103 protein-coding genes, 4 tRNA genes and 6 pseudogenes (1 of these 113 running past the window's edge) are annotated in these 114,509 nt (G+C 59.4%); 65 read left to right on the plus strand and 48 right to left on the minus strand.

Annotated elements, in window-relative coordinates; translation table 11 throughout:
• Positions 1-311 precede the first annotated feature (311 nt).
• The 3 genes from BSG20_RS14640 to BSG20_RS14650 all read right to left on the minus strand — a co-directional run bounded on the left by BSG20_RS14640 (position 312) and on the right by BSG20_RS14650 (position 2,104).
• Positions 312-527, minus strand: coding sequence for a hypothetical protein (locus tag BSG20_RS14640; RefSeq protein ID WP_072376678.1), 216 nt, complete (start codon positions 525-527; stop codon positions 312-314).
• A 214-nt stretch (positions 528-741) separates the two neighbouring features.
• Positions 742-1,566 carry a glycosyltransferase family A protein gene (locus BSG20_RS14645; RefSeq protein ID WP_244541340.1) on the minus strand — a complete coding sequence of 275 codons (825 nt, stop codon included), beginning with the start codon at positions 1,564-1,566 and terminating at the stop codon, positions 742-744.
• 169 nt (positions 1,567-1,735) lie between these two features.
• On the minus strand, positions 1,736-2,104 hold the full coding sequence (locus BSG20_RS14650; protein ID WP_072376674.1) for a VanZ family protein: 369 nt from the start codon (positions 2,102-2,104) through the stop codon (positions 1,736-1,738).
• Between the two features lie 142 nt (positions 2,105-2,246).
• Between BSG20_RS14650 and ilvA the strand changes: the two genes are divergently transcribed.
• The 3 genes from ilvA to BSG20_RS14665 all read left to right on the plus strand — a co-directional run bounded on the left by ilvA (position 2,247) and on the right by BSG20_RS14665 (position 5,343).
• A complete protein-coding gene (gene ilvA / locus BSG20_RS14655) occupies positions 2,247-3,497 on the plus strand; it encodes a threonine ammonia-lyase (RefSeq protein ID WP_072376672.1) in 1,251 nt (416 codons plus the stop codon).
• Between the two features lie 36 nt (positions 3,498-3,533).
• Positions 3,534-3,860, plus strand: a complete 327-nt coding sequence (locus BSG20_RS14660; RefSeq protein ID WP_024318097.1) for an HlyU family transcriptional regulator — start codon at positions 3,534-3,536, stop codon at positions 3,858-3,860.
• A gap of 211 nt (positions 3,861-4,071) precedes the next feature.
• Positions 4,072-5,343 carry a GGDEF domain-containing protein gene (locus BSG20_RS14665; RefSeq protein ID WP_177309847.1) on the plus strand — a complete coding sequence of 424 codons (1,272 nt, stop codon included), beginning with the start codon at positions 4,072-4,074 and terminating at the stop codon, positions 5,341-5,343.
• 3 nt (positions 5,344-5,346) lie between these two features.
• On the opposite strand, the pseudogene BSG20_RS14670 reads toward BSG20_RS14665, so the two are convergent.
• A pseudogene (locus BSG20_RS14670) lies at positions 5,347-6,122 on the minus strand (SDR family NAD(P)-dependent oxidoreductase).
• A 101-nt stretch (positions 6,123-6,223) separates the two neighbouring features.
• On the opposite strand from BSG20_RS14670, the gene BSG20_RS14675 reads away from it, so the two are divergent.
• Complete coding sequence (locus BSG20_RS14675) at positions 6,224-6,802, plus strand: TetR/AcrR family transcriptional regulator (RefSeq protein WP_072376668.1); 579 nt, start codon at positions 6,224-6,226, stop codon at positions 6,800-6,802.
• A gap of 47 nt (positions 6,803-6,849) precedes the next feature.
• On the opposite strand, the gene BSG20_RS14680 is transcribed toward BSG20_RS14675, so the two are convergent.
• The gene (locus BSG20_RS14680) at positions 6,850-7,464 is read right to left on the minus strand and encodes an FMN-dependent NADH-azoreductase (RefSeq protein ID WP_024318093.1); all 615 of its coding nucleotides are present in this window, start codon (positions 7,462-7,464) and stop codon (positions 6,850-6,852) included.
• A gap of 140 nt (positions 7,465-7,604) precedes the next feature.
• Here BSG20_RS14680 and BSG20_RS14685 point away from each other — a divergent pair, with 140 nt between their 5' ends.
• On the plus strand, positions 7,605-8,573 hold the full coding sequence (locus BSG20_RS14685; RefSeq protein WP_072376666.1) for a LysR family transcriptional regulator: 969 nt from the start codon (positions 7,605-7,607) through the stop codon (positions 8,571-8,573).
• A gap of 65 nt (positions 8,574-8,638) precedes the next feature.
• Here the strand turns inward: BSG20_RS14685 and BSG20_RS14690 are convergent, their stop codons facing one another.
• The 4 genes from BSG20_RS14690 to BSG20_RS14705 all read right to left on the minus strand — a co-directional run bounded on the left by BSG20_RS14690 (position 8,639) and on the right by BSG20_RS14705 (position 12,568).
• Entirely contained in the window at positions 8,639-10,627 is a 1,989-nt protein-coding gene (locus BSG20_RS14690) for a bifunctional 2',3'-cyclic-nucleotide 2'-phosphodiesterase/3'-nucleotidase (RefSeq protein WP_072376717.1), read from the minus strand.
• 90 nt (positions 10,628-10,717) lie between these two features.
• Complete coding sequence (locus BSG20_RS14695; RefSeq protein WP_072376664.1) at positions 10,718-11,053, minus strand: PilZ domain-containing protein; 336 nt, start codon at positions 11,051-11,053, stop codon at positions 10,718-10,720.
• Between the two features lie 76 nt (positions 11,054-11,129).
• The gene (locus tag BSG20_RS14700) at positions 11,130-12,020 is read right to left on the minus strand and encodes a DMT family transporter (RefSeq protein WP_072376662.1); all 891 of its coding nucleotides are present in this window, start codon (positions 12,018-12,020) and stop codon (positions 11,130-11,132) included.
• Between the two features lie 86 nt (positions 12,021-12,106).
• Positions 12,107-12,568 carry an Lrp/AsnC family transcriptional regulator gene (locus tag BSG20_RS14705; protein WP_024318088.1) on the minus strand — a complete coding sequence of 154 codons (462 nt, stop codon included), beginning with the start codon at positions 12,566-12,568 and terminating at the stop codon, positions 12,107-12,109.
• Positions 12,569-12,722: 154 nt separating this feature from the next.
• Here BSG20_RS14705 and ald point away from each other — a divergent pair, with 154 nt between their 5' ends.
• Positions 12,723-13,841 carry an alanine dehydrogenase gene (ald, locus tag BSG20_RS14710; RefSeq protein ID WP_072376660.1) on the plus strand — a complete coding sequence of 373 codons (1,119 nt, stop codon included), beginning with the start codon at positions 12,723-12,725 and terminating at the stop codon, positions 13,839-13,841.
• Positions 13,842-13,887: 46 nt separating this feature from the next.
• Here ald and BSG20_RS14715 read toward each other — a convergent pair whose 3' ends face one another.
• From BSG20_RS14715 to BSG20_RS14735, 5 genes are all read right to left on the minus strand, one after another.
• Positions 13,888-14,355: a DUF1203 domain-containing protein gene (locus BSG20_RS14715; RefSeq protein WP_072376658.1), complete on the minus strand. Its 468-nt coding sequence runs from the start codon at positions 14,353-14,355 to the stop codon at positions 13,888-13,890.
• Positions 14,356-14,454: 99 nt separating this feature from the next.
• On the minus strand, positions 14,455-15,018 hold the full coding sequence (locus BSG20_RS14720; protein ID WP_072376656.1) for a GNAT family N-acetyltransferase: 564 nt from the start codon (positions 15,016-15,018) through the stop codon (positions 14,455-14,457).
• Between the two features lie 4 nt (positions 15,019-15,022).
• Complete coding sequence (gene sseA / locus BSG20_RS14725; RefSeq protein ID WP_072376654.1) at positions 15,023-15,892, minus strand: 3-mercaptopyruvate sulfurtransferase; 870 nt, start codon at positions 15,890-15,892, stop codon at positions 15,023-15,025.
• A gap of 18 nt (positions 15,893-15,910) precedes the next feature.
• Positions 15,911-16,648 carry an alanyl-tRNA editing protein gene (locus BSG20_RS14730; RefSeq protein ID WP_072376652.1) on the minus strand — a complete coding sequence of 246 codons (738 nt, stop codon included), beginning with the start codon at positions 16,646-16,648 and terminating at the stop codon, positions 15,911-15,913.
• Positions 16,649-16,654: 6 nt separating this feature from the next.
• Positions 16,655-17,695, minus strand: coding sequence for a cysteine synthase A (locus BSG20_RS14735; protein WP_072376650.1), 1,041 nt, complete (start codon positions 17,693-17,695; stop codon positions 16,655-16,657).
• A gap of 229 nt (positions 17,696-17,924) precedes the next feature.
• On the opposite strand from BSG20_RS14735, the gene BSG20_RS14740 reads away from it, so the two are divergent.
• Both BSG20_RS14740 and BSG20_RS14745 read left to right on the plus strand, forming a co-directional pair.
• Entirely contained in the window at positions 17,925-18,572 is a 648-nt protein-coding gene (locus BSG20_RS14740) for a ChrR family anti-sigma-E factor (protein WP_072376715.1), read from the plus strand.
• 101 nt (positions 18,573-18,673) lie between these two features.
• Positions 18,674-19,507 carry an SDR family NAD(P)-dependent oxidoreductase gene (locus tag BSG20_RS14745; RefSeq protein ID WP_072376648.1) on the plus strand — a complete coding sequence of 278 codons (834 nt, stop codon included), beginning with the start codon at positions 18,674-18,676 and terminating at the stop codon, positions 19,505-19,507.
• Between the two features lie 81 nt (positions 19,508-19,588).
• Here BSG20_RS14745 and BSG20_RS14750 read toward each other — a convergent pair.
• The 3 genes and pseudogenes from BSG20_RS14750 to BSG20_RS35605 all read right to left on the minus strand — a co-directional run bounded on the left by BSG20_RS14750 (position 19,589) and on the right by BSG20_RS35605 (position 22,130).
• A pseudogene (locus BSG20_RS14750) lies at positions 19,589-20,763 on the minus strand (class I SAM-dependent methyltransferase).
• A gap of 264 nt (positions 20,764-21,027) precedes the next feature.
• Complete coding sequence (locus BSG20_RS14755; RefSeq protein WP_072376646.1) at positions 21,028-21,354, minus strand: hypothetical protein; 327 nt, start codon at positions 21,352-21,354, stop codon at positions 21,028-21,030.
• Positions 21,355-21,701: 347 nt separating this feature from the next.
• Positions 21,702-22,130 (minus strand): hypothetical protein, encoded by a 429-nt coding sequence (locus BSG20_RS35605; RefSeq protein WP_143147485.1) that lies wholly within the window; start codon positions 22,128-22,130, stop codon positions 21,702-21,704.
• 1,676 nt (positions 22,131-23,806) lie between these two features.
• Between BSG20_RS35605 and BSG20_RS14765 the strand changes: the two genes are divergently transcribed.
• Positions 23,807-24,121 (plus strand): hypothetical protein, encoded by a 315-nt coding sequence (locus BSG20_RS14765; protein WP_072376713.1) that lies wholly within the window; start codon positions 23,807-23,809, stop codon positions 24,119-24,121.
• A 437-nt stretch (positions 24,122-24,558) separates the two neighbouring features.
• Here BSG20_RS14765 and BSG20_RS14770 read toward each other — a convergent pair.
• Positions 24,559-24,633: transfer RNA gene (locus BSG20_RS14770), tRNA-Asn, on the minus strand.
• 117 nt (positions 24,634-24,750) lie between these two features.
• Here BSG20_RS14770 and BSG20_RS14775 point away from each other — a divergent pair.
• The 9 genes from BSG20_RS14775 (at position 24,751) to exoR (ending at position 35,371) form a co-directional block, all read left to right on the plus strand.
• The gene (locus tag BSG20_RS14775; RefSeq protein ID WP_072376643.1) at positions 24,751-25,047 is read left to right on the plus strand and encodes a hypothetical protein; all 297 of its coding nucleotides are present in this window, start codon (positions 24,751-24,753) and stop codon (positions 25,045-25,047) included.
• 128 nt (positions 25,048-25,175) lie between these two features.
• Complete coding sequence (locus BSG20_RS14780; protein WP_072376641.1) at positions 25,176-25,637, plus strand: BA14K family protein; 462 nt, start codon at positions 25,176-25,178, stop codon at positions 25,635-25,637.
• A 123-nt stretch (positions 25,638-25,760) separates the two neighbouring features.
• Positions 25,761-25,834, plus strand: a tRNA-Cys gene (locus BSG20_RS14785).
• A 612-nt stretch (positions 25,835-26,446) separates the two neighbouring features.
• The gene (locus BSG20_RS14790; RefSeq protein ID WP_024317454.1) at positions 26,447-26,629 is read left to right on the plus strand and encodes a hypothetical protein; all 183 of its coding nucleotides are present in this window, start codon (positions 26,447-26,449) and stop codon (positions 26,627-26,629) included.
• Between the two features lie 841 nt (positions 26,630-27,470).
• Positions 27,471-28,133, plus strand: coding sequence for a protein-L-isoaspartate O-methyltransferase family protein (locus BSG20_RS14795; RefSeq protein ID WP_072376639.1), 663 nt, complete (start codon positions 27,471-27,473; stop codon positions 28,131-28,133).
• Positions 28,134-28,355: 222 nt separating this feature from the next.
• Positions 28,356-29,246: a PopZ family protein gene (locus BSG20_RS14800; RefSeq protein ID WP_072376637.1), complete on the plus strand. Its 891-nt coding sequence runs from the start codon at positions 28,356-28,358 to the stop codon at positions 29,244-29,246.
• Positions 29,247-29,364: 118 nt separating this feature from the next.
• Complete coding sequence (locus tag BSG20_RS14805) at positions 29,365-32,208, plus strand: valine--tRNA ligase (RefSeq protein ID WP_072376635.1); 2,844 nt, start codon at positions 29,365-29,367, stop codon at positions 32,206-32,208.
• 403 nt (positions 32,209-32,611) lie between these two features.
• Entirely contained in the window at positions 32,612-33,871 is a 1,260-nt protein-coding gene (locus BSG20_RS14810; RefSeq protein ID WP_072376634.1) for an OmpP1/FadL family transporter, read from the plus strand.
• Positions 33,872-34,567: 696 nt separating this feature from the next.
• On the plus strand, positions 34,568-35,371 hold the full coding sequence (exoR, locus tag BSG20_RS14820) for an exopolysaccharide production regulator ExoR (RefSeq protein WP_024317448.1): 804 nt from the start codon (positions 34,568-34,570) through the stop codon (positions 35,369-35,371).
• 58 nt (positions 35,372-35,429) lie between these two features.
• On the opposite strand, the gene xth is transcribed toward exoR, so the two are convergent.
• Both xth and erpA read right to left on the minus strand, forming a co-directional pair.
• Positions 35,430-36,227 (minus strand): exodeoxyribonuclease III, encoded by a 798-nt coding sequence (xth, locus tag BSG20_RS14825; protein WP_072376633.1) that lies wholly within the window; start codon positions 36,225-36,227, stop codon positions 35,430-35,432.
• Positions 36,228-36,345: 118 nt separating this feature from the next.
• A complete protein-coding gene (gene erpA / locus BSG20_RS14830) occupies positions 36,346-36,678 on the minus strand; it encodes an iron-sulfur cluster insertion protein ErpA (RefSeq protein ID WP_024317446.1) in 333 nt (110 codons plus the stop codon).
• A gap of 213 nt (positions 36,679-36,891) precedes the next feature.
• On the opposite strand from erpA, the gene BSG20_RS14835 reads away from it, so the two are divergent.
• The 13 genes from BSG20_RS14835 (at position 36,892) to BSG20_RS14895 (ending at position 52,151) form a co-directional block, all read left to right on the plus strand.
• The gene (locus BSG20_RS14835; protein WP_024317445.1) at positions 36,892-38,109 is read left to right on the plus strand and encodes a deoxyguanosinetriphosphate triphosphohydrolase; all 1,218 of its coding nucleotides are present in this window, start codon (positions 36,892-36,894) and stop codon (positions 38,107-38,109) included.
• A 65-nt stretch (positions 38,110-38,174) separates the two neighbouring features.
• Positions 38,175-39,932, plus strand: coding sequence for an arginine--tRNA ligase (gene argS, locus BSG20_RS14840; RefSeq protein ID WP_072376632.1), 1,758 nt, complete (start codon positions 38,175-38,177; stop codon positions 39,930-39,932).
• 59 nt (positions 39,933-39,991) lie between these two features.
• The gene (locus tag BSG20_RS14845; protein WP_072376631.1) at positions 39,992-43,006 is read left to right on the plus strand and encodes an SPOR domain-containing protein; all 3,015 of its coding nucleotides are present in this window, start codon (positions 39,992-39,994) and stop codon (positions 43,004-43,006) included.
• A gap of 109 nt (positions 43,007-43,115) precedes the next feature.
• Positions 43,116-44,129, plus strand: coding sequence for a beta-N-acetylhexosaminidase (gene nagZ, locus BSG20_RS14850; RefSeq protein WP_072376711.1), 1,014 nt, complete (start codon positions 43,116-43,118; stop codon positions 44,127-44,129).
• Positions 44,130-44,150: 21 nt separating this feature from the next.
• Positions 44,151-45,008, plus strand: coding sequence for a segregation and condensation protein A (locus tag BSG20_RS14855; protein ID WP_072376630.1), 858 nt, complete (start codon positions 44,151-44,153; stop codon positions 45,006-45,008).
• Positions 45,009-45,040: 32 nt separating this feature from the next.
• Positions 45,041-45,721 (plus strand): SMC-Scp complex subunit ScpB, encoded by a 681-nt coding sequence (scpB, locus tag BSG20_RS14860; RefSeq protein WP_072376709.1) that lies wholly within the window; start codon positions 45,041-45,043, stop codon positions 45,719-45,721.
• 185 nt (positions 45,722-45,906) lie between these two features.
• Entirely contained in the window at positions 45,907-46,107 is a 201-nt protein-coding gene (locus BSG20_RS14865; protein WP_037117690.1) for a twin-arginine translocase TatA/TatE family subunit, read from the plus strand.
• Positions 46,108-46,156: 49 nt separating this feature from the next.
• A complete protein-coding gene (gene tatB / locus BSG20_RS14870; RefSeq protein WP_072376629.1) occupies positions 46,157-46,822 on the plus strand; it encodes a Sec-independent protein translocase protein TatB in 666 nt (221 codons plus the stop codon).
• A complete protein-coding gene (tatC, locus tag BSG20_RS14875) occupies positions 46,819-47,646 on the plus strand; it encodes a twin-arginine translocase subunit TatC (protein WP_024317437.1) in 828 nt (275 codons plus the stop codon). The genes tatB and tatC overlap by 4 nt, the downstream gene beginning before the upstream one ends.
• A gap of 92 nt (positions 47,647-47,738) precedes the next feature.
• Entirely contained in the window at positions 47,739-49,022 is a 1,284-nt protein-coding gene (serS, locus tag BSG20_RS14880) for a serine--tRNA ligase (RefSeq protein WP_072376627.1), read from the plus strand.
• Between the two features lie 4 nt (positions 49,023-49,026).
• The gene (surE, locus tag BSG20_RS14885; RefSeq protein WP_072376625.1) at positions 49,027-49,794 is read left to right on the plus strand and encodes a 5'/3'-nucleotidase SurE; all 768 of its coding nucleotides are present in this window, start codon (positions 49,027-49,029) and stop codon (positions 49,792-49,794) included.
• Between the two features lie 6 nt (positions 49,795-49,800).
• Complete coding sequence (locus BSG20_RS14890) at positions 49,801-50,454, plus strand: protein-L-isoaspartate(D-aspartate) O-methyltransferase (protein ID WP_072376623.1); 654 nt, start codon at positions 49,801-49,803, stop codon at positions 50,452-50,454.
• A 137-nt stretch (positions 50,455-50,591) separates the two neighbouring features.
• Positions 50,592-52,151, plus strand: coding sequence for a peptidoglycan DD-metalloendopeptidase family protein (locus BSG20_RS14895; RefSeq protein ID WP_072376621.1), 1,560 nt, complete (start codon positions 50,592-50,594; stop codon positions 52,149-52,151).
• 49 nt (positions 52,152-52,200) lie between these two features.
• On the opposite strand, the gene BSG20_RS14900 is transcribed toward BSG20_RS14895, so the two are convergent.
• On the minus strand, positions 52,201-53,076 hold the full coding sequence (locus BSG20_RS14900; RefSeq protein WP_072376619.1) for an ATP-binding protein: 876 nt from the start codon (positions 53,074-53,076) through the stop codon (positions 52,201-52,203).
• A gap of 209 nt (positions 53,077-53,285) precedes the next feature.
• Between BSG20_RS14900 and yajC the strand changes: the two genes are divergently transcribed.
• From yajC to BSG20_RS37410, 8 genes and pseudogenes are all read left to right on the plus strand, one after another.
• Positions 53,286-53,633 carry a preprotein translocase subunit YajC gene (gene yajC, locus BSG20_RS14905; RefSeq protein WP_024317431.1) on the plus strand — a complete coding sequence of 116 codons (348 nt, stop codon included), beginning with the start codon at positions 53,286-53,288 and terminating at the stop codon, positions 53,631-53,633.
• 56 nt (positions 53,634-53,689) lie between these two features.
• The gene (gene secDF / locus BSG20_RS14910; RefSeq protein WP_072376617.1) at positions 53,690-56,251 is read left to right on the plus strand and encodes a protein translocase subunit SecDF; all 2,562 of its coding nucleotides are present in this window, start codon (positions 53,690-53,692) and stop codon (positions 56,249-56,251) included.
• 4 nt (positions 56,252-56,255) lie between these two features.
• Positions 56,256-56,642, plus strand: coding sequence for an Mth938-like domain-containing protein (locus tag BSG20_RS14915; protein WP_072376615.1), 387 nt, complete (start codon positions 56,256-56,258; stop codon positions 56,640-56,642).
• A gap of 2 nt (positions 56,643-56,644) precedes the next feature.
• Positions 56,645-57,496 (plus strand): phytoene/squalene synthase family protein, encoded by an 852-nt coding sequence (locus BSG20_RS14920; RefSeq protein WP_072376613.1) that lies wholly within the window; start codon positions 56,645-56,647, stop codon positions 57,494-57,496.
• 68 nt (positions 57,497-57,564) lie between these two features.
• A pseudogene (locus BSG20_RS14925) lies at positions 57,565-58,033 on the plus strand (hypothetical protein).
• 195 nt (positions 58,034-58,228) lie between these two features.
• The gene (locus BSG20_RS14930; RefSeq protein ID WP_082321189.1) at positions 58,229-58,888 is read left to right on the plus strand and encodes a peroxiredoxin; all 660 of its coding nucleotides are present in this window, start codon (positions 58,229-58,231) and stop codon (positions 58,886-58,888) included.
• A gap of 36 nt (positions 58,889-58,924) precedes the next feature.
• On the plus strand, positions 58,925-59,962 hold the full coding sequence (locus BSG20_RS14935; protein ID WP_072376608.1) for an MBL fold metallo-hydrolase: 1,038 nt from the start codon (positions 58,925-58,927) through the stop codon (positions 59,960-59,962).
• A gap of 126 nt (positions 59,963-60,088) precedes the next feature.
• Positions 60,089-60,256, plus strand: a pseudogene (locus BSG20_RS37410) (GDCCVxC domain-containing (seleno)protein); the annotation flags it as partial.
• Here the strand turns inward: BSG20_RS37410 and BSG20_RS14945 are convergent.
• The 4 genes and pseudogenes from BSG20_RS14945 to BSG20_RS14960 all read right to left on the minus strand — a co-directional run bounded on the left by BSG20_RS14945 (position 60,192) and on the right by BSG20_RS14960 (position 65,139).
• Positions 60,192-60,785 (minus strand): class I SAM-dependent methyltransferase, encoded by a 594-nt coding sequence (locus tag BSG20_RS14945; protein ID WP_072376706.1) that lies wholly within the window; start codon positions 60,783-60,785, stop codon positions 60,192-60,194. The pseudogene BSG20_RS37410 and the gene BSG20_RS14945 sit on opposite strands and share 65 nt — an antisense overlap.
• 108 nt (positions 60,786-60,893) lie before the next feature.
• Entirely contained in the window at positions 60,894-62,327 is a 1,434-nt protein-coding gene (gene trmFO / locus BSG20_RS14950; protein WP_072376606.1) for a methylenetetrahydrofolate--tRNA-(uracil(54)-C(5))-methyltransferase (FADH(2)-oxidizing) TrmFO, read from the minus strand.
• A gap of 77 nt (positions 62,328-62,404) precedes the next feature.
• Positions 62,405-64,473 (minus strand): annotated as a pseudogene (locus BSG20_RS14955) (2Fe-2S iron-sulfur cluster-binding protein).
• A gap of 48 nt (positions 64,474-64,521) precedes the next feature.
• On the minus strand, positions 64,522-65,139 hold the full coding sequence (locus BSG20_RS14960; protein WP_072376604.1) for a glutathione S-transferase family protein: 618 nt from the start codon (positions 65,137-65,139) through the stop codon (positions 64,522-64,524).
• 111 nt (positions 65,140-65,250) lie between these two features.
• Here BSG20_RS14960 and BSG20_RS14965 point away from each other — a divergent pair, with 111 nt between their 5' ends.
• The gene (locus BSG20_RS14965; protein ID WP_072376602.1) at positions 65,251-66,138 is read left to right on the plus strand and encodes a LysR family transcriptional regulator; all 888 of its coding nucleotides are present in this window, start codon (positions 65,251-65,253) and stop codon (positions 66,136-66,138) included.
• A gap of 44 nt (positions 66,139-66,182) precedes the next feature.
• Here the strand turns inward: BSG20_RS14965 and BSG20_RS14970 are convergent, their stop codons facing one another.
• The 3 genes from BSG20_RS14970 to BSG20_RS14980 all read right to left on the minus strand — a co-directional run bounded on the left by BSG20_RS14970 (position 66,183) and on the right by BSG20_RS14980 (position 67,239).
• Entirely contained in the window at positions 66,183-66,386 is a 204-nt protein-coding gene (locus tag BSG20_RS14970) for a hypothetical protein (protein ID WP_024319258.1), read from the minus strand.
• Between the two features lie 265 nt (positions 66,387-66,651).
• Positions 66,652-66,795, minus strand: a complete 144-nt coding sequence (locus BSG20_RS14975) for a DUF1127 domain-containing protein (RefSeq protein ID WP_065814346.1) — start codon at positions 66,793-66,795, stop codon at positions 66,652-66,654.
• Between the two features lie 297 nt (positions 66,796-67,092).
• Complete coding sequence (locus BSG20_RS14980; protein WP_003558908.1) at positions 67,093-67,239, minus strand: DUF1127 domain-containing protein; 147 nt, start codon at positions 67,237-67,239, stop codon at positions 67,093-67,095.
• A gap of 831 nt (positions 67,240-68,070) precedes the next feature.
• On the opposite strand from BSG20_RS14980, the gene BSG20_RS14990 reads away from it, so the two are divergent.
• The 5 genes from BSG20_RS14990 to BSG20_RS15010 all read left to right on the plus strand — a co-directional run bounded on the left by BSG20_RS14990 (position 68,071) and on the right by BSG20_RS15010 (position 72,318).
• Complete coding sequence (locus BSG20_RS14990) at positions 68,071-69,174, plus strand: DUF2157 domain-containing protein (protein WP_072376598.1); 1,104 nt, start codon at positions 68,071-68,073, stop codon at positions 69,172-69,174.
• Between the two features lie 11 nt (positions 69,175-69,185).
• Positions 69,186-69,758, plus strand: coding sequence for a GDYXXLXY domain-containing protein (locus tag BSG20_RS14995; RefSeq protein ID WP_072376596.1), 573 nt, complete (start codon positions 69,186-69,188; stop codon positions 69,756-69,758).
• Between the two features lie 154 nt (positions 69,759-69,912).
• Positions 69,913-69,997, plus strand: a tRNA-Leu gene (locus BSG20_RS15000).
• 188 nt (positions 69,998-70,185) lie between these two features.
• On the plus strand, positions 70,186-71,667 hold the full coding sequence (gene tig, locus BSG20_RS15005; RefSeq protein ID WP_072376594.1) for a trigger factor: 1,482 nt from the start codon (positions 70,186-70,188) through the stop codon (positions 71,665-71,667).
• A gap of 228 nt (positions 71,668-71,895) precedes the next feature.
• A complete protein-coding gene (locus tag BSG20_RS15010; protein ID WP_072376592.1) occupies positions 71,896-72,318 on the plus strand; it encodes a nuclear transport factor 2 family protein in 423 nt (140 codons plus the stop codon).
• Between the two features lie 54 nt (positions 72,319-72,372).
• On the opposite strand, the gene BSG20_RS15015 is transcribed toward BSG20_RS15010, so the two are convergent.
• The 6 genes and pseudogenes from BSG20_RS15015 to BSG20_RS15040 form a co-directional block, all read right to left on the minus strand.
• The gene (locus tag BSG20_RS15015) at positions 72,373-74,154 is read right to left on the minus strand and encodes a B12-binding domain-containing radical SAM protein (protein WP_072376590.1); all 1,782 of its coding nucleotides are present in this window, start codon (positions 74,152-74,154) and stop codon (positions 72,373-72,375) included.
• Positions 74,155-74,344: 190 nt separating this feature from the next.
• Entirely contained in the window at positions 74,345-75,751 is a 1,407-nt protein-coding gene (sthA, locus tag BSG20_RS15020; RefSeq protein WP_024313983.1) for a Si-specific NAD(P)(+) transhydrogenase, read from the minus strand.
• Positions 75,752-75,853: 102 nt separating this feature from the next.
• On the minus strand, positions 75,854-76,471 hold the full coding sequence (locus tag BSG20_RS15025; RefSeq protein ID WP_083539927.1) for a dual specificity protein phosphatase family protein: 618 nt from the start codon (positions 76,469-76,471) through the stop codon (positions 75,854-75,856).
• A gap of 48 nt (positions 76,472-76,519) precedes the next feature.
• Positions 76,520-77,090 (minus strand): annotated as a pseudogene (locus tag BSG20_RS15030) (JAB domain-containing protein); the annotation flags it as partial.
• 86 nt (positions 77,091-77,176) lie between these two features.
• A complete protein-coding gene (gene map / locus BSG20_RS15035) occupies positions 77,177-78,013 on the minus strand; it encodes a type I methionyl aminopeptidase (RefSeq protein WP_072376588.1) in 837 nt (278 codons plus the stop codon).
• 578 nt (positions 78,014-78,591) lie between these two features.
• Entirely contained in the window at positions 78,592-79,923 is a 1,332-nt protein-coding gene (locus BSG20_RS15040; protein WP_072376586.1) for a DUF2778 domain-containing protein, read from the minus strand.
• Between the two features lie 316 nt (positions 79,924-80,239).
• Between BSG20_RS15040 and BSG20_RS15045 the strand changes: the two genes are divergently transcribed.
• A complete protein-coding gene (locus BSG20_RS15045; protein WP_072376584.1) occupies positions 80,240-81,262 on the plus strand; it encodes a methyltransferase in 1,023 nt (340 codons plus the stop codon).
• Positions 81,263-81,287: 25 nt separating this feature from the next.
• Here BSG20_RS15045 and phaC read toward each other — a convergent pair whose 3' ends face one another.
• Complete coding sequence (gene phaC, locus BSG20_RS15050) at positions 81,288-83,126, minus strand: class I poly(R)-hydroxyalkanoic acid synthase (protein WP_072376582.1); 1,839 nt, start codon at positions 83,124-83,126, stop codon at positions 81,288-81,290.
• Positions 83,127-83,280: 154 nt separating this feature from the next.
• On the opposite strand from phaC, the gene BSG20_RS15055 reads away from it, so the two are divergent.
• The 4 genes from BSG20_RS15055 to recJ all read left to right on the plus strand — a co-directional run bounded on the left by BSG20_RS15055 (position 83,281) and on the right by recJ (position 88,513).
• Positions 83,281-83,697 carry a gas vesicle protein GvpG gene (locus tag BSG20_RS15055; RefSeq protein ID WP_072376580.1) on the plus strand — a complete coding sequence of 139 codons (417 nt, stop codon included), beginning with the start codon at positions 83,281-83,283 and terminating at the stop codon, positions 83,695-83,697.
• Between the two features lie 224 nt (positions 83,698-83,921).
• Positions 83,922-85,139: an LL-diaminopimelate aminotransferase gene (locus BSG20_RS15060; protein ID WP_024314005.1), complete on the plus strand. Its 1,218-nt coding sequence runs from the start codon at positions 83,922-83,924 to the stop codon at positions 85,137-85,139.
• 65 nt (positions 85,140-85,204) lie between these two features.
• Positions 85,205-86,527: a homoserine dehydrogenase gene (locus tag BSG20_RS15065; RefSeq protein WP_072376702.1), complete on the plus strand. Its 1,323-nt coding sequence runs from the start codon at positions 85,205-85,207 to the stop codon at positions 86,525-86,527.
• Positions 86,528-86,710: 183 nt separating this feature from the next.
• Positions 86,711-88,513 (plus strand): single-stranded-DNA-specific exonuclease RecJ, encoded by a 1,803-nt coding sequence (recJ, locus tag BSG20_RS15070; protein WP_072376578.1) that lies wholly within the window; start codon positions 86,711-86,713, stop codon positions 88,511-88,513.
• A gap of 87 nt (positions 88,514-88,600) precedes the next feature.
• On the opposite strand, the gene BSG20_RS15075 is transcribed toward recJ, so the two are convergent.
• The 3 genes from BSG20_RS15075 to BSG20_RS15085 form a co-directional block, all read right to left on the minus strand.
• The gene (locus BSG20_RS15075; RefSeq protein WP_072376576.1) at positions 88,601-89,845 is read right to left on the minus strand and encodes a glycosyltransferase family 2 protein; all 1,245 of its coding nucleotides are present in this window, start codon (positions 89,843-89,845) and stop codon (positions 88,601-88,603) included.
• 427 nt (positions 89,846-90,272) lie between these two features.
• Positions 90,273-90,347, minus strand: a tRNA-Glu gene (locus BSG20_RS15080).
• 240 nt (positions 90,348-90,587) lie between these two features.
• Positions 90,588-91,649, minus strand: a complete 1,062-nt coding sequence (locus BSG20_RS15085) for a class I SAM-dependent methyltransferase (protein ID WP_072376566.1) — start codon at positions 91,647-91,649, stop codon at positions 90,588-90,590.
• A gap of 227 nt (positions 91,650-91,876) precedes the next feature.
• On the opposite strand from BSG20_RS15085, the gene BSG20_RS15090 reads away from it, so the two are divergent.
• A complete protein-coding gene (locus BSG20_RS15090) occupies positions 91,877-92,311 on the plus strand; it encodes a hypothetical protein (RefSeq protein WP_037117765.1) in 435 nt (144 codons plus the stop codon).
• Positions 92,312-92,465: 154 nt separating this feature from the next.
• Here the strand turns inward: BSG20_RS15090 and BSG20_RS15095 are convergent, their stop codons facing one another.
• The 4 genes from BSG20_RS15095 to BSG20_RS15110 form a co-directional block, all read right to left on the minus strand.
• A complete protein-coding gene (locus tag BSG20_RS15095; RefSeq protein ID WP_007790325.1) occupies positions 92,466-93,239 on the minus strand; it encodes an amino acid ABC transporter ATP-binding protein in 774 nt (257 codons plus the stop codon).
• Positions 93,240-93,259: 20 nt separating this feature from the next.
• A complete protein-coding gene (locus BSG20_RS15100) occupies positions 93,260-94,414 on the minus strand; it encodes an amino acid ABC transporter permease (protein ID WP_072376564.1) in 1,155 nt (384 codons plus the stop codon).
• A 1-nt stretch (position 94,415) separates the two neighbouring features.
• Positions 94,416-95,618, minus strand: coding sequence for an amino acid ABC transporter permease (locus BSG20_RS15105; RefSeq protein WP_072376562.1), 1,203 nt, complete (start codon positions 95,616-95,618; stop codon positions 94,416-94,418).
• Between the two features lie 91 nt (positions 95,619-95,709).
• Complete coding sequence (locus BSG20_RS15110; protein ID WP_072376560.1) at positions 95,710-96,735, minus strand: amino acid ABC transporter substrate-binding protein; 1,026 nt, start codon at positions 96,733-96,735, stop codon at positions 95,710-95,712.
• Between the two features lie 367 nt (positions 96,736-97,102).
• On the opposite strand from BSG20_RS15110, the gene BSG20_RS15115 reads away from it, so the two are divergent.
• Positions 97,103-98,293, plus strand: coding sequence for a cystathionine beta-lyase (locus BSG20_RS15115; RefSeq protein WP_072376700.1), 1,191 nt, complete (start codon positions 97,103-97,105; stop codon positions 98,291-98,293).
• Here BSG20_RS15115 and BSG20_RS15120 read toward each other — a convergent pair whose 3' ends face one another.
• Complete coding sequence (locus BSG20_RS15120) at positions 98,294-99,445, minus strand: FAD-dependent monooxygenase (protein ID WP_072376558.1); 1,152 nt, start codon at positions 99,443-99,445, stop codon at positions 98,294-98,296.
• 24 nt (positions 99,446-99,469) lie between these two features.
• A complete protein-coding gene (locus BSG20_RS15125; protein ID WP_007790335.1) occupies positions 99,470-99,715 on the minus strand; it encodes a zinc-finger domain-containing protein in 246 nt (81 codons plus the stop codon).
• Positions 99,716-99,870: 155 nt separating this feature from the next.
• Between BSG20_RS15125 and BSG20_RS15130 the strand changes: the two genes are divergently transcribed.
• From BSG20_RS15130 to BSG20_RS15165, 8 genes are all read left to right on the plus strand, one after another.
• Positions 99,871-100,656, plus strand: a complete 786-nt coding sequence (locus tag BSG20_RS15130; protein WP_072376556.1) for an alpha/beta fold hydrolase — start codon at positions 99,871-99,873, stop codon at positions 100,654-100,656.
• Positions 100,657-100,773: 117 nt separating this feature from the next.
• Positions 100,774-101,607 carry a serine O-acetyltransferase gene (gene cysE, locus BSG20_RS15135; RefSeq protein WP_037069840.1) on the plus strand — a complete coding sequence of 278 codons (834 nt, stop codon included), beginning with the start codon at positions 100,774-100,776 and terminating at the stop codon, positions 101,605-101,607.
• Between the two features lie 124 nt (positions 101,608-101,731).
• The gene (locus BSG20_RS15140) at positions 101,732-101,935 is read left to right on the plus strand and encodes a DUF3126 family protein (RefSeq protein WP_007532353.1); all 204 of its coding nucleotides are present in this window, start codon (positions 101,732-101,734) and stop codon (positions 101,933-101,935) included.
• 256 nt (positions 101,936-102,191) lie between these two features.
• Positions 102,192-102,614: a DUF3597 domain-containing protein gene (locus tag BSG20_RS15145; RefSeq protein WP_072376554.1), complete on the plus strand. Its 423-nt coding sequence runs from the start codon at positions 102,192-102,194 to the stop codon at positions 102,612-102,614.
• Between the two features lie 233 nt (positions 102,615-102,847).
• Positions 102,848-103,219 carry a phasin family protein gene (locus BSG20_RS15150; RefSeq protein WP_072376698.1) on the plus strand — a complete coding sequence of 124 codons (372 nt, stop codon included), beginning with the start codon at positions 102,848-102,850 and terminating at the stop codon, positions 103,217-103,219.
• 260 nt (positions 103,220-103,479) lie between these two features.
• The gene (gene clpS, locus BSG20_RS15155; RefSeq protein ID WP_007790346.1) at positions 103,480-103,833 is read left to right on the plus strand and encodes an ATP-dependent Clp protease adapter ClpS; all 354 of its coding nucleotides are present in this window, start codon (positions 103,480-103,482) and stop codon (positions 103,831-103,833) included.
• A gap of 10 nt (positions 103,834-103,843) precedes the next feature.
• Positions 103,844-106,345 carry an ATP-dependent Clp protease ATP-binding subunit ClpA gene (clpA, locus tag BSG20_RS15160; protein WP_072376552.1) on the plus strand — a complete coding sequence of 834 codons (2,502 nt, stop codon included), beginning with the start codon at positions 103,844-103,846 and terminating at the stop codon, positions 106,343-106,345.
• 113 nt (positions 106,346-106,458) lie between these two features.
• Positions 106,459-107,400: a phosphatase PAP2 family protein gene (locus BSG20_RS15165; protein WP_072376550.1), complete on the plus strand. Its 942-nt coding sequence runs from the start codon at positions 106,459-106,461 to the stop codon at positions 107,398-107,400.
• Here BSG20_RS15165 and BSG20_RS15170 read toward each other — a convergent pair whose 3' ends face one another.
• The 4 genes from BSG20_RS15170 to BSG20_RS15185 form a co-directional block, all read right to left on the minus strand.
• On the minus strand, positions 107,401-107,826 hold the full coding sequence (locus BSG20_RS15170; protein ID WP_072376548.1) for an HIT family protein: 426 nt from the start codon (positions 107,824-107,826) through the stop codon (positions 107,401-107,403).
• Positions 107,827-107,879: 53 nt separating this feature from the next.
• Positions 107,880-109,070, minus strand: a complete 1,191-nt coding sequence (locus BSG20_RS15175; protein WP_072376545.1) for a GNAT family N-acetyltransferase — start codon at positions 109,068-109,070, stop codon at positions 107,880-107,882.
• A gap of 78 nt (positions 109,071-109,148) precedes the next feature.
• Positions 109,149-109,868, minus strand: coding sequence for a glycerophosphodiester phosphodiesterase (locus BSG20_RS15180; RefSeq protein ID WP_072376543.1), 720 nt, complete (start codon positions 109,866-109,868; stop codon positions 109,149-109,151).
• A complete protein-coding gene (locus BSG20_RS15185) occupies positions 109,868-110,335 on the minus strand; it encodes a RidA family protein (protein ID WP_072376541.1) in 468 nt (155 codons plus the stop codon). The genes BSG20_RS15180 and BSG20_RS15185 overlap by 1 nt, the downstream gene beginning before the upstream one ends.
• Positions 110,336-110,472: 137 nt before the next feature.
• Here BSG20_RS15185 and BSG20_RS15190 point away from each other — a divergent pair, with 137 nt between their 5' ends.
• The 5 genes from BSG20_RS15190 to pyrH all read left to right on the plus strand — a co-directional run.
• Positions 110,473-111,309, plus strand: a complete 837-nt coding sequence (locus BSG20_RS15190; protein WP_072376539.1) for a cell envelope integrity EipB family protein — start codon at positions 110,473-110,475, stop codon at positions 111,307-111,309.
• Positions 111,310-111,429: 120 nt separating this feature from the next.
• The gene (locus tag BSG20_RS15195) at positions 111,430-112,140 is read left to right on the plus strand and encodes a pentapeptide repeat-containing protein (protein WP_177309848.1); all 711 of its coding nucleotides are present in this window, start codon (positions 111,430-111,432) and stop codon (positions 112,138-112,140) included.
• Positions 112,141-112,373: 233 nt separating this feature from the next.
• The gene (gene rpsB / locus BSG20_RS15200; RefSeq protein WP_024316949.1) at positions 112,374-113,138 is read left to right on the plus strand and encodes a 30S ribosomal protein S2; all 765 of its coding nucleotides are present in this window, start codon (positions 112,374-112,376) and stop codon (positions 113,136-113,138) included.
• Between the two features lie 243 nt (positions 113,139-113,381).
• Entirely contained in the window at positions 113,382-114,308 is a 927-nt protein-coding gene (gene tsf, locus BSG20_RS15205) for a translation elongation factor Ts (RefSeq protein ID WP_037117788.1), read from the plus strand.
• 93 nt (positions 114,309-114,401) lie between these two features.
• Positions 114,402-114,509: the beginning of a UMP kinase gene (gene pyrH, locus BSG20_RS15210; RefSeq protein WP_072376537.1), read on the plus strand. The gene runs 615 nt beyond the window's last position; the window shows 108 of its 723 coding nt (coding positions 1-108); the start codon lies at positions 114,402-114,404; its stop codon lies off the right edge, out of view.

The raw sequence follows: 114,509 nt of genomic DNA on the forward strand, positions 1-114,509 counted from the left end.
AAACTGCATCGTCGATTTTGTCCTCATCGATCTCCATGAACCGACATTACCACGCGCGAAAATCAAAATCCCGCGGCCTTGCTCGGATGGATACGACCTATCGCCGGTTAGACCAAAAGACACTGATTGAGAGGGACATGAATGCGTCCTTACCACGACCGGAGAGGTCCACGTACATGGCCGTGCCTTCGTAGTCGAGGAAGTCTTGTCGTGGAATATCGGGCGATGCCAGCGGTCACGGCAAGGCCAACCAGCTGCAGCTTCTCGATGACCTGATCGGGACCGGAGCCCCAGACGATTTCACGAGGAGCCTACTTCGGGTTCCGGCCCATGATGATCAGATCGCTGAGCTTGAGCGGGAACTTGTCTTTGTCCGACAGGCTGGTGTCCAGCTTGAACTGGAGCGAGAAGCGATCGATCGGATCAACCTTGAGCCGCGAAGCGATCTTGTCATGGATTGCTTCATGGCTGGCCTTCGCCCACAGGCGGATGGTCTTGAGGACGTCCCAGTCGTTCTCCGCAAGCAAGGTCCCTTAGTCCATCCAAGCGTTGTGCATGGGGATGTTGCGGTAGCAGCATACGCGACCGGCAGGCCATGCAGGGTGCAGCCTTCCCGTATCAGACCTTCAAGCTTGAGTTTGGTCAGGTAATCGTTTCGCCAGATGAGGACCGGGCACGTCTGTCCCCGCGTAACTGCAAATGTCTGTTAAATTGCTCTGTCGATTACCAATTATGGGCAGTTTACCGCCATATATTGAAATGTTGCTGCATGTACTCGATGCACCGGCGATTGGCCTCAGCACGGTTCGCACCCTCGATGGTGGCGAGGTATAGTGAGGCGACATCGTGTGCAGCGGTCGTCCGTGGTTCTTCCAGCCCGGCAGGAAGCCAGATCGGGATCCCTTTCAGCGCGAGCATGCCGGACAACCAAACATCGTCGACTGCCCATATGACATCAGGAATGTCGTATGCGATATCATCGAAAAACTCGGGACGCACGACGGCACCACCGAGCCCCTGAAGTACGTCCACATAACCGCCTTCCGCAACCAAGCTTGGCATTGGCTTCGGTCGGTCCAAACGCAACACTATGGAAGCGAACTTATGTCGTAGTCGGCGGACGCGGAGCGAAAGATCTATTTTCCGCCTGCGCATTGCTTTCGGCACAAAGGCGGAAGGTCTCGCAATATCGGTTGGCACGTCCTTGCCGATCAAGGCTACGCACTCCGCCGGTCGCTCATCCTGTGCCGCGAACAGCTGAGCGGCCCAATTAGGCGAGAACACCTTGTCGTCGTCACAAAATAGGATCTGCGCTTTTTTCCCACGCAGATCGCGCGCAGCAAACAGCACCTTAGACGCAGGCCCCATGTCTTCTTCGGGCCGAACTATCGTGATCCCGGTGGGTACAGACGGAAGAGACCCGTCGTAGTCGGGAAATCGTCGATATCGTTTGGGAACGTAGAGCCGGATTTCATCCACTGCACCGTTCTGCTTTATGAGGCTGTTAAGCGTCGGTGCAAGCTTGGCGAAACGTGGAGGGATCGTGGAGAGCGAGATGATGCGCAATGTCGTGGGCTCGGCGGAACTATAGCATTGACGGGAGGTTGTGCGGCACTGTGCCATTCCAAGTTGAGTTAAGTCAACCAAGACCGAACCAATGAGCGTGAATGGGCGGCAGGCATGCAGCCCACTCCATCTACGACTGCGGCCATTCAGTCAAGAGCAGGCGGCTGTGTCACATCTGCGAGATGCTCGCTGCAGATTTTGCGAACCGGACTTTATTCAGCATGCAGCCCACCAAAACTCCCACGGATGCACCAAGGATTTTGACAAGCGCGTCGTGCAGGCGCGCGTGGCGCGTCGGGGACAAATATTGCAGGTACTCAATTGCCAATGCGCCGAGGAACAAGAGAATGGCGACCGCGAGCCAATGCCGTGGATAGGCGACCGCGAACATGAAGCCGACCAACGAATAGGCCAGCGCGCGGTCGAGATTAACCGAGGTCACGGTATGCGGCCGTAGCCCGATCGGCGACAGCGTGGCGAAAATAATGGCCGCGAGAAGTAGCCAGGCACCCGGCCTTACAAATTTACTTGAGATCATCGGGGCGATGTAGCTCCATCGCGAGCGAATTGATAGCGCACAATTGCGTTATCACACCAGCTTTGGAAGCTGGCGGATATGGGCTTTCTCGCTCCGCGCAGTTGTGCGATAGCGGAGGTGAAACAGGAATGGACGAACGACCGTGACCAGACAGGATGTCGAGAGCGCCGAGGCGGCCATGCGCAGCCTTTTTCCAGCAACGCCACTGCAGTTGAACGAGCACCTGTCGGCGCGTTATGGCGCCGACATCTGGCTGAAGCGCGAAGATCTTTCGCCCGTGCGCTCCTATAAGATTCGCGGCGCTTTCAATTTCTTCCGCAAGGCGATCGCCGAGGGTGCCGGCGGCAAGACCTTCGTCTGTGCCTCGGCCGGCAATCATGCCCAGGGTTTTGCCTTTGTCTGCCGCTATTTCGGTGTGCCGGGTGTTGTCTTCATGCCGGTGACGACGCCGCAGCAGAAGATCGACAAGACCCGCATTTTTGGTGCGGAGTTCATCACCATCAAGCTGACGGGCGACTTCTTCGATCAATGTTACCAGGCCGCGCGCGATTACGTCGAGGCGATCGACGGTGTGATGGTGCCGCCTTTCGACCATGCGGATATCATCGAAGGCCAGGCGACGGTTGCTGCCGAAATCCTGCAGCAGCTGCCCGAGGGAACGGTACCTGATATGGTCGTCATGCCGGTGGGAGGCGGCGGCCTCGCGGCTGGCATCACCGGCTATCTCGATGGCGTTGTGCCGACGTCCGGGTTCATCTTCACGGAGCCGGCCGGAGCGCCGAGCCTGAAGCGAAGCATCGAGGCAGGGCGCCTGGTGACGCTCACCAAGGTTGACAATTTCGTCGACGGCGCGGCCGTGGCGAGGATCGGGGAGCTGAACTTCGCCGCCTTGGAAACATTCCCGACCGAGCAGGTCATGCTGATGCCGGAAAACGCGATTTGCGTGACCATCGGCGAGATGCTGAACGTTGAGGGGGTCGTTCTTGAGCCGGCAGGGGCGTTGTCGCTGACCGCGATCGCCGCGATGGATGCGGAAGTGCTGAGAGGAAAGACTGTCATAGCAGTCGTTTCTGGAGGCAATTTCGATTTCGAACGCCTTCCAGACGTCAAGGAGCGCGCCATGCGCTATGCCGGCTTGAAGAAGTACTTCATCCTGCGGATGCCGCAGCGACCGGGCGCTTTGCGTGACTTTCTGAACCTGCTTGGCCCGGACGACGATATCGCCCGTTTCGAGTATCTGAAGAAGACGGCTCGCAATTTCGGCTCGGTGCTGATCGGCATCGAATCCAAGGCACCTGAAAATTTCGCGCAACTCGTCGCGAACTTCGAGAATGCTGCCATCGGCTTCGAGGACATTACCGAAAACGAGATCCTCGCAAACCTCATCATTTAACTTTTCCGGCACGAGCTGCCATGATAAAGGCGGAGTATGGCTTCGATCTTCTCCAGCATTTTTTCAATGTTTTCAGGCGTCGGCAAATCTGCTGACGCTCCGGCAGGCGTCTCTTCCGAGCCCCAGCTCTACGGCGACTGCACAATCTACGCCGAGCCACAGAAGGAAGGTGGCCAATATCGTCTCGCCGGCCGCATCGAGAAGACTGTTGATGGCGAAGTCCTCGTACGCAACTTCATCCGCGCCGATATGTTCGGGTCTTCCGATGATGCGATTGAGTGCACGGTACGCAAGGCGCAGCAGATTATCGATCAGAACGGTCCGTCACTGTTCAGCGATGGCGCAAGAGTTCGTCAGGTCTGATCCGCTTCCGACGCGGTTTTTCAGCATCTGGCGAGGCAACGTTTCTGCTCACGCAATCTTAAAGGATTGCGAAGAACCTTGGTGTGCGAAGTCTTACAGAACAGCCACGTGCACGACGCCACACAAAAACCGACCGTCATGTTCACCGCCGTTGGTTGTTGGCGTGGACGCAGCGCTCTGGTGTTGACGCGCTGGCTGATGACAGGGGCGCCTGATGCAAGCCATTAACCTGCTGCTCTTTGCCATTGAGGCGGTTGGCTATTTCACCCTCATGGTGGCGCTGTTGCATTTCCGCCAGCGCCTCGGTTTGGGCGTGTTTCTCACCGCCCTCGGCGTAATGCATTTCATGGAAACCTATCTGGCGGCAGTCTTCTACGTCGCGCTGCCATTCGGCGTTGCATCGCCCGGCTCGTCGGTGTTTTTCGCCGGCAAGCTGATAATGATTCTCATGCTGTACCTGCAAGAGGATGCCGCCACGGTTCGTCAACCGATCTACGGCCTCTTTCTCGGCAACATTCTGACGGTCGGCATAGCGTGGCTACTTCAGTTGCATACGCCAATCGATCTCCCGCGTGGGGACGGCGCGAACTTCGATTTCCTTAAGGAAATGGGCTGGCTGATGGTGTGGGGCACAACGCTTTTGTATCTCGATTCCATCGGCATTATCCTGTTGTACGAGCGTCTCGGCCATTATCTGAAACGCAGGATCATCTTGCGCTTCATGATCTGCGGCTTCGTCCTCCTAACCTTCGATCAGATTGGGTTCTTCGGTGCCTTGCACTACTTCCTCGAGATTCCCGCCTCCGCCTTCTGGGACGGGTGGAGGGCAAAGATGTTTGCCGTCTGCGTCTATACGGCGCTCTTTGCAGTCTATGAGATTTGGATACGCCGCGACGGCGGTCCCGTGAGCGTGCGGCCGATCAGCGATGTCTTCAGTGATCTGACCTTTCGGGAGCGCTACAACGATCTGCTGAACCGTACCGGCAGGGACGTTCTGACCGGCGTTTACGACCGCACCCGGATGGAGATGGACGCGCCGGTCATGGTCCGTGAGGCGCTGCAGCAAGGGCAGTTCGCCACTGTGATTATCCTGGATGCGGACCATTTCAAGGTCGTCAACGACCGCTTCGGACATCTGCAGGGGGATGAGGTGTTGAAGGCGATCGCGCTTCGCCTAGGCACCATTCTGCGATCGGCCGATCGTGTTTTCCGCTTCGGCGGCGAAGAATTTGTCGCGGTCTGCCCGGCAACCGACCATGCTGAGGGAATGCGTCTTGCCGAACGCTTGCGCTGGACGATCGCAAGCAGCGTCAAGACGCCGGACGGAAAGCCGGTTACCGTCAGCATTGGCGTGGCGACAGCCGATACCGACGGGGTGAGCTTCACAACCGTCCTTTCGGCTGCCGATGAGAGGCTCTATCAGGCAAAGAAAGGCGGCCGCAACTGCGTCGTTGGCAAGCCTGGGCTTGTGAAGACTGGCTAGCGGTTAACCGGCGCGGAATATCTTGGCGCCGGAGGGCGCGCTTGTCGCGCCGCCGTCGACCACGATCTCGATCCCTGTGACGTTAGCCGAATCGCTTGAGGCGAAATAGAGCGCAGCCTTGGCAATTTCCTCCGCTTCGCTCATTCGTCCGAGCGGACTCATTCCGCCCAGCCGGGCTTCGAGCGCGGACATTGCATCGGCGGTGGACGCCATCGGTTGCCAGATTGGTGTTTTGGTGCCGCCGGGTGTGACCTGATTGACGCGGATGCCGCGCGGCGCAAGCTCGGACGCCATATTTCGGGTCATGGCGCGTACAGCACCCTTCGTGGCGGCATAGGCCGACCAGCCAGGCGCACCAAGCACGGAATGCACGGATCCGTTGAGGATGACAGCGCCGCCATCGTTGAGATGCGGCAGTGCCGACTGGACCGTGAAGAACACGGCGGTGAGGTTCGTGCTGATGATGGCGTTAAATTGCTCCAGCGACGTCCCTCCAAGTGGGGTAGCACCGCCAATGCCGGCATTGGCGAAGAGCACGTCAAATTTACCGAACTTGGCAGCTGCTTCTGCGAATGCCCGTTCCGTGGCCGCTACATCAGTGACGTCGAGCTTCAGCGTGAGCACGTTGCTACCGAGAGCTTTTTCGGCGGCCGCAAGGGTCTCGGGGTTCCGACCAGTAATGATCACCTTGGCCCCTTCATCGAGGAAGATCTTGGCGGTCGCAAGACCGATGCCGCTGTTTCCGCCCGTGATAGGGCGACCTTGTTCTGCAGACGCATTGCATGACTCCTCTTGGAAATTTGATCTGGATTACGATCGACATCCATAAGGATTATGAGTATAATCTTGATAAGTCAACCGATCCCCGGAGAGAATTTTCATGGGCCACTCACAGCAGGATAAGCGCAAGACGCACGAGAGGATCGTCGAAATCGCGTCGAAGCGTTTACGCGAGAAGGGGTTGGAAGGCGTAGGCGTCGCGGATCTGATGAAGGAGGCGGGGCTGACGGTCGGCGGCTTCTACAAGCATTTTGCCTCGCGTGACGAACTGGTGGTCGAGGCGATGCAAGCAGCTTTTGGCGCCTGGGCCGCGAAGGTACGGTCGGAAGGGCGCGCTCCGGAGGATATTCCGCTGCAGGAATATGCGGCGACCTACCTGAGCGGGGAACACCGGGACGATCCCGCTGGCGGATGCCCGTTCGCAGCCCTCACGGCTGATATAGCGCGCGCCGGCGAGAGGTGCCGGTCGCTCGCGACCGATCAGATGAAGATGAACTTACATACCATGCAGGCGCGCATGAACACGACCGATGAAACACAGGCGCGCCGCAAGGCGATAATCACGTCCTGTCTCATGACCGGCGCACTTGGTCTCGCACGGATCGCGAAGGATGAGGACCTCGCCAGCGAGATACTCGATACCGTGAAGGCTTTCGTGAACGAGGTCGGCACAAAATGAAAACGGCCGGTGAGAACCGGCCGTTTCAACATCGGTCTGAACACTGATTAGGCGGCGAGGGCGATTTCTTCGGCGCGAGCCTTGGCAGCGCCAATCGCCTTCTCGGCAGCTTCTGGGCCAAAGGCGAGGCCTTCGACGTAGATCGTTTCGATGTCGGTGATGCCGAGGAAGCCGAGGACCGACTTCAGATACGGAACGGCATGGTTCATGCCGGCTGCCGGGCCCTGCGAGTATACGCCGCCGGAGGCGAGAACGACGTAGACCTTCTTGCCGGTGGCAAGGCCGACCGGGCCGCTTTCGGTATACTTGAAGGTGAGGCCGGCGCGGGCGACGTTGTCGATCCAGGTCTTCAGCGACGAATAGATGTTGAAGTTGATGAGACCGGTGCCGATGACGATCGTATCGGCGGCAAGCAGTTCAGCGGCGAGCTCGTCGGACGTCTTCACAGCCGCGGCTTCGTCAGCGGTGCGGGCATCAGCTGGCTTGCGGATCGCGGCGGTGAAGAGATCGTCGATGTGCGGAAGCGGGTTGGCCGATAGGTCGCGGCGAACGACAACGCTGCCCGGCTGCTGAGTCTTGATCTTTTCAACGAGGTCAGCTGCGATCGTGGTGGAAAGCGAGTCTACGCGCGGGCTGGAAGTCAGAAGCAGGATGGATGACATGATTGAATTTCCTCTCGAATTGGGTTCCGCGGCTCGTCTTGGAAGCCTCGAGCCGCTGTTTCGAGAGGAAAATAGGACTGGCCGACTATCGAAAAAACTGTGATAATGTCGATCAAAATCATCGATAGATTGGATGGCAAATGCTTCCGAACCCGACATTGGACCAGCTGCAAGTATTTCTCACAGTTGCGGAGACGGGCAGCTTTTCGGCAGCTTCGCGCGCGCTCAACCGCGCTCAGTCGGTCATCAGCTACACGATCGCCAACCTCGAGGCTCAACTTGAAGTGCCGCTCTTCGAGCGCTCCGGCGCGAGGCAACCGAAGCTGACAGAGGCGGGTAAGGCGCTTCTTGAGGATGCGCGGCGGCTTGTCTCCGATCTCGAGGTGATGCGCGCCCGCGTAAAGGGGCTGAAGGAAGGACTGGAGGCCGAGGTCTCCGCGGCGATCAGCGTCATGGTGCCGTCGCATGCGGTCGTCGACGTGCTACGCGGGTTCCGTGACAAATTCCCGTCCGTGGCGCTCAGTTTGACCGTGGGTGAACTCGGTGTGGTGATGGATCTCGTTTTGAGCGGCAAGGCAACGATAGGCATCGGCGGCGCTCTGCTGAAGCAACACGATGCGCTTGTTGCAGAACAAATCGGACACTCCTTCATGATGCCCGTTGCCGCGCATGATCATCCGCTGGCGAAGATCGGCAGACCGCTGACCATGGCGGATGTCCGTGAGGAGACGCAGTTGGTGGTGACGGACGCGTCGGGTTTGACAAAAGGCCGGGATTTCAATGTGCTTTCCTACAAGACATGGCGGGTCAGCGACATTGCGACGAAACACTCCCTCATTCGCGGTGGGCTTGGTTGGGGCGGCTTGCCCGCCTCGCTTATTCGCAACGATCTGAGAAGCGGCGCTTTGGTCCATCTCGACTTGCCGCCTTTCGAGCAGGGAGAATATCCGATCTACGCCATGAGACGGATCGCCAGCCCGCCTGGTCCGGCGGCAAGCTGGATGATCGATGCGTTTCGGGTGAGGCTCGAGCAATGCCCTAGGCACGCCGATTTTACGGCTCAACTGGCCGAGCTGTCGCCGCCCGATTTGCCGATTGCCGCCGAGTAAGAGGACGCGGGTACCTCGCGCCCTCCCATTCCGCTCTGAGTGGCCAACCTTCTGAAAGCTCACATCTAGAGTATCAACCTGAACTTCGCGAAGCCTTCGGCGCCGTCGCCTGCTTCCTCGATCTTGACGCTTTTCACGTCAGCCAGGAACTGCTTTGCCTTCGGGCCGCTCTGGAAGACTGCCGTTGTTCCCGAGAGTGGCTTGAAGGTCCAGTTGCCGTCGGCCGACGGATTGATCGTGCCCTCTTCGTGGACGAAGCGGACGATGACGTCGCGGTTCGTGTCCGGCGCCTGGAAGATGACCTTGTCGGCGGCAATTTCCGGAAACTTTCCACCGCCGCCGGCGCGGTAATTGTTGGTGACGACCACGAATTTCTGCTTGAGGTCAATAGGTTTGCCATCAAACTGCAGGTTCTGAATGCGGTTTGCGTCGGCATTGATCAGTTTGCCGTCATCATCGAACCTGCGCGGCTGCGACAGGTCGATCTGGTAGGTCACGCCGTCGATCACATCGAAGTTATAGGATGGGAACGCGTTGTTCAGCAGGTCTGCATCCTTCGATCCGGGTTTGACCTCATTGAACATCGCCGCTGACATCTCCAGCCAGTTTTTCACCTGCTCGCCGCTGATGGCGACCGCCTGAACCGTGTTGGGGTACAGGTAGAGGTCTGCCACGTTCTTGATCGCGATGTCGCCGGCGGGCACATCCGTATAGTAGTCGGCGCCGCCGCGTCCCCCCGCCTTGAAGGGTGCGGCTGCCGAAAGCACCGGCAGGTCCTTGTACTCGGTGTCTGCCAGCATTTGCTTGATATACCAGGTCTGGGCCTGGCTGACGATCTGAACGGACGGGTCGTCGGCAACCAGCGCGAAATAGGAGTATAGCGGCGCCGAGGTCTTGCCGACGGGGGTACGCACATAAGCGAGCGTCGCCTCGTGCTCGGCCTTCGCAGCCTCAATGACGTCCTTCTTATCGGCCACATCGGCGATGATCTTCTTTTTGTCATCGCGGTGGTAGATCGGCCGCGCTTCCGATGTGAAGTCGACTATCTGCCAGCCTTTGCCGTCCTTTTCCAGCAGGAGATCAATTAGGCCGAGATGCGAGCCCCAGAAGCCGGCCATCACCGCGGGTTTGCCGTGCAACGTACCTTTCGCTGGATCGGCATTCTGAATGCCGTCCCAAGTCTTCGGACCGGGAAAGACGAGGTGCTGATGCCCGGTGAAGATCGCGTCAATCCCATCGACCGCAGCAAGATGCAGGGATGCATTCTCCATCTTCTCGGATGGGGCCGCACCGTCGATGCCGGAGTGCGAGAGCGCGATGACGATATCCGCGCCTTCCTGCTTCATGACCGGCACCCAGGCTTTGGCAGCTTCAACGATGTCGCGCGTCTGCGCCTTGCCTTCGAGGTTCTTGATGTCCCACAGCATGATCTGCGGCGGTACAAAGCCGATAAAGCCGATCTTGACGGGGCTCTCGTTGCCGGCGCCGGCCTTGATGACCTTCTCGACGATGACGTACGGCTTGAAGAACAGCTCGTCCTTTGTCGGGTCGGACGCAAGTTGCCCCTTCGTCAGGTTGGCGCAGACGAATGGGAAGTTTGCTCCGCTCAGCACCTTGAACATGAAGTCGAGACCGTAGTTGAATTCATGGTTGCCGAGTGTGCCGACGGTGTACCCCAGCGTGTTCATTGCCTTGATGACAGGATGCACATCGCCGTCCTTCATGCCGAGCTGATAGGCCATGTAGTCACCCATGGGATTGCCCTGCAAGACGTCGCCGTTATCGATCAGCAGAGAATTAGCAGCTTCCGCCCGGATGTTGTCGATGATCGTCGCGGTGCGCGCCAGGCCCATCGTGTCGTTCGGTTTGTCGGCATAGTAGTCGTAGGGGAAGACGTTGACGTGAATATCCGTCGTTTCCATCAGGCGCAGATGAGCCTGATTGGCGCCCGCGCGCGCACTAAAGGGATGAAGCAGGACGAGTGCAGATGTCGCAGCAATGCCGCCAAGCAACGAGCGGCGGGTCATTGGCGGCAAATCGAGAATGGAAGACATGAAAACTCCTTCGAAAATCACGCGTCGCCCGGCCCGCAGGCGAGACTAGGATGATTTGCGAAGGAGTAAACCCTGAAAATGACAGGGCAATTATCGCGTCAGGACCGGCTTCACTTCCTTGTGGAAGAACCGGAAATAGGACGACACCTGCGCGCGGGCATTGGAGTTCGGATCGAACTGAATTCCAAGGCGGCCATTGTGGGTCCAGCGGATGATGCCGTGAAGGGTGCCGAGATCATCGGCAAGGATCTGCACACGGCTGCCAGATGCCGCATGAATCGGCGCCCGGATTTCGACGGCCATGCCGGTAACCGACATGTCAAGGATGCGCGCATCCACTTCCTTGGTGAGATAGCGGACCTTACCGAATATGCGGCAATGTTTGCGCTCGGCCTTGCGAGTTATGATATTCAGATTGTTCTGCATGTTACGCTCCACCAGAAACATGTGGATGAAATCTACTGGGTGAACATTGAGAATGCTTTAATAGCTCGATCTAAAATTACGGAGACGTTGGTCTTGGATGGGATCTGCGTGCAACGACGTGTTCCCGCCACATGGTGAAAATTCCTGCCGCAACGACAATAACAGAGCCGATGATCATACTGAGGCTCAGCCTCTCGTTGTAGATCACGACGCCAATAATCGATGCATAGACAAGCTGCAGATAAGTCAGCGGCTGCACGGCGGCGGCATCCAGCATGTCGTACGCACGGATGAGAAAATAATGGCTCGATATGCTGGTCATGCAGACAAGCGCCATCCATCCCCAATCCCACCCCGACATCCATGTCCAATAGAAGGGGCCGATCAGCGTCATGCCGATGCCGCCGACGACGCCCGTGTAGAAAAAACTCGTCATGGCCGAGTCGTCCCGGCTGACAAGCCGCGTCGCGATGACATAGAAGGCAAACAGGAAGCACGAGAAGACAGCAAGCAGCAGCTTGAAGTCGAAGAATCTGCCTTCCGGCTTCAGAATCAGCAAGACCCCGACCAGACCCGCGGCGATCGCTGTCCAGCGACGCCAGCCGACCCGTTCGCCAAGGATAGGCATTGAAAGCAGCGCAATGACTATCGGTGTTGCCGAGAAAATCGCTTGCGAGTGGGCAAGACCGATCAAGGCAAAGCAGTTGATGACGACAACCACCTGCGCGGCCAGCAAAAGGCCTCTGATCACCTGCAGGAACGGCCTCTTTGTCCTGGCCGTCTGTTTCAGGCCACCCCTCATCTTGCAGGCCAGCGCAACGGTGAAGGCGGCAAACGCCCAGTAGCGGATCATGGTGACGAAGACGGGCGGGTAGGCGGATGCCAGATGCTTCGAGATGCCGTCCTGTAGCGAAAAGATGGTGATCGCCAACAGGACGAAAACATAGCCTTGGGTCTTGGATTTCATGCGTGTGTCTTACAGCGGGGGATCAGGCAGAGGATGGCGAAGCCGCGGCTCCGCGCCGGGGACTGTCTGCCGGTTTTGGGGTTCTGTCAAAGCCCGACGTTTGGCCTATCGATGACTTCTCGGAGCGCAAAGCTGGAATTGATCTTCACGACGTGCGGAAGCGCCGAGAGCCAGTCGCGATGGATGCGCTCGTAGTCCTCCAGGTCACGGGCGGCGACACGAAGAATGTAGTCGTATTCGCCGGACATCAGATAGCAGACGAGGACGTTCGGACAGCGCTTAACGGCAGCCTCGAATTCGGAGAGCGTCTTCGCAAACTGGCCCGACAGAGAAATGTGCACCACCGCGATCATCCTGTAGTCGAGTGCCTTATGCGAGACGTGGGCGTGATAGCCGCTGATGACGCCGCTCTTCTCCAATATGTCGAGCCGCCGCGAACAGGCCGATGCCGACAATCCGACCTTGGCGGCAAGATCGGCATTGGTGATGCGGGCATTGGACTGAAGCGTCTTCAGAATCGCAAGATCGATGGCGTCGAGTTCGGACATTCGAAGAACTTTCGATTATTTGCTCGAATTCGCAATGATCTTCGAAAAACAGTGTCAGAGCAAACCTTCTTTGCAAGGACATTTCGCGGCTGTGGTGGTTGGATTTCCCCGTCAAAGACACTCCGCCAAGCGGACATAAAAGAGAGGAACGCCTATGCGTGTCGGTTGCCCGAAGGAAATCAAGAATCATGAATATCGCGTCGGCCTGACACCTGCGTCCGTTCGTGAGTACGTTGCCCATGGCCATGAGGTCTGGGTCGAAACCAAGGCAGGCGCCGGCATTGGCGCCGATGATGCCGCCTATGTGGCCGCTGGCGCAAAGATTGCCGCCTCGGCCAAGGAGATCTTCGAGAAGTGCGACATGATCGTAAAGGTCAAAGAGCCGCAGCCCTCCGAGTGGGCGCAGCTTCGCGATGGCCAGATTCTCTATACCTATCTTCACCTTGCGCCCGATCCGGAACAGACCAAGGGCCTGCTTGCCTCCGGCGTCACCGCTGTTGCCTATGAGACTGTGACGGATGATCGCGGCGGCCTGCCGCTCCTTGCTCCGATGTCCGAGGTCGCCGGACGTCTGTCGATCCAGGCGGGGGCGACCGCATTGCAGAAGGCCAATGGCGGTCTTGGCATCTTGCTCGGAGGCGTGCCTGGCGTGCTGCCGGCCAAGGTCACGGTGATCGGCGGCGGTGTGGTCGGCTTGCACGCGGCCAGGATGGCGGCAGGCCTCGGTGCCGACGTCAGCATCCTCGACAAGTCTCTGCCGCGCCTGCGCCAGCTCGATGATATCTTCGGCGGTCGTGTCCATACGCGCTATTCCAGCATTCAGGCCTTGGAAGATGAGGTATTCTCGGCCGACCTCGTCATCGGCGCTGTGCTCATTCCGGGTGCTGCCGCACCGAAGCTTGTCACCCGTGAAATGCTGTCGGGCATGAAGCGAGGCTCTGTCATCGTCGACGTCGCCATCGACCAAGGTGGCTGCTTTGAGACGTCGCATGCAACGACGCATTCCGAGCCGACCTACGTTGTCGATGACGTGGTGCATTATTGCGTTGCCAACATGCCCGGCGCTGTGCCGGTCACTTCGGCGCATGCCCTGAACAATGCGACGCTCGTCTATGGCCTGGCGCTTGCAGACCGCGGACTGCGCGCGATCGCGGAAGATCGCCACCTAAGGAACGGTCTCAACATCCATAAGGGCCGCGTCACCAACAAGCCCGTGGCCGAAGCGCTGGGCTATGAATCCTACGCTCCGGAAAGCGTACTGAACGTAGCGTAACTTGCTTCAGGCCGGCCGCAGTCTCCCGGCGACCGGCTTTTTCATATCATCTGTCGATACGGCACTGATAGCAATTGTTGCGCGCCGAGCGCACATGCACGTAGGCAATCTCCGGCCGCTCGAGGAGTTCGGCGGCATAGGAGCGGATATGGGGCGTCGGCGTCACCGCGCCGGTGCCGTAGACGATGCGGTTTTCGGCATTGTAGCCGCGCACGATGAAATCCGGGCTGGTCAGGACCGGCGGTAGGACGTCTTCGGCGGCATAGCGCTCGCAGCGTTCCTTGTGGAGGAAGATAGGTCCGGTTTCGGCATAGGGCTGAAGCTCGGGAAACGGCCGATAGGCGAAGACCAGCAGTTCCTCGCCCGCATCGATATTCTTCAGGCAATGGCGGCAGGGATGGCCTGGTCCGTCAGAGACCATCGGCTCGGGCAAGAAACCGTAGGCATCTGTACCGCCGTTCCAGAGATTTTCGGCGTCGGCAGTGGGCATGGCGGAAAAGCGGATGTCGGTCATGGCAGATCTCCTAGCTGATGGCCATGAGATGCGCCTTTGCCGGCACATATACCACCCGATTCCTGCAGGTGCTCTTCGGACTGGTTTCCCTCTGCCGGCTCACCAGTCCCTTTTACTCAACTCCAGAAGTTCCTTGTCGCTGAGAGGCCGGACGATGCCCGAGCCGGTGGAGACCGGGGAAAAGCCGAACATCTGGTAGAGCTGCAAGGCGCGCGGGTGATCGAGGTTGTTGGTCGTCGTCGTCACCCGCTTCGGATTGAGCGTCCAGATTGCATAGAGCGCCTGCAGCAGGAACCACTTTCCGATCCCCAGACCAAGCGCATGCTCGAACAGTCCGAAGTGGCAGAGTTCGATCGTGTCCTCATCCTCGATGAAATACTCATAAAAACCGGCGGGTGCGCCGTTCACGTAGAGCACGCTGATATTGTTGCGCTTGTCGTGCAGCGCCCTGGCCAGATCCTCGTCAACCATTCTCAAACGGTCCACCCACTGCCATCTGGCCCCGACTTGGCGGTAGAGATAGCGGTAGAACGGCAACGGAATGTCGGGTGCCCGCATGATCGCCGTCTGGATGTTGATCGGCACCGGCAGGCTTGCCTTCGGCGGTGCCGTCATTTCCAGGCGCGTAATATGGGCTTTCATGGACGAGGGGGCCTTCACCATCGTGTCAGGCTTTGACCGGTTCTGGCGGGCCAGTGACGACGGGCGTGTCGTCCCGGCCACCCCATTCGCTCCAGGAGCCGTCGTAGAGCTTGTTGTCGGTATGGCCGAGCGATTCGAGCGCCAGCGTGATGATCGCAGCTGTGATGCCGGAGCCGCAGGATGTCACCACGGGCTTCGACAGGTCTATGCCCGCGTCCTCGATCGTCTGCTGGAGTTCCGGCAGCGACTTGAAGCGGCCCTGGTTGGCGAAGACGCCCGATGGCAGGTTTCGCGCGCCGGGCATGTGACCGGATCGCATACCAGCGCGCGGCTCGGGCTCGAGCGCTGCAAATCGGCCGGCGCTTCGCGCATCGGCTATCTGCAGGGCGCCGCTCGCAACGATGTCCCGCATTGTGTCGAGATTGACGACCCGCGAGGCGTCATAGGTCGGCCTAAAGACCTTGGGCTCATAATACGGCACGGTTGTCTCTAGCGGGCGGCCCTCGGATTTCCATCCGTCCAGGCCGCCGTCGAGCACGTACACATTCCGCGCGCCCATCATGCGAAACAGCCACCAAACACGCGGAGAGGCGAACATCCCGATGCCGTCATAGACGACGATGCGGTCCTTTTCCTCGATACCGAGCTTGCCGACCTCTATTGCGAAAAGGTCTGGCGAAGGAATGGTGTGCGGCAGCGCCACGGAGTGATCGGCGATCTTGTCCTGATCGAAACGGATCGCGCCGGGGATATGGCCGGCGGCGTATTCCGCGTCAGCATCACGTTTCTGCGCCGGCAGATAGAAGGACGCATCCAGAAGCCGCAAATCCGGCTTGCCGAGTTCCGCCTGCAGCCAATCGGCCGAAACGACGAAACGGCTCTTCTTTTCGCTCATTTTGCTCTCCCTAGACCGTCAAGCTTCGTCGCCGGGAGCGCCGAAGCGAATTCGGAAGCGCCGATTTTCTTTGCCCTTCTTCTCGATCTTGGCAATGTGAATTTGGCCGACTTCCTGAGTTTCGGACACATGTGTGCCGCCGCAAGGCTGGCTGTCAATCGCAGAGTTTTCGCCGATACAGACAAGGCTGACCCGGCCCAGGCCGATGGGCGGGCGAACATTCTTGGATTTGACGATGCCGGGATTGGCCGCAAGTTCCTCGTCAGTAATCCACTGCAGGTAAACCGGATAGTTCTGCCGCACCAGCTCCATGAGTTTTTCGGTCACGTCGTCCTTGTCGATCGTATCGCTCATGTCGAAGTCAACACGGCTCTCGTCTTCGCCGACGGCGGCACCGGTGATCGGATAGGAGCAGACGACGGAAAGCAGATGGCAGGCTGTGTGCATTCGCATCAGCTTGTAGCGACGCGGCCAGTCGACATGCAGCACCAGCTTTTCGCCAACCGCTGGCTTGGCTTCGCCTTCGAGGGGGACATGCACGACGATGTCCTTTGTCGCTCCATGTCTCGTCTGCCCAAGCGCGATCTTGCTGCCGTCCGTGCGCTCGAGAAAGCCGGTATCGCCCGGCTGGCCTCCCGATGTCGCATAAAAGCAGGTCTGGTCCAGCTCAATGCCCCCGTCATCGTGAACGGCGGTCACCACCGCCTCGCATGTCGAAAGATAGAAATCGTCACGATAGAGGGCATTGACGGGCATGGGGTCTCACGCTGCTGGTTCGTATGGGATCTGTATGTTTTGCGTCTTGGTGAGCCATGCGGGAACTGGAAGGCCCTTCGACGTCAGGAAGTCCGAATTGAAGAGCTTTGACTGGTAGCGGTTGCCGTAGTCGGCAAGGATCGTCACGACTGTATGGCCGGGACCGAGCTCCCTGGCAAGGCGCACCGCGCCGGCGATGTTGATCGCCGTCGATCCACCCAGGCACAGGCCTTCATGCTCGACGAGATCGAAAACGTAGGGCAGGGCGTCCGCATCCGAAATGTTGTAGGCGAAATCGGGCGTGAAACCGTCCAGGTTTGCCGTGATCCGACCCTGACCGATTCCTTCGGTGATCGAGGAGCCAGCGGATTTAAGTTCGCCGTTCTTGTAGAATTCGTAGAGCGCGGCTCCGTCGGGATCGGCAAGGCCGATCTTGATGTCCTTGCTGAAGGCCTTGAGGCCGGCTGCGACACCCGCAAGCGTCCCCCCCGAGCCAACAGAGCAGATAAAGCCGTCCACTTTGCCGTTCGTATCGTTCCAGATTTCGCGGGCTGTCGTTTCAATGTGGGCCTGCCGGTTGGCGACGTTGTCGAACTGGTTTGCCCAGATCGCGCCGTTCGGGTCCGTCTTCGCCAGCTGTTCGGCAAGCCTTCCGGACACCTTCACATAGTTGTTCGGATTCTTGTAGGGAACGGCGGGCACCTCAACGAGTTCTGCGCCGAGCAACCTCAGTGCGTCCTTCTTTTCCTCGCTCTGAGTCTCCGGGATGACGATGACGGTTCGGTAGCCAAGCGCCTTCGCAACGACAGTCAAGCCGATGCCGGTATTGCCGGCCGTCCCCTCGACGATAACGCCGCCCGGCCTCAGCAGGCCCTTCTTCTCTGCATCGCGAATGATGTAGAGCGCAGCGCGATCCTTGACCGACTGGCCGGGATTGAGGAATTCCGCTTTGCCAAGAATCGTGCAGCCGGTCGCTTCCGACGCGCCCTTGAGCTTGATCAGGGGGGTGTTGCCGATTGCCTCTAGAACGGAAGGATAGACGGTCATGGACTCTGCCTCATTTGAACGCTTAGTTTAGGAACGGTCTTTTCCCTTCACAAGGCTAGGTTGGCAAGAAATGCTATTCCATCCCTTTGAGCGCAACGATAAAATTAGACTTCGCCGCGTCCAGGGTGGTCGAGACTGAGCTTTCGCCGCCGCTGTGATCCGGAGATTGACTTTCAACGTACGGATGACGACAAAGCAATCTCTAAAAGCGGAAACGACCGAAACCGTCATGATTCACGATCACATCGACACGGTCGATGCACTGATGGCGCATTACGTCGCCGGATCCCTTCCAGAGCCGGCGCGCGTGCTGGTGGAATCGCATCTTGAAATGAAGCCGGATCATCGCTTGCTGGTGAGCGATCTCGAATCCCTGGCTGGCGAGGCTCTCGAGCAGATACCGGAGGCTGCGATCGGCGATCGCATGGCGCAGCTCGCTGCCGTCTTCGGCTCCGCGCCGCCGGCCGAAGATCGCGCGCCAGCCGATCTGAAGGCACACAGGGGCTTCTTTCCGAGAGCGATACGCAATCTGGTCGGCTATGATGTGGATACAGTGCCTTGGAAGACGAAGCTTCCAGGTTTCAAGGAATACTCCGCCGACATCGATGGCTGTGAAGTCAGCCTGATGTGGATCAAGGCCGGCCGTGCGCTGCCCGCGCACACCCATAAAGGAATGGAACTGACCTTGATCCTCGACGGCGCGTTCAACGATGCTCGCGGTCGTTTCGGACCCGGCGATATCTCGGTAGCAGATGAGAGCGTTGACCACCGGCCGATCGCCGAAAAGGACCGTCCCTGCATTGCGTTTTCGGTTCTCGATGCGCCGGTCAAGCTGACTGGATCTTTCCGTCAGCTCATAGGTGACCTGATCGGCTGAAAGCAGCCACAATGGTATGATACAGGCCTAAATCCGGGAGATGGCGAGGAACTCCCGGACCTTTTTTGGCGTTCAGAAAAGCGGCCCGGAGGAGATGTACCATGCAAGATTTCGTTGCTCGTCCCGAACATGGAATAGCCTGGATTTCCGGCGCGAGTTCCGGAATTGGGCGAGCGCTGGCACTCAAACTCGCGGGAGATGGATACAAGGTCGCCGTCACCGCCCGCGACCATGAGAAGCTCGCCGAATTGCAGGCCGAGGCCTCCGACCTGTCCGGCAGTATTATCGTGCTCGACGGCGATGTTACGAACGCCGAAGACATGGAGCACGTGCTTGCTTCAATCGAATATGAACATGGTGCGCTCGCACTGGCGATCTTCAACGCCGGTGTCTATCTGCCCGTCCACGCGGAGGAGTTGAAGCTTGCTGATTTCGAGCAGAGTTTCGCGGTCAATCTGCAGGGTGTTGTAAATTGCCTGGTCCCGGCCGTACGGCACATGAAGGCGAAGGGGCACGGACAAATCGCCATCGTTTCGTCCGTTTCAGGCTATGGCGGCCTGCCGACCAGTGCGGCCTACGGCGCCACAAAAGCCGCCTTGATCAACATGGCGGAGAGTCTGAAATTCGATCTAGACAAGATGGGCATCCGCATTCAGCTCATCAATCCGGGCTTCGTCGATATTCCTGCAACGAAGAGGAACGAATTCCCCATGCCTTCTCTTGTCTCGGTCGAGGAGGCAGCCGAGCAGATTTCGGCGGGCCTCAAGTCTCGGAGTTTCGAGATTATCTTCCCGAAGCGTTTCACCTACATGATGAAGCTCGTCAATCTCCTGCCTTATAGTCTCTATTTCTGGTTGGTGAATCGCTCGACGGGCTGGCGGGAGCGGCCGCTTGAAAAGCATGCACGACCGGGTATGGCGCATCCTGCAGAGTAGTGTTCGGCGTCCAAGGCATTGACGAGGCGGATGGCGGCCAGACAGGAGGTCATCTGCCGGATTGGCCGCCATCCGCTCTCGTCAATTCCGCGCAAAGACGACCTGGCGGACGTCTATGTTTCTAGCGCGGAAGCCTGCTTCGCAATAAAATAAATAGAATTCCCAGAGCCGCTTGAAGCGCTCGTCAAAGCCCAATGGGCCAACAAGCTCCCATACCGACCAAAAACGCTCGCGCCATTCGGCAAGTGTACGGGCGTAGTCTAACCCGAAACCAAAGTCCCTGACCAGTGACAAATTCACCTTGCGGCCAAGTTCGGCCAGGTGGTCGCGTGTCGGCAACATGCCGCCGGGGAAGACGTAGCGCTGGATGAAATCGGGGTTCGTCCGATATTGGGCGATAGCCTCGGGGCGAATGGTGATGATCTGAAGGCCGGCTTTGCCGCCCGGCTTCAGGCATTGGCGTGGCTTGGAGAAATAGGCTGGCCAGTACTGTTCACCGACCGCCTCGAACATCTCGATCGAGACGATGCTGTCATAAACGCCGGCCTCGTCGCGATAGTCCTGGAAGCGAAACTCGACCTTGTCGCGAAGGCCGGCCCTGCGGATGCGATCCTCGGCAAAGGCAAGCTGCTCGCGGCTGATCGTCAGGCCGGTCACCCGGCAGTTCAGTTCGCTGGCGGCAAATTCTGCGAAACCGCCCCATCCGCAGCCGATCTCCAGCACATGGTCATTGGGGTTGATGCCGGTTGCTTCGGCCAGCGCGCGGTATTTCGCTCATTGGGCCGATTGCAGGTCGCGGGCGCCGGTTGAGTAGAGCGCCGACGAATAGGTCATCGTCGGGTCGAGCCATTGCCCGTAGAAGTCGTTGCCGAGATCGTAATGCGCGGAGATGTTTCGCTTTGAACCTGTCTTGGTGTTGGCGTGCATCCAGTGACGCACACGCTCCACGACCCGCATGATGCCGCTGGTGCCGCGCGCATATTTGCTGGTTGCCTCGCCATTGATCAGAAAAAGCTCGAGGAATAACGCAATATCAGGGCTTTCCCAGTCGCCGTCCATGTAGCTTTCCGCAACGCCGATCGTGCCGCTCGTCAGGGCTCGATTGGTAAGGTTCCAGTTGTGGAGGCGGATGGCAGCGTCCGGCCCGCCGTCGCTGCCCCTCGCAGGGGCAGCCCTTCGGACGCTCTGGCAACGTTCTCGGACGACAGCAGTGTCGCGTTCTGCGCAAAAGAAGACCAATCCCGGGAATCCGTCATAGCTTTCTCCTCCAGCGATTTTGTTGCCGGTTCAGGACGAGGAATGCGTTGAAACATTCCGCCCCCGACGGTTGGCTCCCACCGCCCTTGATGCTGCCTGCTGTAGGTTCGGTGACGAGTTGCAGGGCAAATGTCCTACCCATATTCTTACAGACGACCTTGGCGGGCCTCAGCCCTGCATGTCGAGGCGCTTTACCGATGGCAGCACCGCCCGGGCATGAGAAGAAAATAGAGCCGCTGCAGTTAGAATTGCGGATGCATGCATTACTGCTCCCTCTCTTCGGTCGCAGATGCAGTTTCACAAATTTTTAGCAGCTTGTTGATTTCGTCGCATAAAACCACGAACGCAGCGGCGACGAGCTCGTTGGGCGTGTCGTCCATCTCGGCAATCAGTGTCTCCACCTCGCTCAGTGTCCGTGATGTCATAGGCGTATCTGCTCCACTTTCATCAAGTGTCAGTCGCAACTCGCGGATGCTGGCAATGCCGCGAGCGACTAGCTCCTTTCGTTCGTTGGGAGTCAGCACGTGGATTTGGTTTACTGCCCGAACGAGCTCGGAGACGAAATCCGATGTTGTCGAGATGCTTGACATGCCTCAGTGCCCGAACGGTAGCGGTTTCAATTTTAACCAAAATATCAACACTGTCGTTGTTCGGGGAGCTAACCTTTCGGTTGACAGGTGCATTTTCATAACCTTTGCGGGTACAATAAGCTGCAAGCACAACGCGAGCTCTGGACAAAGCGGACCAGCTTCGTGCGCGAGAGAGGGGACGCGCCAACGCAACCTCGAGTCTTCATCCCAAACGTCGTCGTCCTCCGCATCGTAGTCGCAAGCGTCCGGTTCGTCGAGTTCGTCGTCGACGTTCCCAAGCTGCTGTCATGCGCACGAATGTGTAGGGTCCTTGGCCTCTTTCGCTCTATAAGACCCTCCACATCGGACTACGAGAAAGCCAGACGCGTTCGCTCTGTGCCTTTGCCTATTTGAACAAATGCAAGCTCGCCGTACGCGACTAACTGTTGAGTAGTTGACGGAGATGCATTCAGCGCCGACGCGACTTCCATAAGCGCCAACAACCGCGGCACTGGGAAAGCTTCCATTCTGGCCAAGAACGCTAGTTGCACGTCCTCGCGCTGCGCTGAACGGGCGTCGGCGACGGCTGGTTTGAAGATCGGATTCATCCATTTCCCACCAAAGACTTCAGAGACATTGCCGCCGGCACGAATGCCGAAAGCATTTCGATGTCTCCTCCGGTATGGTGGTGTCCGCTGTCCTTGGACGGCGAATTGCAGCTTGGTGGGCCGCGATGAAAAAGCTAGGCGAGCCGGATGAGGGCGGTCAAGGAGCTGAATAATATCAAGGGCGGTCACGTGATCTCGTGACAGCGGCGTGACGTCAATCTGCCACCCGACCCCATTCTTAAGTTAATGGCAGTCGCGCCCGGTCGCAGGGTCTACCTGATCTTGTCGCAAAGGGCAAAGGCGTCATTCGTCGACTTCCATGAAACCAGAGCAATCGTCATTTCCCGTCAGCGAAGTGCAATGAGTAGAGGAATCTACGGAATATACCTCCCTCGCGATCACGAACGGAGGCGATGCGCTCGAACACTCATTAGCCACGCGGAGCCACGCAGTGAAGATCAAGCAGGCAGGACTTCGCGCAACGCTCAGGCGCAAGCAGGGAAGCCTCTGCTGCTGCTGCGGGGGGTGCATGGTCCTGACGCTCCTACCAGCAGGATGCCGCCTAGCGCGGAAACGCTCGAGCATCTTGATCGGCGATCGGATGGCGGCAGCAACAGACGGTCACACCTGGCGCTGGCGTGTCTCGACTGCAACTCCAGCCGAGGTTCCATGGACTGGCTGATCTACAAGACGAGCGGTGAGCTCTTCGACAGAATCATGAACAAGTTTTAGACGCGACACTTGCGCGCCGGTCCGCCTCCCTGGCGTGGCCTTTTGTATATACCAATGGCCGGCGCGGTCACTACCGGCGCCTCCACCGGCAGCGCGCCGACCGGTCTACCCCAATAGAATCAGTTGCCTCCGCCCGTTTTCTCATCTCTATTAGGTTGACCTAATGGAGGATTCGCGCATGGAGAGACTGCCGCCAGTTCGATCCGACGAAGTCAGCGCCTACGACAACTACGCTCGCCGCTTGATAGCCCATATGCGCGAGAGTCGCCGTCTGCTGGACTCGTTCACGCTACGGGATGATGGAGCTGGATCTGGGTCTGACGGAAAAATCGGCGGGAAGCATTAAGCACTCAAAATGGAGACCCGGCGCTGGGAGCTTCCGGGCCTTCTTGTGCTGGCGCCTTGAGGGACTGCGAGGGCCAGCGCGCGCAACGACCTGTCAGAGCGATTGCGTTGATAAAACCCACAAACCCGCGAATGGTTCCGCTGCGCACTGCTAACGCCCACCAGAAAGCGAAAGCCGACAGGCTAGGGGGCGGCGTGGGCACTCGCGGCTAGGACATGCTGCGGCAACATGCCGAAAAGGTTTGCCGGTTCGGTTTACGCGATCTACCCCTCCCATGAGGCGCATACAATCTCTGCGCTCCACACTCCGCGCAATCCTCAACGACAATGCCCGTTACCTTTGTTCCAGCGTCAGGGCGAGGTTATCCCAGATTCAAAATGCCCCGCCCTAGTGTAGCTGAGGCAGGCCAGCGGCTCGTGGTCGATTTCAACAGTGGGGAGGGAAAGTGGGGAAGAAAACGCCTGCTTCCGGAATATTCAACAAAAGCAGCCGCCTACTTTCAAAACTGGCTCCCCGGGTCGGATTTAAGTGCTTGTTATAGATGTATTTTATTGACACCAGCTGGTGCGCCGCTCCTAATTTCCCTATATTTCGTTGGCATCGTCTATTGCGGGCACCGATAGCGCACCGTCCATTCGCACTCACCTATGGCCGGCGCGGTCACCACCTGCGCCTACACAAGCAGCGCGCCCGCAGGTGTCTTTTTGGGAAGTCCGCAGAGCGCAGCCGTTCATCGGAGGTTAATGCTTATTAACCCAGGCTCGCAGCCTGAAAGGATGCGCCGATGATGAAGAAGATTTTCCCCGCACTCGCAGCCGTAGTCTTGGCTACGTCTTTCGCCCTGCCGCTAAACGCCACGCCGATCGTCGTGCCGAACGCAGTGCATATGCACACCGCCGACGTCGAGCAGGTCAAACACCGCGGCCGTGGTAATGGGTATGCGAATGGCCACTGGAAGAACCGGCGGTACGCTTACCGCGACTGCCGGTATTACGGCTCGTGCTACCGTCCTCGGTACTACGGCTATCCCCGATATTATGGCTATCGCGACTATTACCCCTACCATCGTAGGTCAGGTGTGAGCCTGTATTTTAATTTTTAGTCGTGCCACGGAGCCAACCGTGGCGACCCACGAGGAGACTGCAGCCGTCGGCGCGAATGCCGGCGGGTTTTCTTGGTGGCACACGCGAAAGACCGCCTCAACATGACCAGTTGAGACGGTCAATGCGGATGCAAAATCCGCCGCCCCAGTGGGTTGACGCAGAAGCACCGAGGCGCAGTTGCCGCCTCATCGTTTGGGTTGGGGTGAGATGAGGCAATGAGAACCTATCCAACAGACGGCACTTGCGAAATTATACATAGGTTGCCGGAAGCTTATGCGCAGGTATACGGCATCAAGGGCGAATCCCGTACAGCATGACCGTCTGCCGTCGGCGCCAACCTGCAAGCCTGGCAAAACATAGATTAGGAAACAAATTAGGAGCCGGTTCAATCAAGAACCGACTCCTAAAACAAATTCAGCTACTTAGCTGAGAAAACTGGCTCCCCGGGCCGGATTCGAACCGGCGACCTGTCGATTAACAGTCGAATGCTCTACCGCTGAGCTACCAGGGATCACCGCTCGCCGCGGTGTGAGTGGCCTAATACAAACGCTTGCACGATTTGCCAAGCGGTTTTTTCAAAAAAATGACATCCGCTTGTATTCGACCTGCATAACCCCATTTCCTGTGGATGACTGAAGCACATGATACCACTGGAAAATCAAGCGCCAAGCGATTTGGCATCGACCACACCACGGGCCATCTCATTCTGGGTTCCGTAAGCATCCCGCTCCCGCGGTCGCGCTTTGCCCGGCTGACAATCGGCGTGCTGCTGATCTTCGGCGGCGTTTTGGGTTTTCTGCCGGTTCTCGGCTTCTGGATGCTTCCGCTGGGGTTCATCCTGTTGTCGCACGATTTGCATCTCGTCCGTCGGATGCGGCGGCGATTCTCCGTCTGGTGGGTGAAGAGGCGTAAATCCAACCCTTGAATCTGTGGTCATCCGGCAGCTCAAGCGAAATGCCGAACGGTGCGCGGGCCGGAACCTCGGACCTAGCTAAGCGTTAATGAGATATGCGCGGACGTGTACAAGCATGCAGGAAATAAGAAGGTGCTGGAATGAAGAAACTTGCGGTATTGGTATTGGCAATCGCCACAAGCCTAGCCGGCGTCGGTCCGTCTTTTGCCGAAAATTCAGGCGATGAGCATTCGGTTCAGAGCCGCGGTGGGTTCGGAGATTCCGGTGTGAGAAATAGTCGCGGCTTCGACCGCTGCAGTATCTACCGTTGCGGCGGCTACCGCCATGGCCGTTACGGAGATCGTTATTACGGAAATCATTACGGGAATCGCTATTATCGCGACGGCTACTACCGCCGCCATAACAGCGATGCTGGTGCGCTGCTCGGCGGTCTTGCAGCCGGCGCAATCATCGGCGGCCTCATTGCTTCGCAGCCGGTGGCTCGACCGGTAGGCAATTCGCACGTCGATTGGTGTTACAGCCGCTACCGGTCGTATCGGGCGTATGACAACACCTATCAGCCGTATTACGGTCCGCGGCGGCAGTGCTACTCTCCCTACTAATGGTTGACCACAGAAACGGTGGGATGACGACCTGAAATCCCATCGGTTTTTCAACAACCCCCTTGCACTCGATTTCTATTCATTCTAAATGCCCGCCAACGCTTCGGTCATGAAGCGTCGTGAGGCCTCGTGGCGGAGTGGTGACGCAGAGGACTGCAAATCCTTGTACCCCGGTTCAATTCCGGGCGAGGCCTCCAAATCTTTCTATATACCGACAAGTTATTGATTTTGTGACCGCGTTTCTCCGGGCGGTGGCTGAAGGTGGCCTGTTCCGCCATGCCTATCCGGCCGTGGTGTACTGCTCCGTTTTCGGGCCGTCGCCGCATCTGCCGTCAGAGCTTCTTGCTGCTTCTATCTGCGAAATTTCCAGCGTGACCTCGCCAACCAGCCTACTCCAATCGGATTAGGACCTAGGTCCGTCTAGGCCGGCCCTGATCTCAGCGCTATTGTTTCTCTCGCTGGTCTGCCGAGGACAGTTGGGCTTTGAAGGTCGGACCCACTCCTGATTTAGCGCTTGCCGCCCACGGCAGACAGGGCGGGGGTATGTTTTCAGTCCCGACAATGCTGGAGGGGGCCGGCCCAAGTGGCTGGTCCTCTCCCGGCTTCTGCTATCACCATCCCGACTTGGCTTCCGGTATGGGACAGGACGTGTGTCACCAAAGTCACCTTGCCGTGGCATTTGCTCCATCAACATAATGAGAATCCATACGGCGCTAGCGTTGATGCATGCATTTTCATAGCCAAATCGTCGATTGTCGAATTTTCGATAGGTCGCTAAGTTTCAGTTCCAGTTCTTAGGAGCGCCTCCGATGCCGGCGACCCAAATGCCGCAACTGATCTTTGCCTTGAGCGTGGCGCGGGAAATGGCGGAGCGCGAGCTACACGCGGACATGCTTGTCATCCTGATCGATGAGGCTTTGAAAGAGGCGAAAGAAGAAGCGCTGCGCCACGGCATTCTGGTCGACATAGAAGAAGAAACGGAGCTGCAATAGCCCTCGGCGGCATGCGGCAAACCGAATGGCCCCGGCCGCGGCTGTTTCAGGCCCCGGCCGGGTCGTCGACCTAGGAGGGGCTGGGGAGGCTCCGAAATCGACGCCGACAGCCTACAGATCTCGTCCGACAGTCGGAATTGGTGCTTAGAGGTATGTTTCGTCGTTTGTTCTTGCCTAAAAAGAACCTCGCGGCGAATGTCGACCCGTCGCCCCCACCAAAAAGCTAGGACCCGCGAAGCTTGGGACTTGCAGTCGCCACAAGCAAGACAGGCCCTATAATTCAATCGCCTGCTCGCGGAGTCGTTCGTCGCAGTTCGGCGTTCAGTTGATCCGCTGCAGTGACGGCATTGGTGACACGCCGGTTGTCGCGACATTCGGGGCGCCGACGCTCACAAAGGGAATGAGGAGTATGATGGCCAGCAGCGCGCAGATGAAAAAGCTGCCCAGCACGATTGGTTTGATTGCCATTTCCCGTCCGTCGAACCCCAAGGAAACGACACTATCCGGCGAAAAACTGACAATGACCTGAAGGCAGGCAGTCAGCTCGTTTCACGATCGAAAAGCCCGCAGCAGAAGATGCCAACCAGCGTAGCGATGATGAAGAAGTCGAACAACGAGAGATATTCGATGATGTTCGGCATGGCCTACTCCTCCTCAATTCCTCCGGTTGCAGTAATATCACAGCACGCTCGTTTGTTCCATGAAGGATTGCGGTGGGGCCGCTTCGGCAGCGTTGGCACCCCGAATTCTTGCCGCAGCCATTCGTGAAGCCTTGAAAGGCCAGTGTGCTAAGATTAAGAGACGTGCAGACAAAGCCGCTTCTACCGGGCGAGAGGACACAATGAATTTCGAATCAGCACGCGCAAACATGGTCGACAACCAGATTCGTACGACGGACGTCACCTCGCATTCCGTGCTGACGGCCTTCCTCACCGTGCCGCGCGAGGACTTCGTTCCTGAGAAGGCGAAGCCGCTTGCCTATATCGATCGTGACGTCGAAATCTGCCCGGCAGCTTCCGGCAAGCCGGCGCGCTATCTGATGCAGCCGTCGCCGCTTGCAAAGCTGCTTCAGCTTGCGGCGGTCACGAAGGATGACATCGTGCTGGAGATCGGCGCTGGCAGTGGCTACGTATCGGCTCTTTTTTCGCAGCTTGCTGGAACAGTGATCGCCGTCGAAGAGGATGAAACGCTCGCAGCGGAAGCCAAAACCAACCTTGCCGGCTACACGAACGTGTCGGTCGTCACGGGAACGCTCAATGCAGGCAACCCGGCCGGTGCTCCTTATGATCTGATTTTCATCAGCGGCTCGATCGAGGAAGTTCCTGCGGCCATGCTCGCACAGCTTCGTGACGGTGCCCGTTTGGTCACGGTACAGGGTTATGGCGGCTCCGCACGCGCGAAGGTCTTTGTGAGCGAGCGCGGCACGGTTTCCGAAAACGTCTACTTTAACGCCTCCGTTAAGCCGCTTCCGGGCTTCACCAAGGCGCGCGAATTCGTCTTCTGATCCTTAGCGTTCGGTCAGTCATTTTCAGCGGGCGCCCATGGCGCCCGTCTTTCTTTCTCGTCATCGAATGGTCACGCCGCGAAAGGACGGCAGAAAGCTGTGCACTCCAGCATTCATTTGATTCCCGATGATTTTTTTCAGTCATCGGCTATCCTAAGCTACGGGTGATTCGGATGCCCATTCCACGCAATCCGGTCGTTTTTCGGAATAACGGGGATAGATATGGCTCAGCCAAGCGTAGCGCGTGAACCGTCCATGGAAGAGATTCTGGCGTCGATCCGCCAGATCATCGAGAGCAATGACCCGGGTGCGGGCAGGGCGCTCTCCGCGTCGCTGCCAGCGGTTTATGGCGCCGATGAGGACGATCGTGATTCGGACATCCATTTGACGGTGGACGAGGCCTACGCTGGCGTGGAATTCCCCGAGACCGTCGCCCAGTTCGATCCGCGTTTTGTCGCTGCCAACTCGGCAGGCTCGGCTCCTCTGCCGGAGGCGCCGCCGCGTGCGATGTCTCTCGCTGATGTCGCCGCGCGCGTCCGTGCGGCGTCGGAGCGGAACGCCGCGCAGTTGCAGCGTGAAGTGACGCCGGCATTTCGGCAGCCGGAAGCAAGTGGCACGGAACTGGGGACCGACGCGCCGGAAGCTGTTGGCGAGGCGTCGGCTGCTGCGCCGATGACTTCGCGATCTGCGGACGCCCCTATGGCTCCCATTTCAGCTCCTGCGCCGAAAATCGTCGCCGTGCGCCCGCCCGTGGAAGTACCGTTCGAAATGCCTCAGGTCGTTGCCATCGAGCCACGACCGGCTGTTGCTGAGGCGGCTGAGGTATCCGTTCCCGCTATCTCCGCACCGATGGCGGAGGAGATGCTGCCAAGCCGCATTGAGGATGAGCAGCAGCCAGTATTGCTCTCACACGATGCGGGCCTTCAGGTCGCCCGGTCCTTCGAGGAACTCGCTGCCGCCATCGATGGCGCCGAGCGTCGCTCTCTCGATGAGATCGCGGAAGACATGCTGCGCCCGATGCTGCGCGAATGGCTTGATGACAATCTGCCGACCCTGGTCGAGCGCCTCGTGCGTGAAGAGATCGAACGAGTGGCGCGCGGCCCGCGCCGCTGATCGGAAACGCCTTTCCTCAAAAAGCCGCTCCGGTTTCCGGGGCGGCTTTTTTATTGACTTGCCTGAAGCCATCCTATTTACAACCCGCATCTAAGAACCTCCAGATTTTGGTCCCCAAATGCTCGACAAGACTTACGATTCCGCTGCCGTTGAACCGAAAATCGCTGCAAAATGGGATGAGGCAGACGCCTTCCGCGCGGGCGCCAATGCCAAGCCGGGCGCCGAAACCTTTACCATCGTCATTCCGCCGCCGAACGTAACCGGCTCGCTGCATATGGGGCACGCCCTGAACAACACGCTGCAGGATGTCATGGTCCGCTTCGAGCGCATGCGTGGCAAGGATGTGCTCTGGCAGCCCGGCATGGACCATGCCGGCATCGCCACCCAGATGGTTGTCGAGCGCAAGCTGATGGAACAGCAGCTACCGGGTCGCCGCGACATGGGGCGCGAAGCCTTCATCGAGAAGGTCTGGGAATGGAAGGCGGAATCGGGCGGCCTCATATTCAACCAGTTGAAGCGCCTTGGTGCCTCCTGCGACTGGTCGCGCGAGCGCTTTACGATGGACGACGGGCTTTCCGCTGCCGTTCTTGAAGTCTTTGTAACCCTTTACAAGGAAGGGCTAATCTATCGCGACAAGCGCCTCGTCAACTGGGATCCGAAGCTTCTGACGGCGATCTCCGACATCGAGGTCGAGCAGCACGAGGTCAATGGAAACCTCTGGTATTTCCGCTATCCGCTAGAACCCGGCGTGGCTTATCAGCATCCCGTTGCCTTTGACGAAGGCGGCAAGCCGACGGAATGGGAAACCCGCGACTACATCGTTGTCGCCACCACTCGCCCGGAGACGATGCTCGGTGACACCGGCGTTGCCGTCAATCCGAAGGATGAGCGCTACAAGCCGCTGGTCGGCAAGCATGTGATCCTTCCGATCGTCGGCCGCCGTATTCCGATCGTCACTGACGACTATCCGGATCCGACGGCCGGCACCGGGGCGGTCAAGATGACGCCGGCGCATGACTTCAACGACTTCGACGTTGGCAAGCGCACCGGATTGCGCGTCGTCAACGTACTCACGGCCGATGCGCGGATCACGATTAAGGACAACGAGGATTTCCTGGAAGGCGTTCCTGATGCGGCAGCGCTGCATGGCGCCTGGGACGAACTCGAAGGCAAGGATCGTTTCGAGGCCCGCAAGATCATCGTCCGCATCTTTGAAGAGGGTGGCCTGCTCGACAAGGTCGAACCACACAAGCACATGGTTCCGCATGGCGACCGTGGCGGTGTTCCGATCGAGCCGCGCCTGACGGAGCAATGGTACGTCGACGCCAAGACGCTCGCAGCGCCGGCGATCGCGTCGGTTCGCGAAGGCCGCACCAAGCTCGTTCCGCGCAGCTGGGACAAGACCTATTACGAGTGGATGGAAAACATCCAGCCCTGGTGCGTCTCGCGCCAGCTCTGGTGGGGCCATCAGATTCCGGCCTGGTACGGTCCGGATGGTCAGGTCTTCGTCGAAAAGACGGAAGAGGAAGCCCTGCAGGCGGCGATCCAGCACTATCTCTCCCACGAAGGCCCGATGAAGGCCTATGTCGAAGACCTGCTTGAGAACTTCAAGCCAGGCGAAATCCTGACGCGTGACGAGGATGTTCTCGACACCTGGTTCTCGTCTGCGCTCTGGCCGTTCTCGACGCTCGGTTGGCCCGACAAGACGCCGGAACTGGAACGCTACTACCCGACCAACGTTCTTGTCACCGGCTTCGACATCATCTTCTTCTGGGTCGCCCGCATGATGATGATGGGTCTGCACTTCATGGAGGATGACGACGGCGTTCCGGTCGAGCCGTTCCACACGGTCTATGTTCACGCGCTGGTTCGCGACAAGAATGGCCAGAAGATGTCGAAGTCCAAGGGCAACGTCATCGATCCCTTGGAACTGATCGACGAGTACGGCGCCGACGCACTGCGCTTCACGTTGGCGATCATGGCAGCCCAGGGTCGCGACGTGAAGCTCGATCCGGCCCGCATCGCCGGCTACCGCAACTTCGGCACCAAGCTCTGGAATGCGACGCGCTTTGCCGAGATGAACGGCGCCAAGAGCGATCCGCATTTCGTGCCCGAAGCCGCCGAGTTGACGATCAACCGCTGGATTCTCACGGAACTTGCCCGTACGGAACGTGACGTAACGGAAGCTCTGGAGTCTTACCGCTTCAACGATGCGGCAGGCGCTCTCTACCGCTTCGTCTGGAACCAGGTCTGCGACTGGTATCTCGAACTGCTGAAGCCGGTCTTCAACGGCACGGATGAGGGCGCCAAGAAGGAAGCGCAGGCTTGCGCCGCCTACATCCTCGAAGAGATCTACAAGCTCCTGCATCCCTTCATGCCTTTCATGACGGAAGAGCTGTGGGCGCACACCGCAGGCGAGGGCCTCCAGCGCGACACGCTGGTCTGCCATGCCGAATGGCCGGCGCCGTCCTATGCCGACGACGCCGCAGCAGACGAAATCAATTGGCTGATCGATCTCGTTTCCGGCATCCGCTCGGTTCGCGCCGAAATGAACGTGCCACCATCTGCGGTCGCGCCGCTGGTCGTCGTCGGTGCGAATAGCCTGACGCGTGAGCGCCTTGCTCGCCATGATGCAGCCATCAAGCGCCTTGCGCGTGTCGACGGCATCTCGCTTGCCGGGGAGGCGCCGAAGGGAGCGGCGCAGATCATCGTCTCCGAAGCGACTGTCTGCCTTCCGCTTGGCACGCTGATCGACCTTGCCGCGGAGAAAGCGCGCCTCGAGAAGGCGATTGCTAAGGCCGATGGCGAGATCGCGCGCATCAACGGCAAACTCTCGAACGAGAAGTTCGTCGCCAATGCCAATCCTGAGGTGGTCGCCGCCGAGCGCGATCGCCTGGAGGAACTGCAAGGCCAGATCGCTAGCTTGCGGGTTGCACTCTCCCGTGTATCCGAGGCTGCGTAAAATCAACGCTTAGTAGCATGGAATTTTACGGCGCCCGATGTCGAATCGGGCGCCGTTTGTTGAACTCGACATGGATCTCCGGATTTGGCATCCGGATTTACCGATATTCCTGAGCCCTACCTTGATTCCACACGTTTTCTTGTGGCCGCTGGGCGCAAAAACATGAGTGTTGTTTCCCTGTTACAGGAGGCAGCTAATGTGGAATGGTCGACCTCAGCAGTATGGGTAATTTTACCATCCATAGAATTTTGTTCTAAATTGCCGAAATATTGACGTGCCCGTCAATTTTTTACGTAAAACATCCGTTAGCCCAGTTTCCAATCGTGCCCGATCACAAAGTTGCCATTTATCGGCATCGCCTGCACAGTCCCGCCATTGCAATTGCCTGAGTGGGGGAGACACATTGGCATCTCGTATGATTTCGGCAGGCGTTCTGTCGCTTGCCCTATTTTCGACGCTGGCGCAGCCGTCCTTCGCGGGCGGCCTTGATCGCAGCGGGTACAATATCGATCTGCTCTTCGATCAGTCGCGTTTTTCAGCGCAGTCGGCCGTGATCTATGTCATGCCGCAGCGCGAGCTGAAGAATGTGAGGGACACGAATACGTCAGTACTCACGGGTGGGGGCAACCTCAACGGCAGGTCGCACTCGGCGGATGACACGGCGAACTATGCGATCCCGTATGTCGGCTTCAAGGCTGGATACGAGGATGTGGACTGCCTGTTTGACTACTCCGAGCCGTTTGGCGCGCATACGAACCCGGGCATCAACTGGGCTGGCGCCAACAATAATATCGAAACGAAAATCGAGACGCACAACTACGCCACCACGTGCTCTTACAAGTTTGATGTCGGTCCCGGCCAGCTTCGCTTGATTGGCGGCGTCTTCTATCAGGAGGTGGAAGGGTTCAAGGAGCGTCTGGTAAGTACCTTGCCTATAGCAATGGGCACCGGGACAGGCGTCGGTCGCCTCGATCTTGAGGACAATGGCTGGGGATGGCGCGCCGGGCTTGGCTACGAAATTCCAGAGTACGCGATGCGTGCCAGCTTGGTCTATAACAGCCGTGTAAAGTACGACAGCTTGAGCGGTACTGTGGATCTTACGCAGGTTCCGGTTGTCCCTGGATTTGGCGGACGTGTGACCAGTGTCTTCGGTGAGGCCGAGGCACCGGATTCGTTGGAATTGAAGGTTCAAAGCGGTATCGCACCCGATTGGCTGGCGTTTGGTTCCGTGAAGTGGACCAACTGGAGTGTTCTCCAGTCGATTCCGCTCTGCCCCGTCTCAACGAAGGGCAGGGCTTGCACGTCGAGCAGCCTGACCAAATTGACGTCTCTTGATTTGCTCTATCAGGATGGCTGGACCATTACGGGTGGCGTCGGTCACAAGTTCAACGACCAGTGGACGGGCGCCGTCAGTCTGACCTGGGATCGCGGCACCAGCCACGGCTACGGCGCACAGACCGATACTTGGACGGTTGGGCTCGGTGCTGCCTACAACCCGACCGACAACATCGAATGGCGCGTTGCCGGTGCTCTCGGCATCCTGACGAGTGGTTCATCTGGTGTGCTGGTGGAAGATGGCGTCACATACGGAAATGACGTCTCATACGACTTCGGCAACGATCTCGTGGCTGCCGTCTCGACCAGCATCAAGGTCAAATTCTAAGACCTCAAGACAAACCTGAGAAAAGCCCGGCAAAATTGTCGGGCTTTTCTTTATGTACGGGTCGTTAAGCATGCCGTTTCCACGTCTCATTTTGTGACGATTCAGCAACAGTTTTTTACCAGCATTTGAGTAAGATGATCCCACGGTGAAATTGTCCATTTCCCGCCACAAACTAGGCGCAGCGCTATAGGCGGGCGAGGGAATGACAGGCGTAGGGTGTGCGTAAAAGAGTACGATGAGCGAGTTCGTAACGGGTACAGTCAAGATGGGTGAAGCCTACGGCGAAGATGCCGCTGCCGACGCCATTTTCCTTTTCCCGCAAGGCGATTCCGCCCCAGAACTTCGCTCTGACGTTGCGCTTCCGAACCTCTCTTTCTTCTCGTTTTCAAACCGATCGGCATTATCGGAATCGGCTTCCGGTAACATCGACACAGGTTTGGTCACAATTGGTGATTACCTTTTCTTTGACGGCGGAAAGGCGCATAGCCGGGCCGCGGGAGTGAGGCAGATCGCATCGCGCCGGACAGCGGGCGGAGAGTGTCGATGCGCTGGGAATTGAGGCTCTCGCGGGAGGGCGAAAGGCTAGATGCGACGCGGGCAAGCGGGCCCTTGAGCCCACCGCGGGATCGCTCGCCGGGAGGAATGCATCCGCGGATAGAAAGTCCGCACGGGTGGAAGCGAAAGAAACCGAGTGAAATGCTGACGTCCGAGTTCAGACCTTTCAGACGAATGCTCATGGGGCTTTCCATTGCCTGTTGCGCGGCAATTGCATCGCCCGCGAGCGCATTCGACATCAAGTCAGGCGTTTCGAAGGAGTCCGGTCCCTTCGATCTCTTCAAGTTTGGCTTCAAGGCTTATAAGAACGGTCAGAAAGAAGAAGCGGTCGAGGCTTACAAATATGCCGCCGAGAAGGGCCATACGGGCTCGCGCTGGGCACTTGCCAACATGTATGCCGATGGCGATGGCGTCGCGCAGGATGACTTCGAAGCCTTCAAGATCTATAGCGAGATTGCCCAGCAAGGGGTGGAGCCCGGCTCTGAAGACACTGGCTTCTTCGTCAACGCGCTGCTGTCGCTTGCCAACTATTATAAGCGCGGTATTCCGGGCAGCCCTGTTAAGACCGATCTCAACCAGGCGCGTCAGCTTTATTTCCAGGCTGCTTCCACCTTCGGTGTGCCCGAGGCGCAGTTCCAGCTGGCACAGATGATGCTAGCAGGCGAAGGCGGCAGCACCAGCACGCAGCAGGCAAAGAAGTGGCTCAACCAGGCTCGCAAGAGCGGCCATCCAGGCGCCATGGCCGTCTTCGGCAATATCCTTTTCCAGGAGGGGCAGGCAGCCAATGGGCTGGCGCTGATGACCGCCGCTCTCGATCGCTGCAAGCCGAAGGACTGTGGCTGGATGGAGTCCCTGCAGGAGCAGGCTTTCTCCGTCGCGACCGAAAGCGACCGCCGCTCGGCCGTGGCACTTTCTCACAAGATCGCCGTTAACGGCGCCGACTAGAGAATGCCTCCCAAAATTGGGAGCCGGCGACAAGCAATCCGAAGGAGCGCGACGCGCTTTAGGCTCCGGCTGTGAAATCGAAATACGCAACGACAGGCACATGGTCCGACGGCTTCTCCCAGGCACGGACATGCTTTTCAATCGCAGATGATGTCATGCGGTCTGCAGCCTCGGGCGAAAGCATCAGGTGGTCGATGCGAATGCCGTTGTTCTTCTGCCAAGCGCCGGCCTGATAATCCCAGAACGAGTAGAGTTGAACGGCATCCGTCGTCGCGCGCACGGCATCGGTCAATCCAAGCCCTTCAAGTCGACGGAATGCCTGGCGTGTCTGCGGCAGGAACAACGCGTCGTTCTCCCAGACCTTGGGGTCGAAGCAGTCGTGCGGCTCCTGGATGACGTTGTAGTCGCCGGCAAGGATCAGGATTTCCTCGTAAGCCAAGCGCCCGGCTGCGAATGTGCGCAGCCGCTCCATCCATGCAAGCTTGTAGGTATATTTCTCGGTGTCGACCGGATTGCCGTTTGGCAGGTAGAGGCAGCAGACGCGCGCGACGCGGTTGCCGGGCAGCGAAAAGACGGCTTCCAGGAAGCGGGCCTGCTCGTCAAGCGGATCGCCTGGCAGCCCGCGGCTCACCTCGTCGGGCTTGGTTTTCGAAAGAATCGCGACGCCGTTGAAGCCTTTCTGGCCGTGCGTCTCGACATGATAGCCCATCGCTTCGATTTCGAGCCTGGGAAAACCCTCGTCGATCGTCTTGATCTCCTGCAGGCAGACGATATCGGGATCCGAGTCCTTCAGCCATTGCGTCAGGTTATCGATGCGCGCCTTGACGCCGTTGATGTTCCAGGTCGCGATCTTCATGGGGTGTCCTGTTCCGCTTCGTCGGTCTCTTGTATCGCGCTCCGTCGAGCGCGGACAAGACTATAAACCGGCCGCAAGGGATTCTTCGGCCGGTTCAATGTGGATACCTGGAGAAGGATCAGATCGAGAAGCTTGTGCCGCAGCCGCAGCTTGCAACCGCGTTCGGATTCTTGATCTGGAAGGATTGTCCGAGCAGGCTGTCGACGAAATCGATCTCGGATCCCGCCATATAGACTAGGGAGAGGCTGTCGATCAGCACCTTGGCGTCGTTCTTTTCGACGACGGTATCGTCGTCCTGCGCGTCATCGGCAAGGTCGAACTTGTAGGAAAAGCCCGAACAGCCGCCGCCTTCCACGGAAACACGCAACGCGCTCTTTCCGGGTTCGGTGCCGACGATCGCCGCGATTCGTTTTGCCGCGGCATCGGAAAGGGTTACACTTGCGTCCGTCATGTTTGCTCCTGCCGGGGTCAAGAACCGGAGAGAATAACTGTTAGCCGCTGGTTTCAAGCGACTGATTTCAAAGCTACTTACGCTTCATACCACGAAAGCGCATGTTTGGCTAAAGTGGCAGCGAAAGCGGCGCTTTGCCGTTTATGCTCTCTATAGGTATGAAGAGCGCAAGGCGGCGTCAATGGGCGGCTGCATATCGGGTAACGGTGACAAATGACGATCGACAGGCATGCTTTGGGATACGGCAATAGCGACAGGGCGGTTTATGCGGCCGATCCCTGGGCGACGCGCGGGAGGCTCTATCCCGAGGACCTTAGCCCCACCCGTTCCGATTTTCAGCGCGACCGCGACCGCATTGTCCACACGACGGCATTTCGCCGGCTGAAGCACAAGACGCAGGTGTTTATCGCTCAGGATGGCGATCACTATCGCACCCGGTTGACGCACACGATCGAGGTTGCGCAGGTGGCCCGCGCGCTTGCCAGGGCACTGAAGCTCGACGAGGACCTCGCCGAAGGCGTGGCGCTCGTCCATGATTTCGGCCACACGCCCTTCGGCCATACGGGCGAGGATGCGCTGCACGAAATGCTGCTGCCATACGGAGGCTTCGATCACAACGCCCAGTCGCTGCGCATTGTAACCAAGCTGGAGCGCCGCTATGCCGATTTCGATGGCATCAATCTGACGTGGGAAAGCCTGGAAGGGCTCGTCAAGCACAACGGCCCACTCCTGACCAAGGAGGGTGCTGGCACGCGTGGGCCGGTTCCGCAGCCGATCCTGGACTATTGCGAGATCCACGACTTGGAACTGGATACCTATGCGAGCCTCGAGGCGCAGGTCGCCGCGATCGCAGATGATATTGCCTATAACACGCACGACATCGACGATGGGCTTCGCTCCGGCTATCTGACCTTCGACATGCTGGAGGAGATTCCGTTTCTGGCTGGTCTGATGGCGGAGGTGCGGGAACGCTACCCAAACCTCGAGTCCAGCCGCTTTACCCACGAGATCATGCGGCGCCAGATCACCCGTATGGTCGAGGACGTCATTTCCGTCGCGCAACAGGGCCTTGCGGAGATCGAGCCGAAGAACGCAACGGATATTCGCCAGGCCAATCGCGTGATCGCGACATTTTCCGACGACATGTTTGAAACCGACCGGCAGATCAAGGCGATGCTTTTTAAGCGCATCTACCGGCATCCGGACATCATGCGCATCCGCGCCGGCGCAGCGCAGATCGTGACCGATCTCTTCGGCGCCTATATGGCCAATCCGAAGGAGATGCAGAGCCACTATTGGGTGGATCACATCGCCGGCCTTGCCGAAGCCGCGAGGGCGCGCCATGTCGGCGACTATCTGGCGGGGATGACCGACACCTACGCGATCAGCGCCCACAGGCGATTGTTTGACCACACTCCGGATTTGCGATAGGCAGCGGTCGCCCGGCCGGGACCGGACAAATGCCTTGTGGCAGAGCCTATGCATGGAAGAGTGCGATGAACCTTTTTACCGATTTCGACGCCAGGATTAAAACCGCCCTTGAACAGATCGATCTGGTCAAGGAGAAGCGATCCGAGGTGGATTTCGGCCGCATCGCGATCGAGCCGCCGCGCGACCCGAGCCACGGTGATGTTGCGACCAACGCAGCGATGGTGCTGGCAAAGCCGCTCGGCACCAATCCGCGCGCTCTGGCAGAGATCATTACGGCGAAGTTGAAGGAAGACGCCGACGTCGCGGACGTCTCGGTAGCTGGCCCCGGCTTCATCAACATCAAGCTTTCGGTCGGCTACTGGCAGCGCCTGCTTGCCTCGATGATCGAGGCTGGCACGGACTACGGCCGCTCGGCGTTCGGCGCAGGCAAGCGCGTCAACGTCGAGTATGTGTCGGCGAACCCGACCGGTCCCATGCATGTCGGCCATTGCCGCGGCGCTGTCGTCGGCGACGCGCTCGCCAACCTGCTTTCCTTTGCCGGCTTCGATGTCGTCAAGGAGTACTACATCAACGACGCCGGCTCACAGATCGACGTGCTGGCGCGGTCGGTCTTCCTGCGTTATCGCGAAGCTCTCGGCGAGAAGATCGGAGAGATTCCGCCAGGACTTTATCCGGGCGACTATCTCATTCCTGTCGGTCAGTCACTGGCCCGTGACTACGGCGTCAGGCTGCACAACATGACCGAAGATCAGTGGATGCCGATCGTTAAGGATCGCACGATCGATGCGATGATGGCGATGATCCGCGAGGATCTGGATGCGTTGAACGTGCATCATGACGTGTTTTTCTCTGAGCGCACGCTGCACGCCCATGGCGCTGCCGCAATCCGCACCGCGATCAACGATCTGACGTTCAATGGGCATGTCTATAAGGGCACGCTGCCGCCACCGAAGGGCCAGTTGCCCGAGGACTGGGAGGACCGTGAGCAGACGCTGTTCCGCTCAACGGAAGTCGGCGACGATATGGATCGGCCGTTGATCAAGTCGGACGGCTCCTACACCTATTTCGCTGCCGACGTTGCCTACTTCAAGAACAAATTCGACCGTGGCTTCAACGAGATGATCTATGTTCTCGGCGCCGACCACGGCGGCTACGTCAAGCGCCTGGAGGCGGTCGCCCGGGGTGTTTCCGAAGGTAAGGCGAAGCTGACGGTCCTCCTTTGCCAGCTCGTGAAGCTGTTCCGCAATGGCGAGCCGGTGAAGATGTCGAAGCGCTCGGGCGACTTCGTGACCCTCCGCGAAGTCGTCGAGGAGGTCGGCCGCGATTCGGTGCGCTTCATGATGCTATATCGCAAGAGTTCGGAGCCGTTGGACTTCGATTTCGCCAAAGTAACGGAGCAATCGAAGGACAATCCAGTCTTCTACGTGCAATATGCGCACGCGCGCTGCATGTCTGTTTTCCGGCAGGCGAAGGAGGTGTTTCCGGACCTTGACGCGGCGCCTGGCGAGCTTGCGAAAGCGGCAGCGCGGATCTCGGATCCCGCGGAATTGCAGCTGGTTGCGAAGGCCGCAGAATTTCCCCGGCTGGTCGAATCTGCGGCGCAGTCACAGGAGCCGCACCGCGTCGTATTTTACCTCTATGACCTGGCAAGTTCTTTCCATGCGCACTGGAATAAAGGCAAGGATCAAGTAGACTTACGATTTATTAACGATAAGAACCGAGAATCGAGTATAGCCAGATTAGGGCTGGTGTACGCCGTTGCGTCGGTTTTGAAGTCGGGACTTGCTATTGCGGGTACCGCTGCGCCGGATGAGATGCGGTAGCGTCACCATTTACCCACAATGCTCTGGCATAAACCTTAGCAGTTGCGAGTGGGATGAGTATGGCAGACAAACAGCGGGCGTATGACACGCGTAAGAATACGGACCACTTTGCCGACGATGACCCTTTGGCGGAACTTGCCCGTATCGTTGGCTTTGAACCCCGGGTAGCAGCGAATACTGTTGAAGACGCACCCCGACAGGAACCGGCATTCAATCTCGAAGATGAGTTGCTGCGCGAGTTCGAGCGCTACGACGAGCCTCAGTCCGCAAGTTCCTTCGATCGGCTGCCTGAGCCCGTCTTCGAGCAGCCGACTGCCCATGAGGCTTCCGCCGATGAAGTTGGTGTCGCGCCCGCTGCCGAGGCCGAACTTGATTTTGTCATCGAGCCTGAAGTTTCCCCCGAAGTTGCCGTTGAGCCGGAGGTTCTTCAGCCGCCGGAAGTGGCTTCCAACTTGACCGCCGCCGCTTGGGCGTCAAGCGCCATTCGTGAGGGTGAACCAATCTCCGGCGGCGCTCGTGATCTGATCGAAGAACTCGAGATGTCGATCGGCGCATCGCCCGCTTCGGCTGCGCCCGTTGTGCCGGTGGCGTCTGCCAAGGCTCCGCAGTGGTCTGCGGCCAGCATCCGGCTGCCGATCGCCAACTTCCATCCGGCGCGCCGCGATGAGCCTTTTGCCCCGGTCGTTCCCGTGGCTGTTTCTGCGCCTGAACCGACTGCTTCTGCGCCTGAACTGGATGCTGCTGCGTCGGAGGGCATTGCCGCTTTTGAAATGCCTGTTGCAGCGGGCTTCCCCGCTGAAATCGATCGGCACGAAGAGCCCGAGGTGGTCCACGATGAGCGTGAGGTGCTTCCGGAAGCGCCGGTCGTTGAACCTCTCATCGATCACCGCGCCTTCGATCTGGCTGCTGCCGCGAAGGATGGTGCCGTTCAGGCCGATGCTGCGCTGACGGAAGCAGCGCCGAGTGAGATCGACGATATTGCCTTCGATATCGATGAACTCCTCGCCGACGTGTCGCATTACCCCGTTCCGGAGCGCCAGATCACGCCCGCGACAGACGTCGCCGAGATGCCGCGCTCGCCGGAGCCGGTCCGCGTCGCGGCACCTGTCGTGGCTCCAATGCCGAAACCGGTCGAGCCGCCTTTGCTCGCCTCCACGGCCAAGGCTGAACCGGAAGGTGATGATCCTTTCGCCGGCCATGACTTCGAACTCGATCTTGAAGGTATCGAGCTGGAATTGGCCGATTTTGACTTTGCTGAGCCAGTGAAGGTGCAGCCGCAAGCGGCCGAACCACCGAGAGTTCAGACACAACATGTCGAGGCCGTTGGACCGCAGCCGGTCGCCCCAGTGCCCGCTTTCCAGTCGGCGCCCGCTCCGGTTGTTGCCGCCCAGCCAATCCGTCAGGCCCCGGTAGAGGCAGCTTTCGTCGAAAAGGCGCCCGCAACGCCCGCATTTTCGACCGATGCCGGAGACGACCTCCGGTTCGATCCGTCGATGATCTCGGATGCGGAGTATCATCCAGAAGCCGTCGAAGAAATGCACGTGCCCGTGCTGCCGCCCGTCGAGCAGCCGGAACCGGTGGTGACGACCTCAGACTTCGATTTCGACGTCGACGCCGAGATCGCCAACCTGCTTGCGCCGGCCAAGCCGGCGGAAACGCCTGCAAAGCCAGTCGTCGAGGAATGGCGGACCCGTGCGCCGATCTCTGTCGCGTCGACCGCAGTGCCAGCCGTGCCTATCGCCAAGCAGGCTCCGTTACAGAGCTTGGACGAGTTCGAACGCGCGCTTGAAGAAGACTTCCGACGGAGCGTCAACGAGCCGGTCCAACGCCGCGAGAACGTTTCCCAGGTGCAGATCCAGTCGGCAGGTGAAGCCGAGGATATGAGCCGTGCACGCTCGATGAAACGGATGCTGGCCGCCGCTGCAGCGATCGTCGTGTTCGGCGGGGTCGCCTATGCAGGCTATACGTTCCTAGCCCGTGATGGAGGCCTTGGTATTGCCTCCGGCGAGCCGCGCGTGATCACAGCAGACAAGGACCCGGTTAAGGTCGTACCGGAAAATCCGGGCGGCAAGACCGTGCCGAACCAGGACAAGGCTGTTTACGACAGCGTCGGCGGTGCCGCTGCCGAAGCGCCGAAGCAGAAAGCACTGGTGTCGAGCGACGAGCAGCCGGTCGACGTCGTTCAGCGCACGCTGACGCCGGAGACGCTGCCTGAGGACAACGACAGCGACATCGCAACGCCGCCAATGGCGACACCGGTCGGCGACACTCAGGATCCGCGCCTGCTGCCGAGCCAGGAGACGGCCGCTGTCGACGAAGCTGACAATGCAAGCCAGGCTCCGTCGGTTTCCGCCCGCAAGGTCCGCACCATGATCGTCCGGCCGGACGGTACTTTGGTTGCCCGCGACGAGCCGGCTCCGGAAGCGGCCCCGACGCTGCCGAAGGCAACTCCCGTTCAGACGCAGAAGATCACCGCCGGCGCAAAGCCGGCTGGCGGCACTGCTGCGAATTTCCCGGCATCGGGGCAGGTCACCGCCGCCGACATTCGTTCGACCCCGGTTGAAGAAACCAAGCCGACAGCTGCACAGGCTCCCTCGGAAAATGCGCTGGCCAAGGCGGCGGCCGCCACTCCAGCGAACGTCGACCCGCCGGTCCGCGCGGTGAAGAGTTCCACGGTGAGCGACACCGCGCCGGCTCCTGCAGCGCGTCCGGCTGGGACTGAAGCGGTGAAGGCAACTACCGAGGCGCCCGCAGCACCTGCAGCACAGAAGCCGAAGGAAGTTGCCGCTGTTTCGCCGGCTGCAACCCAGGCTCAACCTGCTACGGCCGCTGGTGGCTACGGCGTCCAGATCGCATCGCTCCCTTCCGAGGAAGAGGCGAAGAAGTCCTACGCGAGCCTTTCGAAGAAGTTTGCAAGCGTGCTTAGCGGCCGCAGCTACGAGATTCGCAAGGCCGAGATTGCAGGGAAGGGCACGTTCTACCGAGTTCGTATCCCTGCGGGCTCCAAGGACGAAGCCGCGGCTATCTGCGAAAAGTACCGTGCCGCAGGCGGCAGCTGCCTTATCTCGAAGTAAGCTATCGGCAAGCATTCAATCAAAGCGGCGGGTCTCTGGTCCGCCGCTTTTTTTGTGAATGCCGGTTGACGCGGCTCGTATTTTTGCGGAGCACCTCTATGATTCGGGTATGACCGAATCAAAAGCAATGATCCTTGGCTGTAGCGGCCTTTCTCTTACTCCCGAAGAAAAGGCGTTCTTCAGCGCCGAGCGTCCTTGGGGCTTCATTCTGTTTGGACGCAATATTTCGGAGCCGCAACAGATCAGCGATCTCGTCGCGGAGATGCGAGAAGCAGTCGGTTGGCACGCGCCGGTTCTGATCGACCAGGAAGGTGGACGCGTCCAGCGCATCCGGCCGCCGATCTTCCAGCACTATCCCTCGGGGCAACAGCTTGGCGATATCTATCGGCAGAACAGAGAAAAAGGCCTCCGTGCCGCCTGGTTGATGTCGCGGCTGCACGCCTTCGATCTTTCGAGCCTTGGGATCAATGTGGACTGCCTCCCGGTGCTGGACGTTCCCGTGGAGGGCAGCAGCAACGTGATCGGCAACCGCGCTTACGGTGGCGATCCAATGACAGTCACGGCCATGGGACGTGCCGCAGCCGAGGGTTTGAAAGCGGGCGGTCTTCTCCCTGTAGTGAAGCACATGCCGGGCCACGGTCGCGGCTTTGCGGATTCCCATCACGAGCTGCCGGTCGTCGCGGTTTCGCGCGCAGAACTCGAGGTGCATGATTTCCCTCCGTTCATTGCCATGAAGGACGAATTGATGGCGATGACGTGCCATGTCGTCTTTGCAGCCGTCGATTCCGAGCACCCGGCAACTACCTCGCGCAAGGTCATCGCCGGTATTATTCGCGACTACATCGGCTTCAAGGGTCTGTTGCTTTCCGACGATACATCGATGAACGCCCTTGCCGGCACGATCGCAGAGCGCGCCGCCAACATCATCGCTGGCGGATGTGATATCGTGCTTCATTGCAACGGCCACATGGACGAGATGCAGCAGGTCGTCGAAAATGTGCCGGTCTTGCAGGGCCAGTCGCTCTTGCGCGCACAAGCGGTGCTGAGGGGCCTCCCGAGCGCTGACAATGCCGAGGAGGCTTCGATCCGCGCCGAGTTCGATGAGTTGTTTGCGACTGTCTGATCGCAGAAGGGGCAGGGCAGGGTGGATACGGTCAAAGGCACGGAACGGCTGCAGACGGCAACGCCAATGGACAAGTTGTGGCAGGAGAACGGCGCCGAGCGCGCGAGCTCCGATCCCGCGCTGCTGATCGATGTTGCCGGCTTCGAAGGCCCGCTCGACCTTTTGCTCTATCTCGCCCGCAATCAGAAGGTCGATTTGTCCCGCATCTCCGTTCTTGCGCTGGCGGAGCAATATCTGCAGTTCATCGAAAGCGCGAGGCGGATCCGGATCGAGCTGGCAGCCGACTATCTCGTCATGGCCGCCTGGCTTGCCTACCTGAAATCGCGCCTGCTGATCCCGCAGCAGGCCAAGGACGACGGCCCTTCCGGCGAGGAAATGGCGGCAACGCTTGCCTTCCGCCTGAAGCGCCTCGAAGCGATGCGCGAGGCTGCGAGCGGTCTCGTCAACCGGAACCGCCTGGGCCGCGATATCTTTGCTCGTGGTGCGCCGGAGCACATCCCGGACAGGCATCAGTCGGCGTACACTGCCAGCCTCTACGATCTGCTGACGGCTTATGCGTCGCTCCGTCAGCGTCAGGCGGTAACGCAGGTGACGATCGCACGTCGCACTGTCTGGTCGCTGACCGACGCCCGCGAGCTTCTGACCCGCATCATCGGCGAGATCAGCGACTGGACAGCATTGGAAGCTTACCTCATGCGTTACATGGCGTCGCCGGAAGACAGAGTGACAGCAATTGCCAGTGCGTTCGCGGCTTCCCTCGAGCTCGTTCGCGAAGGTAAGCTCGAGATCCGTCAGGATGGAGCTTTCCAGCCGCTCTATATGAGACGCGGCCCTAAACATGGAACGCTGCAGGTCGTCGAACAGGAGCGACCGGCGTGACCGATCTGGAAGACGAACACATCGATAGTGCAATGGTGGAAGAGACAGAGGACGACGTTCGTGCAGAGACTGAGGCGGAGCGCATTGCCGAGGCATTGGTCTTCGCATCTGCGCAGCCCGTCTCCGAAGGGTTCATCGCCGATCGCCTGCCGCGTCCGTTCAACGTCCGTGGGATCATGCTGCGCCTGAAGGAGCAGTATGCCCATCGCGGCGTCAATCTCGTGCAGGTGGATGATGCTTGGGCCTTCCGTACGGCGGCAGACCTCTCCTTCGTCATCCGGCGCGACGAGAACGAAGCCAAGAAGTTGTCGCGAGCGGCCTTGGAAGTACTGGCGATCATTGCGTATCACCAGCCGGTGACGCGGGCCGAAATCGAGGATATCAGAGGCGTCCAGACCTCCCGCGGCACACTCGGCGTTCTGATGGAGGCGGGCTGGGTTCGGTTTCGCGGTCGCAGGCGCACGCCGGGTCGTCCCGTTACGCTGGGCACGACGCGCGATTTCCTCGATCATTTCGGCCTGGAAGAACTGCGCGATCTGCCAGGACTTGAAGAATTGAAGGGCGCAGGGCTGCTCTCCGGTCGCATCCCGGCCAACTTCAATATACCATCGCCGACAATGAACGACGAGTTGACCGAAGACGAAGATCCGATCACGCAGCTCGATCTCGAGGAACTCGGCCTGCTTGCGCCCGGCGGCGCGTCCGAAGACTAATCGGATTTGTCTTGGTTCCGCCACGCATCGCGAAAACAATGCCGATCACAGTTTTTCGAATGTGTCTTCTCTTGTCACAGAGGGCGATACCGTGACATTAAGCGACAATCCAAGGGGAACTTTGATGTTGGAATTGGTGTAGGAAGCTCTTACATCTGGAAACATCGCAACAGGGAGTTAGCGTAATGGGTTCATTTAGCATGTGGCACTGGCTGATCGTTCTGGTCATCGTGCTTCTGTTGTTCGGTCGCGGCAAGATTCCGGAACTGATGGGCGACGTTGCCAAGGGCATCAAGAGCTTCAAGAAGGGCATGAACGACGAAGACACCACGCCCGAGTCCACGACTGCCAAGACCGTCGATCACAAGGCCGACGAAACGAAGTAAACACCTCCGGGCAAACGTAGCCCCCACGTTTCCCGCTCAGGAGCCTTGAATGTTCGATATTGGCTGGACCGAGCTGCTTGTCATCGCGGTCGTACTGATCGTGGTGGTTGGTCCCAAGGACTTGCCGCCGATGCTGCGTGCGTTCGGCAAGATGACACAGCGTGCCCGCAAGGTTGCGGGCGAGTTTCGCGCCCAGTTCGACGAAGCTTTGCGTGAAGCCGATCTGGACGAAGTACGCCAGACGCTGACGGACGCGCAGAAGCTGAACCCCGTCAACAGCTTGCGTGAGGCAATGAACCCGCTTCGCCAGATGGGAAACGAAATCAAGGCCGACCTGCAGAAGGCGACGACGGTCGAGAACAAGACCGAGGTTCCGTCCGCTGCCGTATCGGTGCCTGATCCGTCGATGAGCCTGCCTGAGACGCCCCCGGTCATGCCGCCTCCCACGCCTCAAGCCGCCGTAGCCGCTGAAATGCCTGGAGCCGCTGTTACCGAGAAGCCAAAGGCCGTGCGCAAGCCACGCGCCAAGGCTGTGGATAAGGCTGATGCCGCAGCCGCCATCGTCGTTGTTCCGGCCGGAAAGACGAAGCGCGCGCCTGCCAAGGCCACGGCAGCAGGCACGGCCACCGCAACAAAGAAGCCGACGGTCGCCGCCGTTGAGGCCACAGCCGCTCCGAAGAAGACGGCAGCGAAAAAGAAGAAGGACGACGCATGAGCGGTGACATCGAGGACAAGCCACAGCCGCTGATCGAACATCTGATGGAGCTGCGCACGCGGCTGATGTGGTCGATTGGCGCGTTCTTCGTCGCTTTCATCGTGTGCTTCATCTTTGCCAAGCATCTCTTCAATGCCCTTGTCTATCCCTACAAGTGGGCCGTTATCTGGGCGCATCTCGATGTGTCCAAGGCACAGCTCATCTACACGGCGCCCCAGGAGTTCTTCTTCACACAGGTAAAGGTCGCCATGTTCGGCGGTCTGGTCATCGCCTTCCCGATTATAGCGGCGCAGATCTACAAGTTCGTGGCGCCCGGTCTTTACAAGAACGAGCGCGCTGCCTTTCTTCCGTTCCTGATTGCCTCGCCGGTTCTGTTCCTCATGGGCGCATCCCTGGTCTACTTCTTCTTCACGCCGATGGTCATGTGGTTCTTCCTGACCATGCAACAGGCGCCGGGTGAGGGCGATGTCGCGATCTCGCTGCTTCCGAAGGTCTCTGAATATCTCAGCCTGATCATGACGCTGGTATTCTCGTTCGGCCTGGTCTTCCAGCTTCCCGTCGTTACCACGCTCTTGGCGCGCGTCGGCCTGCTGACGTCGGACTGGCTTCGGGAGAAGCGCAAGTTCGCGATCGTGCTCGCCTTTATCGTCGCAGCGGTGCTGACGCCGCCAGATCCGATGTCCCAGATCGGCCTTGCACTGCCGACCATCCTTCTCTACGAGATTTCCATCTACGCGGCGCGACTCGTGGAGCGCCAGCGTGCCCGCGAGGCGGTCGAAGAGGCTGAAGGAACCACGGACGTTGCCAAGTCGGACAACGTCTGACCGATCTGCTTCGATGAGCGCTTCCAAGCATCCGGTCGAGGCCCAGACGGGCTTTGGCCGGCTTATCTTTTTACAACGACCCTGGAACGACGATGCTCGATATCAAATGGATCCGTGAGAATCCCGAAGCGCTCGACGCGGCACTTGCCAAGCGTGGTGCCGAGCCTTTGTCCGAAAGCCTGATTGCGATCGACGAAAAGCGCCGTTCTGCCATTCAGAAGGTCCAGGACATGCTGTCCCGCCGCAACGCCGCCTCCAAGGAGATCGGCGCGGCGATGGCGCAGAAGAACAGCGAACTTGCCGAAAAGCTCAAGCTCGAAGTGGCCGACCTGAAGGTGCTGCTTCCGGCCGAGGAAGAGGGCGAGCGTCACGCGACAGACGAACTGAATGATTCACTGTCGCGCATTCCGAACATCCCGCATGACGACGTGCCGGTCGGCAAGGACGAGCACGACAATGTCGTTGCTCGCGTCGTCGGCGAAAAGCCACGCTGGAACCATACGCCGAAGGAACACTTCGAAATCGGCGAAGCGCTTGGCTACATGGACTTCGAGCGGGCCGCAAAGCTCTCCGGATCGCGCTTCACCGTGCTGACCGGTCCGCTTGCGCGGCTGGAGCGCGCGCTCGGCCAGTTCATGATTGACCTCCATACGAGCGAGCATGGCTACACCGAAGTCAGCTCGCCGCTGATGGTGCGTGACGAGGCGGTGTTCGGAACAGCGCAGCTGCCGAAATTCGCCGACGATCTCTTCAAGACGACGGACGGCCGATGGCTGATCCCGACCGCCGAGGTGACACTCACCAATCTTGTCTCCGGTGAAATCCTCGACCAGGAGAAGCTGCCGCTTCGTTTCACCGCGCTGACGCCGTCCTTCCGTTCGGAAGCCGGCTCAGCTGGGCGCGACACGCGTGGCATGCTGCGCCAGCATCAGTTCTGGAAGTGCGAGCTCGTCTCGATCACCGATGCCGAGAGCTCGCTTGCTGAGCACGAGCGCATGACGGCCTGCGCGGAAGAGGTGTTAAAGCGCCTCGGCCTGCATTTCCGCACGATGACGCTCTGCACCGGCGATATGGGCTTTGGTTCGCGCAAGACCTACGACCTCGAGGTCTGGTTGCCGGGCCAGAACACCTACCGCGAAATCTCGTCCTGCTCCGTCTGCGGCGATTTCCAGGCGCGGCGCATGAACGCGCGCTATCGCGGTAAGGAAGACAAGGCAACGAAGTTCGTTCACACACTGAACGGCTCCGGCACCGCCGTTGGCCGCTGCCTGATCGCCGTTCTGGAGAATTACCTGAACGAGGATGGTACGGTCACTGTTCCGGACGTCCTTTTGCCATATATGGGCGGTTTGAAGAAGATAGAACGGGCGGCCTGAGCCGATGCGCATCCTGCTCACCAACGACGACGGCATTCACGCAGAAGGCCTCGCGGCACTGGAGCGGATTGCGCGCACTCTGTCTGACGATGTCTGGATTGTTGCGCCGGAGACTGACCAGAGCGGCCTTGCGCATTCGTTGAGCCTTTCTGAACCGCTGCGGCTGCGCAAGATCTCTGACAAACATTTCGCGCTGCGCGGTACCCCGACCGATTGTGTCATCATGGGCATCAAGCAGGTCATGGACGTCAAGCCGGACCTCGTGCTTTCCGGCGTCAACTCGGGCTCGAACGTCGCCGACGACGTCACCTATTCGGGCACCATCGCAGGCGCCATCGAAGGAACGATGCAGGGCGTTCGCTCGTTTGCATTGAGCCAGGCCTATTTCCACCAGGATGGAGCAAGGACGGTCCCCTGGGAGGTCTGCGAGGCGCATGCGCCGGCACTTCTGGAGAAGCTGATGTCACTCGAATTGCCCGAGGGCACATTCCTGAACCTCAACTTTCCGAATTGCCGACCCGAAGAGGTCGAGGGCATGGAAGTCACGGCGCAGGGCAAGCTTGCCTTCAACCTGCAGGTCGATGCCCGCGCCGACGGACGTGGCTTTCCCTATTACTGGCTCAGGTTTGGGGAGCGTGCCGGCGCCTTCGTCGAGGGCACCGATATAAACGCCCTGAAGCATCGCAAGATTTCGGTAACTCCTTTGAAACTGGATCTGACTGATTATTCCGTACGGGACCGCGTGGCGCGGGCGCTTTCGAGTACGGAGTAGATTGTTTTGACGGCACGGCTGGTCGAGAAGGAAGGGTTTGCGGCGCTCGTCTTGAGGCTGCGGGCCGAAGGCGTTTCCGATCTGGATCTTTTGACCGCGGTCGAGCAGACGCCGCGCTCTTTGTTCGTGCCGCCGCAGTTTGCGGACCAGGCCTATTCGAGCCGCACGATCCCGATCGAATGCGGCTCGTTTCTCGAGGGCGTCGATCTGGCGGTCAGGATCCTTCACCACCTGAAGATCAAGCCGGGCCAGCGTGTGCTTGAGGTCGGTACGGGCAGCGGCTTCATGTCGGCCGTCATGGCCCGCATGGCCGAACGCGTGCTGACGATCGACCGTTACAAGACACTGACGACCAATGCGCAGCGCCGCATCGACTCGCTCGGGCTCCGAAATGTCATCATCCGCCAGGCTGACGGCAGCGCCGGCCTGCAGGGCGAGGGAACCTTCGACCGTATCGTGGTCACCGCTGCGTTCAATTCGATGCCGCGGTTCTACACCGACCAACTGGTCTCAGGCGGCTCGATGATCGCGCCGCTGATGATCTCCGAGAATGAATGTCGCCTCGTGCGGCTCACGAAGACGGGCAGCCGCTTCGAGCGCGAAGAACTGTTCGACACGCCCTACCTTCCCATTGTCCCGCGCCTGGCGTCTCAACTCTGAGGCGAGGCGGTGGCGCAGGTTGCTATGGTTAGCATTCTCTCAAAAAAATCTCGCAGATTCCGGTACCTTAACCGCGTGGTAATACTAACGCGCTTTAATAAACCCACAAATGGTTGCGTTCATCAGTGGGTCGAGTCATGCGTTTCAGTCTTTCGACAAGAGTAGGCAAGTCTGCCGGTAATGTCCTGATAGCGGCTTTGCTGGCGAGTGCCGCAACGGGTTGCAGTTCCGATGTGACACGTTTCGGTGGTCTTTTCTCGTCATCCGGTCAGGATCAGATGACGACCAACTCAATCCCTCGCCGAAATATGCAGGCCGATCCGGTGCCGCAGGCGGATTTGCAGCAGGGCGTGTACTCGGCAAGCAATCAGGCGATGAACCAGCCGTATCCGGCGCAGCCCACTTATGGCGCCTCCAGCGCTCGCATGGCCTCGGCACCGGTCTCTGTTCAGCGTTCAGACCTCGCTGCGCCCTCGGCAGTGGCGCCTGCAGCGCCGTCCCGCGAAAAGCAGGTGGCTCTCGCGCAGCCATTCCCCGCAGCCGCTGCGCCGAAGAAATCGGCGGCCATTCTCGTTCCGCCAAAGATGGCAACCGACTCGATCGTCACGGGCACGACCCCGAAGGTGTCCGGTTGGTCGGCAACCAACGCGCCGTCTGTCACGCTTCGTCCGGGCGAGACCATCGCGACACTCGCCAATCGCTACGGTGTGCCGGAAAAGGAAATCCTTCGTGCCAACGGCTTCAAGACGGCGGCAGCCGCGAAGCCTGGCCAGATCATCCTGATCCCGACCTTCAACGGCGGCAATGCGGCCAAGGCATCCGCTCAGACGGCCGACCTTTCCAAGGGCGGACACTTGCCTCAGCCGGGCAAGCAGCAAGAGCAGAACGTTGCCGTCGTTCCGGGCGCGAACTCCGCTCGCGATAAGTCGGTTGCAAACGCAGATCCGGCGGGCAAGCCTGCGGCTGGTGCGGGCAAGGGCCCCAAAGGCGCTGGCGGCACCTATGTCGTCAAGCCTGGCGACTCGCTTGCCAAGATCGCCAAGGCGACAGGCACTAGCATCGACGACCTGAAGGCTGCCAACAACCTCTCGGCAGGTTCGATCCGCATCGGTCAGGAGCTCAATCTCCCGGGCGGTTCGCAGGATGGAATGAAGACAGCCTCCATTCCGGCAAAGGCAGAGCCGAAGCCGGTCGCTCAGCCCGCCGCCGCAACGACGACTGCCGCCGCGCAGCCGGCAACCTACAAGGCTCCGGTCGCGACCGAGACTGTGGACGAGGCTGCGAAGAAGGAAGTGGCTTCGGCGGCACCCGAGGCGACCGGCATCGGCAAGTATCGCTGGCCGGTTCGTGGTGCGGTGATTGCTGCCTACGGCGCCAACGTCAACGGCAGCCGCAACGATGGTATCGACATCTCGGTGCCGCAGGGGACGCCGATTAAGGCCGCCGAAAACGGCGTGGTCATCTACGCCGGCAACGGGCTGAAGGAACTCGGCAATACGGTTCTCGTCCGCCACGACGACGGTACGGTCACCGTTTACGGCAACGCTGATACCTTGAGTGTCAGCCGCGGCCAGAAGATCCAGCGCGGCCAGACCGTCGCCGTTTCCGGCATGAGCGGCAATGTCAAGCAGCCGCAGGTTCACTTTGAAGTCCGAAAGGATGCGACCCCGGTCAACCCGATTACTTTCCTCGAGTAGGTTATGCGTTAGAGGATGCTCGAAAGCCCGGCCCAAGGCCGGGCTTTCGTCATTCGGCACGGTCGAGGGCGATGCGCTTACGGCCAGCCAGATCCTGAATGTACTGCCAGGCAACGCGGCCGGAACGCGCGCCGCGCGTGGTGGCCCATTCCAGAGCCTCCGCATGCATCTTCTGGCGATCGAGGGGTAGCTTGAAGTAGTCGGCATAGCCGTCGATCATCGTCAGATAGTCGTCCTGGCTGCATTTGTGGAAGCCGAGCCAAAGGCCAAACCGGTCGGACAGCGAAACCTTTTCCTCGACGGCTTCGGAGGGATTGATTGCCGTCGACTGCTCGTTCTCCATCATGTGGCGTGGCAGCAGGTGACGCCGGTTCGAGGTTGCATAGAAGAGCACGTTGTCCGGCCGCCCCTCGATGCCGCCGTCAAGGGCTGCCTTGAGCGATTTGTATGCCGTGTCATCGTGGTCGAATGAAAGGTCGTCGCAGAAGACAATGACACGATGGGGCGTATCCTTGAGAAGATCGAGCAGCGTCGGGAGGCTCGCAATGTCTTCGCGATGCACTTCCACCAGCTTCAGCGATACTGCGCTCTCACGCCGCACATCTTCGTGAACAGCCTTGACCAGCGACGACTTGCCCATGCCGCGCGCACCCCAAAGGAGAACGTTGTTTGCCGGGTAGCCGTCGGCGAAGCGCACCGTGTTTTCGTGGAGGATGTCACGCACGTGGTCCACGCCGCGGATTAGCTTCAGGGCCACGCGGTTCGGTCGTGCAACGGGCTGAAGGTGCTGACGGGCAGGGGACCAGACGAAGCAATCGGCCGCGTTCCAGTCGTTGATCGCAGGCGCCGGGCCGGCCAACCGGTCGATCGCATCGGTCAGTCGGCGCAACTCCGCCAGAATGGTGTTGTTGAAGTCTTCGGCCATGGGCCTTCCTCCTGAATTCTGGTTGCAACCAGCATACTGTGTCTTTTGCCTGCGGCGTAGCATGGCCTTTTGCGAGCGGAAAGGTTATGAGGCAGCGGAATCGGTACGGTTTCCGGCTGTTTCTGTTGCATTCGCAAAGACCATAATTATAGTCCGGCCACCCGAGAAAAGGCGGAGTTCCGCCCACGGAAAGTTTTGAGGAGTTTAGCATGTTCATCACCCCGGCATTTGCCCAGGCTGCCACCGATAGCGCGGCGTCGCCGTTCGGCTCCGGCTTCGAAATGATTATCCTGTTCGTGCCGCTGATGGTCGTCTGGTATTTCCTGCTGATCCGTCCGCAGCGCGCGCAGGCCAAGAAGCGCGAAGAAACGCTGAAGGCGATCCGTCGTGGCGATCAGATCGTCACGGGTGGCGGCCTTGTCGGCAAGGTCACCAAGGTTGTTGACGACAAGGAGCTCGAAGTGGAGATTGCAGACGGCGTGCGCGTTCGCATCGTCCGCACCGGAATCTCGGAAATTCGCGTCAAGGGTGAGCCGGTAAAGGCCGACGCTGCATAGTATTGCGAACCCAGTTGTGAACCGGGCTGGGCCGGGTCGGAAATAGTCGAGAGAAAATGCATCGTTTTTCGCGCTTGAAGGCTGTTCTGATCTGGGTTTTGGTGGTGGTCGCCGTTGTCGTCGCGGCCCCAAATCTGTTGTCAGACGGGCAGCGTTCTAAGCTGCCCGCATGGCTGGCTCACAGCCATGTTGCCCTCGGCCCTGATGTGCAGGGCGGTTCCCATCTGCTTTTCCAGATCGAACGCGCCGATATTGTCAAGGAACGGCTCGAACGCACCGTCGCGGACATTCGTGGCAAGCTGCGCGAATCTAACATTCGCTACACCGGCCTGACCGGCAACGACCAGGACGTCACGGTCAAGATCACCGATGCCGGCCAGGTGGAGGCTGCAATCAATGCCTTGAGCGCGCTGACAGCGAGCAGGAAGAGCGGCTGGTTTGGCGGCTCGATCCAGAATGTCACCCTGGAGAGGGGCACCGACGGACAGCTCACGCTGCGAATTTCCAAGGATAGTATCGACGAAGGCATCGCGGCTGCCCAGGCGCAGTCTCTGGAGGTTGTCGAGCGTCGCATTGCCGGCCTCGGGATCAACGATTATTCTGTTCGCGCAGATGGCCGCGACCGCATCGACGTCAAAGCCCTGGGCTCGATCGACGTTGAGCGGCTGAAAAATATTCTGAACGAACCCGCTCAGCTTTCCGTCCGGATGATCGACGAAAGCATGTCGGGTCAGCAGGCGCTTGCCGGTCGCTGGCCAGCGACTTCCGAGGTGCTCTATTCGCTGGACGATCCGCCCATTCCTTACCTCGTCGATCGCACGGATTTCGTAACAGGCAAGAATCTCGTCGATGTTCAGGCGGTCGTCGATGCGCAGACGAACACGGTTGCTATTAGTTACAAGCTGGATTCTGAGGGAGCCGAACACCTCGCACAGAAGACGCGCCAGAACATCGGCCGACACCTTGCCGTCCTCTTCGATGATCAGGTCATGGCGGCGCCGATGATCAATGCCCCGATCTTGGATGGCACGGGCACGGTACCGGTCAGCTTCAGCGAGGACGGTGCCCACGATCTTGCGCTGATGTTGAGAGCCGGCGCTCTGCCGGCGACGTTGACGACCGTGGAGGAGCGCACCGTCAGCACCGCCCTCGGCGCGGAATCGAAGCGCGCCGGTTTGGTGGCCGGCTTCGTCGCTGCGCTCCTTGTCATCGGTTTGATGTTTGCGTTCTATCGCAAACTGGGCATCATCACCGGCATCTCGCTTGCCTTGAGCCTTGTCCTCATTCTCGCGGTGCTGAGCGCAATTGGTGCGACCCTGACGCTGCCCGGCATCGCTGGCATTGTCTTGATCATAGGCATGGCTGTGGACGCCAATGTGCTCGTCTACGAGCGGATTCGCGAAGAGGCAAAAGCAGGTCACTCCTTCGCGGACGCGATCGACAACGGCTTTTCCCGCGCATTTTTGACGATCCTTGATGCCAACGTCACGATCATCATTGCGGCCGTCATTCTCTACTATCTCGGCAGCGACACCGTTCGCGGTTTTGCTGTGACGCTTGCGGCCGGAATCCTGACGACGGTTTTCACGACGTTCACGCTGACCCGCTGGATCGTCGTCACCTGGCTTCATCGCAAGCATCCGCGGCATCTGCCGAGGGATGTTCAGACAGGCATTTTCGACCGCGCGAACATCCGTTTCATGGGCATCCGGAGGTACACCTTCACGGTGTCGGCCGCACTTTCGATCTTGGCTATGGTCGGCTTCGCGACCGTTGGCGCGAATCTGGGGGTCGACTTTGCCGGTGGTTCGCACGTGGAGGTCAAGGCGAAGCAGGGCTCTGCCGATCCGAATGATATCCGCGCGCGTCTCGGCGATCTGAACATCGGGGATATCGAGGCTCGTCGCCTTGCCGATGCCTCGACGGCATTGGTTCGCATTCAGGCGCAAGGTGGCGGCGAGAATGCCGAGCAGTCTGCAATGACCTTGCTGCGTGATGAACTGGCGAACGACTATGAGATCCGAAGCGTGGAGGTTGTCGGTCCTGCCGTGTCGGGCGAACTGACGAGGGCTGCGACGTTGGGCTTACTCGGCTCGCTCGCTGTCATCCTGCTTTACATCTGGCTGCGCTTCGAATGGCAGTTTGCGATCGGTGCGATCATCGCGACACTGCACGATATCATCCTGACGCTTGGCCTCTTCGTGCTGACAGGCATGGAATTCAATCTGACGAGCGTTGCGGCCATCCTGACGATCGTCGGCTATTCGCTCAACGACACGGTCGTCGTCTACGATCGCATGCGCGAAAACCTGAAGCGCTACCGAAAAATGCCCCTGCCGATCCTCATCGACGCCTCGATCAATCAGACGCTATCGCGCACAGTTCTGACGGCCGCGACGACGTTGCTGGCACTGCTGGCGCTTTGCCTGTTCGGTGGTGAAGTGATCCGCCCGTTCGCCTTTGTGATGCTGTTCGGCGTTGCCGTTGGCACCTTTTCCTCCATCTACATAGCTGCGCCCGTGCTGATCGCTTTCAAGCTCCGCCCGGACGCGGTCGATAGCGATCAAAATAAGAAAGTGGCCGAGCCGGGTACGAACTCCGGCAATCCGGCAGTGTGAGAATATGGCAAGAGGCATAGTAATCCGCGAGGCGCATTTCCCTGGACGCGCCCCCATCGATACCTACGGCAATGGCGGTTTCCGTTTCGCCGACATGTCCCATCGCGGATCGATCCTTTGCCTGCCGTCCGGCATCTATGGCTGGGACATGGATATGTCGAAGCCGCTGTCCATCGAGAATTTTCAGAAGGTGCTCGATGAGGCAGCCGAGATCGAGGTCCTGCTGATCGGCACTGGCAGCGACATGCGACCAATCCCGGCCGATCTGAAGGCAGCCTTGAAGGCCGCCGGCATTTCATCCGATCCGATGAATACGGGTGCCGCGGTTCGCACCTTCAATATCATGCTGATGGAATCGCGCGCCGTTGCCGCGGCAATGATAGCGGTCTGACAATGGCCGATCAGTCTTTGACGAACCAGGACATTTGCCTGGCGACGCTACGCGACAATGACCGCGACCGATACCTTGCCTGCCTGCTGTCGCCGGATGACAAACGCGGCGCCCTGGCAGCGCTTTACGCCTTCAGCGCTGAACTCGCACGCATTCGCGATCTGGTGCATGAGCCGCTTCCGGGAGAGGTTCGCATTCAGTACTGGCGTGACCTGCTGGAAGGAAGTGCGCACGGCTCCACCCAGGCGAACCCGATTGCCGCCGCCTTGCTGTCGGCGATCGAAGCCCACCATTTGCCAAAACAGACGCTCGTGAACATGATCGACGCTCGTATCTTCGATCTCTACGACGATCCAATGGAGACGCGCCTTTCACTCGAAGGCTATGCCGGCGAGACGGCGTCTGCCCTCATTCAATTGGCCAGCCTGGTGCTTGCGCCGGAGGAGGCGGCAAGATCCGCCGAGGCTGCCGGACACGCAGGCGTTGCGCAGGCGATTGCTGGCCTGCTGCTTTTGATGCCGCTGCATCGTCACCGCGGACAGCTCTACATTCCCGTCGAAATCCTATCCGCGACGGGACTTGATCGCGATGCGTTTCTTTCGGGCGACGACAGGCCGCGCATCTCTGCGGCGATCGAAGCCTTTTCCGGACTCGGCCGCGACCATCTCGCCAAGGCGAGAAGTGTCGCGATATCACCAACCGTATTTCCGGCCTTTCTGCCTGTCGCTCTGGCGGAGCCGGTTCTCGTCAGTGCCCAGAAGGCTGGCGCCGGATTGTTCGAGCGTCAGCTACAGCGCTCGCAGTTGCGACGCCAGGCGGTTATGTTGCTAGCGTTGATGCGCAAGAAAATCTGATCCTGTTTAAACTCGCGCAAGGCTCGTGCGGTATAAGGGCGCCGTTGCAGCTTTGATCGGAGAGCGATGTGAGCATTATCGTCTGGTGCGTTATTTTCGCAATCGTCATCTTCATCGCCTTTGTTTCGACGCGCATGGCCGCGCAGAACAAGGAAGATGGCCTCCACGATACCGGACTCGCCATCATCGAGTTCAACCGTGCTTTCCCGAATGAAGCAATCCGCCAGTTGCAGGCGACCGCCAACGGCCAAGCGATGTTCGTGCGCCTGCATGACAACAAGGCGGGCTTCATGCGCAACATGCAGAGACATTATTCATGCCACATCATCGAGCCGGGCAGAGTGCGTGTGCTGAGTTCTGAAACTGGCAGCGGCCTCAGCATCGAGTTCCTTGATGCTCCGCATCAGAACGGCACGTTCGAATTCGCCTCCGCCAAGGAGGCATCAGAGGTCTCCCTCTGGCTGCTCGGCAACTACGTGGCGGAACCTTGACAAGGCATTGCCGCCGCACAATTCCACGGCCGCACACGGCCAGTAGCGAGGCCCCTGGCGAACCGGCATATCCTTTCGCCGCGGCCATTCCGCATTCACGATCATCCTTATCGGCGTCGCCTCTGGCGGGACGCATGGCTGCGGCCGTTTTGCCGTTGCCTGACGGCCGAAATAGGCGCAAGATTTGCGCTCATCCGGCAAATGTTTGAGTTTGTGTTAACAAACGCGATGGAGGTGCGTGATGCTTGCGATCAATGATACCGCTCCGGATTTCGAAGCCCAGACGACCGAAGGCAAAATCAGTTTTCACCAGTGGATCGGCAATTCCTGGGCGGTGCTGTTTTCGCACCCCAAGGATTTTACCCCCGTATGCACAACCGAGCTCGGTTACATGGCGCGGATCAAACCTGAATTCGACAAGCGTGGTGTGAAGATCATCGGCCTTTCTGTCGATCCGCTCGAACGCCACACCAGCTGGATGAAGGACATCGAGGAAACGCAGGGCTACCGTCCGAACTATCCGATGATCGCGGATGTCGATTACGCGGTATCGAAGCGCTACAATATGCTGCCTGCCCTGGTGTCCGGCGATCCGACGGACCGCACCCCAGCCGATAACCAGACCGTCCGCAACATTTTCGTGATTGGGCCCGACAAGAAGATCAAACTGGTTATGGTCTATCCAATGACCACAGGTCGTAACTTCGATGAGGTGCTGCGGGTGATCGATTCCCTCCAGCTTACCGCCAAGCACAAGGTCGCTACGCCGGTGAACTGGAAGAATGGGGAGGACGTGATCATCGCCGGCTCAGTCTCCGACGACGAGGCAAAGAAGCAGTATCCGCAAGGTTGGCGCGCACCGAAGCCCTATATCAGGATCGTGCCGCAGCCGCACGGATAGTCGATCGCAAACTGTGCCGCCACGCAGGAGGTAGGGATGATCTTCCGGCAGCTGTTCGATCCGGTATCGAGTACTTATTCCTATTTGCTGGCAAGCCGGAAAGGCGGCGAGGCGCTGATCATCGATCCGGTGTTGGAAAGGGTCGATCGCTACCTCCAACTCATCCATGAACTCGACCTGAAGCTGGTCAAGGCCGTCGACACGCATCTCCACGCCGACCACATCACAGGACTTGGCGCTCTGCGCGACAAAACCCATTGCATAACAGTCATGGGGGAGCAGACAAAAGCCGATGTCGTTTCGATGCGGCTCTGCGACAACGACAAGCTGACCATCGAGGGGCTTTCTCTGGACGTGATCTATACGCCGGGCCACACGGACGATTCCTACAGTTTCGTGCTGCCCGACCGCGTCTTCACCGGCGACACGCTGCTCATCCGCGGCACCGGCCGGACCGATTTTCAGAACGGTGATCCGAGAGCACAGTTCGAGTCTATATTCGGTCGGCTTCTAAAGCTTCCGGATTCAACGCTGGTTTTCCCGGCGCACGATTACAAGGGGGATACGGTCTCTACCATTGGTGAGGAGAGGGCCTTTAACCCGCGCCTGCAGGTGACGTCTGCCGATGAATATGCCGACCTGATGAACAATCTGAAGCTCTCGAATCCGAAGATGATGGATGTTGCCGTCCCTGCCAACATGAAGGTCGGGATGAACCAGGCTAACGTCATGCGCCACGGCTGGGCACTGACGGCGCAACAGGCGCTGAGTGTCGTGGGCCTCGGGGATGTCGCTTTAATCGATCTGCGCGAGAACGCCGAGCGGCGGCGAAACGGTACGATTCCGGGATCGCTGCACGTCCCGTATCCCTCGCTCGAGGAAAGCATAGGCGCGGGCGGAATGCTGCATGAACTTGCAAGCTCAACCCGCAAAAGGCTGCTTTTCTACTGCGCGTTCGGTGAGCGATCGGCAATGGCCGTGCAGGCAGCGCACGATGCCGGCCTTCCTCTGGCCTTTCACATCGAAGGCGGCATCGACGCCTGGAAGAAGGCGGAAGGACCGATCGCGCATTAGCGAGCAGCCTCGGTGAGCCGTGCAATGGTAAAGCAGCGATGAATTCTGACCTGTCCCATCTGCAGCTACCGATCGGCAGAGACGATGCCGGTTGATGCCAGCGTTTGGTTCTAAGAATGCCGAGGCTGCCGTGCGACACTCAAGCCGAAGGACGGTGATTGCTGCGTTTTCTGCTCATATGGGTCGGTTCGCCGTCCACCGGTTCAGGCCGGGAACCCTCGCCGTAATGTCACGCGACTTGAAACACAGCCGCGTAGTGGTAGGGCGGGAGATCGACGATCCGCAGCATGGTAAGGCCGGCCGGCTCAACGACGGTGCGGACGGCTTCGATTGGCATGCGGGTCTCGGTTCGCGGTCCGCGCGGCTGACCAAGCACAACCGTTTCTTCCCGCGGCCGCGGATGCCAATTCACGATGCAGAATAACCCATCCGGCCGCAGAGCTGCCCGGACGGAACGCGCAAGGCCAGTCTGGTCAGGAACGCCGTGGAATGTGTTGGCGATCAGGACATAGTCGACCGGCTCATCCAGGTGTTCGGCCAGGGAGGTGGCGTCCGCGCAGATCCACTGGCGAACGGACGCGTGCCTTCGTTCAACTTCGGCCTTCGCCAGCTCGATCATATCAGGATCGAGATCAAGCGCCGCAAGGCGTCCGTCGACCAACTCGGCGATCGGGCCTGTGAAGTAGCCGTCGCCGCAGCAAAGGTCGAGCACGCTCATGCCGCGCCGAATGCCGACCTGCTGAAGCAGCCCTGCCGGATCGGGCCAGAGCGCGGACCACCAGTCCCGGTCCGGCATGGATGTGCCTTGAAACAATGCTGCCATCAGCGCACTCTTTTCGAAGAAGATACGCCGCACAACATCTTCGATTCTGACAACCGCCGCGGCCCTTGGCCGATGGCAGCATCGAGAATGCTGGTACGCGCGGCCCGATCATGCACTCTCCGCGAGTTTAATGTCGAGCCCAAGCCAGTTTGCACAATCGGCAAGGGCGCGCCTGGCGATCAGCTGCCGCTTCATGATGGTCTTATCCTTGCCGCGGAAGCGCTTCACGCCCTCGGGCTTGACGATCGAACCAGGCTCGAGTTCGGGGAAAAGGCCGAAGTTGATGTTCATCGGCTGAAACGACCGCTTGCCAGGCTCCTCGTCATTGACGATGTGACCGCCTGTGATGTGGGCGAGCAGTGAGCCTAGCGCCGTGGTTGCGGGCGGCAGCGATACCGCTTCTCCTTTCCGCTCGGCAGCGGCAAACCGGCCTGCCATAAGCCCGACACTGGCGCTTTCGACGTAGCCTTCACAGCCGGTGATTTGTCCGGCAAAGCGCAGGCCCCTGCGTGACTTGAGCGTCAGAGACGGGTCGAGCAGCGTCGGCGAATTGATGTAGGTATTGCGGTGAAGGCCGCCGAGGCGGGCGAATTCGGCATTCTGAAGTCCCGGAATCATGCGAAAGATCTCTGCCTGGGCGCCGTATTTCAGCTTCGTCTGGAAGCCGACCATGTTGTAGAGCGTACCGAGCGCATTGTCCTGCCGCAACTGCACGACAGCGTAGGCCTTAACCGTCGGGTTGTGCGCATTGGTCAGGCCCATCGGCTTCATGGGGCCGTGACGCAGCGTTTCGCGACCGCGCTCTGCCATCACCTCGATCGGAAGGCAGCCATCGAAGTAGGGTGTCCCTTCCCATTCCTTGAACCCGACTGTATCACCGGCAATCAGGGCATCCACGAAAGCATTGTACTGCTCTTCGGTCATCGGACAGTTGATATAGTCCTTGCCGGTGCCGCCCGGGCCGACCTTGTCGTAGCGAGACTGGTACCAACAGGTATCCATGTCGATGCTGTCGCGATGAACGATCGGTGCAATCGCATCGAAGAAGGCCAGCGCATCCGCACCCGTCTCGGCCTGGATGGCGCTCGCAAGGGAAGGCGCAGTCAGGGGGCCGGTCGCAACGATTGCAAGATCCCATTCCCTCGGCGGCAGACCGGTCACTTCTTCACGAACGACAGTGATCAACGGATGCTCGTGGATCGTCTTGGTGACGGCTTCGGAAAATCCGTCGCGGTCGACAGCCAATGCGCCGCCGGCCGGGACCTGGTGCTTGTCCGCACAGGCCATGATCAGCGATCCCGCCAAGCGCATCTCGGCATGGATGACGCCGACCGCGTTGCTGGTCGCGTCATCGGACCGGAAGGAATTGGAGCAAACGAGCTCGGCCAGATCGTCGGTCTTGTGAGCGTCGGTGCCTCGCACGCCACGCATCTCGTGCAGGATCACGGGCACGCCGGCGTTTGCGATCTGCCAGGCCGCCTCTGAGCCAGCGAGCCCGCCGCCGACCACGTGGATGGGAGAATGGGAAGAGGTTTTGTTCATGCGCGGCTGATTACCACGCTGGAGCGGCACAGGAAACCGAAGAATTGACGACCGGTTTGATGTAGACGGCGACGCTCTTAGATATCCAGTTCCAGCCGAGCGCCTGTGTCGCTCGCTGCCGGCACGGCGCAGCAGATCAGAGCTTCGTCATCGGCGGCGTCGGCTGTCGGCTCCTTGACATAGGCGACAGCGCCGGACACGATCTTCGTCCTGCAGCTCCCGCAATTGCCGAGGCGACAGTTGAAATCAGGCGCCAAGCCACATGCTTCGGCAAGCTCCAGCAAACTGCCTGATCCTGGCTCCCAGCGCGCTTGCTTGCCTGAGCGCATGAAATTCACTGGCTGCGGATCGCGAGCGGCGGCGCGCGCTGGCGGCCGCTTGGCTTCATCCCCCGATCGCTGGAGAGACGCCGATCCAAACGCTTCGGCGTGGATGCGGTTATCGGCAATATTCAACCCGCGCAGGCCGTCGTGCACGGACTGCATGAAGCCTACTGGACCGCACAGATAAAAATCATAGTCGTTGAAGGGCAATACTGTGCTCAGCAGGTTCATGTCGACGCGCCCCTGCTGTTCGTAGTCTTCGCCAGCGACGGTATCGGAGGTATCGCTGAGCAGACGGACCAGCCTGACGACGCCACCGGATGCCGCCGCGAGTGCCTGCAACTCGGTATCGAATGCACGCTCCGACTTGCTATGTGCGGAGTAGACCAGCCACGTCGGTCGTATCCGGCGGGTGCGCAGGCCTCGTAGACGACATGCCGGAGCATGGCGAGCAGTGGCGTTATTCCAATGCCGGCGGCCAGCAGAACGGCAGGACGTCGTTCTGTGGCGTTGATCGTGAACGCGCCGGCAGGGGCGCGGGCCTCGATGATGTCACCTTCTCGGATGGCGTCGTGAAGACGCGTCGAGACAAATCCTTCGCGCTTGACGCTGATGCGATACGTACCATCGGAGGGCGCCGAGGAGATCGTATAGGTGCGCACTGCGGGTACCTCCGATCCCTCCACATCGATGCGGACAGGCAGATGCTGCCCGGAGACATGGGGAATGATCCCGCCTGCATCTGTCGGCTCGAGATAGAACGAGCGCACGCTCGCGCTCTCCTGGACGATCCGGGCGACGCGGAAGGGCCGCCAGCTCTTGGCGACGGCTGTCGCACGAAGCCGCGCGGCGGCCTCATTCCAGCTGCCGGTCATCAGAGAATTGGGAGATGGACCATCGGTCCGCGAACGCCAGCGAAGCGGCGACGCTTCTTGTCTGTAGACGATTTGCGTCGGGCGAAAGCGCCACAGTCGCTCAGCACCCTGGAAGGCTGCTATCTCCGGCGATTCCAGGATGACCTGCGCGTCGCCAGTCAATTGCAGCAGATCGCCGTTCTCGAAATCCGCAAAGACCAACCCCGCCCGCGGATTGGCGAGGATGTTGCCGAGCGTGTTGAAGAAGAGATTGCCGGCAAAGTCCGGGATCGTCAGAACGCCGTCCTCGCCGATCCGTACGAAACCCGGCCTGCCGCCACGATGCGAAACATCGATCTGGCGCTCGCCATCCTCGCGATCGACGTAGGAGGCGACAAAGAACGTGTCTGCCTTAGCAATCATTTCGGCGGGACGCCCATCAAGGCTGTCGAAATGGACCGGGTCATACCCTGAGCGCTGCATCGGGTCCCGCACGAAGTCGAAATCGCGCAGCTGGATATATTGCGGGCAGTTTCCATAGGATTGTCCCACGCGCACATCGAAGCCGTCCTGCTCCGTTCGGTGGACGGTCCCATTTAGCCGGTTGCGGCGGCGCGTGTGGAGTTCGATGCCAAGCATGGCGATGGCCTTGCCGTCGTCGGTTCCCGCGTCGGCCGGATCAAGGTGTTCACGCGGAAGGCGGACGCTCAGCGTGTGGATGTCCGGGCTCTCAAGGAAACCCGGACGATTGGCGCGTAGCGTTGCCCATGCATTGCCGTCCGCATCTGCCGTTCCCAGGACGATGAAGGGCAACTGCGCATAGAACTGGCGGTGCTGATCGATCAGGTGATCTCGCAGCACGCGCCGGCCCACCTCGTCCATTCGCTTGGCGACGCCGACCTTTTCGTGCAGTGCTATCTCCCCGGCATGCCAAGGAGAGGACTTGGTGCTTTGTGCCGCGATAGGCATAACAGGCTCCCTTTTGGATTGTGATCGGCCGCAGCGCGATGGAACGCCTCAAGCCGCCTCGACAATGCCGACTGGCGATTTCTGGAATGGTTGAAAGCCGGGCAGGGCTTCTATCCGCTGAAGCCATGCCGTCACATTGCGGTAGCCGGACCGGTCGACATTTCCTTCCGGCGCGCGGGCGATGTAGCTGTAAAGGGCGACATCGGCGATCGTCGGCCTGTTCGCGGCGATCCACTCGCGATCAACCAGGCGGTCATCGATCAGTTGGAGGATTCGATGCGCTCTCGCGATCACGTCCTCGGAGTCGAACTTGGCTCCGAACAACGTCACAAGCCTTGCCGCACATGGGCCATAGGCGATCTCGCCGGCAGCGACCGATAGCCAGCGCTGGACCGCCGCTGCAGCTGCTGGCTCCTCCGGAAGCCATCCCTCGGGCGCATACTTCTTGGCGAGGTAGACGAGGATGGCGTTGGAATCGCTGATGATGACGCCTCCATCTTCTAGCACAGGCAACTGCCCGAACGGATTGAGAGCAAGGAAGCTGGCGCTTTTGTGCTCCCTGGCAGCAAGATCGACCGCTACGACATCGACGTCGACGCCAATAAGCGACAGGAAGAGGCGGGCGCGATGGGAATGGCCCGAGAGAGGATGCGAGTAAAGCTTCATCGGTCTGGTCTCCGTGTTGAGGTGACCAGACAATAATTGTTTCCTCCCACGTGCTGAATTGCGATATCATGAAAGAAACTATTTCATTTGGCGGAATAGTACGGGGAGCAGATGGATCGGCTTCAATGCATGAGGGTTCTGGTCAAGGTCGCCGAGACGGCGAGCTTTGCGCAGGCAGCGCGCCAGCTCCACATGAGCCCGCCGGCAGTCACACGCGCGATCGCTTTTCTGGAGGAAGCCACAGGGGCGCGGCTCTTCGTCCGCTCCACGCGCTCAGTAAAGCTGACGCCGTCGGGCAGCCGATATGCCGATGACTGCAGAAGGATCCTCAGTGATATCGACGAGGCGGAAGCCTCTGCTGGCGGATCTCATTCAACTGCATCGGGAATGCTGACGATCACGGCGCCGGTTCTGTTCGGTCAGATCTATATCGTCCCGATTATGACGGACTTTCTCAGCATGCACCCGGCCGTCACCGGACGCGTCCTTCTCTTCGATCGGATGGTCAATCTTGTGGAGGAGGGCATCGACGTGGCGATCCGCATCGGCCACCTGCAGGACTCCGATCAGCAGGCAATAAAGGTCGGCAGCGTGCGCCGCGTCGTGTGCGGAGCGCCGGCCTACTTCAAGCGTCACGGCGAACCGGCAACGCCAGCCGACCTGGCCCAACACGTCACGATCGTCAACACGGGCTCATCGGCGCCATTGGACTGGCACTTCTCGCCCAACCATACGCCCGTCAAGCTTCATCCGCGCATGTACTGCAACACTGTCGATGCATCGATTGCAGCGGCGGTGACTGGATGGGGCCTGTCACGGACCCTATCCTATCAGGTGGCGGAGCATCTTGCCGCCGGTCGGCTGAGAATAGTGCTCGAGGAATATGAGGAAGAGCCACTGCCAATCCACGTCGTTCATGTGGAGGGCAGGCACGTCTCTGCCAAGACGCGCGCCTTCGTTGATGTCGCGGTTCGGAAGATAAAGACGCTCAGACTCTAACTGCCGGCATCAGCTCGATGCCGCATTGGTGGCATCCACGAAGTTCAAGCCATTGTCCTAGCGGAGGCTTCGTATCGTTTGGACATGAAGCTTATTCGATCGAGATTGTTCAGGATATCGACCATGTCGCATGCTTCGCGCCACGTCATCCGAGCCATCTGCACGTCGTTCAGTTCGGCCGGCTGCTGTGTCGTGGCGTCGACGACGGTCCACAAACCGTCCTCCATGCGAAGATTATATCGGCACATCACGCATGTCTCCGTTAGGCAACGGCGGGATACTTTCACAATGGTTAATATTAGTCCACCCTAAAGAATGGCCGAAATCACGGTATCAACAGGGCAGCCAGGACCGTATCTTGCCGTCGTGCCGCGCGTTCGCATCGGTGCAGCGATTCGGACCTAGGAATTTGGTTCGCTCGTCTCGCGTTAACGGGGTGTCGCTCATAGCGAAAGGCCCGGAATCAAAAACGGCGCCCGAGGCGCCGTCTTGGAAGCTTCACGCTCGCCGCTATTAGCGGAACGAGCGGGAAGCGATGTTGCGAATGTCGTAGCGGCTAACGCCAATGTCGGCGAGCGTCTGGTTGGAGAGGTTACCAAGTTCGCTAAGCGTGCGGCGGTAGCTAATCCAGCTCTTTGCAATGCGGATCGGGTTCATGTTCGTCTTCCTCAGAATGATCGTCGAGAACGGCGCCATCGCCGCTTCGTCGTTGACATTCATATAGGCGTTCCCTGTCGTATTGTGCAGTGCAAAGAAAAGGCATCTGCTATGCAATTGTGCATGTGATGCTCATTCCGGATGCAGTGATTACTTTCTGTGCGCGACAAGAAGGGAGGCCAAAACGACCGCAACCATTGCGGAAGCTGTGAGCCAGATAAAAGAAAACGCCCGTTGCCAAGGGCAGCGGGCGTTTTGTCAAGGCGATCTGCTTGGGAGGATAGCGGACCGCTTGGATTAGCGGGCGGAAGCCTCGCGAGCAACGCGATGGATGTCAGAGCGGTCGATGCCGAGGTCATGCAATTCGCGGTTGGTCATGCGGCCGAGCTCGGTAACGGTCTGACGATACTTGCGCCAGTTGTTGAAAGAGCGTGAGAAGTTCATTTTAATCCCCTTTCGTAGGGCTTGTGATTTGGCAGCTGCCGCCGATCGGCGCTGACCTCTATTTGATGAGCAGAATATATGTTGCACTGCGAAGTCGCGCCAGACACAAGATTTCAGACCACCTATGCGTTGGATGCAGATCTCATGCCGTTATTTACGCGATGCAGCCGGCATTTGGTCAATCATTAGGCAGAATGATTTGCCGCTGATCGGCTGGTGCCGGCCTTTTTGCCTCCAGGGACCAATTTCCGAAGGCCGGTATATGCGGTTGCCTCCCACAAGGAGGACTCCCGCAGGTTGGGCTGTCGACAGTGGCTGCGAGTCGTTGCTGCATCCGATTGCTTGCCACTAGGCCAATGGTCCGGCGCTTGTATGCGGGGAGAGGCATCGTGGCTGCTGCCTTGAAGGCACTGGAAAACCAGACTTGTGAATTGTCGGTTGTGGAAAACCAAACGCCCACCGGGGAGGATCCGGTGAGCGCCATTAGGGGTGACTGACAACTGGGAGGAGGAGTGTTGTCAGTCCATCGGAGGGCGCTGGGAGGAGGAGTGCGCTTCTCCGAATTTTGTTACGAAGATCATCTTCGCTTATGATCAAACATATAGGACGCCTGATCGAGATATTGCAGTGCGATATTTTCATGCTGCCCATGCGCCGAGTGCATGGCTAATGAGGAGAGGCTATATATTCGCGATTTGACGTTGTTGATCGGTTAATGAGCACCCCCAAATTCGCCCAGTGAGGAATTCATATGGGAATATTTCCCTCGCACTATTCAGTGGGTATAAAGCAAAGAGGAAGCGCGTCATCGCGCGTTTGTCGGAGTAGGGCATGTACCGCGGTCGATTGGAGCGAGATCTTTCCGTTTGGGTGGAAAAGGGACTTTTGCAGGAAGCGACTGCAGGAGCGCTGCTGAGTGAGTATGATGCACGCCCGGCAAACTTCAGCCTCGGCAGCGTGCTGACGATCCTTGCAGCAATCCTACTTGGGGCGGCGATCCTGCTGGTCGTCGCTTCGAACTGGGAAGCCATTCCACGCCTTGTGCGCGTCGCCGTCATTCTTGTCATCATCTGGGCCGTGCATCTCGGCGCGGCGGTTATGCTGCGGCGCGGTGCGACGGCGGCTGCGGGCGGGCTGCTGGTGATCGGTACCTTGTCTTTTGGCGGAGCGATTTCGCTGGTCGGGCAAATGTATCATCTGTCGGGAGACGAGCTGACGGTGATGTATCTCTGGTTTGCCATGGCGGTGATTTCGGCGGTGCTGTTCCGCTCCGGCGTCGTCGCCGCGGTGGCGGGCTTTCTGTCCTGGGGCAGCTTTGCCGCCTATCTCGATACCTACGACACGCGCTGGGTCGGCCTCGATCCTTGGGTCGTGCCGCTCATGGCGGCAGTGGTCATCGGTCTCGTGCGCTTCACCGGCGCTGATCGTGTCCGTCATCTGGCATATCTGCTGCTCGTCGGCTGGCTCACCTGGCTCTATGCGGTGAACGAGAATTTCTGGCTCGCGCTCGTCTATGCCATTGCTGGCATGTTGGCTTTCGTGCTCGTCAGTCTGCCGCTGCCGCGCCTTTCCACGCTCATCAGAAGTGCCGGTTCCGCTCCTGCCTTCTACACGTTCCTCGTCGCCGTGATTGGACTGTTCTTCCTGCATGTTGAACTCGAGCATGGCTGGCCGTTCGTAACATTGGCGCTCGTGACGCTGGGGGCCGCGGTCCTTGCGATTGCACTCCAAGGCCGGAACAACGGCGCGGTGCGCTATTTGGCTTACACGGCGTTTGCCATTGAGATGCTCTACCTTGCATCGGTGACCGTCGGATCGATTCTTGGCACATCGAGCCTCTTCTTGTTCTCGGGGCTTTTCGTTGCAGCTGTTGCATGGATCGTCATTCGCCTCGAGCGCCGATTTGCCATGAGAACCCCGGAGGCAAGCCTGTGAGCGTTTCCTCAATGCAAGGCTCAGGGCGCCGCTACATTGTCGCTGCAATCATCGTTGCTGCCCTGCAGACCGCCGTTCTTGGCTATGTGATAGAAAGCCGCGCATCGATCCTGCGAAGTGGCGCCGACGCTCTCCTAAAAACTGCCCCCGTCGATCCGCGCGACTTTCTCCGGGGCGACTACGTCGTGCTGAACTACGAGATATCCTCGGTTCCGGTCGCGTCGATTATGGGTGGGGTGCCGCAGGATCAGGGTAAGAAGAGCCTTTGGGTGCGGTTGAAGGCCGGTGATGGCGGCTTCTGGGACATTGTCGAATCATCGTTCGAACGTCTGCCAGAGCAGCCGGGCACCGTGGTTCTCCACAGCAGACCTTTCTATAGTTATGGTGCCAATTCCGCCGACCATATCCGCGTCGAGTACGGCATCGAACGCTACTACGTTCCGGAAGGCCAGGGCACGGCTTTGGAGAAGGCCCGCCAGGACGGTGACGTCTCTGTTGCCATTCGCGTCGCTACCGATGGGACGCCGCAGATACGCAGCCTGCTCGTGGACGGCAAGGCTGCTTACGACGAGCCTCTTTATTGAGTAGAGACCGAATGGTGTGGAAGCCCGCCACTGCGGGCGAAATCACTGTCATTTGCCCTTCATTTTTCCTTTGCCTCTACCAAATCGGGTGTTATAGAGACGCCGCGCTCCGGAAGGCCTCATGTGCAGGCATATGCATGCGGTTTTTGAGAACGCGGGTATGGTGAAATTGGTAGACACGCCAGATTTAGGTTCTGGTGCCGCAAGGCGTGGGAGTTCAAGTCTCTCTACCCGCACCAAAAGCTGGCTTGCAGGCGGGGGGATCGGAAAACGGTGTCCCTCGATTACCCGGAAGCAAAGCGCCGTTCCGCCAGGGGCGGAATGAATAAGAATTGAGAACAAGCCACGCTCGGCAATTTCCCGGCGTCGTGCTCATCGAAACGAACGGCGTCTGGGCACGGCCGCCACGAAATGAAGGTAGGAAGACATGCAGGTTATCGAAACGCTCGCTGAAGGGCTGAAGCGCGAAATCAAGGTCGTAATCCCGGCCAAGGACATGGAAGTCAAGATGAATGAGCGTCTTGCCGACGTGAAGGACAAGGTCCGCATCAACGGCTTCCGTCCGGGCAAGGTTCCGGCCGCTCACCTCAAGAAGGTTTACGGCAAGTCCATCATGGCCGATCTCGTCAACGAGATTGTCCGCGAGCAGCCGACCGCTATCCTCGCAGAACGCGGCGAAAAGTCCGCGACGCAGCCGGAAATCGCGATGACGGAAGACAAGGATGAGGCAGAGCAGATCCTCGCCGCTCAGAAGGATTTCGAGTTCACGCTCTCCTACGAGGTTCTGCCGCCGATCGAGCTGAAGTCCAGCAAGGGCATCAAGATCACCCGCGAAGTCGTCGACATCTCGGAAGATGAAGTCAACGAGCAGGTTCTGAAGGTCGCTGAAAGCGCCCGTTCCTACGAGACCAAGAAGGGCAAGGCCGCCAACGGCGACCGCATCACGATGGACTACGTCGGCAAGGTCGACGGCGTTGCCTTCGATGGCGGCACCGACCAGGGCGCAGAACTCGTTCTCGGCTCCGGCCGCTTCATCCCTGGCTTCGAAGACCAGTTGGTCGACGCCAAGGCTGGTGACGAAAAGACCATCACCGTCACGTTCCCGGCCGACTACCCGGCCAAGAACCTGGCTGGCCAGGAAGCCACCTTCGACGTCACCGTCAAGGACGTTGCTGCTCCGGCCGAGGTTGAAATCAACGACGAGCTGGCGAAGAAGCTCGGCCTTGAATCGGCTGACCGTCTGAAGGAAATCGTCCGCGGTCAGATCGAGTCGCAGTACGGCTCGATGACCCGCCAGAAGGTCAAGCGTCAGATCCTCGACCAGCTCGACGAAATGTACAAGTTCGATACCCCGGCTTCGCTCGTCGACGCCGAGTACAACGGCATCTGGAACCAGGTCGCCAACGATCTCGCCCAGTCCGGCAAGACCTTCGAAGACGAAGACACGACGGAAGAGGAAGCTCGCGAAGAATACAAGAAGCTTGCTGAGCGTCGCGTTCGCCTCGGCCTCGTTCTCTCCGAAATCGGCGAAAAGGCCGGTGTTGAAGTGAGTGAAGACGAAATGCAGCGCGCCATCTACGAGCAGCTGCGTCAGTATCCGGGCCAGGAAAAGCAGATCCTTGAGTTCTTCCGCAGCCAGCCGGGTGCGGCCGCCTCGATCCGCGCTCCGATCTTCGAAGAAAAGGTCATCGACCATTTGCTGACCGAGATCGACGTCACGGACAAGAAGGTGACCAAGGAAGAACTGCTCGCCGACGAAGAGGGCGAAGCTTCTGAGAAGGAAGCCAAGAAGGCCACTCCGAAGAAGAAGGCTGCTGCCAAGGCAGAAGCCGCTGAAGGCGAAGAAGCTGCCGCTCCGAAGAAGAAGGCCGCTCCGAAGAAGAAGGCTTCCGAGGACAGCGCCGAGTAATCTTCGGTTTGCCGAATTCATGAAAGCTCCGCCTCGTGCGCGGCTTATACATTGCGAGGCCGGAACATTGTTATGATGTTCCGGCCTCGTTTGTCATTGAGGTGGTTGCGACACCGCGATGAGGGTGCGGCGCGACTGGGCTACGTCGAAAGTGGAGTTGTTACACGAAATAGTTGCAGTTTCGGTTGAACGGACGCAGACTGGAGCATTGCAAGAGGGGATTTGGCAATGTCTTCCAATGATGACCTTAGGGACCTGGTGCGGCGGATCTATCACGCGCGGGTGGAGGGCGATCTCGAGAGTTTGATGTCTTTCCTTGATGACGATTGCCTATTCCGTGTGGTCGGGAACCAGCACCTGGCGCCTTTGACGGATCCTGTTGTCGGCGCCGCCGCGCTTCGCGTGACGATGCAATACTTGATCGACAATTGGGATATGAGAGGGATCGATTTTGTGTCCATCCATGTCGACGGCGACGTTGCGTTGATTCACCGTAGGGGACGCATGCGTTTTGGCGCGACGGAATACGACACCGAGATCATGGACAAAATGACCTTCGAGAACGGCAAGCTGAAGGAATGCGTGGAGTTCATCGACACGCTGCAGGCCGCCGCGCTGCTGGACGTCGTGAAATTACCCACGCGAAACTAAGAGCGTCGATCCGCCAATGGATCTCAACGCGCCCAACCAAAGAGCTCGGGCGCGTCAGACTGCCTTATGGGCATGGGTTAGTTCGGCGACTCGGTGGATGTGCGAGACCGCAGCCCGTCCGCCCGCCGTTTTCGTGAAGAGTTCGAGCGTTTCATCCTCGTGGTCACCGACCGGTGTCAGTGCCTGATCCATGTAGCTCTTCGAGTTCTTGTCACGGGCTATGAAAAAGGCGCTCGTTGCGAGGCCGGCGATGGTGGCGCCCAGCGACAAATGCTTGGTGACGGTTTCCCAGATGAACCGTGGCCAGAAGGCAACGGCGCTTTCCTTGGGAAGATCTGGGCGGCGTTCGGATGGATGCTTGAGACGCAGCAGGCCGCTCTGCAGTGGATGAACGTTCTCCAGAGGTACAGTCGTGGCGAACGACACGAGCATCTTGACGAGGCTGGCGAGCGGCACGCCGGTAGCAACAGCCCGGCGCAGCAGCGTCTTCATATGCTCTGGCGAATAGTAGAGCGACCAGGCCTCCTGGTAGATGCTTTCCCACTCCTGCTTGCTCATCTTCGGATGCGCAGTGCAGACGTGCTCGACGTCGTAGATGTTGAGATCGGCGTCCATCTCGACGCCCTTCTTCCACAATGTCTGATGATCTTCCGAGCCCGGCAGCGGCGTCAGCACGAAGAACTCAATGACGTCGAGGGGAAGCTCATGCTGGATGATCGCGATGTCGCGCCGGATCGTCTCCGGCGTGTCTGCCGGGAAACCAAGAATGTAGCCGGCGAGCGTCATGATGCCTTGGGCTTTCCAGGCGAGCAGCATCTTCCGGTATTCGGTGATCTTGTTCTGGTTCTTCTTGGCCGCCGTCAGATTGTCGGGATTTACATTCTCAAGCCCGATGAAGACGCGCGTGACGCCGGCGCGCTTGGATTTTTCGATGAAGTTCGGGATCTTGTGGCAGAGCGTGTCGACCTGGATCATCAATCCAAGTGGAATACCGTCCTTCTCCCGGAGTTCGATCAACCGGTCGAAGATCGCTTCCCAATCCCTGTTGCGCGCGAAATTGTCGTCGGTGATGAAGAACTTATGGATGCCCTGCGCCCAATTCATCCGCACTAGTTTTTCGACATCATCGGCCGATCGGAACCGCGACTTGCGCCCCTGCACATTGATGATGGTGCAGAAAGAGCATTGATAGGGGCAACCGCGGCCGGCGTCGAAGCTCGTGCTGAGGCCAAGCGTCTGTGCTACATTGGCTTTCGGCAGGAAGGGGACGGCCGCACCTTCGATACTCGGCAGGTCATTCATGAAATTGTAAAGCGGCTCAAGTTTGCCGCTGGCGGCATCCTGCAGGACGCGGTCCAGGCGGCCTTCGGCCTCGCCCGCAAACATCGAAATACCCATCTCGCGACATGCATCCAAGCCGACTGCCTTGCCATCGAGCATGGCGAGGCAGCCCGACACGTGAAAGCCTCCCATCGAAACCGGTACGCCGGCCTTGCGGAAGGGGCGCGCAATATCCAGTGCCCTTGGATACTGGTTCGACTGAACGCCGACCAAGGCGACCATCCCGAAATTGTCATGTTGGGCAAGTCGTTTGAGCAGTGCCGGGATGTTGACCCGCGTGTTCGTCTCGTCGACCACCGTGATCTCGATCCCGACCTCTGCCCCCAATACCTTGCGCTCTGCGCAGTCGGACGCGATTCCATAGATTGCAGCCAGGGAGTTGGACGGGATCATCGCCCGCCACCAGCGGATCACATAGCCATCATCGTCATAGTGCGACGGCTTGATCAGGATCAGTTGGAAAATCCGTTCGGCAGTCTTGGACAGATCTTGCACGGTCGCTCGCTGGTAAGAGGAATCCCCGAAAATGGACGCTACCAGACGCGGTGGATTATACAAGCAAAGCTTTTACCGGTGCTATCCGACACAAATAAGTCAGGTCGCGCGGATTTTGTTCGATTCGTATATCATTGCTTTCGTTAAGAAAACCGTCAGGAGATCGGCGCTGTCACTGTTTGAGGCAACATCAAAGCTCCGACTTGATATCGCCCATCCGGTTCCACGCATCCAGACCAGCAATCTTATAGGCTTCGGCGAGTGTCGGGTAGTTGAACGTGTTCTCGACGAAATATTCGACGGTGCCCTTGAGGTTCAAAACTGCCTGGCCGATGTGCACCAGCTCGGTCGCCCCTTCACCGACGATATGCACGCCGAGCAGCCGGCGCGTCTTCAAAGAAAAGATCAACTTCAGAAGTCCGGTGTCGAGCCCCATGATGTGTCCGCGCGAGGTCTCCCGGAAACGTGCGATGCCGCACTCATAGGGAATGCCGCGCTCCTTCATCTCTTCCTCGGTCAGGCCGCAGGTAGAGATCTCCGGCACCGCATAGATGCCGTAGGGGAAGTATTTCGGCGGCTCCTTCGCGACCGCGCCAACGGCAACGCGCGCGGCAATGCGGCCTTGTTCCATCGAGGTGGAGGCAAGGCTCGGAAAGCCGACAACGTCGCCGGCAGCGTAGATGTTCGGCACGGATGTCTGGAAGGTTTCCGGGTTGACCTTGAGGCGGCCGCGGTTATCGGCGTCGAGCCCGGCTGCGTCCAGATTGAGCGTGTCGGTCGCGCCCATGCGCCCTGCGGCAAACAGAACCATGTCTGTCACCATGTGGCGGCCATTGTCGAGCTTCAGCTCCACTCTGCCGTTGTCGAGGCGCGTGACTGTGTCGGCCTTGGTGCCGAGCAGGATCTTCATGTTGCGATCACGCAGCTGATAGGTGAAATCTTCGACGATTTCCCGGTCGATGAAATCGAGCATCGTCGGCTTCGGATCGATCACTGTCACAGCAGTATCCAGCGCGCTGAAGATCGTCGCATATTCGATGCCGATGACGCCTGCGCCGATCACGGCCATGGAGCGTGGCAGTTCTTCGATGTCGAGCAATTCGTCGCTGTCGAGTACCGTTTTGCCGTCGAAGGGGATGTAGTCCGGGCGGAACGGCTTGGTGCCGACCGCAAGCAGGATGCTGGCCCCCGTGACCTTGACAACTTCGCCATCGTCCTTGACGACTTCGAGCGTCGACGGGTCGACAAAGCTTGCCTTGCCTCTGATGTGCTGGACGCGGTTTCGGGCGAACTGATGTTCAAGCACCTCGACTTCGTGATCAAGGGTGATCAGCAGGCGGCGGCGAAGATCATCCGCGCTGATCTCTTCCTTCACGCGGTAGGACCGGCCGTAGAAACCACGCTCGCGCCAGCCTGAGAGATTGAGGGCCGTTTCGCGCAGCGTCTTGGAGGGGATGGTACCTGTGTGAACCGAAACGCCGCCGACGCGCTTTCCTTGTTCGATGACCAGAACCTTCTTGCCGAGCTTGGCGGCCTGGATTGCGCCGCGGCGGCCCGCCGGACCGCTACCCACAACAACGAGATCGTACTGGAACATTAAGCTGGCCCCGATTGGAAAGCTGGAATCATTTTTGCGACGCAATATGTCGCGCGTCCACGGGTAGCAGGTCAATGTTGCAGAATATTTTAAGGGAGAATATCAGGATTCTCGGAAGCCAAGCAGGGGTTCCAGCTTCTCGAAGGTGCGGTCCATGGCGAAGGCGCGGCTAATCGGCAGCGCAATATGGCCATAGATGATCGACATTTGCTCCTCCGCGACGTTCTCGTTCGTCTTGCTGATCGCAGCCAGATAGAGGGCCGATGCGAGCCCGGTGCGATCCGAGCCCGAGAGGCAATGGATCAACAGCGGTTTGGGAGCTTCTTTCATGACCTGGATCAATTCCTCCGCGCGCTCTGGAGAAAGCTCCTTGTAAGCAGACATCGGGAAATCGATATGCTCGATTCCAAGCGTCTTCGCTTGCTCGACTTCGGCGTGCCATGCCGGGCTGTTGGTCGGGCCGCGCAGGTTGATGATGGTCTTGATCCCATACCGCTGCGCGAAATCCGCAATAGCTTGCGGAGATGGTTGGGACGAACGGTAGACTTCGCCGGCGACGACCGTGTGGAAGTTGTTCGTGGCTTTCAAATAGAGAGCATAGCTGCCAACGATGAGAAAGAGTGGGGCGAGAAAGCATAGTGCTGCCTTCCTGAAGCGAGGAAATTGGCGAGAAGCAATCGTTGTCGTCATGAAAGTCTCGGAGCAGGATGGTTGCAGCATCGTCGCTTTGCCACCCAAACCTGACGGACACCTGAAGCGGATTTGGCTGAGACGCAGCCCCTTGAGGCTCGCGTGACCGTCCTTGCCGATGATGATGTGACCATGAACTGTGATGCCGAGCGGTTTTGCCGTATCGACAATCATCTTTGTCATATCGATATCGGCTGCGACGGCGTCGGATCGCCCGAGGGGTGGTTGTGGACCAGGATAAGGGCCGTGGCCGAAAGCTCCAGCGCCCGCCGCACGACCTCGCGCGAATAGACCGGCGTATGATCGACCGTCCCCGTGTCCCTGAATTTCGTCAGCGATCAATGCATTGCGCTTGTTGAGAACGAGAATGCGGAACTGCTCGCGTGTCTCGTGCGCCATCGCTGCGTGGCAGGGATCACCGACGACCAGGACGACAGGACCTGCTTGCCTCGGAGTTCGCTCTTCATGGTGCGCCGAACACGGCAGCGAGCGAGCCGAAGCGTTCGAGCAGTGCTTTGGCGATCGGCTTGGTGTCCCGCCGCGGAATCAGTCTGAATAGCCGCAGTTCGAGCAGATCATAATCGGCAAGCGCGGTGTCGCCATGCTGGCGAAAGCGGTCGCGCGGTCGCTCCCGGTGTCCATGGTAGTGCTCATCCTTGCCAAGCGATGCGGAGCGGCGAAAGGCAGTTCGTCGTCGTTGGAGTGCGAAACAGGACCCTTTGTCCGATCAAGCGCTCATCGGTTCAGGGACGGAAGGCCCGGTCGGTCGAGGCCGCCCGGCGAAAGCGTGAAGATCTCGCAGCCGTCGGCGGTGACGCCGACCGTGTGTTCGTATTGCGCCGAAAGCGAGCGGTCGCGCGTAACTGCAGTCCAGCCGTCGGCCAGCACTTTCACATGCGGCCGGCCGAGATTGATCATCGGCTCGATGGTGAAGATCATGCCCTCGCGCAGCTCCGGCCCTTCGCTTGCGCGGCCATAATGCAAAATATTCGGGGAGTCGTGGAAGAGTGCGCCTACGCCATGACCACAGAAGTCACGCACGACGGAACAGCGCTCGGCTTCGGCATATGTCTGGATGGCTTCTCCGATCGCGCCGGTACGAGCACCGGGACGAACGGCTGCTATACCGCGCAGAAGGGATTCGTAGGTCACTTCAAGCAGCCGCTCAGCGGCGCGTTTGATGGTGCCGACCGGATACATCCGGCTTGAATCGCCGTGCCAGCCATCCACCACGTAGGTGACGTCAATGTTGACGATATCGCCCTCGCGCAGCGGCTTTGCATCCGGAATACCATGGCAGACGACATGGTTGATCGAGGTACAGGTCGATTTTGTGTAGCCGCGATAGTTAAGGGTCGCCGGAATCGCGCCGTTGTCCATGCCGAACTCGAACACGAAGCGATCAATTGCATCGGTCGGCAGGCCGGGTCTGACGACAGCAGCCAACTCATCGAGGCAACGCGCCGTCAGCTGGCAAGCCTTACGCATTCCCTCGAAAGCTTCAGGACCGTAGAGCCTGATTGCGCCCGTATTCTTCGATGGCGCGGAAGAGGCTTCGATATAATTCACCATTGCATGGCCTTAGCGATTGTCATTCTGGTACATAATGCAGCTATGCCGGGTTCGTCCATCGCGATCAATGGGGTGGATGTCATTTCTACCGTACTAGGGTGTGTTCGATCGAGGCGGGTGGATTTCTGCGGGCCGGACACGCCCTTACCGTCACCCGATCCTTTCGGCCCGTGGTTTGAAATGCATGTCACTTGGACAAGACGCTGGAAATTGCCTCGCTAGAGTAAAAAACATATGGCGCTTCCCAGCGCCCCGCTCGGCGGTGTGCCTCGCAACTTAAGTCCCTTCTGCAGCCCCAGCGGCGAAGGCTATCGCCTTGCCGCAGAGGAGATTTGCTCCTCCTCGGGAACCTTGTGTGCTTCGCAGGCACGTCCGGAGCGAAACTCGCCGTCGCCGCCGCCATCTCCGGAGGGACCATTTGCGAAACCCCGAAGGAGCCTGCGTCGCTCTCCGTCATCCAGCGCCGGTCCCGTCTCGCCGCAACGCCTTGCGGTGCATCCGAAGATGGGACGAGGAGTTGATGGCATGGCGGCGCGATGCGGGGAAAATCGAGCGTGTCGTTTTTGACTACGATCTGATTAGGAGCGCGACGAGAACAGCGAGGCAAAGGTGGACGTCGGCTTGTTCGGCATGCTCGTGACCACCACCAGCTGACGGATCTGGCCGCGTTTGAAGGCGGCGAGAAAACGCCTGTAGTCCTTGAAGGATACGCAGCCATTGGAATCGCCGCGCGCGCCGAGCATGTAGGTATGCGCAAGCAGACCAACGCGGTTGTAGATATAGCCCGCCCCGCCGACGGGGCTAAGGCGGATGGCCGCAACACCATGGAACAGGCTTTCGCGCATCGTCAGATTGTAGGTATGCGGCGGGGTTGGTCCGCGGTTCTTGGCATGCACATAGCGCGGGTTGTCACGCATCTTGCCGAGGCCGGAATGGGCCTCCAGGCGTTCGCCGTTCGGAAGGTAGACCATGTTGGCGGAAATGTCGTAGACCGCGACGCCATTGCGGGCGATGGGGCCCGAAAGTCCCTTCTTCAAGGTCGGCATGGCGTCGTCGTCGTCATCCGAAGCGCCGGCATCGGGCCGTGCATAGGCCAGCACTGGTTCTGCCGGGGCGTTGCGATCGTCGGGCGCGGCCCGCTTGTACAGGCCATCGGGCCGGGCCATCGGCAAGGGGATCGACGTGTCGCTGCCGCTCAGCACGAGATCGAACGGCTGGACCGTCGTGGACGCAGGCTGCTCGGTCGGGGCAGTCGGCGCAAGGCTTGCAAATTCGACCGGACCTGGCTTGGCGGCGGCAGCCGGGACCTCTGCCTTGGCGTCGGCCAGGGGCGCTGCGAGTGCCAGCAGAGCCGGTCCTTCGGCGGCTGCAACCTCTTCCTTCGAAGGGATGATGATGCGATCAGCTGAGGCGACAGCGACCGGCGTGGCGGTCAAGGCGTCGTCCTTGGTCGCGCGGGCCGGCTGGGCAGGTGCTGCTGATGCGACAACCATTGCCGGCGGCTTATTCGGAGAGGCTTCGGAAAGTGTGAGAGGTTCGGACTGCCCGACGAATGCTGCTGCCAGCGCAGCGGACGGAGCGGCCACGTGAGCACCTCTTACCAGCGCTAGCTCTCTCTGCGTGCTCATGCGCAACCGCGAGAATTTCGTGACGTGAACGAGGCGCTGCGTGGGATCGCTCTTGGCGATGGCAGTGGATGCAAGCGCGACATCGGCAAGCGGACCGACGCTCGGATGCGGAGCCGGCGCGGCCATGTGCATGGTAGCGACTGTGGCGACCACCCAAACTGAAGCGGCAAAGCCCGCACCGACAAGAGCTGCACCTGAGAGAAAGCGGAAAGAGCGACGGAAGCGAGAAATGGACGTACCTATTGGCCTGCTATTGCTAAACACATCGACCGCAAACGCCATAACACTTGTCTTTCACAACTCGTTACTAGGCCGGCGGTACTGACAGATTGATATTTTCTTCGCCGGGGCCGGTATAGGAGCATCAGGGCTAAATTGCGGCCCGCTAATATATCCGGTCGCCTGATAGAATGGCGAATTATGGTAACCAATTCCTTTACGTGATCGCTCGCCCCGTACGAATTCGAATGCGGGGATTTCAGCGCATCGCCGCGGTCCGATTTTTGCCGGCCTCCTCCTTTGTCATGAGGTGTCGAAGAATGCGGGTTCTGCTATGAATGCCTCCCGTCGCGGAACTCCGCGTTGGGAGGAAAAGCCAATGTCTTCGACACATCCAGTGGCGCATGAAGAAATCTCGCCGGCCTTGCTGGTCGATGCGATGTTCGCATTTCGCAAAACGGCCGCGATCAAGGCGGCAATCGAATTCGATCTTTTCACGAAACTTGGCGGGGAAGGCCGCACGGCGACCATGCTCGCGTCGGAATTGGGCTGCGCCGAGCGCGGAGTGCGTATTCTCTGCGACTTTCTGGTGGTTTCGGCATTCCTCACAAAGAGCGGCGAGACTTACGGGCTGACGCCGTCGAGCCAGATCTTTCTCGATCGGCGTTCGCCTGCCTATATGGGAGCAGCGATCGATTTCCTGGCTTCTCCGCAAATGGTGTCGTTGTTCCTAGACGACCCGGCCGCGTATGTTCGCAATGGCGGCTCCGTCGGCTTGGCGAATGTGGCGCCGGATAATCCCGTATGGGTCAAGTTTGCCAGAGCCATGGGGGCATTCACCGGCGCAAGCGCTAAGGCCGTGGCATTGGACGTGGCGACATGGTCAAAGCCGCCAAGCAAGGTGCTGGACATTGCCGCCGGTCCCGGCGCTTTCGGTATTGAAATCGCGAAAGTATCGCCATCGGCAAGCGTGGTCGCTCTCGATTGGAAGCCGGTTCTTGCGGTGACTGAGGAGAATGCGACGAATGCGGGGGTGGCGGCGCGCTTCACCTTCCAGCCCGGCAGCGCTTTCGACGTCGATTGGGGCAGCGGCTATGACCTGATCTTGCTGCCGAACTTCCTCCATCATTTCGACGTCGATGGCTGCGTCACGCTCTTGAAGAAGGCGCGCGCCAGCCTGGCGCCTGGAGGCCGTGTTGCGATTGTCGAGTTCGTTCCGAACGAGGATCGTGTGTCGCCCGAATTTCCGGCTGCCTTTGCCATGGTCATGCTGGCGACCACACCGAAGGGCGACGCCTACACCGAGCGGGAGCTTGCCGACATGGCCAAGTCAGCCGGTTTTCGTGACGTCGTTACGAAACCGCTGCCACCATCGCCAGCGAGCCTGATCTTCCTGGAGTGACGAAGCCTGAGCAGGAATATCGCGATCAGACGCGCTCCATGACATAGCTTCCCGGCGCCTCTTCGATGGCGTTGAGCGCTGCGCCGCCCGGCTTGCGGGCGGGCACGCGCTTGCCGTCCTTCGCCTCGATCCAGGCTTGCCAGTGTGGCCACCACGAGCCGGCATTCTCGGCCGCTTCGGTAAGCCACGTGTCGTAGTCGCCTTTTGCAGCGCCTCCTGTCCAGTATTGGTACTTCTTCTTGTCCGGCGGATTGACGACCCCGGCGATATGACCGGAGCCCGCCAGCACGAAATCGACTTTGCCGCCGAAGAACTGGCTGCCGACAAACACCGACTTGGCCGGCGCGATGTGATCTTCGCGGGTGGCGAGATTGTAGATCGGAATCTTGACGTCCTTCAGGGACAGCGTTTGACCGTCGAGAATCATCTCGTTCGCAGTCAGTGCGTTCCTGAGGTAACAATTGCGCAGGTAGAAGGCGTGGTTCGCCGCCGCCATGCGAGTGGAATCGGCGTTCCAGAAGAGAAGGTCGAAGGGCATCGGTTCCTGGCCCTTCAGGTAGTTATTTACGAAATAGGGCCAGATCAGTTCCGAGGCCCGCAGCATGTTGAAGGCGGTCGCCATCTTCGAGCCGTCGAGATAGCCGATCTCGTCCATATGGGCCTCTAGCCGCCTCAACTGCTCCTCGTCGACGAAGACCTTGAGATCGCCGGCATGAGTGAAGTCCACCTGCGTCGTGAAGAGGGTGGCGGTCTTGATCCGCTTGTTCTTCTCCTTGGCGTGCAACGCCAGCGTTGCGGCAAGCAGTGTGCCGCCCACGCAGTAACCAATGGCGTTTGCTTCCTTCTCGCCCGTCGCCTTCTCGATCGTGTCGAGGGCAAAGTCGATGCCTTCGCGCGCATAGGCCGCCCAATCCTTCTGAGCATGGCGCGCGTCCGGATTGACCCAAGAGATGACAAAAACGGTTTGCCCCTGATCGACACACCATTTGATGAATGATTTCTGTGGGTTAAGGTCTAGGATGTAGAACTTGTTGATCCACGGCGGGCAGATGAGGAGAGGGCGCTTCAGCACCGTCTCGGTCGTTGGCTCGTACTGGATGATCTGGCAGATCTCGTTCTGCGCGATCACCTTGCCCGCGGTGAGCGCCATGTCGCGACCGACGGCGAATTTGGTCATGTCGGTCTGGCGAAGTTTCAGGTCGCCATGGCCCTTGGCGATGTCCTCGGCGAGCATCTTCATGCCACGCACCAGGTTCTCGCCGCTGGTCGCGATCGTTTCGCGGTAAAGCTGCGGGTTTGTTGCAACGAAATTGGTCGGCGAGAGTGCGGCCGTTATCTGCTTCACATAGAAACCGGCCTTGTGCTTCGTGTGCTCGTCGAGGCCCTCGGTTTCGGCCACGATCTTTTCGGCCCAATCAGCGGTGATCAGGTAAACCTGCTTCAGGAATTCGAAGAACGGGTTCTTCTGCCAATCCTCGTCGGCAAAGCGCTTGTCCTTGCTGTCCGGTTCCGGCGCCGGCGTTTCGCCCTGCATGCGTTGCATCGAGCGCATCCATATGCCGAAGTAGCTGCTCATCAGCTGCGTCTGCGCTTCGAAGGTGCGGCGCGGATCGGAAATCCAGTATTCGGTGACCTTGGAGAGCGTCTTGACCATGTCGGTCACCGGCTCTGCCGCATTTTCTGCGATCTCGCCACGTTCGCGTGGCGCGAGCCAGGCCGTTGCCGCCTTGCCGAGATTCTCGAGCGCACGGGCGAAATTGATCGCCATGGCCTCGGGGTCTTTCAACAGGTAGGGATCCAGGTCCTTTGCACCAAAGCCCTGGCTCTTTGCCTTGTCGCCGTTTTCCTGCTTGCTGTCGGTCACGTGTTTCCTCCGGCGGCAGCATGTTCCTGCAAATCGAGTTGTACATCTGGAAAGATCGATAAAACAAGTTCCGCTGATGCTCGCTCGTGCTATTGCTTTGTGGCGGCGACGAATTTAACAGTCGAAGCACCTCAGGATTTGGGACCTCTGGCACATGACGAAAAACGGCATTCGCACCATCGCAAACGTGACCTGCATCGCGCTCATCGGCGCTGCCGCGGCCATGACGCTTGCCGGATGCATGCAAACGCCTGAGGAAAAGGCCGCCTTCGCGGCCAGGCAAGCGGCGCCGACGCCCGTTGTCATGAACGCGACAAAGGGTGAGGCGCCCACCAAAAGCGGCCTTTCGCATTACAAGGACGGCTACCCGGGATTCGCTGCGCCGCTGACAGCCGCAAACGTTCAGATGAGTGACGATGAGGCCGGCGGGCTTCAAAAAAAGCTGACCGCACTCGGCGCCCAACGCAAGGCCGGCACCATTTCGGAAGCCGAATATCAGCGTCGTGTTGCGGAATATCGCAAGCTCGCGGCCGAGCACGGCGCCGAAACGCTCTCCGAAATCGCCAATTAGGCCTTGCCTTCGCTGCTATTTGGAAGCAAAGCCTTCCGACAGTAGCGGAAGATCAATTTTTCCTGATAATGGGCGGCCTGCACGGCTTTCCGTCAAAGAAATGCCTTGCGACGCAAGTCTGATGAATACGGCGTTGGCGATTGTGAAGTTCGTATCGCGAACAGCCGGGAATTAGGACGAACTTCGAGCGCGGTCGTGGTGGCCGCATTTCCGTGGGGAAAGAAATGGAAGAGTTTCACAAAGTCCGGCGTTTGCCGCCTTACGTTTTCGAACAGGTCAACCGTTTGAAAGCGAGCGCGCGAGCGGGCGGGGCCGATATCATCGATCTCGGCATGGGAAACCCTGACCTTCCGACCCCGAAGGCGATCGTCGACAAGCTCTGCGAAGTTGTCCAGGATCCGCGCACGCATCGCTATTCGTCGTCCAAGGGCATTCCCGGCCTGCGCCGGGCCCAGGCTGCCTACTACGCCCGCCGCTTCGGCGTGAAGCTCAACCCGGACACGCAGGTCGTCGCGACGCTGGGCTCCAAGGAAGGCTTCGCCAATATGGCGCAGGCGATCACCGCACCGGGCGACGTCATCCTCTGCCCGAACCCGACCTATCCGATCCACGCCTTCGGTTTCCTGATGGCTGGCGGCGTCATCCGCTCGATGTCGGTCGAGCCGGACGAAAGCTTCTTCCCGCCGCTGGAACGTGCCGTCCGTCATTCTATTCCGAAACCGCTGGCGCTGATCCTCAACTATCCGTCCAACCCGACGGCGTTTGTGGCAACGCTGGACTTCTACAAGGACGTCATCGCTTTCGCCAAGAAGCACGACATCATCGTGCTTTCCGACCTAGCCTATTCGGAAATCTACTTCGATGGCGAGCCGCCTCCGTCGGTTCTGGAAGTTCCGGGCGCAATGGATGTGACCGTCGAGTTCACCTCGATGTCGAAGACATTCTCGATGCCGGGCTGGCGCATGGGCTTTGCTGTCGGCAACGAGCGCCTGATCGCGGCCTTGACACGGGTCAAATCCTACCTCGATTACGGCGCGTTCACGCCGATCCAGGTGGCGGCAACGCACGCACTGAATGGCGACGGTTCGGACATTGCGGAAGTCCGCAACGTTTACAAGCGCCGCCGCGATGTCATGGTGGATACCTTTGGCAAGGCTGGTTTCGAGGTGCCGCCACCGGCGGCGACGATGTTTGCCTGGGCCAAGATCCCGGAAAAGTTCCGGCATCTCGGTTCGCTGGAATTCTCCAAGCTGCTGGTCGAGAAAGCCGACGTGGCGGTAGCGCCTGGTATTGGTTTCGGCGAAATGGGAGACGACTACGTGCGTCTGGCGCTTGTCGAGAACGAGCATCGCATTCGCCAGGCTGCTCGCAACATCAAGAAGTTCATGTCGACGGCGGATGAGACGATGCACAACGTCATCTCGCTCAACGCACATCGCTGATATAATCCCCCTCAATGGCAGCCGCTCCGGCGGCTGCCTTTCATGACACATTTCAGGATCGATCCATGGCAGATGCCCTCAAAATCGGCATTGCGGGCTTGGGCACCGTTGGTGCTTCGCTTGTCCGTATCATTCAGCAGCGCAGCAATGAGCTTGCCGCAACATGCGGGCGCCCGATCCTGATTACGGGCGTTTCCGCCCGCGACAAGACCAAGGACCGCGGCATCGACGTCGGCGGCATCGAGTGGTTCGACTGGCCGCAGGACCTGGCGGAGAAGGGCGACATCGATGTCTTCGTCGAACTCATGGGTGGCGTCGACGGTTCGGCAAACACCTCCGTGCGCGCGGCGCTCCAACGTGGTCTCCATGTGGTGACCGCGAACAAGGCGCTGCTTGCCTATCATGGCGTCGAACTGGCAACGCTCGCAGAAGAGAAGGGCGTGCTGCTGAACTTCGAAGCAGCGGTTGCCGGCGGCATTCCCGTCATCAAGGCACTACGCGAATCTCTGACGGGTAACACGATTTCCCGCATCTATGGGATCATGAACGGTACCTGCAATTACATCCTGACGAAGATGGAGAAGGAGGGCCTGTCCTTTGCCGATTGCCTGAAGGAGGCCCAGCGTCTCGGTTATGCCGAAGCCGATCCGGCCTTCGACATCGAGGGCAATGACACGGCCCACAAGCTCTCCATTCTCACCACGCTTGCGTTCGGAAACCAGATTGCAGCCGACGACATCTACCTCGAAGGCATCACCAACATCTCGATCGAGGACATTCACGCTGCCGCCGATCTCGGCTACCGCATCAAGCTGCTCGGCGTTGCACAGCGGACGGATACCGGCATTGAACAGCGCGTGCATCCGACGATGGTGCCCGTCGATTCTGTCATTGCACAGGTCGACGGCGTGACGAATGCCGTTGCGATTGAGTCCGACGTTCTCGGTGAACTGCTGATGGTCGGCCCGGGCGCTGGCGGCAATGCAACGGCTTCGTCGGTGCTCGGCGACATCGCCGACATCGCTAAAAGCCGCCCCGGCGCACAGCGTGTGCCGGTTCTCGGCCATCCCGCCAAATCGCTCGAGCCGTACCGCAAGGCGCAAATGCAGAGCCACGAAGGCGGATATTTCATTCGCCTGACCGTGCTCGATCGCACTGGCGTGTTTGCAAGCGTCGCCACTCACATGGCGGAAAACCATATCTCGCTGGAGTCGATCGTTCAGCGCTCGAAGCAGCATTTGGCGCCGTCGCATCACCAGACAATCATCATGGTCACCCATGCGACGACGGAGGATTCCGTTCGCAAGGCGGTCGCTGCGATCAAGGGCGAGGGGTACCATGTCGGCGAGCCCCAGGTGATCCGCATCGAGCGGCCCAAGGAAGACTGAAAACTGTTCCATCCGACCACATTGACATTGCCTGAGGCGCGCCGCGGCAGACTTGCCGCGTGCGTCCACAGCTAACGTCGCCCGCCTCGTCCAAAACCGTTGTGCGACCGCGCGAAGGCGCATAAAGCTGCCGATATCACTCCGGTCCCGGGGTGGTGACAAGCGATGAGGGCAGCAGGCGATATGGAGATTCCGGCCGATCCGGTGCAACGCGCATTTCTGGGGGTGGAGAAGTCCGTCCTGGACAACCGCTGGATATCGCGACTGGATCAAGCTGGTCAGAACCGGGCGCTCGCCATGTCCCAGATGCACGGAATGCCTGAGCTCATTGCGCGCGTTCTCGCTGGACGTGGTGTCACCGTCGATGAGGCGCTGGAGTTTCTTGATCCGACGCTTCGCGGCTTGATGCCCGACCCCTATACGCTGACGGATTGTGAGAAGGCGGCCAGGCGGCTCGCGCAAGCCATTCGCAGTCACGAGCAGGTCGCGATTTTCGGTGACTACGACGTCGACGGCGCCTCCTCCTCGGCGCTGATGTTCCGCTTTCTCAACCACTTTGGCGCCAAGGCCGAGATCTACATTCCGGACCGCATTTTCGAGGGCTACGGCCCCAACGCGGCCGCAATCGGCAGCCTGATCGGCAACGGTGCACGGCTGATCGTCACCGTCGATTGCGGGTCGACCAGCCATGATGCTCTGGCTGAGGCTGCCAGGCGCAACACCGACGTCGTGGTGATTGATCATCACCAGGTGACACATGATTTGCCGCCCTGCCATGCGCTGGTCAATCCGAACCGCGAGGACGATCTCTCCGGCCAGGGACATCTCTGCGCCGCGGGCGTCGTATTCCTCGTACTCGTCGCGACATTGCGCCTGCTGCGAGAGGCTGGGGATCCACGCGTGCGATCGATCGACCTGCTGCAATGGCTTGATATTGTCGCGCTTGCGACCGTTTGCGACGTTGTCCCTTTGAAGGGCCTGAACCGTGCCTATGTCGTCAAGGGGCTGATCGCCGCCCGCCATCAGGGCAATGCCGGCCTGTCCGCTCTGTTTCGCAAGGCCGGCCTTGCCGGCCCGGTGACACCCTATCACTTTGGCTTCCTGATTGGCCCGCGCATCAACGCGGGTGGACGCATCGGCGATGCGGCGCTCGGCAGCCGCCTGCTCACGCTGGACGATACGGGAAAGGCCGAGGCTATCGCCCAGCAACTGGATGAACTCAACCGCGACAGGCAGGCGATGGAAGCGGCAATGCTGCAAGAGGCGGAGGCCGAGGCGCTGGCGGAATACGGGGATGGCGAGGGGGCCTCGGTCATCGTCACTGCGCACGAAAAGTGGCACCCGGGCATCGTCGGCCTGATTGCCGCCCGCCTGAAGGAGAAATTCAAGCGTCCAGCCTTCGCAATTGCTTTCGATCCATCCGGCAAGGGCACCGGCTCGGGCCGCTCGATCAACGGCTTTGACATGGGCAAGATGGTGCGCGCGGCAGTCGATGAGGGCTTGCTGGTCAAAGGCGGTGGCCACGCGATGGCCGCTGGCCTCACCGTCGAGCGCGACAAGCTCGGCCACCTGCGCAGTTTCTTCACCGAGCGTGCCGAAAAGACGGTAGCGGCGCTCGTGGCCAACGAAACCCTGAAAATCGACGGTGCGATTGCTGCCAGCGGTGCAACGATCGATCTGATCGATCGCCTGGAGACCGCCGGGCCTTACGGTTCTGGCCATTCTCAACCGCTCTTCGCGATTCCCGCTCATCGAGTCCGCGATTCCCGTCTGGTTGGCGACAAGCACGTGAAGGTGACGCTCGAAGCCATGGACGGAGCCCGCCTCGACGGGATCGCTTTTCGGTCCGCCGATACACTGCTCGGCAGCCTGCTCCTGAATTCCAGGGGCGGCAGCCTGCACGTTGCAGGCTCGCTCGGTGCGGACCACTATCAGGGCTCCCGACGCATCCAGTTGCGCGTTCAGGACGCTGCGCCGGCCCGCTGAGCTCGGTGGATGTACAGCGCAGCGTTTCGTTAGACGGCTGCCGTGCCATAGATGTGAGTTCCGGTCCCTGGCGCGGCGATCGTCGCGTCAGATGAGAATGTGCTGCGTCAAGTCGCTTTCGATGAAGATCATGTTGGGCTTGTAGCCGAGCTCGAGGAACTTCTCGCGGCGAGCCATATCCGCCGCGAAGATTATCGTGCTTTCGACGTCTGCTGAGGCGCTATCGTCTAGATCTGCGGTGACTTCGATTTCTGGCGCTAGACCGACGTCGCGAAGGAGTTCGGTGATCAACGCCGGATCGGCCATTCCGCTGAGAACCAGCCGGTCAACGCCTGCCGTTGCACTCACCTGGTAGGCGAGGGTCTGCATGGCCACCAGCATCGGGAAGGATTCGCGCAGTGCTGCCACCTCGGGGTGATTGCCCATGCCGCCAAGTGCCATGCGCGTGTAGAGTTCATAGGCCTTGATGAAATCCTTGCGAACCGCCCAGAAGCGCACCGCCACCGCCATTCGGTTGAGGGTGAAGACCTTGCACATTTCTTCGTAGATTGCGCGCGATTCCGGCCCTGTGTTGAGCTTTCCGCGCTTGGCGGCCATGTAGAGGAAGTACTCAAGCCCGCCGCGATATTTGTCCCACGCGACCATGACCTCTTCGTTGCCGGTCTGCGAACGGTTGGGCGCCAGCTTCGAGGTGACGACAGAGCGATAGAAGGGCTGCTTGAGGAAGGCCACTCCGCCTTGATCGAGAACGTGCGCGAGATAAGCAAAGAAGCAGAAGCAAAAATCGCGCGGAACCCACACGGATCGAAGCGCCGATGACCTGTAGATTGCGATTTCCGGGAAGATGTGGCGTTCAAAGATGAACTGAAACACTTCGACAAAATCATGTCGGCCAAACTTGATATCCTCATCGACCTTATAGAACGTCGTGAGGTCGCGGTCGGCGATCTCGTCATAGAGATACCAGGAAGCGTGGCACGCGGACACGTCCGAATTAGCATCGAGATAAGCCACGGCCGCCTTAACGCCATCTGGCATCAGGAAGTCGTCGTCGGCGAGATAGATCGAATACTCGCCAACGGCGTGGCGGAACGTGCTCGCGATATTCTTGTATGGCCCGCCATTGGCCGCGCGGCGGTGAAAGCGAATGGGAAGGCCCTTGGCGACGAACTCTTCGACCACCTGCGCTGTATTGTCGGTCGAGGCATTGTCCGAAATCACGATCTCGTATGAGAAGTCGAAGTCATAGGTTTCGCAATGCTCGAGTGCGTTGCGGAGATAGGCCTCCCGATTGTAGGTCGGGATACATATGCTGAGTTTGATGCCGCTCAATTGAATTGTCTCCGGGGCAGGGGCCTGTCGCCTTCATGGCATTGGTCGAAGGGCGCGGGCGCCCGAAATTGTGCGGATCATGATTTCAGAGTAAGGCATGCGCCCGCGGGACGGACCAGAAGGTGCCGCCTCTCGTCCATGGGAACCGCTCCCCAGTGCGCATCATGACTTCCACCAAGATCGCCTCCGCGATGGCGATATCTGCGCGGCTCGCTTGCCGGCAAAGATCTAGCAATGACTATCTATGGGGCAGAGTTGGAGCGAGGCTGGTGTTCGCGGCCGCGGAGGAAGCGGCAATGGTCAGTGCCAAAGAAAATTGGAGCGAGGCGACAGCATCCCACGATATGAGGGGCACCACGTGAGCGATACCCTTTTGCCCAGCCCGCCAGACGGGGACAGCTTATGATGCTGATTTTTATTAGGAAAATGGCACGCCCTAGGGGAGTCGAACCCCTCTTCCCAGAATGAAAATCTGGTGTCCTAACCGATAGACGAAGGGCGCTTCCTTCGTGGTGGCGCCCTTATAGTCAGGCACTTTGAATCCCGCAAGCGGCAAAACAAGAAAAAATCACAATGGCGCGATTTTTTCTTTGCTTCGCGCTTATGGCGTTCGATGCGCCATGATTATCGTTTTGAAATGACTATGTTATTTCTTGTTCCACACGCTGTTCGCGGCCATGTGGAAAGTTTCAGCCGACGTGGCCAGCCGGAGCCTGCCACGTCGCCAATGTTGCAATTTTCCTCAGGCGCGCACCTCGAAGACCATGTTGAAAGGTGTTTCGGTGGCGCGGCGGAAATGCTTGAAGCCGGCATCGAGGGCGACTTTCCTCAGCTTGGTCTCACCTGCTTGCGCGCCAAGCGCCAGCCCGACCTCCTGAGAGAGCGAGGCGGGTGTGCAGATCATCGTCGATGCGCCGTAGTAGACACGGCCGACCGGATTGAGGTTGTCCTTCAAGCAGTCATGGGCGAAGGGCTCGACGATCAGCCAGGTACCGTCGGCCGAAAGCGATTCCTTCACATGCTTGCCGGCGCCGACTGGATCTCCCATGTCGTGCAGGCAGTCGAACATGGCGATGAGGTCGTAACTCCCTTCAGGGAAGCCAGCCGCCGGAGCCTGTTGGAACGTGACGCGGTCGGAAACGCCGGCCTCCTTGGCCGCGGCCCTTGCCCGCTCGATCGACGGCGCGTGATAGTCGAAGCCGAAGAACTTCGAAGCTGGGTATGCTTGAGCCATCAAGATCGTCGAAACGCCGTGGCCACAGCCGACATCGGCGACTTTCGCGCCGGCCTTGAGGCGGGCTTCGACGCCCTGCAGTGCCGGAATCCAGTCGGCAACGAGACTGTTGTTGTAACCAGTGCGGAAGAAGCGCTCCGTACCTCGGAACAGACAAGTGCTATGCTCGTGCCATCCCACGCCCTTCCCGGTACGGAAGGCGTCGGCCACCTTGGGTTCGTCCATCCACAAGGCCTGCACGACCTGAAAAGCGCCGGCGAAGAAGGCAGGGCTGTCCTCCTCGGCAAAAACCATTGCCTCCTCCGGCGTCAGGTGAAAGCGATCGGTTTTCTCGTCATAGCTGAGGTACTCGGCGGCCGCGAGTGCGGACAGCCATTCCCTGATGTACCGCTCCTTTATGCCGGTTTCCTTCGATAGATCAGCCGAGTTGCGTGGCTTGCCGTCGGCCATCGCCTTGAACAGGCCGAGGTCATCGCCAAGCACCACCAGCGCTCCGGATATGGCCGCGCCTACGTCGCCGATCAACCGACCGACGAGTGCATCCACTTTCTGCATGTCAGGCTCGCGCATATCTTCCTCCATCGAGAATGCAGGAAAGGACCAATCCCGGTGGACTATATCATCGTCAGCGTTTGCCGCGAAGGCGACGGGAGGGCATTGCGGTGATCCATTTCCGTTTGCAAATGCCCAGGGCGATCAATGGAGATATTTAACGTGCTGGTTGCGCCAATTGTCGCGTTGACAAGAAAATGGGTCGGATTGATAGTTCGGTCGCCCTGGAGGCTTGGAGGAAGATCATGATCAAGCATTTGACTATTCTTGCATCCGTTTCCCTGCTCGGGGCGCTGGCGTTTGCAACGCCGTCCTCGGCGCTGAGCATGAAGGAATGCAGCGCGAAGTATAAGTCCGCGCAGGCTGACGGCTCTGCGAAGGACATGAAGTGGAATGACTTCCGCAAGGCGCAATGCGGCCCGGATGCGACGGCCGAGCCGGATGTTACGCTCAATAGCGGCGAAGAGCCGGCAAAGCCGACGATGACGGCGCCCAAGGGCGTTTCGTTCCCGACAGCCATTGCACCGAAGTATGCGAAGGAAACACCTGGCAAGGGCCGGATGCACACTTGCGTCGACTCCTACCATCAGAACAAGGACGCCAACACGCTCAATGGCCTGAAATGGATTCAGAAGGGTGGCGGCTTTTATAGCCTCTGCAATGCCAAGCTGAAGAGCTGATGGACCGTTGCTCATCTCGAAAGGCCCCGTTAGTGGGGCCTTTTGTTTTGACGCGTTACCGCGGCTATGTGCTCAAACCGGTCCACCAGAAATGCTCTAAACAAAAAGGCCGCCGGAAAGTCCGACGGCCTTTGAATTCGGTGGTCCAATCGGACTAGTGCAGAATCTGGCTGAGGAAGAGCTTGGTGCGCTCGTGCTGCGGATTGTCGAAGAATTCGGCCGGCGAATTCTGTTCGACGATCTGGCCCTGGTCCATGAAGATGACGCGGTTGGCGACCTGACGGGCAAAACCCATTTCGTGGGTCACGCAGAGCATGGTCATACCTTCCTCGGCCAGCCCGACCATCGTCTCCAGGACTTCCTTGATCATTTCGGGGTCGAGCGCTGAGGTCGGCTCGTCGAAAAGCATGATCTTCGGGTTCATGCAGAGCGATCGGGCGATCGCCACGCGCTGCTGCTGACCGCCCGAGAGCTGGCCCGGATATTTGTTGGCCTGCTCCGGAATCTTGACGCGCTTCAGGAAGTGCATGGCGATCTCCTCCGCCTGCTTCTTCGGCATCTTGCGCACCCAGATTGGTGCCAGCGTGCAGTTTTCCAGAATGGTCAAATGCGGGAAGAGGTTGAAGTGCTGGAAGACCATACCGACTTCGCGGCGCACTTCATCGATCTTCTTCAGGTCGTTGGTGAGTTCGACGCCATCGACGATGATCTGGCCCTTCTGGTGTTCCTCCAGACGGTTGATGCAGCGGATCATTGTCGACTTGCCGGAGCCCGAGGGGCCGGCAATGACGATGCGTTCGCCACGCATCACCTTCAGATTAATGTCGCGCAGCACGTGAAAATCGCCGTACCACTTGTTCATGCCGATGATGTCGACAGCAACATCGGTCGCCGAAACGGTCATCTTCTTTGGTTGAGCCTCAGCCATGCGTTCGTTCCCTTAATCTTTTATCGTTTGTGGCCGGTATCGAGATAGCGTTCCATAAAGCCTGAATAACGCGACATGCCGAAGCAGAACAGCCAAAAAACGAAGCCTGCGAAAATCAGCCCTGTCAAGGGCGTCACTGCGCTTGCCCAGTTGGCGTCGGTAAAGTTGAACCGGACAATGCCAAGCAGATCGAACATGCCGATGATCGATACCAGCGACGTGTCCTTGAACATGCCGATGAAGGTGTTGACGATGCCGGGGATAACCAGCTTGATCGCCTGCGGCAGGATGATGAGGCGCATCTTCTGCCAGTAGCCGAGCCCGAGCGAGTCGGCGCCTTCGGACTGGCCCTTCGGGATCGCCTGCAGACCGCCGCGGATGACCTCGGCCATATAGGCAGACGCAAAGATCGCAACACCGATCAGGGCGCGCAGCAGTTTGTCGATCGTGTATCCGGTCGGCAGAAACAGCGGCAGCATCACGCTCGCCATGAAGAGCACCGTGATCAGCGGTATGCCGCGGATGATCTCGATGAAGGCGACGCAGACCATCTTGATGACAGGCATGTTGGAGCGGCGACCAAGCGCCAGGATGATGCCGAACGGCAGCGATACGGCAATGCCGACGAACGAAAGCACCAGCGTCACCATCAGGCCGCCCCAGAGCGGCGTGTCGACGATCTCAAGGCCAAAGCCGCCGTAAAGCAGCCAGAAGGCGAGAAGCGGCAGGACGATGAAAAGCAGGATCGCGTTGGTGCCCTTCAACGGTGCCTTGGGTATGAGCATTGGCACCAGCAGGAGCACGAACAAGATCCCGACGATCGTCGGGCGCCAGCGCTCGTCGAGGGGATATCGACCGAACACGAACTGGTCGAACTTCGCATTGACGAATGCCCAGCAGGCGCCGCTCCAGCCGTCGGGCTGAGTGCCTCCCTGAACGGCCGTTGCGCAGAACGTGCGATCTGTTCCGGTCCAGACGGCTTGAATGAACAGCCAGTTGATCATGTGCGGCAACGCCCAAGCGAGGAGGGCAATGGCGAGAACCGTCAGCACAATGTCCTTGGGAGTCGCCAGCAGGTTCTTGCGAACCCAGGCCAGCGGGCCACTTTCGCTGCGCGGTGCAGGTTCGGCGTCGAGGAAGTTGGTTCTGACGAAGGGTTGGTTGGATGTCGGCATCTTATCTCTCCACCAGAGCCATCTTGGCGTTGAACCAATTCATCAGCAGCGATGTGAGAATGCTGAGGGTGAGATAGACGACCGCCCAGATAAACACGATTTCGATCGCCTGACCTGTCTGGTTGAGGATTGTGCCGCCGACGGCAACGAGATCCGCGAAGCCGATGGCGATGGCGAGCGACGAGTTCTTCGTCAGGTTCAGGTATTGGCTGGTGAGCGGCGGAATGATGATGCGCAAAGCCTGCGGAACCACGACGAGGCGCGTGACGCTCGTCGGATGCAGGCCAAGTGAACCTGCTGCCTCGGACTGGCCCTTCGCCACGCCACGAATGCCGGCGCGGACGATTTCGGCAATAAAGGCCGCCGTATAGAAGGACAGCGCTAGAAACAGCGACATGAATTCTGGTCCGACGACGGAGCCGCCGGTAAGATTGAACTTGCCGGCGACCGGTACGTCGAACGACAGCGGCAGGCCGGAAAGGAGGAATATCAGGATCGGCAGGCCGACAATCAGACCGGTGGAAACCCAAATGGTATGGAATTGCTTGCCCGTGGCTGCCTGACGCTTGTGCGCCCAGTGCGCGACAATCGCCGATGCCACGATCCCAACCAGGAATGCCGCGCCAACCGCCCACATGCCTTCACCGAAGATCGGCTTGGGGAAAGCCAGTCCGCGATTGTTGAGGAACATGCTCAGCGGCAGATGCAGCGAATCGCGCGGCCCTGGCAGAACGGCAAGAACGCCCTGATACCAGAAGAAGATGACGAGCAGGGGTGGGATGTTGCGGAAGACCTCGACATACACCGTGCACAGCTTGGCGATCAGCCAGTTATGCGACAGGCGGCCGATGCCGACGATGAAACCGATGATCGTTGCCGTAATGATGCCGGTAACTGCTACCAGAAGGGTATTGAGAAAGCCGACCAGCAGCGCGCGGCGATAGGTGGCGTCGCTGGAATAGCCGATCAGCGACTGGCCGATGTCGAAGCCCGCGCGCCCGTTCAGGAAACCGAAGCCGGAGGCGGTACCCGAGCGGGTCAAATTCTCAGCCGTATTGTGGGCAATCCACCACACGAATCCGACGATGACCGCGACGGTCAGGACTTGGAAGAAAATGCCCCGAAGCCTCGGGTCGTAGATCACCGACTGGAAACTCCAGCCAGTGCTTTGCACATGTGACGTGTGCACAGCCTCTTGCGTCATGCCGAGCCTAATCCCCTATGAGCCCGTTTTCGGGCTTTTCTCTTTATGATGGGAAGGCGGAAAACCGCCTCCCCACACCTTCGTCAGTCGATCAACGGACCGGCGGGGCGTACTGGATACCGCCCTTGTTCCACAGCGCGTTCAGGCCGCGCTCGATCTTGAGCGGGCTGCCCTGGCCGACGTTGCGTTCGAAGACTTCGCCATAGTTGCCGACGCCCTTGATGATGTTGTAGGCCCATTCATTGGTGAGCCCCATGTCGGTGCCAATTTTCGTATCGGCTTCCGTGCCAAGGAAGCGTTTGATGTCGGGATTTGCCGAGTTTTTCATCTCGTCGACGTTTGCCTGCGTGATGCCAAACTCTTCGGCGTTCACGAGCGCATAAGCCGTCCACGACACGATGTCGAACCACTGGTCATCACCCTGACGAACGGCCGGGCCCAGCGGCTCTTTGGAAATGATCTCCGGAAGGACGATGTGCTCGTCGGGGTTCTTCAGCGTCAGACGCAGCGAGTAGAGGCCGGACTGGTCGGTGGTATAGACGTCGCAACGGCCGGCGTCGTAGGCGGCGTTGACTTCGTCAAGCTTCTCGAAAACGACCGGATTGTACTGAAGATTGTTCGACTTGAAGTAGTCGGCGAGGTTCAGTTCCGTCGTCGTGCCGGACTGAACGCAAACGGCCGCGCCGGACAATTCGAGCGCCGACTTCACGTTCAGGCTCTTGCGAACCATGAAGCCCTGGCCGTCATAATAGGTGACCGGGCGGAAGTTGAAGCCCTGCGCCGTGTCGCGGTTGATTGACCACGTCGTGTTACGCGACAGGACGTCGATTTCGCCCGACTTCAGCGCCGGGAAGCGATCCTTGGCTGACAGCGGCGTGTATTTCACCTTGGTCGGGTCGCCGAAAACGGCCGAAGCAACTGCCTTGCAGAAGTCGACGTCGAAGCCGGCCCAATTGCCGGAAGCGTCAGGCTGCGCGAAACCGAGAAGGCCGGTGTTGACGCCGCACTGAACGAAACCCTTTGCCTTTACGTCTTCGAGCGTGGTGGCAGAAGCTGCCGAGGCGCCAAGCCCGAAAACTGCTGCGCCGATCGCGGCGGACAGAAGCTTAGTCTTCATTTTTCCCAACCTTTTCCTTTGTCTTATCTTTTTGTGGGAGCGTTCGCCGAAGCAAGCAAACCTCCCAGATGACCCGACACCCTCCCGGCGCGAGTGGTGCTATCACAGTCGCAAATGTCACCATGGTCAAGTGTCGCGTTGAAAGATTGCGTGATATTTCGGCAATTCGCTACTCGCGGCGCGCAAAAGAGGCAGATGGCTATCGAAATGGCGGCCTTTTGCCGAAAAAAATCGCGCAAAATCACTGATATATCTGAATAAGCGGCATCGCAGGGATCCGTTGCCCGGTCCTGCTTCGGGGTTGACCGATGGTTTCGCTCGGTTCAAAAGTTGCCCACTGCATCCCACCGCCAAAGGCATTTCCGACATGAAAGATAGAGAAGGCCCGCTTCACAACGCTGGCATCAACACCCGCCTTTCCCACCTCGGCAACGACCCGGCCGAATTCCACGGTTTCGTCAACCCGCCCGTTGTCCATGCCTCCACGGTCCTCTTCCCGAACGCGCGCGCAATGGAAACCCGTGGACAGAAGTATACGTACGCAACGCGCGGTACCCCGACGACGGATGCCCTTTGTGAGGCAATCGATGCCCTGGAAGGGTCGGCCGGAACGATTCTCGTGCCGTCGGGCCTTGCTGCGGTTACGGTTCCGTTCCTGGCATTCCTGTCGGCCGGCGACCACGCTTTGATCGTCGATTCGGTCTATGGGCCAACCCGGCATTTCTGCGATACGATGCTGAAGCGCCTCGGCGTTGAGGTCGATTACTACGATCCGCTGGTGGGCGCGGGTATCGAAGCGCTGATCAAGCCGAACACCAAGCTCGTCCATACGGAAGCGCCAGGGTCGAATACCTTCGAAATGCAGGATATTCCGACGATTGCCGCAATCGCGCACAAGCACGGTGCGGTGGTGACGATGGATAACACCTGGGCGACGCCGGTCTACTTCAAGCCGCTCGACTTCGGCGCCGACATCTCCATTCACGCCGCCACCAAATATCCGTCCGGGCACTCCGATATTCTGATGGGGACGGTCTCGGCAAACGCCAAATACTGGCCGCAGCTTCAAGAAGCGAACATTACGCTTGGCATTTGTGGCGCGCCCGACGACGCCTATCAGATCCTGCGCGGGCTGCGAACGATGGGTGTACGCCTGGAGCGCCACTATGAAAGCGCGCTCACGATCGCCAAGTGGCTTGAGGGCAGGGAGGACGTTGCCACGGTGCTGCATCCGGCGCTGCCGAGCTTCCCGTCGCACGCGTTATGGAAGCGCGACTTCAAGGGCGCGAGCGGCATCTTCTCCTTCGTGCTCGCCGTCGACGCCCCGGAAAAGTTCAAGGCGAAGGCGCACGCCTTCCTCGACGCGCTGCAGATCTTCGGCCTCGGTTGGTCGTGGGGCGGTTTCGAAAGCCTCGCCGTTCACGTCAACCTGAACGATCGCCGCATTTGCAAGGCGCCAGCCGAAGGACCGGTCATCCGTCTGCAGATCGGGCTTGAAGACGTCGTCGATATCAAGGCGGATATCGAGCGCGGCTTTGCAGCCGCCAGGGCCGTCTGATCAGGTGCCGGCGCGGTAACCGTAAATCCAGTCGAGATCCGCCGCGAGACTTTGCGGCGCTCTCAGCGCTAGGACAACGTCACGGCCGATGCGTATCGGTCCGCGGGCGTGATAGGCAAACTGGTTGAATGCGCCGCGCTGGCGCAGTCGCGCTATCCTCGGGGTGCGGCGCGCTTCGAACAACGGTAGGGCTTCGGCGACCGGGCGCGTCGCAACGAACATCGCGAGCTCACAGGCATCCTCGATCGCCATCGCGGCACCTTGGGCCGCAAAAGGCATCATTGCGTGCGCTGCGTCGCCGATAAGCACGCAGTCGCGGCCGTCCTGCCAGCGGCCGTTCGTCGTTTCGTAGAGCGGCCAGAAGCTCATGTCTTCGGCCTTGCCGAAAAGTTCTGTCATGGCAGGGTGCCACCGGGAAAAACGCGAAAGCAGTTGCCGACGCTGGGCTTGCGTCGGCTGCGTGATCCAGGCATGCGGCGCGCCATTGCCGGCCGTGATCGCCACCATATTGAAACTGTCGGTTTCCCTGAGCGGATAGCAGACGAGATGCGCCGACGGACCAAGGAACGCCGAGACGCCATTGCGTTCAAGAAATGTGGGCGCGTTTGCGGCGCCAACCGTGAAGCGGTAGGCGATGTTGCCGGAGAACCGGGGCGAGGGGCTGCCTTCGATGCCTTCGCGAACCTGCGACCAGACGCCGTCGGCGCCAACCAGAAGATCCTTTCGGCGTGATAGGTTCGACAATACCCGACCCTTGATCTGCGCTCCAAGATGCAGTTGGCAGAGCGGTTCCTTGGCGACGGCGTCAAGCAATGTTTGCTGTAGCGTGGAGCGATGCAGGACGCCGTAGGGAGCCCCCCACCGGGCACGCGCAAATCCGCCGGCTGGAATGGCCGCGAGCTGACGCAGCGTGGTTCCAGATATCAGCCGAATGGATTCTGGCTCGAGCCAGGATTCGGCCAGGCGCTCGAGGATGCCAAGCTCCGCCAAAATGCGTGAAGCATTCGGCGAAATCTGCAGACCGGCCCCGACCTCGGTCAGATCAGGCGCCTGCTCGAAAATTTCGGAACTGATGCCACGCTTCGCCAGCGCAAGCGCAGCTGTAAGGCCCGCTACGCCCGCGCCGACAATGGCGGCATGTTCAGCCGGCATAGGCTGTCCGATCTCGAATTGGGGTCAGGCAGCCTTGACGTGGAAGACGCAGCCAGCGGGATTGGTCTGATTTGCCTTCAGCGCACCGTTGAAGCGGTAAAGGGTCGAGCAGTATGAGCAGACCTTCTCGTTCTCGTCGCCCATGTCGATGAAGATGTGCGGATGATCGAACGGAACGGAGGCGCCGGTGCACATGAACTCCTTCACACCGACTTCGATAACGCGGTGTCCGCCGTCGTTCTGGAAGTGGGGAATGTTGTGGCCGGCCATGTTCGTCTCCGAATGCTTTGTAACGTGCGCGGACCTTATAGTCGTTCACTACAAATGTGTAGAGCCAAAGAGAGGCGGGACGCACAGTTTTTGCCACCGCGAGGGTTTCAGTTCGGCGGCCTATAAAATATGGTCCGGCAAAAAAGGACAGTCCGATGAACTTGAATACGCCCGCCTTTTCCAGCTTCACGCATGACGGTCTGAAGCTCGCCTTTTTTGATGAAGGTGATCCGTCGGGGGTGCCGGTGGTGCTGATCCACGGATTTGCCTCCAGCGCCAACGTGAACTGGGTTCATCCGGGCTGGCTGAAGACATTGGGCGACGCGGGTTATCGGGTCATCGCCATAGATAACCGGGGACATGGTGCGAGCGACAAGCCGCGCGACGCCGAGGCCTATCGTCCTTGGCATATGGCGAGCGATGCGGTTGCGCTCCTCGATCACCTGGGGATTCCGGAAGCCAACATCATGGGCTATTCGATGGGAGCCCGCATTTCCGTGTTCGCCGCACTTGCCCATCCCGACCGCGTCCGCTCGCTGGTGCTCGGCGGTCTTGGGATCGGCATGACGGATGGTGTCGGCGATTGGGATCCTATTGCGGATGCCTTGCTGACCGCTTCCCTCAAAGACGTCACTCATGATCGCGGACGCATGTTTCGTGCTTTTGCCGATCAGACGAAAAGCGACCGCGACGCGCTCGCTGCCTGTATCAAGGGGTCGCGTGATCTCGTCGCACGGTCCGATATGGCCAAGATCGACGCTCCAACCTTGATCGGCGTTGGAACGAAGGACGACATTGCGGGGTCAGCCCAGGAGCTTGCAGCACTGATGCCCCATGCACAGGCGCTCGATATTCCCGGTCGCGATCACATGCTGGCTGTCGGGGACCGGATCTTCAAGAAGGCGGTGCTGGAGTTCTACGCCGAAGTCGCCGGATGGTGACTTGGCTTTGTCACGGCGGTTCGAGACGGCGCAGAAACGATTCCCCGACCACCCATTTATGTTAACAGGTTTTTGCCCTATATAGAGCCGATCCTACGGCATACGAGGAGACCTTTCATGGTCGCAAAGACAGATATTCGCTCTCTTGAGACGGGCAATCCTCTCAAGGTGATGGATCCGATCTGGGACAGCCTGCGCGAGGAAGCGCGTGCTGCCGCAGAAAATGATCCGGTGCTGGCCGCATTTCTCTACTCGACCGTGCTCAACTATCGGTCACTCGAGGAGTGCGTGATCTACCGCATCTGTGAACGTCTAGACCATCCGGACATGCAGGCAATCCTGCTGCGCCAGACCTTCGATCAGATGCTCGAGGATTGGCCAGAGTGGAGTGCCATTCTGCGCGTCGATATCCAGGCAATTTATGATCGCGACCCCGCATGCCTGCGCTTCATGGAAGCCGTGCTCTATTTCAAGGGATTCCACGCGCTGCAGACACACCGCCTGGCGCACTGGCTGCTGAACCGCGGCCGGCGCGATCTGGCGCTTTATCTGCAGAGCAGATCGTCGAGCGTTTTCCAGACCGACATCAATCCCGCAGCGCGTATCGGCAGGGGCATCTTCCTCGATCATGCAACCGGGCTGGTCGTTGGTGAAACCGCCGTCATCGGTGATAACGTGTCGATCCTGCACGGTGTCACGCTAGGCGGTACCGGCAAGGAAGGCTCGGACCGGCATCCCAAGATCGGCAGCGGTGTCCTGATCGGCGCCGGCGCCAAGATTCTCGGCAACATCGAGATCGGCTATTGCTCGCGCGTTGCCGCTGGTTCGGTCGTGCTGAAGGCGGTGCCGCCCAAGACGACTGTGGCGGGCGTGCCGGCCAAGGTGGTCGGAGAAGCAGGGTGTTCGGAACCGTCGCGAATAATGGATCAGGTGATCGGCGCAGATATCTGAGCCGCTCGTTGCCTTAGCACGGCACATCGGCGGGGATAGCGTTCATGCGTCTGTCCCCGTGCCTTTACAGCGCCGTCTTTCCCATGCAAAAAGCGGCCAACCGAGACCGCTCAGGAGATGCAGTGTGAAGCCCGAAGAAATCAAGAAGCTCGACGCCTATTTCAAGCGCACGTTCAACCCGCAGGTGATCGTCAAGGCACGCCCGCGAAAGAACGATTCCGCGGAAGTCTATCTCGGCGAAGAATTTCTGGGCGTCGTCTATATCGATGACGAGGACGGCGACCGCTCCTATAATTTCTCGATGGCGATCCTCGACGTCGACCTTTGATCCGTGATTGACGGGCGGCGTGCCTTTTGGCCCGCCCGTCTGCCTCGGCTCGCGTCCGCGAGCTGCTGGCCTGTCAAGGCAGCCCACACAATCGAGCTGGAACGCGGCTCAAGCCTTGATCTTGCAAACCTCCGATTGTTTCTTTTCGCAGAGCAATCTTTGGCGGAAAAATGGGCCGCCTTCACTGGACCAGTCCGCCGAATGCTCCATCTCCTCCGCTGAGCATGTGCTCTAGCGCCAAAGGAGGATGCCGAGAATGGGTATTTTCGACAAGATCAAGCACGCGATTTTTGGTGAGGCCGTCGCCGCTCCGGTCACTCCGTCCGCCACGCCGGCGCCATCGCCGACCGCAGCAGCGCCAGGCGCTGCGCCGGCAGCCACACCACAGCCGACACCGTCAGCCGCCTCGCCGGCCGCGGCCGCGATCGACATCGTGCCCCTGTTAGACGCAGCGGTGAAGAAGAGTGGACAGAAGTTGGATTGGCGACGCTCGATCGTGGATCTGATGAAGGCAGTCGGCATGGATGCGAGCCTTGCGGAGCGCAAGGAACTTGCCGCCGAGCTTGGTTTTACCGGCGACACGCACGACACCGCGACGATGAACCTGTTCCTGCACAAGGCTCTGATGAAGCGCCTTGCCGAGAACGGCGGAAAGGTTCCGGCCGACCTTCTCGACTGACCGGCTCAGTGCCGGTAGCGCCGCGGCGACATTTTTGGCAAAGCTTCTGGTTGCGGCGCTTCTGATATATTTTAGTGAAATCAAATATCGAAATATCGCCGCCCTGCGCCGTCTAAAAAGCGGGGTTCGATGGCGCAACCATAGAGTGTTTTGCGATGCACAATGACACTTGACTATTTGTGTGCATTGCAGCTACGCTTTATCTGCCGCAGAAGCCAAGGAGGATGATGGTCATGTTGAACTTCGATGAAGCCAACCGGAAGAGCAAGGAAGCCATGGATACGATGCTGAAGAGCTACTCGGATACCGCCAAGGGTTTCCAGGCGATCGCCGCCGAGGCCGTGGAATATTCCAAGAAGTCGTTCCAGGATACGGTCACGCATTTTGAAAGCCTCTCGGGGGCGCGCAGCTTCGAAGCTGCGTTCGAGTTGCAGAGCAACTATGTGAAATCCGCATACGAAGCCTTCGTGACCGAAGCCACCAAGCTCGGCGAAATGTATTCCGATCTCGCCAAAAGCGCTTACAAACCATATGAAGCGCCTGTTGCCGCAGCGACCGCAAAGGCGACGAAAGCGGCCGCAGTTGTTGCGCCGGCCGCGGCGTAAAGATACGCGGCACAGGCCGCATAGCTCTTGAAAATCGAGGACCGGCTACGCATCTGCGGCCGGTCTTTTCTTTTTTCACGATGCCTGTCGGCTGCCCATCGCCAGTTTCTGTGTCTTTGCGTCGAGACCGGCCGAATTGTGATTGCAGTGTGAAACGAGGGGCTTAAAATCGCTCCAGGATGAACTAAGTTAGTATTTCGAATATTCGGCGGGAAACACTCCTCCCAGGCCCCGCTGGACCGATCGAGGAATGAAAGAAAATGATCGCAGCGCCGATCCGGATGCAAAACGACAGCGAAAGGAACGGGGACAACGGAAATCGCGGAACCTCGGTCATTACACGCACGAAACCGAAGACCAAGAAGCCCAATCTCTACCGCGTGCTCCTCTTGAATGACGACTACACTCCCATGGAATTTGTCATTCATATCCTTGAGCGTTTTTTTCAGAAGGATCGTGAAAGTGCCACCCGCATCATGCTCCACGTCCACAACCATGGTGTCGGTGAATGTGGAATATTTACATACGAGGTAGCGGAGACGAAGGTGAGCCAGGTGATGGACTTCGCCCGACAGCACCAGCATCCGCTGCAATGCGTCATGGAAAAGAAGTGAGGATCTGAACGTGCCAACATTTTCGCCTAGTCTTGAGAAGGCGCTCCATCAGGCACTGACCTTTGCCAACGAGCGGCATCATGAATATGCCACGCTCGAGCATCTGCTGCTCGCCCTGATCGACGATGCCGATGCGGCCGCGGTCATGGGGGCCTGCAATGTCGACCTCGACGCGCTGCGCAAAACGCTTGTTGAATATGTCGATAACGAACTCTCCAATTTGGTCACCGGCTATGACGAGGACTCCAAGCCGACCTCCGGCTTCCAGCGCGTGATCCAGCGAGCGGTGATCCACGTGCAGTCATCCGGTCGCGAGGAGGTAACAGGGGCAAACGTCCTCGTTGCCATTTTCGCCGAACGTGAGAGCCATGCTGCCTACTTCCTGCAGGAGCAGGAAATGACCCGCTACGATGCCGTCAATTATATCTCCCACGGGATCGGCAAACGTCCAGGCGCATCCGAATCTCGTCCGCCGCGCGGCGCCGATGACAGTGAATCCGAGAGCAAGCCAACGGCGCGTGGCAGCGGCGAGCAGGAGGAGGGCGGTCCTAAAAAGCAGCAGGACGCTCTGAAGGCTTACTGCGTGAACCTCAACGAGAAGGCCAAGGGCGGCAAGATCGATCCGCTGATCGGCCGTCAGGCTGAGGTCAACCGCACCATCCAGGTCCTGTGCCGCCGTTCGAAGAACAACCCGCTCTACGTCGGCGATCCCGGCGTCGGCAAGACGGCGATTGCCGAAGGCCTTGCCAAACGAATCGTTGAGGGCAAGGTGCCGGAAGCATTGGCCGATGCCACGATATTCTCGCTGGATATGGGCACGCTGCTGGCTGGCACGCGCTATCGCGGCGATTTCGAAGAACGTCTGAAGCAGGTGGTCAAGGAACTGGAAGAATATCCGGGTGCTGTGCTGTTCATCGACGAGATCCATACCGTCATCGGTGCGGGTGCGACGTCGGGCGGAGCAATGGATGCCTCAAACCTCTTGAAGCCGGCTCTGTCTTCGGGCGCGATCCGCTGCATCGGTTCAACCACCTATAAGGAATACCGCCAGTTCTTCGAGAAGGACCGTGCTCTGGTTCGCCGCTTCCAGAAGATCGACGTCAACGAACCGTCGATCGACGATGCGATCGAGATCATGAAGGGTCTGAAGCCCTACTTCGAAGAGTACCATCACCTGCGCTATTCGAACGAAGCGATCAAGACCGCCGTCGAGCTGTCGGCCCGCTACATTTCGGACCGCAAACTGCCGGACAAGGCGATCGACGTCATCGATGAGACCGGTGCTGCCCAGATGCTGCTGCCGCCCTCCAAGCGCCGCAAGCTGATCACCGAGAAGGAGATCGAAGCGACGGTCGCGACGATGGCGCGTATCCCGCCGAAGACGGTGTCGAAGGACGACGAAGCTGTTCTTGCCAATCTGGAGCAGGAATTGCGCTCGGTGGTTTACGGTCAAGACAACGCGATCGAAGCGCTGTCGACCGCGATCAAGCTCGCTCGCGCGGGCTTGCGCGAACCGAACAAGCCGATCGGATCCTACGTTTTCTCCGGCCCGACCGGCGTTGGCAAAACCGAGGTTGCAAAGCAACTGGCGTCGTCTCTCGGCGTCGAACTCCTGCGCTTCGATATGTCGGAATACATGGAGCGGCACACGGTATCGCGCCTGCTCGGTGCACCTCCCGGCTACGTGGGCTTCGACCAGGGCGGTCTCCTGACCGATGGCGTCGACCAGCATCCACATTGCGTGGTGCTGCTCGACGAGATCGAGAAGGCTCATCCTGACATCTACAACATTCTGTTGCAGGTGATGGACCACGGCACGCTGACGGACCACAACGGCAAGAAGATCGACTTCCGCAACGTCATCCTGATCATGACGACCAACGCGGGTGCGTCGGAGATGGCCAAGGCCGCGATCGGCTTCGGTTCGTCCAAGCGCACGGGCGAGGACGAGGAGGCGTTGACCCGCCTGTTCACGCCGGAGTTCCGCAATCGTCTCGACGCGATCATCCCGTTCGCGGCGCTGCCGACGGAAGTCATCCACAAGGTCGTGCAGAAGTTCATCATGCAACTCGAAGCACAGCTTTCCGAACGGAATGTCACCTTCGACCTGCACAAGGATGCTATCGCCTGGCTGGCTGAAAAGGGTTACGACGACAAGATGGGCGCGCGCCCGCTTGCCCGCGTCATCCAGGACGTCATCAAGAAGCCGCTTGCCAACGAAATCCTCTTCGGCAAGCTGCGCAAGGGCGGCGTCGTCAACGTCACGGTCGGGCCGAAGGAAGACGGCAAGCCCGGCATCATCCTCGAAGCCGTGTCGGACAGCGCGCCGATCAAGCCGAAGCCGGAAGCCGAAGTCGCGCATCCCGAGGCCGACGATGAGGATGACGGCGAGCTGAAGACGAAGGCTCGCCCGAAGAAGACAACGGCCAGGAAGACAAAGGCAGTCGTCGAATCCGAGGTGAAGAGCCCGCCCAAGAAGGGCAGTGCGGTTCCACGGGTTCCAAAGAAGTAAAGCGACCAAACAGGCGGCTGCAACGGCCGCCTGTTTCTTTGCTGTTATAAGCGATCGCTTAGGCGATTCTTAAATGAACCGGCTTTATATCGGCTCCAGCAAGGAGCCTCGCAATGGCGTTTCTGCCGGCCGAACGTTTTATCATTTTGATCATCGCGACCTTCGCACTGCTTGATGCTTGCCTGTTGTTATTGAAGGGCGTTGGAATCGACGTTACCGGATATGCGAGCCTCGTCGCCTGTGGCGCCTTCCTGCTCGGGCTTGGGCAATTCTATCGGCATGTCCGCCGCAACGACCGGATTGGTGCAACGGCGATCGCTGCCGGTCTCTTCGTGCTTTTCACGATTGTAGGCTCGATCTTCAACTATCTGCTGTTGCCGCTGCGGTTTCAGCCAATCGACCCAGTTCTCGCTCGCTTTGACGCAGCGTTAGGGTTTCACTGGCCGGACTTGGTGACGTGGGCCTCACAATATCCGTCCGCCGGGATTGTGCTGCAGATGATCTACGCGACGTCATTGCCGCAGTTCGTCGTCATCCTGTTGATCTTGGGTCTTGGCGGTCGGACAAGGCTGCTTCATCATTTCCTGATGACCGGCGTGATCGGAGCGCTGATGGCGATCATTTGCTGGTTCTTCTTTCCATCGTTTGGCGCATCATCGATTTACGGGCTGTCGCCAGCGGTGACAGAGGCCGTCCCCCTTGCCGCTGGTCCGCACTACGGTGCTCAGCTAGTCGAGCTCGGACGCAACGGCGCGACCTATTTGACGCCAAGCAACGTGCTGGGACTGATCGGATTTCCGTCGTTCCACACGGTTATGGCGGCTATGTCCGCACGCTTCATGCTGCGGTGCGGGCCACTCGGCCTACCGTTCCTGCTCTTGAATGTCGTGATGATGCCCGCGATCCTGATACAGGGCGGGCATAATCTTGCGGATGTTCTTGGCGGTTTGCTTGCATTCGGCGTTGCCCACGCACTCGCCGATGCGGCCCTGCGCCAACTTGAAAGGACGCAACGACAACGCCGCAGCGGAATCGTAGCCACGCCCGGCGTTTGATCAGAGCTCTGCCTTGATCTTCTCGGCGTTGGCCGCGAGCACCGCATTGTCTTCCATCTGCCCCGAATGCGGACGCAGCGCCATGCCCTCGTATCGCGGGATCACGTGGAAGTGCAGGTGGAAGATGGTCTGGCCAGCCGCCGGTTCGTTGAACTGGCAGACGAGGACGCCGTCTGCATCGAATGCTTCCTTGACGGCATTGGCGATCTTCTGCACGACCGGGATCGTCTGCGCAAGAACCGCCGGATCGGCATCGAGGATGTTGCGCGAAGCCGCTTTGGGAACGACGAGCACGTGGCCAGGTGCCTGCGGCATCACATCCATGAAGGCAACCGTGTCATTGTCTTCGTAGATACGATGCGACGGAATTTCGCCGCGCAGGATCTTGGCGAAGATATTGTTGCTGTCATAGGTGGCGCTGGTCATACGAAATCTCCTCTTTGCTGCTGTGATCGCGTAGCGCGGCAGGGACGAAAGCGTCAATCCTCCTGTCGGCGCTCGCCCTTTCGAAACGGGCTGTGCTCCGTCAGGATTTCGTTCATCTGTTCGACGTCGTTGCGCTCCCGCTCGAGATAGTCGGCGATCGCCCGGCGCAACCCCGCATGTGCAACATAATGCGCGGAGTGGGTTGTCACCGGCAGATAACCTCGTGCCAGCTTGTGTTCGCCCTGGGCACCGGCTTCAACACGCTTGAGGCCCCTTTCCAGGGCAAAGTCGATCGCCTGATGATAACAGACCTCGAAATGCAGGTACGGGTGGTCCTCGATGCATCCCCAATGGCGGCCATAGAGCGTATCGCCGCCGATGAAGTTGATCGCGCCGGCAATGTAGCGACCGTCTCGTTTTGCCATGACGAGCAGTATATTGTCCGGCATACGCTCGCCGATCAGCGAGTAGAACTTGCGCGTCAGGTACGGCCGGCCCCACTTTCGGCCGCCCGTATCCATATAGAAGGCGAAGAACTGGTCCCAGATGCGTTCGGTCAGATCGCTGCCGGTCAGCCAATCGATGCTAATGCCGTTTTCGAGTGCGGTGCGGCGTTCCCTGCGAAGTGCTTTGCGCTTGCGCGACGCCAGCGTCTCAAGAAACGCCTCGTGATTGGCATAGCCTTCATTGATGAAATGAAACTGCTGGTCCGTCCTGTGCAGGTAATCCTCGCCCTCGAAGATGCCGATCTCGTCCTCGGGTACGAATGTGATGTGAGCAGACGACACGCCGAGCCGGCGCACGACTTCCTTGAGGCTCTCGGCTATTGCATGCTGGATCGGCAGGCGCTGCAGACCTTCGGCGACAAGCAGACGTGGGCCGGTCGCAGGGGTAAAGGGAATGGAGCATTGCAGTTTCGGATAGTAGCGTCCGCCCGCTCGTTCGAAGGCATCGGCCCAGCCGTGGTCGAAAACATACTCGCCCTGGCTATGGTTCTTCAGATAACCGGGTAGGGCGCCGATAAGCTCGCCCTTGTCCGTTTCCAATAGCAGATGGTGGCCCATCCAGCCGGTTTGCGCCGTCGCTGATCCCGATTCCTCCAGCGAGGACAGGAAAGCATGCGACACGAAAGGATTGTAGGTAAGCGTGCTGCCTCTGGGGGAGGCCCCGGAAAGCCGCGACCAGCTCTCCTGGGAAATCGCGGTGAAAGACCGCTCGATGCGGATTGAAAGTTCGTCTGTCATGGAGCGAATGCGAGACCGTTTGGGAGGAAAATAGGGCTCACCACCAGTCTGCGCACGATCTTGTCCAAAAAGCGAGCGTCAAACCGAAACGCGCGGATCGAATCCCTCGAATGTCATCTGGTCGGCATTCTCGAACGTGTGCTTTTGACCCTTTTCATCGCGCACGGTCCAGGTGATGACCACGATGCCCTTTTCACGTTGTGCCGTAATGAACGGGTTCGGCAGGTCGGCGAAGAAATAGGAAATGAAGTCGAGGCCGAGCTCAATGGCCTTTTCGTGCGCTTCGAACTCTTCCGGTTTGTTACCCCCTGCCGTCAGCCCGAGCGGAAAGGGGGCATTGAGCGCCTTTAGATCGCGAAGCAGCCAGTGGTCGAAGCTCATCAGGGCGACCTTGCCCTCATAACCTTCAAGCACTTCGAGAACGGCTTCCGCAAATCCCTCGTCATCGGCCTCGCGGCCTTTCAGCTCGATAACCAAGGGAACCTGGCCCTTCACAAGATCCAGCAGCTGCCGCAACGTCGGTATCTTGTCGGCTGTTCCGCCGACGGAGATGAGGCCGAGTTCCCGTGACGTGCGCTCGCGTACGTCTCCCTTGAGATTGCACAGGCGCTCCAGATCCTCATCGTGGAAGATGATCGGCACGCCGTCTGAGGCATAATGCAGGTCGCACTCGATCGCAAAGCCTGCTTCGACCGCACGCGAGAACGCCGAGAGCGTGTTTTCCCACACGGCCTTGTTGAGGTCATGATAGCCGCGATGAGCGACCGGCTGTTCCTTGAGCCATGCAGCTGAGGTCATCAGGCAATTTCCACGATCGCATCGATTTCGACAGCGGCGTTCATCGGCAGGGCGGCCATGCCGACGGCGGCGCGCGCATGCTTGCCGGCCTCACCAAGGACGCCGGCAATCAGGTTGGAGGCACCATTGATGACGAGGTGCTGTTCGACGAAGTCTGATGCAGAGGCCACGAAGCCGTTGAGCTTGATGACGCGCTTGATGCGGCCGAGATCGCCGCCGAGAGCAGCGCGTGCCTGAGAAAGGATGTTGATGGCGCAGAGTTCTGCAGCGCGTTGGCCGGCTTCGACGTCGACATTCTTGCCCAGATGACCGGAGACGGCGATCTTGCCGCCCTCCAGAGGCAGCTGCCCGGAGATATAGAGGAGGTTCCCGCTGATAACGTAGGGAACGTAGTTTGCGGCCGGGGCCGCAGCCTCAGGCAGAGATATCCCCATTTCTTTTAGGCGCGCAGCGATTTGATCGGACATTTTCCTCTCCGCTTTTGTTGTGAATAGTTCTAAAATTATGCATCAAGGCTTGGAATCTAGATTGTGACATTTTCGAGCCTCGATTTGGCCGAAAGCGTTCTTATAACATTGCAGGCGAGTCCAACAGGAGATTGTCAATGTTCCGATCGAGTCTTGCCGCACTTCTTCTGGCGAGCGTTTCGACGACCGTCTATGCGGCCGCGCCAGCAACGAGTGCGGCGATTGCGACCGGTCTTGTCGCTCACCGGGCGGTCTATGATCTGGAATTGAAGGACGCCTCGGAGCGCTCCGGCATTTCGGGCATGTCGGGCCGCATGGTTTACGAGTTCGACGGCAACTACTGCACGGGCTTCACCACCAACTTCCGCTTCGTGACGCAGATCGATACGGGCGATGCCGTGCGCGTCAGCGACCAGCAGACGAAGACCTTCGAGAACCTGAAGGACCGCAGGTTCACGTTCGACACCAAGTCTTTTACCGACGAGCAGCTCGACAAGGAGGTCAACGGAGCCGCGCAGGACCAGGCTGAAGGCGTGAAGGTTGCCTTGACCCAGCCGACCAGCAAGGAGCTGCAACTTGCCGCGAGCCGGTTCCCGACCGAACATATGCTGGACGTGATCCAGAACGCCAAGGCTGGCAAGCGCCTGTTCGAGGCGCGCGTCTTCGACGGCTCGGATGATGGGGACAAGGCGCTTGTGACGACCACCGTCGTCGGCAAGCAGGTGGCACCGGCGGTCGATGAGGCCGATGCGGGCAATGCCGGCGCCTTCGCGAAGGCCGCCTTCTGGCCGGTCACGATCTCGTATTTCAACGAGAATACCAAGACCGACGCTTTGCCAGTCTATCGCATGTCGTTCAAGCTCTACGAAAACGGCATCACGCGCGATCTGACCATGGACTATGGCGACTTTGTTCTCAGCGGCAGGCTTGCAAAGCTCGAACTGCTCGATAGAACGTCCGCTGCCTGCAAATAATCGTCGCGGATGCTCACCACGACGATTGTCGGTATGTCTAAGTAAACCCTCTCTATGCTAGTAATTCGAAAGGCGCGCTGATGAGGGCGCAAGAGTCGGATTGGAGTGAGAATCTTGACGATGCGGCATGGTAATTTGAGTGGTGGACTCTCCGGACTCTCAGCTGGCTTGGTTGCGTTGACGCTGTTCGCGAGCACTCCAGCCGCGGCGTCGGATTGCGGCAGGACGCCGGTGGCAGGAATTGATTGGAGCGAGTGCAGCAAGAAGAATCTCATGTTGCAGGGAAGCGACTTTCAGGGTGCCAACCTGGCAGGCACGGACCTGAGCCTGACCAATCTCAGCGATACCAATCTCACCTCGGCGAATCTCGAGAAGGCAACGTTGGCGCGTGCGTGGTTCACGGGAGCTCAGGCCGGTAAGGCGAATTTCTCGAAGATCGAGGCTTATCGATCCGGATTCGAGAACGTTTTCGCAGAGGGAGCGTCGTTCGCCGGCGCAGAACTTCAGCGCTCCAATTTCAATGGCGCAAAGCTCAGCGGCGCGAACTTCGAGAAAGCCGAGCTTGGCCGCGCGAGCTTCGCCAAAGCCGTTCTCACAGGAACCAAGTTCTCTCTCGCCAATCTGTCGCGCGCCGACCTCAGCGAGGCAACCTTCGAGGGGCCGGTAGCGTTCGATCGCGCCTTCATGTTTTTGACGCGGATCGAAGGGCTTGATTTGTCTGCGGCGACGGGTCTTGAGCAGGCTCAGGTCGATCTTGCCTGCGGCGATGCGAAGACGAAGTTGCCTGCCGGCCTTTCGCCACCGGCAAACTGGCCCTGCGCGTCGGATTGATCGCACTGCTGTGGCCGCCTTCAGCCGGCGTCGAGTACTCAGCCACGAGCCTCCATTGTCGCTTTTTTCGCAGGAAGCCTTGATTTTCCGGATAAGGAAGGGTATGGCGACCCGCATTCCACACGTAAGGCATGGGATTGTCCGGGAGAAATCCGGATGGTTCCGCCCGGTGGCATTCTCGAAGAGGATGCTGTTAGCCTTGCGGAGGTTCAACCGGAAAAGGATAACAAGGCATGGCATTGCCCGATTTCTCTATGCGCCAGCTCCTCGAAGCAGGCGTCCACTTCGGCCACCAGACGCACCGCTGGAACCCGAAGATGAAGCCGTACATTTTCGGCGATCGTAACAACATCCACATCATCGACCTCGCTCAGACCGTTCCGATGCTGTCGCGCGCCCTGCAGGTTGTCTCCGACACCGTTGCTCGTGGCGGCCGCGTTCTTTTCGTCGGCACCAAGCGCCAGGCTTCCGAGCTCATCGCTGACTCGGCCAAGCGTTCCGCTCAGTACTACGTCAACTCGCGTTGGCTCGGCGGCATGATGACCAACTGGAAGACGATCTCCAACTCGATCCAGCGTCTGCGCAAGCTCGACGAAATCCTTGGCTCCGAGCAGTCCGGCTACTCCAAGAAGGAGCGCCTGACCCTCGAGCGCGAGCGCGAAAAGCTCGACAAGGCTCTCGGTGGTATCAAGGACATGGGCGGCACGCCGGACCTGATGTTCATCATCGACACCAACAAGGAAAAGATCGCGATCGACGAAGCCAAGCGCCTCGGCATCCCGGTTGTCGCAATCATTGACTCGAACTGCGATCCGGATCTGATCGACTATCCGATCCCGGGCAACGACGACGCTTCGCGCGCCATCGCTCTTTACTGCGACCTGATCGCCCGTGCTGCCATCGACGGTATCGCTCGTCAGCAGAGCTCGTCGGGCCGCGACCTCGGCGCATCGATCGAAGCTCCGGCTGAGCCGGCGCTCGACGAAACCGGCGCCTGATAAAAGAAGCAGGTGGGCTGAACTGCCCGCCATGCTTTCCAGAGATTGGGAAAGGCCGCTCGCGACTTTTAGAAGTTCGGCGGCCTTGACCGTTTCAGGCGGGGGCGGTCAGCCCGTCGCCATACGAGTTTCGTTATGACGCGTCTTTCATCACGCTGTCATACATACAGGTACATTTCGTGCCTCAATCCGGTGCCGCACCGCCTTTTGCGGGCCACCGTTTGAACCGACAAGAGGAAGCTTATGACCGAGATTACGGCTGCACTGGTAAAGGAACTGCGCGAAAAGTCCGGCGCAGGCATGATGGACTGCAAGAAGGCGCTGCTCGAAAACAACGGCGATATCGAAGCCGCAATCGACTGGCTGCGCGCCAAGGGCATCTCCAAGGCCGACAAGAAGTCGGGCCGTACCGCTGCTGAAGGCCTGATCGCCATTGCCGGTGCCGGCCACAAGGCCGTCGTCGTAGAACTCAACTCCGAAACCGACTTCGTTGCCCGCAACGACGCCTTCCAGGATCTCGTTCGCGGCATCGCCAACGTTGCTCTTTCGACCGACGGCACGGTTGAGGCCATTTCGGCTGCAACCTACCCGGCATCCGGCAAGCCGGTCGCTGACACCATCAAGGACGCGATCGCGACCATCGGCGAGAACATGACGCTGCGTCGTGCCGCCAAGCTGGAAGTCGAGCACGGCGTCGTTGCGACCTACATCCACAACGCTGCCGGCGACGGCATCGGCAAGCTCGGCGTTCTGGTTGCGCTGAAGTCGAATGGCGACAAGGCCGTTCTGACGTCGATCGGCCGCCAGGTCGCCATGCACATCGCTGCGACCAATCCGCTGGCCATCCGTGCCGAAGAAGTCGACGCCGCCGTTGCCGAGCGCGAACGCAACGTTTTCATTGAACAGGCCCGCGAATCCGGCAAGCCGGAAGCCATCATCGAAAAGATGGTCGACGGCCGTATGCGCAAGTTCTTCGAAGAAGTCGCTCTTCTGTCGCAGGCCTTCGTGATCAATCCCGACCTGACGGTCGGCGCTGCGATCAAGGAAGCTGAAAAGGAAGCCGGCGCGCCGATCGAAGTTACCGGCATGGCACGACTGCTGCTCGGCGAAGGCGTCGAGAAGGAAGAGTCCGACTTCGCTGCCGAAGTCGCCGCCGTCGCCAAGGGCTGATAAACCTATAAATGTGAAAACCGAAGGGCATCGCGTGACAACGCGGTGCCCTTCGTGTATCCGGGCCTCAGCGGTGATATACGAGGAGCCACGATGTCGTCAGAGCCTGTCTACAAACGCGTTCTACTCAAGGCTTCCGGCGAAGCCCTCATGGGCAGCCAGGGATTTGGAATTGATGTAGCGGTCGCAGACCGCATTGCG

Origin of the sequence: Rhizobium tibeticum (genome assembly GCF_900110205.1) — a bacterium.
GTDB lineage: Bacteria > Pseudomonadota > Alphaproteobacteria > Rhizobiales > Rhizobiaceae > Rhizobium > Rhizobium tibeticum.

Coding starts and splice junctions, on each gene's coding strand:
- BSG20_RS14650 (WP_072376674.1), bottom strand. CDS start 2,104: ATGATCTCAAGTAAATTTGTAAGGCCGGGTGCCTGGCTACTTCTCGCG.
- BSG20_RS14660 (WP_024318097.1), top strand. CDS start 3,534: ATGGCTTCGATCTTCTCCAGCATTTTTTCAATGTTTTCAGGCGTCGGC.
- BSG20_RS14675 (WP_072376668.1), top strand. CDS start 6,224: ATGGGCCACTCACAGCAGGATAAGCGCAAGACGCACGAGAGGATCGTC.
- BSG20_RS14680 (WP_024318093.1), bottom strand. CDS start 7,464: ATGTCATCCATCCTGCTTCTGACTTCCAGCCCGCGCGTAGACTCGCTT.
- BSG20_RS14685 (WP_072376666.1), top strand. CDS start 7,605: ATGCTTCCGAACCCGACATTGGACCAGCTGCAAGTATTTCTCACAGTT.
- BSG20_RS14690 (WP_072376717.1), bottom strand. CDS start 10,627: ATGTCTTCCATTCTCGATTTGCCGCCAATGACCCGCCGCTCGTTGCTT.
- BSG20_RS14695 (WP_072376664.1), bottom strand. CDS start 11,053: ATGCAGAACAATCTGAATATCATAACTCGCAAGGCCGAGCGCAAACAT.
- BSG20_RS14700 (WP_072376662.1), bottom strand. CDS start 12,020: ATGAAATCCAAGACCCAAGGCTATGTTTTCGTCCTGTTGGCGATCACC.
- BSG20_RS14705 (WP_024318088.1), bottom strand. CDS start 12,568: ATGTCCGAACTCGACGCCATCGATCTTGCGATTCTGAAGACGCTTCAG.
- ald (WP_072376660.1), top strand. CDS start 12,723: ATGCGTGTCGGTTGCCCGAAGGAAATCAAGAATCATGAATATCGCGTC.
- BSG20_RS14715 (WP_072376658.1), bottom strand. CDS start 14,355: ATGACCGACATCCGCTTTTCCGCCATGCCCACTGCCGACGCCGAAAAT.
- BSG20_RS14720 (WP_072376656.1), bottom strand. CDS start 15,018: ATGGTGAAGGCCCCCTCGTCCATGAAAGCCCATATTACGCGCCTGGAA.
- sseA (WP_072376654.1), bottom strand. CDS start 15,892: ATGAGCGAAAAGAAGAGCCGTTTCGTCGTTTCGGCCGATTGGCTGCAG.
- BSG20_RS14730 (WP_072376652.1), bottom strand. CDS start 16,648: ATGCCCGTCAATGCCCTCTATCGTGACGATTTCTATCTTTCGACATGC.
- BSG20_RS14735 (WP_072376650.1), bottom strand. CDS start 17,695: ATGACCGTCTATCCTTCCGTTCTAGAGGCAATCGGCAACACCCCCCTG.
- BSG20_RS14740 (WP_072376715.1), top strand. CDS start 17,925: ATGATTCACGATCACATCGACACGGTCGATGCACTGATGGCGCATTAC.
- BSG20_RS14745 (WP_072376648.1), top strand. CDS start 18,674: ATGCAAGATTTCGTTGCTCGTCCCGAACATGGAATAGCCTGGATTTCC.
- BSG20_RS14755 (WP_072376646.1), bottom strand. CDS start 21,354: ATGTCAAGCATCTCGACAACATCGGATTTCGTCTCCGAGCTCGTTCGG.
- BSG20_RS14765 (WP_072376713.1), top strand. CDS start 23,807: ATGAAGAAGATTTTCCCCGCACTCGCAGCCGTAGTCTTGGCTACGTCT.
- BSG20_RS14775 (WP_072376643.1), top strand. CDS start 24,751: ATGACTGAAGCACATGATACCACTGGAAAATCAAGCGCCAAGCGATTT.
- BSG20_RS14780 (WP_072376641.1), top strand. CDS start 25,176: ATGAAGAAACTTGCGGTATTGGTATTGGCAATCGCCACAAGCCTAGCC.
- BSG20_RS14790 (WP_024317454.1), top strand. CDS start 26,447: ATGCCGGCGACCCAAATGCCGCAACTGATCTTTGCCTTGAGCGTGGCG.
- BSG20_RS14795 (WP_072376639.1), top strand. CDS start 27,471: ATGAATTTCGAATCAGCACGCGCAAACATGGTCGACAACCAGATTCGT.
- BSG20_RS14800 (WP_072376637.1), top strand. CDS start 28,356: ATGGCTCAGCCAAGCGTAGCGCGTGAACCGTCCATGGAAGAGATTCTG.
- BSG20_RS14805 (WP_072376635.1), top strand. CDS start 29,365: ATGCTCGACAAGACTTACGATTCCGCTGCCGTTGAACCGAAAATCGCT.
- exoR (WP_024317448.1), top strand. CDS start 34,568: ATGCTGACGTCCGAGTTCAGACCTTTCAGACGAATGCTCATGGGGCTT.
- xth (WP_072376633.1), bottom strand. CDS start 36,227: ATGAAGATCGCGACCTGGAACATCAACGGCGTCAAGGCGCGCATCGAT.
- erpA (WP_024317446.1), bottom strand. CDS start 36,678: ATGACGGACGCAAGTGTAACCCTTTCCGATGCCGCGGCAAAACGAATC.
- BSG20_RS14835 (WP_024317445.1), top strand. CDS start 36,892: ATGACGATCGACAGGCATGCTTTGGGATACGGCAATAGCGACAGGGCG.
- argS (WP_072376632.1), top strand. CDS start 38,175: ATGAACCTTTTTACCGATTTCGACGCCAGGATTAAAACCGCCCTTGAA.
- BSG20_RS14845 (WP_072376631.1), top strand. CDS start 39,992: ATGGCAGACAAACAGCGGGCGTATGACACGCGTAAGAATACGGACCAC.
- nagZ (WP_072376711.1), top strand. CDS start 43,116: ATGACCGAATCAAAAGCAATGATCCTTGGCTGTAGCGGCCTTTCTCTT.
- scpB (WP_072376709.1), top strand. CDS start 45,041: ATGGTGGAAGAGACAGAGGACGACGTTCGTGCAGAGACTGAGGCGGAG.
- BSG20_RS14865 (WP_037117690.1), top strand. CDS start 45,907: ATGGGTTCATTTAGCATGTGGCACTGGCTGATCGTTCTGGTCATCGTG.
- tatB (WP_072376629.1), top strand. CDS start 46,157: ATGTTCGATATTGGCTGGACCGAGCTGCTTGTCATCGCGGTCGTACTG.
- tatC (WP_024317437.1), top strand. CDS start 46,819: ATGAGCGGTGACATCGAGGACAAGCCACAGCCGCTGATCGAACATCTG.
- serS (WP_072376627.1), top strand. CDS start 47,739: ATGCTCGATATCAAATGGATCCGTGAGAATCCCGAAGCGCTCGACGCG.
- surE (WP_072376625.1), top strand. CDS start 49,027: ATGCGCATCCTGCTCACCAACGACGACGGCATTCACGCAGAAGGCCTC.
- BSG20_RS14895 (WP_072376621.1), top strand. CDS start 50,592: ATGCGTTTCAGTCTTTCGACAAGAGTAGGCAAGTCTGCCGGTAATGTC.
- BSG20_RS14900 (WP_072376619.1), bottom strand. CDS start 53,076: ATGGCCGAAGACTTCAACAACACCATTCTGGCGGAGTTGCGCCGACTG.
- yajC (WP_024317431.1), top strand. CDS start 53,286: ATGTTCATCACCCCGGCATTTGCCCAGGCTGCCACCGATAGCGCGGCG.
- secDF (WP_072376617.1), top strand. CDS start 53,690: ATGCATCGTTTTTCGCGCTTGAAGGCTGTTCTGATCTGGGTTTTGGTG.
- BSG20_RS14915 (WP_072376615.1), top strand. CDS start 56,256: ATGGCAAGAGGCATAGTAATCCGCGAGGCGCATTTCCCTGGACGCGCC.
- BSG20_RS14920 (WP_072376613.1), top strand. CDS start 56,645: ATGGCCGATCAGTCTTTGACGAACCAGGACATTTGCCTGGCGACGCTA.
- BSG20_RS14930 (WP_082321189.1), top strand. CDS start 58,229: ATGCTTGCGATCAATGATACCGCTCCGGATTTCGAAGCCCAGACGACC.
- BSG20_RS14935 (WP_072376608.1), top strand. CDS start 58,925: ATGATCTTCCGGCAGCTGTTCGATCCGGTATCGAGTACTTATTCCTAT.
- BSG20_RS14945 (WP_072376706.1), bottom strand. CDS start 60,785: ATGGCAGCATTGTTTCAAGGCACATCCATGCCGGACCGGGACTGGTGG.
- trmFO (WP_072376606.1), bottom strand. CDS start 62,327: ATGAACAAAACCTCTTCCCATTCTCCCATCCACGTGGTCGGCGGCGGG.
- BSG20_RS14960 (WP_072376604.1), bottom strand. CDS start 65,139: ATGAAGCTTTACTCGCATCCTCTCTCGGGCCATTCCCATCGCGCCCGC.
- BSG20_RS14965 (WP_072376602.1), top strand. CDS start 65,251: ATGGATCGGCTTCAATGCATGAGGGTTCTGGTCAAGGTCGCCGAGACG.
- BSG20_RS14970 (WP_024319258.1), bottom strand. CDS start 66,386: ATGTGCCGATATAATCTTCGCATGGAGGACGGTTTGTGGACCGTCGTC.
- BSG20_RS14975 (WP_065814346.1), bottom strand. CDS start 66,795: ATGAACCCGATCCGCATTGCAAAGAGCTGGATTAGCTACCGCCGCACG.
- BSG20_RS14980 (WP_003558908.1), bottom strand. CDS start 67,239: ATGAACTTCTCACGCTCTTTCAACAACTGGCGCAAGTATCGTCAGACC.
- BSG20_RS14990 (WP_072376598.1), top strand. CDS start 68,071: ATGTACCGCGGTCGATTGGAGCGAGATCTTTCCGTTTGGGTGGAAAAG.
- BSG20_RS14995 (WP_072376596.1), top strand. CDS start 69,186: ATGCAAGGCTCAGGGCGCCGCTACATTGTCGCTGCAATCATCGTTGCT.
- tig (WP_072376594.1), top strand. CDS start 70,186: ATGCAGGTTATCGAAACGCTCGCTGAAGGGCTGAAGCGCGAAATCAAG.
- BSG20_RS15010 (WP_072376592.1), top strand. CDS start 71,896: ATGTCTTCCAATGATGACCTTAGGGACCTGGTGCGGCGGATCTATCAC.
- sthA (WP_024313983.1), bottom strand. CDS start 75,751: ATGTTCCAGTACGATCTCGTTGTTGTGGGTAGCGGTCCGGCGGGCCGC.
- BSG20_RS15025 (WP_083539927.1), bottom strand. CDS start 76,471: ATGCTGCAACCATCCTGCTCCGAGACTTTCATGACGACAACGATTGCT.
- map (WP_072376588.1), bottom strand. CDS start 78,013: ATGGTGAATTATATCGAAGCCTCTTCCGCGCCATCGAAGAATACGGGC.
- BSG20_RS15040 (WP_072376586.1), bottom strand. CDS start 79,923: ATGGCGTTTGCGGTCGATGTGTTTAGCAATAGCAGGCCAATAGGTACG.
- BSG20_RS15045 (WP_072376584.1), top strand. CDS start 80,240: ATGTCTTCGACACATCCAGTGGCGCATGAAGAAATCTCGCCGGCCTTG.
- BSG20_RS15055 (WP_072376580.1), top strand. CDS start 83,281: ATGACGAAAAACGGCATTCGCACCATCGCAAACGTGACCTGCATCGCG.
- BSG20_RS15060 (WP_024314005.1), top strand. CDS start 83,922: ATGGAAGAGTTTCACAAAGTCCGGCGTTTGCCGCCTTACGTTTTCGAA.
- BSG20_RS15065 (WP_072376702.1), top strand. CDS start 85,205: ATGGCAGATGCCCTCAAAATCGGCATTGCGGGCTTGGGCACCGTTGGT.
- recJ (WP_072376578.1), top strand. CDS start 86,711: ATGGAGATTCCGGCCGATCCGGTGCAACGCGCATTTCTGGGGGTGGAG.
- BSG20_RS15085 (WP_072376566.1), bottom strand. CDS start 91,649: ATGCGCGAGCCTGACATGCAGAAAGTGGATGCACTCGTCGGTCGGTTG.
- BSG20_RS15090 (WP_037117765.1), top strand. CDS start 91,877: ATGATCAAGCATTTGACTATTCTTGCATCCGTTTCCCTGCTCGGGGCG.
- BSG20_RS15095 (WP_007790325.1), bottom strand. CDS start 93,239: ATGGCTGAGGCTCAACCAAAGAAGATGACCGTTTCGGCGACCGATGTT.
- BSG20_RS15100 (WP_072376564.1), bottom strand. CDS start 94,414: ATGCCGACATCCAACCAACCCTTCGTCAGAACCAACTTCCTCGACGCC.
- BSG20_RS15105 (WP_072376562.1), bottom strand. CDS start 95,618: ATGACGCAAGAGGCTGTGCACACGTCACATGTGCAAAGCACTGGCTGG.
- BSG20_RS15110 (WP_072376560.1), bottom strand. CDS start 96,735: ATGAAGACTAAGCTTCTGTCCGCCGCGATCGGCGCAGCAGTTTTCGGG.
- BSG20_RS15115 (WP_072376700.1), top strand. CDS start 97,103: ATGAAAGATAGAGAAGGCCCGCTTCACAACGCTGGCATCAACACCCGC.
- BSG20_RS15120 (WP_072376558.1), bottom strand. CDS start 99,445: ATGCCGGCTGAACATGCCGCCATTGTCGGCGCGGGCGTAGCGGGCCTT.
- BSG20_RS15125 (WP_007790335.1), bottom strand. CDS start 99,715: ATGGCCGGCCACAACATTCCCCACTTCCAGAACGACGGCGGACACCGC.
- BSG20_RS15130 (WP_072376556.1), top strand. CDS start 99,871: ATGAACTTGAATACGCCCGCCTTTTCCAGCTTCACGCATGACGGTCTG.
- cysE (WP_037069840.1), top strand. CDS start 100,774: ATGGTCGCAAAGACAGATATTCGCTCTCTTGAGACGGGCAATCCTCTC.
- BSG20_RS15145 (WP_072376554.1), top strand. CDS start 102,192: ATGGGTATTTTCGACAAGATCAAGCACGCGATTTTTGGTGAGGCCGTC.
- BSG20_RS15150 (WP_072376698.1), top strand. CDS start 102,848: ATGTTGAACTTCGATGAAGCCAACCGGAAGAGCAAGGAAGCCATGGAT.
- clpS (WP_007790346.1), top strand. CDS start 103,480: ATGATCGCAGCGCCGATCCGGATGCAAAACGACAGCGAAAGGAACGGG.
- BSG20_RS15165 (WP_072376550.1), top strand. CDS start 106,459: ATGGCGTTTCTGCCGGCCGAACGTTTTATCATTTTGATCATCGCGACC.
- BSG20_RS15170 (WP_072376548.1), bottom strand. CDS start 107,826: ATGACCAGCGCCACCTATGACAGCAACAATATCTTCGCCAAGATCCTG.
- BSG20_RS15175 (WP_072376545.1), bottom strand. CDS start 109,070: ATGACAGACGAACTTTCAATCCGCATCGAGCGGTCTTTCACCGCGATT.
- BSG20_RS15180 (WP_072376543.1), bottom strand. CDS start 109,868: ATGACCTCAGCTGCATGGCTCAAGGAACAGCCGGTCGCTCATCGCGGC.
- BSG20_RS15185 (WP_072376541.1), bottom strand. CDS start 110,335: ATGTCCGATCAAATCGCTGCGCGCCTAAAAGAAATGGGGATATCTCTG.
- BSG20_RS15190 (WP_072376539.1), top strand. CDS start 110,473: ATGTTCCGATCGAGTCTTGCCGCACTTCTTCTGGCGAGCGTTTCGACG.
- BSG20_RS15195 (WP_177309848.1), top strand. CDS start 111,430: ATGCGGCATGGTAATTTGAGTGGTGGACTCTCCGGACTCTCAGCTGGC.
- rpsB (WP_024316949.1), top strand. CDS start 112,374: ATGGCATTGCCCGATTTCTCTATGCGCCAGCTCCTCGAAGCAGGCGTC.
- tsf (WP_037117788.1), top strand. CDS start 113,382: ATGACCGAGATTACGGCTGCACTGGTAAAGGAACTGCGCGAAAAGTCC.